The 115,343-nt window shown below is 71.1% G+C and carries 93 protein-coding genes, 1 tRNA gene, 3 pseudogenes and 1 riboswitch (2 of these 98 running past the window's edge); of the genes and pseudogenes, 53 read left to right on the top strand and 44 right to left on the bottom strand.

From position 1 onward, the window contains the following. Positions 1 to 881: the 5' portion of a cation diffusion facilitator family transporter gene (locus ABD371_RS08555; RefSeq protein WP_344474504.1), read on the bottom strand. It extends 61 nt beyond the left edge of the window; 881 of the gene's 942 nt are visible here — the first part of the coding sequence; its start codon is at positions 879 to 881; its stop codon lies beyond the left edge, outside the window. 271 nt (positions 882 to 1,152) lie between these two features. Then, positions 1,153 to 2,139 carry a UDP-glucose 4-epimerase GalE gene (galE, locus tag ABD371_RS08550; protein ID WP_344474501.1) on the bottom strand — a complete coding sequence of 329 codons (987 nt, stop codon included), beginning with the start codon at positions 2,137 to 2,139 and terminating at the stop codon, positions 1,153 to 1,155. Positions 2,140 to 2,451: 312 nt separating this feature from the next. Here galE and ABD371_RS08545 point away from each other — a divergent pair, with 312 nt between their 5' ends. The 17 genes and pseudogenes from ABD371_RS08545 (at position 2,452) to ABD371_RS08465 (ending at position 20,280) form a co-directional block, all read left to right on the top strand. After that, positions 2,452 to 4,284, top strand: coding sequence for a DUF5941 domain-containing protein (locus ABD371_RS08545; RefSeq protein WP_344474986.1), 1,833 nt, complete (start codon positions 2,452 to 2,454; stop codon positions 4,282 to 4,284). Next, positions 4,281 to 5,033, top strand: a complete 753-nt coding sequence (locus tag ABD371_RS08540) for a phosphocholine cytidylyltransferase family protein (RefSeq protein ID WP_344474498.1) — start codon at positions 4,281 to 4,283, stop codon at positions 5,031 to 5,033. Before ABD371_RS08545 ends, ABD371_RS08540 begins: the two co-directional genes overlap by 4 nt. Then, a complete protein-coding gene (locus ABD371_RS08535; RefSeq protein WP_344474496.1) occupies positions 5,021 to 6,082 on the top strand; it encodes an iron-containing alcohol dehydrogenase family protein in 1,062 nt (353 codons plus the stop codon). Before ABD371_RS08540 ends, ABD371_RS08535 begins: the two co-directional genes overlap by 13 nt. Further along, positions 6,060 to 6,842 carry a CDP-alcohol phosphatidyltransferase family protein gene (locus tag ABD371_RS08530; protein WP_344474494.1) on the top strand — a complete coding sequence of 261 codons (783 nt, stop codon included), beginning with the start codon at positions 6,060 to 6,062 and terminating at the stop codon, positions 6,840 to 6,842. Before ABD371_RS08535 ends, ABD371_RS08530 begins: the two co-directional genes overlap by 23 nt. Before the next feature lie 116 nt (positions 6,843 to 6,958). Further along, positions 6,959 to 7,093, top strand: a pseudogene (locus ABD371_RS08525) (glycosyltransferase family 2 protein); the annotation flags it as partial. 101 nt (positions 7,094 to 7,194) lie between these two features. Then, entirely contained in the window at positions 7,195 to 8,124 is a 930-nt protein-coding gene (locus ABD371_RS08520) for an ABC transporter permease (RefSeq protein WP_190123582.1), read from the top strand. Next, positions 8,117 to 8,902 carry an ABC transporter ATP-binding protein gene (locus ABD371_RS08515; RefSeq protein ID WP_190123583.1) on the top strand — a complete coding sequence of 262 codons (786 nt, stop codon included), beginning with the start codon at positions 8,117 to 8,119 and terminating at the stop codon, positions 8,900 to 8,902. The genes ABD371_RS08520 and ABD371_RS08515 overlap by 8 nt, the downstream gene beginning before the upstream one ends. 460 nt (positions 8,903 to 9,362) lie before the next feature. Continuing rightward, positions 9,363 to 10,352 carry a squalene synthase HpnC gene (hpnC, locus tag ABD371_RS08510; protein ID WP_344474490.1) on the top strand — a complete coding sequence of 330 codons (990 nt, stop codon included), beginning with the start codon at positions 9,363 to 9,365 and terminating at the stop codon, positions 10,350 to 10,352. A gap of 8 nt (positions 10,353 to 10,360) precedes the next feature. Then, positions 10,361 to 11,299, top strand: coding sequence for a presqualene diphosphate synthase HpnD (hpnD, locus tag ABD371_RS08505; protein WP_344474487.1), 939 nt, complete (start codon positions 10,361 to 10,363; stop codon positions 11,297 to 11,299). Next, a complete protein-coding gene (gene hpnE / locus ABD371_RS08500; RefSeq protein WP_344474484.1) occupies positions 11,296 to 12,714 on the top strand; it encodes a hydroxysqualene dehydroxylase HpnE in 1,419 nt (472 codons plus the stop codon). Before hpnD ends, hpnE begins: the two co-directional genes overlap by 4 nt. A gap of 38 nt (positions 12,715 to 12,752) precedes the next feature. Beyond that, on the top strand, positions 12,753 to 13,820 hold the full coding sequence (locus ABD371_RS08495; protein WP_344474984.1) for a polyprenyl synthetase family protein: 1,068 nt from the start codon (positions 12,753 to 12,755) through the stop codon (positions 13,818 to 13,820). Between the two features lie 185 nt (positions 13,821 to 14,005). Next, a complete protein-coding gene (gene shc, locus ABD371_RS08490; protein WP_344474481.1) occupies positions 14,006 to 16,114 on the top strand; it encodes a squalene--hopene cyclase in 2,109 nt (702 codons plus the stop codon). Continuing rightward, positions 16,114 to 16,854 carry a phosphorylase family protein gene (locus ABD371_RS08485; protein ID WP_344474478.1) on the top strand — a complete coding sequence of 247 codons (741 nt, stop codon included), beginning with the start codon at positions 16,114 to 16,116 and terminating at the stop codon, positions 16,852 to 16,854. Before shc ends, ABD371_RS08485 begins: the two co-directional genes overlap by 1 nt. A 5-nt stretch (positions 16,855 to 16,859) precedes the next feature. After that, positions 16,860 to 17,882, top strand: coding sequence for an adenosyl-hopene transferase HpnH (gene hpnH, locus ABD371_RS08480; RefSeq protein WP_344474475.1), 1,023 nt, complete (start codon positions 16,860 to 16,862; stop codon positions 17,880 to 17,882). An 86-nt stretch (positions 17,883 to 17,968) separates the two neighbouring features. After that, the gene (locus ABD371_RS08475) at positions 17,969 to 19,363 is read left to right on the top strand and encodes an aspartate aminotransferase family protein (RefSeq protein WP_344474472.1); all 1,395 of its coding nucleotides are present in this window, start codon (positions 17,969 to 17,971) and stop codon (positions 19,361 to 19,363) included. Between the two features lie 76 nt (positions 19,364 to 19,439). Beyond that, complete coding sequence (locus tag ABD371_RS08470; RefSeq protein ID WP_190123589.1) at positions 19,440 to 20,060, top strand: XRE family transcriptional regulator; 621 nt, start codon at positions 19,440 to 19,442, stop codon at positions 20,058 to 20,060. 55 nt (positions 20,061 to 20,115) lie between these two features. Continuing rightward, a complete protein-coding gene (locus ABD371_RS08465; RefSeq protein ID WP_344474467.1) occupies positions 20,116 to 20,280 on the top strand; it encodes a DUF6126 family protein in 165 nt (54 codons plus the stop codon). Between the two features lie 33 nt (positions 20,281 to 20,313). Here ABD371_RS08465 and ABD371_RS08460 read toward each other — a convergent pair whose 3' ends face one another. After that, on the bottom strand, positions 20,314 to 21,126 hold the full coding sequence (locus tag ABD371_RS08460) for a tyrosine-protein phosphatase (protein WP_344474464.1): 813 nt from the start codon (positions 21,124 to 21,126) through the stop codon (positions 20,314 to 20,316). A gap of 422 nt (positions 21,127 to 21,548) precedes the next feature. Then, positions 21,549 to 21,769: riboswitch (cyclic di-AMP (ydaO/yuaA leader) on the top strand. A gap of 4 nt (positions 21,770 to 21,773) precedes the next feature. Between ABD371_RS08460 and ABD371_RS08455 the strand changes: the two genes are divergently transcribed. Together ABD371_RS08455 and ABD371_RS08450 are read left to right on the top strand one after the other, a co-directional pair. Further along, entirely contained in the window at positions 21,774 to 22,820 is a 1,047-nt protein-coding gene (locus ABD371_RS08455) for a M23 family metallopeptidase (protein ID WP_344474461.1), read from the top strand. Positions 22,821 to 22,970: 150 nt separating this feature from the next. Next, positions 22,971 to 23,762, top strand: coding sequence for an SGNH/GDSL hydrolase family protein (locus tag ABD371_RS08450; protein ID WP_344474458.1), 792 nt, complete (start codon positions 22,971 to 22,973; stop codon positions 23,760 to 23,762). Positions 23,763 to 23,809: 47 nt separating this feature from the next. Here ABD371_RS08450 and ABD371_RS08445 read toward each other — a convergent pair whose 3' ends face one another. From ABD371_RS08445 to ABD371_RS08425, 5 genes are read right to left on the bottom strand one after another with little or no spacing between them, the layout of a single operon-like run. After that, positions 23,810 to 24,697, bottom strand: coding sequence for an STM4011 family radical SAM protein (locus tag ABD371_RS08445; protein ID WP_344474455.1), 888 nt, complete (start codon positions 24,695 to 24,697; stop codon positions 23,810 to 23,812). An 8-nt stretch (positions 24,698 to 24,705) separates the two neighbouring features. After that, complete coding sequence (locus ABD371_RS08440; RefSeq protein WP_344474982.1) at positions 24,706 to 26,064, bottom strand: STM4012 family radical SAM protein; 1,359 nt, start codon at positions 26,062 to 26,064, stop codon at positions 24,706 to 24,708. Then, the gene (locus ABD371_RS08435; protein ID WP_344474980.1) at positions 26,064 to 26,897 is read right to left on the bottom strand and encodes an STM4013/SEN3800 family hydrolase; all 834 of its coding nucleotides are present in this window, start codon (positions 26,895 to 26,897) and stop codon (positions 26,064 to 26,066) included. Before ABD371_RS08435 ends, ABD371_RS08440 begins: the two co-directional genes overlap by 1 nt. 46 nt (positions 26,898 to 26,943) lie before the next feature. Then, entirely contained in the window at positions 26,944 to 28,128 is a 1,185-nt protein-coding gene (locus ABD371_RS08430) for an STM4014 family protein (RefSeq protein WP_344474452.1), read from the bottom strand. Positions 28,129 to 28,132: 4 nt separating this feature from the next. Then, positions 28,133 to 29,089, bottom strand: coding sequence for an STM4015 family protein (locus tag ABD371_RS08425; RefSeq protein ID WP_344474449.1), 957 nt, complete (start codon positions 29,087 to 29,089; stop codon positions 28,133 to 28,135). Between the two features lie 182 nt (positions 29,090 to 29,271). Here ABD371_RS08425 and ABD371_RS08420 point away from each other — a divergent pair, with 182 nt between their 5' ends. Next, the gene (locus ABD371_RS08420; protein ID WP_190126939.1) at positions 29,272 to 29,598 is read left to right on the top strand and encodes a hypothetical protein; all 327 of its coding nucleotides are present in this window, start codon (positions 29,272 to 29,274) and stop codon (positions 29,596 to 29,598) included. A gap of 140 nt (positions 29,599 to 29,738) precedes the next feature. Then, the gene (locus tag ABD371_RS08415) at positions 29,739 to 30,803 is read left to right on the top strand and encodes a DUF6745 domain-containing protein (protein ID WP_344474444.1); all 1,065 of its coding nucleotides are present in this window, start codon (positions 29,739 to 29,741) and stop codon (positions 30,801 to 30,803) included. A 30-nt stretch (positions 30,804 to 30,833) separates the two neighbouring features. Here the strand turns inward: ABD371_RS08415 and ABD371_RS08410 are convergent, their stop codons facing one another. Continuing rightward, the gene (locus tag ABD371_RS08410) at positions 30,834 to 31,454 is read right to left on the bottom strand and encodes a TetR/AcrR family transcriptional regulator (RefSeq protein ID WP_229869501.1); all 621 of its coding nucleotides are present in this window, start codon (positions 31,452 to 31,454) and stop codon (positions 30,834 to 30,836) included. 258 nt (positions 31,455 to 31,712) lie between these two features. Here ABD371_RS08410 and ABD371_RS08405 point away from each other — a divergent pair, with 258 nt between their 5' ends. Then, the gene (locus ABD371_RS08405) at positions 31,713 to 32,957 is read left to right on the top strand and encodes an MBL fold metallo-hydrolase (protein ID WP_344474439.1); all 1,245 of its coding nucleotides are present in this window, start codon (positions 31,713 to 31,715) and stop codon (positions 32,955 to 32,957) included. Between the two features lie 29 nt (positions 32,958 to 32,986). Here the strand turns inward: ABD371_RS08405 and ABD371_RS08400 are convergent, their stop codons facing one another. Together ABD371_RS08400 and ABD371_RS08395 are read right to left on the bottom strand one after the other, a co-directional pair. Then, positions 32,987 to 33,592 carry a TetR/AcrR family transcriptional regulator gene (locus ABD371_RS08400; protein ID WP_344474436.1) on the bottom strand — a complete coding sequence of 202 codons (606 nt, stop codon included), beginning with the start codon at positions 33,590 to 33,592 and terminating at the stop codon, positions 32,987 to 32,989. Between the two features lie 127 nt (positions 33,593 to 33,719). Beyond that, on the bottom strand, positions 33,720 to 34,970 hold the full coding sequence (locus ABD371_RS08395; RefSeq protein ID WP_344474432.1) for an MFS transporter: 1,251 nt from the start codon (positions 34,968 to 34,970) through the stop codon (positions 33,720 to 33,722). 460 nt (positions 34,971 to 35,430) lie between these two features. Between ABD371_RS08395 and ABD371_RS08390 the strand changes: the two genes are divergently transcribed. Genes ABD371_RS08390 through ABD371_RS08370 form a run of 5 tightly spaced genes read left to right on the top strand, consistent with a single transcriptional unit; the run spans position 35,431 to position 39,372 of the window. Further along, positions 35,431 to 37,329 carry a sensor histidine kinase gene (locus ABD371_RS08390; RefSeq protein WP_344474429.1) on the top strand — a complete coding sequence of 633 codons (1,899 nt, stop codon included), beginning with the start codon at positions 35,431 to 35,433 and terminating at the stop codon, positions 37,327 to 37,329. Between the two features lie 7 nt (positions 37,330 to 37,336). Next, positions 37,337 to 37,771 (top strand): roadblock/LC7 domain-containing protein, encoded by a 435-nt coding sequence (locus tag ABD371_RS08385; protein ID WP_344474426.1) that lies wholly within the window; start codon positions 37,337 to 37,339, stop codon positions 37,769 to 37,771. A gap of 2 nt (positions 37,772 to 37,773) precedes the next feature. Continuing rightward, positions 37,774 to 38,145 carry a DUF742 domain-containing protein gene (locus ABD371_RS08380; protein WP_190126946.1) on the top strand — a complete coding sequence of 124 codons (372 nt, stop codon included), beginning with the start codon at positions 37,774 to 37,776 and terminating at the stop codon, positions 38,143 to 38,145. Continuing rightward, complete coding sequence (locus tag ABD371_RS08375; protein ID WP_344474421.1) at positions 38,123 to 38,803, top strand: GTP-binding protein; 681 nt, start codon at positions 38,123 to 38,125, stop codon at positions 38,801 to 38,803. The genes ABD371_RS08380 and ABD371_RS08375 overlap by 23 nt, the downstream gene beginning before the upstream one ends. Beyond that, a complete protein-coding gene (locus ABD371_RS08370; protein WP_344474418.1) occupies positions 38,800 to 39,372 on the top strand; it encodes a GAF domain-containing protein in 573 nt (190 codons plus the stop codon). The genes ABD371_RS08375 and ABD371_RS08370 overlap by 4 nt, the downstream gene beginning before the upstream one ends. Positions 39,373 to 39,452: 80 nt before the next feature. Here the strand turns inward: ABD371_RS08370 and ABD371_RS08365 are convergent, their stop codons facing one another. Then, positions 39,453 to 40,649 carry an acyl-CoA dehydrogenase family protein gene (locus tag ABD371_RS08365; RefSeq protein WP_344474415.1) on the bottom strand — a complete coding sequence of 399 codons (1,197 nt, stop codon included), beginning with the start codon at positions 40,647 to 40,649 and terminating at the stop codon, positions 39,453 to 39,455. A gap of 726 nt (positions 40,650 to 41,375) precedes the next feature. Here ABD371_RS08365 and ABD371_RS08360 point away from each other — a divergent pair. The 3 genes from ABD371_RS08360 to ABD371_RS08350 all read left to right on the top strand — a co-directional run bounded on the left by ABD371_RS08360 (position 41,376) and on the right by ABD371_RS08350 (position 43,064). Then, a tRNA-Pro gene (locus ABD371_RS08360) sits at positions 41,376 to 41,452 on the top strand. 611 nt (positions 41,453 to 42,063) lie between these two features. Beyond that, on the top strand, positions 42,064 to 42,519 hold the full coding sequence (locus ABD371_RS08355; protein WP_344474413.1) for a hypothetical protein: 456 nt from the start codon (positions 42,064 to 42,066) through the stop codon (positions 42,517 to 42,519). Continuing rightward, positions 42,516 to 43,064: an excalibur calcium-binding domain-containing protein gene (locus tag ABD371_RS08350; RefSeq protein WP_344474409.1), complete on the top strand. Its 549-nt coding sequence runs from the start codon at positions 42,516 to 42,518 to the stop codon at positions 43,062 to 43,064. Before ABD371_RS08355 ends, ABD371_RS08350 begins: the two co-directional genes overlap by 4 nt. Positions 43,065 to 43,193: 129 nt before the next feature. Here the strand turns inward: ABD371_RS08350 and ABD371_RS08345 are convergent, their stop codons facing one another. Both ABD371_RS08345 and ABD371_RS08340 read right to left on the bottom strand, forming a co-directional pair. Then, positions 43,194 to 43,814 (bottom strand): FMN reductase, encoded by a 621-nt coding sequence (locus ABD371_RS08345; RefSeq protein ID WP_344474406.1) that lies wholly within the window; start codon positions 43,812 to 43,814, stop codon positions 43,194 to 43,196. Between the two features lie 14 nt (positions 43,815 to 43,828). Beyond that, on the bottom strand, positions 43,829 to 44,941 hold the full coding sequence (locus ABD371_RS08340; protein ID WP_344474978.1) for a CE1758 family FMN-dependent luciferase-like monooxygenase: 1,113 nt from the start codon (positions 44,939 to 44,941) through the stop codon (positions 43,829 to 43,831). Positions 44,942 to 45,864: 923 nt separating this feature from the next. Between ABD371_RS08340 and ABD371_RS08335 the strand changes: the two genes are divergently transcribed. From ABD371_RS08335 to ABD371_RS08320, 4 genes and pseudogenes are all read left to right on the top strand, one after another. Beyond that, positions 45,865 to 53,235 carry a LamG-like jellyroll fold domain-containing protein gene (locus ABD371_RS08335; protein ID WP_344474404.1) on the top strand — a complete coding sequence of 2,457 codons (7,371 nt, stop codon included), beginning with the start codon at positions 45,865 to 45,867 and terminating at the stop codon, positions 53,233 to 53,235. Between the two features lie 68 nt (positions 53,236 to 53,303). Continuing rightward, positions 53,304 to 53,825, top strand: a complete 522-nt coding sequence (locus ABD371_RS08330) for a hypothetical protein (protein WP_381734132.1) — start codon at positions 53,304 to 53,306, stop codon at positions 53,823 to 53,825. A gap of 469 nt (positions 53,826 to 54,294) precedes the next feature. Then, a pseudogene (locus ABD371_RS08325) lies at positions 54,295 to 54,837 on the top strand (SGNH/GDSL hydrolase family protein); the annotation flags it as partial. Between the two features lie 376 nt (positions 54,838 to 55,213). Further along, positions 55,214 to 58,456, top strand: a complete 3,243-nt coding sequence (locus ABD371_RS08320) for a GDSL-type esterase/lipase family protein (protein ID WP_344474402.1) — start codon at positions 55,214 to 55,216, stop codon at positions 58,454 to 58,456. 126 nt (positions 58,457 to 58,582) lie between these two features. Here ABD371_RS08320 and ABD371_RS08315 read toward each other — a convergent pair whose 3' ends face one another. Genes ABD371_RS08315 through ABD371_RS08290 form a run of 6 tightly spaced genes read right to left on the bottom strand, consistent with a single transcriptional unit; the run spans position 58,583 to position 64,226 of the window. After that, on the bottom strand, positions 58,583 to 60,133 hold the full coding sequence (locus ABD371_RS08315) for an MFS transporter (RefSeq protein WP_344474400.1): 1,551 nt from the start codon (positions 60,131 to 60,133) through the stop codon (positions 58,583 to 58,585). Between the two features lie 11 nt (positions 60,134 to 60,144). Next, positions 60,145 to 61,506 (bottom strand): ATP-grasp domain-containing protein, encoded by a 1,362-nt coding sequence (locus ABD371_RS08310; protein ID WP_344474398.1) that lies wholly within the window; start codon positions 61,504 to 61,506, stop codon positions 60,145 to 60,147. A gap of 51 nt (positions 61,507 to 61,557) precedes the next feature. After that, the gene (locus ABD371_RS08305) at positions 61,558 to 61,944 is read right to left on the bottom strand and encodes an ectoine synthase (RefSeq protein ID WP_344474396.1); all 387 of its coding nucleotides are present in this window, start codon (positions 61,942 to 61,944) and stop codon (positions 61,558 to 61,560) included. Then, a complete protein-coding gene (locus ABD371_RS08300) occupies positions 61,925 to 62,743 on the bottom strand; it encodes a creatininase family protein (RefSeq protein WP_344474394.1) in 819 nt (272 codons plus the stop codon). The genes ABD371_RS08305 and ABD371_RS08300 overlap by 20 nt, the downstream gene beginning before the upstream one ends. Beyond that, positions 62,740 to 63,633 (bottom strand): beta/alpha barrel domain-containing protein, encoded by an 894-nt coding sequence (locus tag ABD371_RS08295; protein WP_344474392.1) that lies wholly within the window; start codon positions 63,631 to 63,633, stop codon positions 62,740 to 62,742. Before ABD371_RS08295 ends, ABD371_RS08300 begins: the two co-directional genes overlap by 4 nt. Positions 63,634 to 63,686: 53 nt before the next feature. After that, positions 63,687 to 64,226, bottom strand: coding sequence for a hypothetical protein (locus ABD371_RS08290; protein ID WP_344474390.1), 540 nt, complete (start codon positions 64,224 to 64,226; stop codon positions 63,687 to 63,689). 611 nt (positions 64,227 to 64,837) lie between these two features. Here ABD371_RS08290 and ABD371_RS08285 point away from each other — a divergent pair. Further along, complete coding sequence (locus ABD371_RS08285) at positions 64,838 to 65,788, top strand: polyphosphate kinase 2 family protein (protein WP_344474388.1); 951 nt, start codon at positions 64,838 to 64,840, stop codon at positions 65,786 to 65,788. A 74-nt stretch (positions 65,789 to 65,862) separates the two neighbouring features. Next, positions 65,863 to 68,583 (top strand): cation-translocating P-type ATPase, encoded by a 2,721-nt coding sequence (locus ABD371_RS08280; RefSeq protein ID WP_344474386.1) that lies wholly within the window; start codon positions 65,863 to 65,865, stop codon positions 68,581 to 68,583. Positions 68,584 to 68,665: 82 nt separating this feature from the next. Here the strand turns inward: ABD371_RS08280 and ABD371_RS08275 are convergent, their stop codons facing one another. Together ABD371_RS08275 and ABD371_RS35840 are read right to left on the bottom strand one after the other, a co-directional pair. After that, entirely contained in the window at positions 68,666 to 70,087 is a 1,422-nt protein-coding gene (locus ABD371_RS08275) for a sulfatase family protein (protein ID WP_344474384.1), read from the bottom strand. Between the two features lie 163 nt (positions 70,088 to 70,250). Next, positions 70,251 to 70,343, bottom strand: coding sequence for a putative leader peptide (locus ABD371_RS35840; RefSeq protein ID WP_332903363.1), 93 nt, complete (start codon positions 70,341 to 70,343; stop codon positions 70,251 to 70,253). A 199-nt stretch (positions 70,344 to 70,542) separates the two neighbouring features. On the opposite strand from ABD371_RS35840, the gene ABD371_RS08270 reads away from it, so the two are divergent. Then, entirely contained in the window at positions 70,543 to 71,085 is a 543-nt protein-coding gene (locus tag ABD371_RS08270; protein WP_344474382.1) for a GNAT family N-acetyltransferase, read from the top strand. Next, a pseudogene (locus ABD371_RS08265) lies at positions 71,051 to 73,975 on the top strand (AAA family ATPase); the annotation flags it as partial. The gene ABD371_RS08270 and the pseudogene ABD371_RS08265, both read left to right, overlap by 35 nt. Here ABD371_RS08265 and ABD371_RS08260 read toward each other — a convergent pair. From ABD371_RS08260 to ABD371_RS08205, 12 genes are all read right to left on the bottom strand, one after another. Then, positions 73,943 to 75,799, bottom strand: a complete 1,857-nt coding sequence (locus ABD371_RS08260; RefSeq protein ID WP_344474380.1) for a glycoside hydrolase family 13 protein — start codon at positions 75,797 to 75,799, stop codon at positions 73,943 to 73,945. The pseudogene ABD371_RS08265 and the gene ABD371_RS08260 sit on opposite strands and share 33 nt — an antisense overlap. Beyond that, complete coding sequence (locus ABD371_RS08255) at positions 75,796 to 76,560, bottom strand: HAD family hydrolase (protein ID WP_344474974.1); 765 nt, start codon at positions 76,558 to 76,560, stop codon at positions 75,796 to 75,798. Before ABD371_RS08255 ends, ABD371_RS08260 begins: the two co-directional genes overlap by 4 nt. Positions 76,561 to 76,565: 5 nt before the next feature. Continuing rightward, positions 76,566 to 77,207: a sugar O-acetyltransferase gene (locus tag ABD371_RS08250; RefSeq protein WP_344474378.1), complete on the bottom strand. Its 642-nt coding sequence runs from the start codon at positions 77,205 to 77,207 to the stop codon at positions 76,566 to 76,568. Between the two features lie 39 nt (positions 77,208 to 77,246). After that, positions 77,247 to 78,098 carry an endonuclease/exonuclease/phosphatase family protein gene (locus ABD371_RS08245; RefSeq protein ID WP_344474376.1) on the bottom strand — a complete coding sequence of 284 codons (852 nt, stop codon included), beginning with the start codon at positions 78,096 to 78,098 and terminating at the stop codon, positions 77,247 to 77,249. After that, positions 78,095 to 79,090 (bottom strand): methyltransferase, encoded by a 996-nt coding sequence (locus ABD371_RS08240; protein ID WP_344474374.1) that lies wholly within the window; start codon positions 79,088 to 79,090, stop codon positions 78,095 to 78,097. Before ABD371_RS08240 ends, ABD371_RS08245 begins: the two co-directional genes overlap by 4 nt. Beyond that, on the bottom strand, positions 79,087 to 80,262 hold the full coding sequence (locus tag ABD371_RS08235; protein WP_344474372.1) for an MFS transporter: 1,176 nt from the start codon (positions 80,260 to 80,262) through the stop codon (positions 79,087 to 79,089). The genes ABD371_RS08240 and ABD371_RS08235 overlap by 4 nt, the downstream gene beginning before the upstream one ends. After that, positions 80,259 to 80,879, bottom strand: a complete 621-nt coding sequence (locus ABD371_RS08230; protein ID WP_344474370.1) for a DUF1349 domain-containing protein — start codon at positions 80,877 to 80,879, stop codon at positions 80,259 to 80,261. Before ABD371_RS08230 ends, ABD371_RS08235 begins: the two co-directional genes overlap by 4 nt. Continuing rightward, the gene (locus tag ABD371_RS08225) at positions 80,876 to 81,703 is read right to left on the bottom strand and encodes an SDR family NAD(P)-dependent oxidoreductase (RefSeq protein WP_344474368.1); all 828 of its coding nucleotides are present in this window, start codon (positions 81,701 to 81,703) and stop codon (positions 80,876 to 80,878) included. The genes ABD371_RS08230 and ABD371_RS08225 overlap by 4 nt, the downstream gene beginning before the upstream one ends. Positions 81,704 to 81,708: 5 nt before the next feature. After that, on the bottom strand, positions 81,709 to 83,094 hold the full coding sequence (locus ABD371_RS08220) for a glycosyltransferase (RefSeq protein ID WP_344474366.1): 1,386 nt from the start codon (positions 83,092 to 83,094) through the stop codon (positions 81,709 to 81,711). Then, entirely contained in the window at positions 83,075 to 84,910 is a 1,836-nt protein-coding gene (locus ABD371_RS08215; RefSeq protein ID WP_344474364.1) for a 1-deoxy-D-xylulose-5-phosphate synthase N-terminal domain-containing protein, read from the bottom strand. Before ABD371_RS08215 ends, ABD371_RS08220 begins: the two co-directional genes overlap by 20 nt. Next, the gene (locus ABD371_RS08210; protein WP_344474361.1) at positions 84,907 to 86,229 is read right to left on the bottom strand and encodes an aminotransferase family protein; all 1,323 of its coding nucleotides are present in this window, start codon (positions 86,227 to 86,229) and stop codon (positions 84,907 to 84,909) included. The genes ABD371_RS08215 and ABD371_RS08210 overlap by 4 nt, the downstream gene beginning before the upstream one ends. A 246-nt stretch (positions 86,230 to 86,475) precedes the next feature. Then, positions 86,476 to 87,606 carry a phosphotransferase enzyme family protein gene (locus tag ABD371_RS08205; protein ID WP_344474359.1) on the bottom strand — a complete coding sequence of 377 codons (1,131 nt, stop codon included), beginning with the start codon at positions 87,604 to 87,606 and terminating at the stop codon, positions 86,476 to 86,478. A gap of 1,120 nt (positions 87,607 to 88,726) precedes the next feature. Here ABD371_RS08205 and ABD371_RS08200 point away from each other — a divergent pair. Next, on the top strand, positions 88,727 to 90,556 hold the full coding sequence (locus ABD371_RS08200) for a glycoside hydrolase family 3 protein (protein WP_344474357.1): 1,830 nt from the start codon (positions 88,727 to 88,729) through the stop codon (positions 90,554 to 90,556). 116 nt (positions 90,557 to 90,672) lie between these two features. On the opposite strand, the gene ABD371_RS08195 is transcribed toward ABD371_RS08200, so the two are convergent. From ABD371_RS08195 to ABD371_RS08180, 4 genes are all read right to left on the bottom strand, one after another. Next, positions 90,673 to 91,920 carry an aminoglycoside phosphotransferase family protein gene (locus ABD371_RS08195; protein ID WP_344474355.1) on the bottom strand — a complete coding sequence of 416 codons (1,248 nt, stop codon included), beginning with the start codon at positions 91,918 to 91,920 and terminating at the stop codon, positions 90,673 to 90,675. A gap of 40 nt (positions 91,921 to 91,960) precedes the next feature. Further along, the gene (locus ABD371_RS08190) at positions 91,961 to 93,151 is read right to left on the bottom strand and encodes a class II D-tagatose-bisphosphate aldolase non-catalytic subunit (RefSeq protein WP_344474353.1); all 1,191 of its coding nucleotides are present in this window, start codon (positions 93,149 to 93,151) and stop codon (positions 91,961 to 91,963) included. 194 nt (positions 93,152 to 93,345) lie between these two features. Further along, positions 93,346 to 94,374 (bottom strand): LLM class oxidoreductase, encoded by a 1,029-nt coding sequence (locus tag ABD371_RS08185; protein WP_344474351.1) that lies wholly within the window; start codon positions 94,372 to 94,374, stop codon positions 93,346 to 93,348. Then, entirely contained in the window at positions 94,371 to 95,618 is a 1,248-nt protein-coding gene (locus ABD371_RS08180; RefSeq protein ID WP_344474349.1) for an MFS transporter, read from the bottom strand. The genes ABD371_RS08185 and ABD371_RS08180 overlap by 4 nt, the downstream gene beginning before the upstream one ends. 188 nt (positions 95,619 to 95,806) lie before the next feature. Here ABD371_RS08180 and ABD371_RS08175 point away from each other — a divergent pair, with 188 nt between their 5' ends. After that, a complete protein-coding gene (locus ABD371_RS08175) occupies positions 95,807 to 96,286 on the top strand; it encodes a MarR family winged helix-turn-helix transcriptional regulator (RefSeq protein WP_344474347.1) in 480 nt (159 codons plus the stop codon). Between the two features lie 100 nt (positions 96,287 to 96,386). Here ABD371_RS08175 and ABD371_RS08170 read toward each other — a convergent pair whose 3' ends face one another. The 5 genes from ABD371_RS08170 to ABD371_RS08150 all read right to left on the bottom strand — a co-directional run bounded on the left by ABD371_RS08170 (position 96,387) and on the right by ABD371_RS08150 (position 100,980). After that, complete coding sequence (locus ABD371_RS08170) at positions 96,387 to 97,052, bottom strand: HAD-IA family hydrolase (protein ID WP_344474345.1); 666 nt, start codon at positions 97,050 to 97,052, stop codon at positions 96,387 to 96,389. 62 nt (positions 97,053 to 97,114) lie between these two features. After that, on the bottom strand, positions 97,115 to 97,873 hold the full coding sequence (locus tag ABD371_RS08165) for an AfsR/SARP family transcriptional regulator (protein WP_344474343.1): 759 nt from the start codon (positions 97,871 to 97,873) through the stop codon (positions 97,115 to 97,117). Positions 97,874 to 97,939: 66 nt separating this feature from the next. Then, entirely contained in the window at positions 97,940 to 98,596 is a 657-nt protein-coding gene (locus ABD371_RS08160; protein WP_344474341.1) for a ThuA domain-containing protein, read from the bottom strand. A gap of 45 nt (positions 98,597 to 98,641) precedes the next feature. Beyond that, complete coding sequence (locus ABD371_RS08155; protein ID WP_344474339.1) at positions 98,642 to 99,826, bottom strand: FG-GAP repeat domain-containing protein; 1,185 nt, start codon at positions 99,824 to 99,826, stop codon at positions 98,642 to 98,644. 593 nt (positions 99,827 to 100,419) lie between these two features. Continuing rightward, entirely contained in the window at positions 100,420 to 100,980 is a 561-nt protein-coding gene (locus ABD371_RS08150; RefSeq protein ID WP_344474337.1) for a carboxymuconolactone decarboxylase family protein, read from the bottom strand. Between the two features lie 253 nt (positions 100,981 to 101,233). Here ABD371_RS08150 and ABD371_RS08145 point away from each other — a divergent pair, with 253 nt between their 5' ends. The 7 genes from ABD371_RS08145 (at position 101,234) to ABD371_RS08115 (ending at position 107,709) form a co-directional block, all read left to right on the top strand. Then, complete coding sequence (locus tag ABD371_RS08145) at positions 101,234 to 101,653, top strand: hypothetical protein (RefSeq protein ID WP_344474335.1); 420 nt, start codon at positions 101,234 to 101,236, stop codon at positions 101,651 to 101,653. A gap of 6 nt (positions 101,654 to 101,659) precedes the next feature. Then, positions 101,660 to 103,219 carry a hypothetical protein gene (locus tag ABD371_RS08140; RefSeq protein ID WP_344474333.1) on the top strand — a complete coding sequence of 520 codons (1,560 nt, stop codon included), beginning with the start codon at positions 101,660 to 101,662 and terminating at the stop codon, positions 103,217 to 103,219. Between the two features lie 33 nt (positions 103,220 to 103,252). Further along, positions 103,253 to 103,879, top strand: coding sequence for a hypothetical protein (locus ABD371_RS08135; RefSeq protein WP_344474330.1), 627 nt, complete (start codon positions 103,253 to 103,255; stop codon positions 103,877 to 103,879). A 52-nt stretch (positions 103,880 to 103,931) separates the two neighbouring features. Further along, entirely contained in the window at positions 103,932 to 104,612 is a 681-nt protein-coding gene (locus ABD371_RS08130; RefSeq protein ID WP_344474328.1) for a hypothetical protein, read from the top strand. Between the two features lie 60 nt (positions 104,613 to 104,672). Continuing rightward, positions 104,673 to 105,503 (top strand): histidine kinase, encoded by an 831-nt coding sequence (locus ABD371_RS08125; RefSeq protein ID WP_344474326.1) that lies wholly within the window; start codon positions 104,673 to 104,675, stop codon positions 105,501 to 105,503. A 56-nt stretch (positions 105,504 to 105,559) separates the two neighbouring features. After that, positions 105,560 to 106,243 carry a response regulator transcription factor gene (locus tag ABD371_RS08120; protein ID WP_344474972.1) on the top strand — a complete coding sequence of 228 codons (684 nt, stop codon included), beginning with the start codon at positions 105,560 to 105,562 and terminating at the stop codon, positions 106,241 to 106,243. 65 nt (positions 106,244 to 106,308) lie between these two features. After that, positions 106,309 to 107,709, top strand: a complete 1,401-nt coding sequence (locus ABD371_RS08115) for a HAMP domain-containing sensor histidine kinase (RefSeq protein ID WP_344474324.1) — start codon at positions 106,309 to 106,311, stop codon at positions 107,707 to 107,709. Here ABD371_RS08115 and ABD371_RS08110 read toward each other — a convergent pair. Further along, entirely contained in the window at positions 107,672 to 108,178 is a 507-nt protein-coding gene (locus ABD371_RS08110) for an SgcJ/EcaC family oxidoreductase (RefSeq protein WP_344474322.1), read from the bottom strand. The genes ABD371_RS08115 and ABD371_RS08110 overlap by 38 nt on opposite strands. 180 nt (positions 108,179 to 108,358) lie before the next feature. Between ABD371_RS08110 and ABD371_RS08105 the strand changes: the two genes are divergently transcribed. The 6 genes from ABD371_RS08105 to ABD371_RS08080 form a co-directional block, all read left to right on the top strand. After that, the gene (locus ABD371_RS08105) at positions 108,359 to 109,219 is read left to right on the top strand and encodes an SMI1/KNR4 family protein (protein WP_344474320.1); all 861 of its coding nucleotides are present in this window, start codon (positions 108,359 to 108,361) and stop codon (positions 109,217 to 109,219) included. 111 nt (positions 109,220 to 109,330) lie between these two features. Further along, positions 109,331 to 110,761, top strand: coding sequence for a chondroitinase-B domain-containing protein (locus tag ABD371_RS08100; protein WP_344474318.1), 1,431 nt, complete (start codon positions 109,331 to 109,333; stop codon positions 110,759 to 110,761). A gap of 294 nt (positions 110,762 to 111,055) precedes the next feature. Beyond that, a complete protein-coding gene (locus ABD371_RS08095) occupies positions 111,056 to 111,181 on the top strand; it encodes a hypothetical protein (RefSeq protein ID WP_344474316.1) in 126 nt (41 codons plus the stop codon). 120 nt (positions 111,182 to 111,301) lie between these two features. Further along, a complete protein-coding gene (locus ABD371_RS08090; RefSeq protein ID WP_344474314.1) occupies positions 111,302 to 112,735 on the top strand; it encodes an MFS transporter in 1,434 nt (477 codons plus the stop codon). Beyond that, on the top strand, positions 112,719 to 113,939 hold the full coding sequence (locus ABD371_RS08085) for a tetratricopeptide repeat protein (protein WP_344474312.1): 1,221 nt from the start codon (positions 112,719 to 112,721) through the stop codon (positions 113,937 to 113,939). The genes ABD371_RS08090 and ABD371_RS08085 overlap by 17 nt, the downstream gene beginning before the upstream one ends. Then, positions 113,936 to 115,343, top strand: the 5' portion of a protein-coding gene (locus ABD371_RS08080; RefSeq protein WP_344474310.1) for a B12-binding domain-containing radical SAM protein. The gene runs 569 nt beyond the window's last position; 1,408 of the gene's 1,977 nt are visible here — the first part of the coding sequence; the start codon lies at positions 113,936 to 113,938; the stop codon falls past the right edge of the window. Before ABD371_RS08085 ends, ABD371_RS08080 begins: the two co-directional genes overlap by 4 nt.

The raw sequence follows: 115,343 nt of genomic DNA, 5'->3' as shown, positions 1-115,343 counted from the left end.
TGCTCCACGTCGAAATGCGATCCGAGGCAGCCCTGAAGATCGTGGAGCATCCTCTCGTGGCCCATGGAGTCGAGCACGCCCTGGCTCACCACCACGTGCGCGGAGAGCACCGGCATCCCGGAAGTGATCGTCCAGGCGTGCAGATCGTGGACGTCCTCCACGCCGGGCAGCGCCACTATGTGCGCCCGTACCTCGTCCATGTCGACGTCCTTGGGCGCGATCTCCAGCAGGACGCGCAGCGTCTCGCGCAGCAGCTTGACCGTGCGCGGCACGATCATCAGCGCGATCAGCAGCGAGGCGATCGGGTCGGCCGCCTGCCAGCCGGTGGTGAGGATCACCGTCGCCGAGACCAGGACGGCGACCGAGCCCAGCGCGTCGTTGAGGACCTCCAGATACGCGCCCCGCACATTGAGGCTCTCCTTCTGCCCGCGCATCAGCAGCGAGAGGGAGATCACATTGGCGATCAGGCCGATCAGGCCGAAGACGATCGTCAGCCCGCCCTCGGTCTCGGTGGGCGTGATGAACCGCTGGATCGCCTCGTACACCACATAGGTGCCGACGCCCAGCAGCAGCAGACAGTTGGCGAGCGCCGAGAGGATCTCGGCGCGGGCGAGGCCGAAGGTGCGGTTGGCGCTCGCCGGCCGGTTGGCGAAGTGGATGGCCAGCAGCGCCATGGCGAGGCCCACCGCGTCGGTGGCCATGTGCGCCGCGTCGGCGACCAGGGCGAGCGAACCGGTGACGAACCCGCCGACGATCTCCAGGACCATCACGCCCAGGGTGATCGCCAGGGCGATCCGCAGCCGCCCCCGGTAGGCCGCGGCGGCGGTGCCGGTCGGCGGCGGCCCTCCGTGTGTGTGTCCGTGGTCGTGCCCAGCCCCCATCGAAAACGCCTCCCAGTCGTCGGAGATCGGTCTGATTCCGACCTCAGTCAACTACGGGTGGGGGGTATGGGCAACACGGCACTGAACACCGTTGTCATATCGCCTGACCTGCGGAAACGATCCGCAGGTCAGCGCGGTGAGAGATCATTTCGGACCGGTCGGGCGCGCCGCGGGCGACGGCCGCGGCGCACCCGGTCCGGTCATCCCGCGCAGGCCTGGACGGCTCGTCCGGGGAACGCCGGGACGGCTCCCGGCCCGGCGGCCGGGGCGCTCATCGCGCGCGGGCCTCGGGGTGCCGCAGGCACCAGCCCTCCCACGCCGACTCGACCATCTCGCGCACCCCGCGCGAGGCCGTCCACCCCAGCTCCTCGCCGATCAGCTCGACCGAGGCCACCGCCTTCGCCGCGTCGCCCGGGCGGCGCGGCTCGACCACCGGCTCCACCGGCCGCCCGGTGACCTCGCCGACCAGGGAGGCCAGCTCCCGCACCGAGACCCCCTCGCCGCGTCCGATGTTGACCGTCAGATCCCCCGGCGTCCGCTGCGCGGCGAGCCTGCGGGCCACCGCCAGGTGCGCGTCGGCGAGATCCGCGACATGGATGTAGTCGCGGATGCCGGTGCCGTCCGGCGTCGGATAGTCGTCGCCGAAGATCCGGGGCGCGTCGCCCTGGGTGATCCGGTCGAAGAACATCGGGATGATGTTGAAAACCCCGATGTCCGACAGCTCGGGGGAGGCCGAGCCGGCCACATTGAAGTACCGCAGGCACGCCGTCGACAGGGAGTGCGCCCGCCCGGCGGCCCGTACCAGCCACTCCCCGGCCAGCTTGGTCTCGCCGTAGGGGTTGATCGGGGCACAGGGGGCCGACTCCGGGATCAGATCCAGCTCCTCGGGCACCCCGTACACGGCCGCCGACGAGGAGAAGAGGAAGGTGCCCACCCCGGCCTTGACGACCGCCTCCAGCAGCACGGTCAGCCCGTGCACATTCTCCCGGTAGTACCGCAGCGGCTCCTCGACCGACTGGCCGACCTGCTTCTTGGCCGCGAGATGGACGACCCCCGTGATCCCGTGCTCCCCCAGGGTGCGGTCCAGCAGCTCCCGGTCCAGGACCGCCCCCCGTACCAGCGGGACCCCCTCGGGCAGTCGCTCGACCACACCGGACGACAAGTCGTCCAGCACGACGACCCGCTCGCCGGCCTCCGTCATCGCCCGCGCCACATGCGCGCCGATGTATCCCGCTCCACCTGTTATCAGCCACGTCATACCGTCAGCCTATGGCCTGGCCCCCGGATCGCCCCGGGACCGCGCCGATCATGAGCGGCCCCGCGGATCGGGCCCGCTCCCCGGGGGGCCGGGTTTGTGGGCCGGGGCACTGATCAACGATGATGATCTCCGACTGGGCCCCACCGGGGTTCTGTCACGGCGACCGGTGCCCGATCGGGGCGTAAACGGCCAGTGAACTCCCCTCTGAGCGCATCCGATAGCCTCTGCCGAAGCCTTGCCGACGTGCTGCCGCCCGAGTGACGGGCCGGGCCGTCGCGCACCCACACCCTCGGTTCCAAGGAGTGAGTTCGTCTGTCGACCGCCATCCTCACCGGTCCGCCCGTGCCCGGTTCGTCGCTCGAGGGCGATCTGCGGTCGCTGGGCTTCGACGTACGCGTCTCCCCCGGAGCCGACCGGACCGCCGAGCTGCTCGCCGAGGTCCCGGGGGCCGACCGGGTCGCCGTCGTGGACGCCCGCTTCGTCGGCCACGTCCACGCGCTGCGCCTCGCGCTGACCGACCCCCGCTTCCCGGCGGCCGCCGTCCCCGGCGCGCTGACCGTCCAGCCCGCCGGCCGCGCCGCCCTCGTCAGGGCGCTCGCCGGCACCGGCGCCCCGGACACCGCGCGGGCGGCGGCCGAGGCCCCGGCCGTGATCACCTCCGACACCGTGCTGCCCGATGTGCTCGCCCAGGGGGTGGAGGCCGACGGCACCCCCGTGCACCGGCCCGAGCTGGGCTCCCTCGTCGCGACCGTCCCCGGCGACCCCCGGGCCCTGGACGAGGCCCGGCAGGCCGTCCTGGCCGTCGACGACGAGGCCGTACGGCTGCGCTCCTCGGTCAAGGCCCGCGACGGCTTCTTCACCACGTACTGCGTCAGCCCGTACTCACGGCACATCGCCCGCTGGTGCGCCCGCCGGGGTCTCACCCCCAACCAGGTGACCACCGCGTCGCTGATCACCGCGCTGATCGCGGCGGGCTTCGCCGCGACCGGCACCCGGGCGGGCTTCGCCGTCGCCGGTCTGCTGCTGCTCCTCTCCTTCGTGCTGGACTGCGCCGACGGCCAGCTCGCCCGCTACTCCCTCCAGTACTCCACGATGGGGGCCTGGCTCGACGCCACCTTCGACCGGGCCAAGGAGTACGCGTTCTACGCGGGCCTGGCGCTCGGCGCGGCCCGGGCGGGCGACGACGTGTGGGCGCTGGCACTCGGCGCGATGGTGCTCCAGACCTGCCGGCATGTCGTGGACTTCTCCTTCAACGAGGCCAACCACGACGCGGTCTCCAACACCAGCCCCACCGCCGCCCTCTCCGACAAGCTCGACAGCGTCGGCTGGACGGTCTGGGTGCGCCGGATGATCGTCCTCCCGATCGGCGAGCGCTGGGCCATGATCGCCGTGCTGACCGCCGTGACCACCCCCCGGATCGTCTTCTACGCGCTCCTCGTGGGCTGCGGCTTCGCCGCCTGCTACACCACCGCCGGCCGGCTGCTGCGCTCGCTGACCCGCAAGGCCACCAGGACCGAGCGCGCCACCCGGGCGCTGGCGGAGCTGGCCGACTCCGGGCCGCTCGCCGAGACCGTCGCCAGGGCCGCCCGCCCGCTCGCGCGCCGGCTGCCCGCGATCGCCCCGCCCGTCATCGCCCTGCTGGGCGGCGGCGCGCTGGCCGCCACCGCCGTGCTCAGCCCGTACGGCTCCCTCTGGCCGCTCCTCGCCGCCGTCGGCTACGTCCTCACCTCGGGCCTCGCCGTCGCCCGCCCGCTGGGCGGCGCGCTCGACTGGCTGGTCCCGCCCGCCTTCCGGGCCGCCGAGTACGGCACGATCCTGGCCCTGGCCGCCCGCGCCGACGTGGACGGGGCGCTGCCCGCCGCTTTCGGCCTGGTGTCGGCGGTCGCCTACCATCACTACGACACGGTCTACCGCATCCGCGGGGGCACCGGGGCGCCGCCGCGGTGGCTGGTGCGGGTGATCGGCGGGCACGAGGGCCGGATCCTGGCCGTCGCGCTGCTGGCCGCACTGGTCACCGCCACCGACTTCACCATCGCGCTGACGGCCCTGGCCGTCGTCGTCGCACTCGTGGTGCTGGTGGAGAGCATCCGCTTCTGGGTGTCCTCCGCCGCGCCCGCCGTACATGACGAAGGAGAACCCGCATGATCGGCCTTGTCCTGGCCGCCGGTGCCGGACGGCGTCTTCGCCCCTACACCGACACGCTTCCCAAGGCCCTCGTGCCCGTGGGCCCCGAGCGGGACGGGGTCTCCAAGACCGTCCTCGACATGACCCTCGCCAACTTCGCCGAGATCGGTCTCACCGAGGCCGCGATCGTCGTCGGCTACCGCAAGGAGGCCGTCCACGAGCGCAAGGCCGCGCTGGAGGCCGCGTACGGCCTGAAGCTGACCCTCGTCGAGAACGACAAGGCCGAGGAGTGGAACAACGCCTACTCCCTGTGGTGCGCCCGTGACGTGCTGAAGCGGGGCGTCATCCTCGCCAACGGCGACACCGTCCACCCGGTCTCCGTCGAGCGCACCCTGCTCGCCGCCCGGGGCGACGGCAAGAAGATCATCCTCGCCCTCGACACGGTGAAGAACCTCGCCGACGAGGAGATGAAGGTGATCACCGAGGACGGCCTCGGCGTCCGCCGGATCACCAAGCTCATGGACCCCGCCACCGCCACCGGCGAGTACATCGGCGTCACCCTGATCGAGCCCGAGGCCGCCGAGGAACTGGCGGACGCCCTCAGGGCGACCTTCGAGCGCGACCCCGACCTCTACTACGAGGACGGCTACCAGGAACTGATCGACCGAGGCGTCACCGTGGACGTCGCCCCCATCGGGGACGTGCCGTGGGTGGAGATCGACAACCACGACGACCTCGCGAAGGGCCGTGAGATCGCGTGCCTGTACTGACCCGGCTCATCCCTTCGCCGGTCGTCGTCGACATCCGGCGGGGAGCGCTGGACGATCTGGCCGGCCTCCTCGCCGACCAGCGGATCTCCGCGTCCGGAAAGCTCGCCGTCGCGCTGAGCGGCGGCTCCGGCCGCGCGCTGCGCGAGAAGCTGGAGCCGGCGCTGCCGGGCGCGGACTGGTTCGAGGTTGCCGACGGCACCATCGACTCGGCCGTCCGGCTCGCCGACGCCATCAAGGGACAGCGGTACGACGCCGTGGTCGCCCTCGGCGGCGGCAAGATCATCGACGTCAGCAAGTACGCGGCGGCCCGGGTCGGCCTGCCGCTGGTCTCGGTCGCCACCAATCTGGCGCACGACGGCATCTGCTCGCCGGTCGCCACCCTCGACAACGACAACGGCCGGGGCTCCTACGGCGTGCCCACGCCCATCGCCATGGTCATCGACCTCGATGTGATCCGCGACGCCCCGGCCCGGTTCATCCGCTCCGGCGTCGGCGACACGGTCTCCAATCTGTCGGCGATCGCGGACTGGGAGCTCTCCCACCGCGTGAACGGCGAGCCCGTCGACGGACTCGCCGCCGCCATGGCCCGCACGGCGGGGGAGTCCGTACTGCGCCACCCCGGCTCGGTCGCCGACGACGAGTTCCTCACCGTGCTCGCCGAGGGGCTCGTCCTCACCGGCATCGCCATGTCGATCAGCGGTGACACCCGCCCGTCGTCCGGCGCCTGCCACGAGATCAGCCACGCCTTCGACCTGCTGTATCCGCAGCGCGCCGCCAGCCACGGCGAACAGGTCGGACTCGGCGCGGCCTTCGCCATGCATCTGCGCGGGGCCCCTCAGCAGGCCGGGCTCTTCGCGGAGGTGCTGCGGCGGCACGAGCTGCCCGTGCTGCCCGCCGAAATCGGTTTCTCCGTCGACGAGTTCGTCGCGGCCGTGGAGTACGCCCCGCAGACCAGGCCGGGCCGCTTCACCATCCTTGAACACCTCGACCTCACCACCGACCAGATCAGGGACGCGTACGCCGACTATGCCAAGACCATCCGTAGCTGAGCTCCGCCCGGTCGTTCACCCGGAGGGAGTGAAGGACCGGAGAAGCGGCGAGCACTGGGCCGGACGCCTGTACATGCGGGAAATCTCGCTGCACGTCGACCCGTATCTGGTGAACACCAGGATCACGCCCAACCAGCTGACCCATCTCATGATCGTGGTGGGGGTCATCGGCGGCGCGGCCCTGCTGATCCCCGGGCTGACCGGCGCGATCCTCGCCGCCGTCCTCTTCCAGCTCTATCTGCTGCTCGACTGCGTCGACGGCGAGGTCGCCCGCTGGCGCGGACAGACCTCGATCACCGGCGTCTATCTCGACCGGATCGGCCACTACATCTGCGAGGCCGCCCTGCTGGTCGGCTTCGGAGTCCGGGGTGCCGACGCCTTCGGCGACGGCCGCCCCGAGTGGCTGTGGGCCTTCCTCGGCACGGTCGCCGCCCTCGGCGCGATCCTGATCAAGGCCGAGACCGACCTGGTCGACGTCGCCCGCCAGCGCAGCGGTCTGCCGGCCGTCAAGGACGAGGCCTCCGTGCCCCGCTCCTCCGGTCTGGCGCTCGCCCGCCGCGCCGCCGCCGCCCTCAAGTTCCACCGGCTCGTCGGCGGGATCGAGGCCAGCCTCTTCATCCTGGTGATGGCCGTCCTCGACACCGTCCAGGGCGACGGTCTCTTCTTCACCCGCCTCGGCATCGCGGTCCTCGCCGGCATCGCCGTCGTCCAGACCCTGCTGCACCTGGTGTCGATCCTGGCGTCGAGCAGGCTGAAGTGACGGCGGACCTCAGGCCGGGCGCGGTGATCATCACCATGGGGGACCGCCCCGATGATCTGCGCGCCCTGCCGGACCCGGTCGCCGGGCAGGACGGCGACCGGGTGGAGGTCGCCGTCCCCCGGGGGGCCGCCCTGAAGGCCCGGGCGGGCGGATTCACGGAAGGCCGGCGGACCCCCCGCGAGCCCCGCCGGCCCATGAAGTGGCGAACTGTGCGGAGGCTCACCCGACTGGGCCGGCCTCCGGTGATCTGACAAGCTTGGGCCTTGAGAGCTCCGGGCGCACTCCGGGATTCCGGCGACGACCCGGAGCCGCGCCCCCACTGCCGCGCATCTCGAAGACGAAAGTATCCCTTGTGAGTGACACATCCCCTGACGGTGCGATCACGATGACCGCCCGGCCATCGGCCGACGATGCTCTGTCCCCGGCGCAGCTCGCCGCCAAGTACGGTCTTTCGGTCAGCGGCGCCCGCCCGGGACTGGCCGAGTATGTGCGTCAGCTCTGGGGCCGGCGACATTTCATCCTGGCCTTCTCGCAGGCCAAGCTGACCGCCCAGTACAGCAAGGCCAAGCTGGGCCAGCTCTGGCAGGTGGTGACCCCGCTGCTGAACGCGCTGGTCTACTACCTGATCTTCGGACTGATCCTCGGCACCCGGGGCGGGATGTCCGACGAGGTCTTCGTGCCGTTCCTGGTGACGGGTGTCTTCGTCTTCACCTTCACCCAGAGCTCCGTGATGTCGGGCGTACGGGCCATCTCGGGCAATCTGGGGCTGGTGCGGGCCCTTCACTTCCCGCGCGCCTCGCTCCCCATCTCCTTCGCGCTCCAGCAGCTCCAGCAGCTGCTGTTCTCGATGATCGTGCTGGTCCTGATCGTGATCGGCTTCGGCAGCTACCCCACGCTGTCCTGGCTGCTGATCATTCCCGCGCTGGCGCTCCAGTTCGTCTTCAACACCGGCCTCGCGCTGATCGTGGCCAGGCTCGGCAGCAAGACGCCCGACCTCGCCCAGCTGATGCCGTTCATCATGCGGACCTGGATGTACGCGTCCGGCGTGATGTTCTCCATCCCGCTGATGCTGAAGGACAAGCCGTCCTGGATCGCCGATGTGCTCCAGTGGAACCCGGCCGCCGTCTACATGGACCTGATCCGCTTCGCGCTGATCGACGGCTACGGCTCCAGCAACCTGCCGGACCATGTCTGGGCGCTCGCGCTGGGCTGGGCGCTCGTGTTCGGCATCCTTGGTTTCGTGTACTTCTGGAAGGCTGAGGAACGGTATGGCCGTGGCTGAGAACAACACCGGACGAATCCCCACCGTCATCGCCGACGACGTCCACATCGTCTACCGCGTCCACGGCTCGGCCGGCGGCCGGGGCAGTGCCACCGCCGCGCTCAGCCGGATCCTGCGGCGCAAGAAGGGCGAGCAGCAGCGGGGTGTGCGCGAGGTGCACGCCGTGCGCGGCGTCTCCTTCACCGCCTACCGGGGCGAGGCGATCGGTCTGATCGGCACCAACGGCTCCGGCAAGTCGACGCTGCTGCGCGCCATAGCCGGACTGCTGCCCACCGAGCGCGGCCATGTCTACACCGACGGCCAGCCCTCGCTGCTGGGTGTCAACGCGGCGCTGATGGGCGATCTGACCGGCGAGCGCAATGTGATCCTCGGCGGACTGGCCATGGGCATGTCGCGCGAGCAGATCCGCGACCGCTACCAGTCCATCGTCGACTTCTCCGGGATCAACGAGAAGGGCGACTTCATCACGCTGCCGATGCGCACCTACTCCTCCGGCATGGGCGCGCGGCTGCGGTTCTCCATCGCTGCGGCCAAGGACCACGACGTCCTGATGATCGACGAGGCCCTCGCCACCGGTGACCGCAAGTTCCAGATCCGCTCCGAGCAGCGCATCCGTGAGTTGCGCAAGGAGGCGGGCACGGTCTTCCTGGTGAGCCACAGCAACAAGTCGATCAGGGACACCTGCGACCGTGTGCTCTGGCTGGAGAAGGGCGAGCTGCTGATGGACGGGCCCACCGACGAGGTCCTCAAGGCGTACGAAAAGGAAACCGGCAAGTAGTTACCAGAACGAGACCAAGGGGCCGGCGACGGAGCCGGTCCTGATGGAGGCCCCCGCTTTGACATCCGGGCGGGGGCCTTATCGCGTCCTGTCACATGACGGCCGCGCATCGGCCGTGACCACGGCGATACGGGCCCCGGAGCGGCATGGCGAAAATCAAGACCGGGGCCATGAGGGAAGGTTGACCGCGAGTGCGGCGCTCTTGCAGGGACCGCGACGCCCGGACACATGACCCGGGCGTCGCGCAACGTAAGCTGGACCGGTGCGGAATCACGGCAAGTGGGGCGATACGCCCCCGATGCCCGGGCCGACGGGCGGACCTCGCGCGGTCGGGAAGACCGGCGGCGTGTCCGAAATGGGATGGATTGGATCGGCAGTGTAGAACGGGAGATGTGACGGCAATGATCGGATATCTCCAGCCCCGCGAGACTTTCGCCGTCCCCGCCCCAGGCAGCCACCGATGACCGCGACCCGGCCGACGCACCCGGCGGACCCCGGCGCGCGCGGCACCCTCGACAAGGCCACCGCCGAGAACTTCCCCGTGGCCCCCTTCTTCCTGCCGCGCGCCTCGCGCGAGCACATCATGGCCCTCTACGGCTACGCACGGCTCGTCGACGACATCGGCGACGGAGACCTCGCGCCCGGCGGCGCGGACGCCCGCCACCTCGGCGTCGACCCCGCCGACGCGGACGACCGGCTGATCATGCTCGACGCCTTCGAGGCGGATCTGCGGAGGGTCTTCGCCGCCCCCGGCGACGGCTCCCCCCGCGACGGCTCCGACGGCCCCGGCTCCGACGGCCCCGGCACCGACGGCCCCGGCAGTGAGCCCCGGCACCCCCTGCTGCGCGCGCTGCGCCCCACCGTCCGCGCCCGCTCCCTCACCATCGAGCCGTTCCTCGGCCTGATCGAGGCGAACCGCCAGGACCAGCTGGTCACCCGCTACGAGACGTACGACGAACTCCTCGCCTACTGCGAGCTGTCCGCCAACCCCGTCGGAAACCTCGTCCTCCAGGTCGGCGGAGTGCTGAGCCCCGAGCGGCTGCGCCGCTCGGACGCCATCTGCACCGCGCTCCAGATCGTCGAGCACCTCCAGGACGTCTCCGAGGACCTCGCCGCCGGCCGGATCTATCTGCCCGCCGAGGACATGCGGCGCTTCCACGTCAGTGAGACCGATCTCTCGGCCGCCACCGGGAACGCATCCGTCCGCGCCCTCGTTGCCTACCAGGCGGACCGTGCCCGCCGTCTGCTGGACGAGGGCGCACCGCTGGTGGGCAGCGTCGACGGCAGACTGCGGCTGCTGCTCGCCGGATTCGTCGCGGGAGGGTACGCAGCCCTCGCCGCGATCAGGTCCGCCGGACACGACGTACTGCCCGGCCCGCCCAGAACCGCCAGGACGCGACTGCTGCGTGAAACGGGAGCCGTCCTGCGAAGAACGCGTAAAGAGAGGTGAGCCGGACCATGGAGCAAACCACCCAGATGCCGGCACCGGTACAGGCCGCGTACAGCTACTGCGAGGCCGTCACCGGACAGCAGGCGCGCAACTTCGCGTACGGCATCCGACTCCTGCCGCCGGACAAGCGGCAGGCCATGTCCGCGCTGTACGCGTTCTCGCGACGCGTGGACGACATCGGCGACGGCGACCTCGCCCCCGACGACAAGCGCTCCCGGCTGGAGGCCACCCGGGAGCTGCTGGAGCGCGTCCGCCGCGACGAGGTCGCCGAGGACGACACCGACCCGGTCGCGGTCGCCCTCGCGGACACCGCGCGGCGCTTCCCGCTGCCGCTCGGCGGGCTCGACGAACTCATCGACGGCGTCCTCATGGACGTCCGCGGCGAGACCTACGAGACCTGGGACGACCTCAAGACGTACTGCCGGTGCGTCGCGGGAGCCATCGGACGGCTCTCGCTCGGAGTCTTCGGCACCCAGGAGGGCGCGCGCGGGGCCGAGCGCGCCGCGGAGTACGCGGACACCCTCGGGCTCGCGCTCCAACTCACCAACATCCTGCGGGACGTCCGCGAGGACGCCGGCCACGGGCGCACCTACCTGCCCGCCGACGACCTCGCCAAGTTCGGCTGCTCCGAGGGCTTCCGCGCCGCGAGCCCGCCGCCGGGAGCGGACTTCGCCGGTCTCGTCCACTTCGAAGTGCGCCGGGCCCGCGCCCTCTTCGCCGAGGGGTACCGGCTGCTGCCGATGCTCGACCGGCGCAGCGGCGCGTGCGTCGCCGCGATGGCCGGCATCTACCGGCGGCTCCTGGACCGCATCGAGCGCGACCCCGAGGCCGTCCTGCGCGGCCGGGTCTCGCTCCCCGGCCGGGAGAAGGCGTACGTCGCCGTCCGGGGACTCTCCGGCCTGGACGCCCGGCACATCAGCAGGCAGACCCTGAGGGGGCGCGCGTGACAGGCCACCACACCGGCGGCGACGGGACGCGCCCCCGGCGCGCCGTGGTCGTCGGCGGCGGACTCGCCGGCGTCACCGCCGCGCTCCAGCTCGCGGACGCGGGCCTCGCCGTCACCCTGCTGGAGAGCCGTCCCCGCCTCGGCGGGCTCGCCTTCTCCTTCCGCCGGGGCGAGCTGACCGTCGACAACGGCCAGCACGTCTATCTGCGCTGCTGCACCGCGTACCGCTGGTTCCTCGACCGGATCGGCGGCACCGCGCTCGCCCCGGTGCAGGACCGGCTCGACGTGCCCGTGCTCGACGTCGGACGCCCCGGCCGCCCGAGGCTGGGACGGCTGCGCCGCACCGCGCTGCCCGTACCGCTGCACCTCGCGGCCAGCCTCGCCACCTATCCCCACCTCAGCCTCGCCGAACGGGCCTCCGTAGGCCGCGCCGCGCTCGCGCTCGGCCGGCTCGACCCCGACGACCCGGCGCTCGACGGCATCGACTTCGCCACCTGGCTCGGCCGCCACGGCCAGTCCCGGCGGACCATCGAGGCCCTGTGGGACCTCGTCGGCGTGGCGACGCTCAACGCCACGGCGCCCGACACCTCCATGGGCCTCGCCGCGAAGGTCTTCAAGACCGGGCTGCTCACCGAGCCCGGCGCGGCCGACATCGGCTGGGCCCGGGTACCGCTCGGCGAGCTGCACGACACCCTCGCCCGCAAGGCGCTCGAAGCCGCCGGGGTCAGGGTGGAGACCGCCGTCAAGGTGCGCGGCATCGAGCGCGACCCGGTGGCCGACGGCGCCGGCTGGAGCGTCGCGACCGGCGAGACCGGCGGCGAGCCCCTGACGGCCGACACCGTCGTCCTCGCCGTCGCCCAGCGCGAGGCCCACGCCCTGCTGCCGGACGGCGCGCTCGCCGACCCCGACCGGCTGCTCGACATCGGCACCGCGCCCATCCTCAACATCCATGTCCTCTACGACCGCAAGGTGCTGCGCCGCCCCTTCTTCACCGCGCTCGGCAGCCCCGTCCAGTGGGTCTTCGACCGCACCGAGGCCTCCGGGCTGACGGACGGCCAGTATCTGGCGCTGTCGCAGTCCGCCGCCCAGGACGAGATCGACGCACCCGTCGCCGAGCTGAGGGCCCGCTATCTGCCCGAACTGGAACGGCTGCTGCCGCCCGCGCGGCACGCCGGGGTGAACGACTTCTTCGTCACCCGGGAGCGCACCGCCACCTTCGCGCCCACCCCCGGCGTCGGCAGACTGCGCCCCGGCGCCGTCACCCGCGCGCCCGGGCTGTATCTGGCGGGCGCGTGGACCGCCACCGGCTGGCCCGCGACCATGGAAGGCGCCGTACGCAGCGGATTCACCGCGGCCGACGCGGCGCTCCGTGCTCTCGGCCGCCCCCATGCACATCCGCTCAAGGAGGCGGCGTGAGCCCGAGTACCGGAACAAGAGGAGAGACCGTGCCGACTGTGCCTTCGGCGAACCCGGCTGATGACACCGCAGCGGGCGTCGACATCGCCGCGCTGCTGGAGCGCGGACGCGACATGTCGACGCCGGAGCTGCGCGCCGCCGTCGACCGGCTCGCATCCCCCATGGACACCGTCGCCGCCTACCACTTCGGCTGGATCGACGCCCACGGTCTGCCGGCCGACGGCGACGGCGGAAAGGCCGTGCGCCCCGCGCTCGCGCTGCTCTCCGCCGAGGCCGCCGGAGCCCGTCCCGAGGTCGGCGTCCCCGGGGCCGTCGCCGTCGAGCTGGTGCACAACTTCTCGCTGCTCCACGACGATCTGATGGACGGCGACGAGCAGCGCCGCCACCGCGACACGGTGTGGAAGGTGCACGGCCCGGCACAGGCGATCCTCGTCGGCGACGCCCTCTTCGCGCTCGCCAACGAAGTCCTGCTGGAACTGGGCACGGTGGAGGCCGGCCGGGCCACCCGCCGGCTGACCGCCGCCACGCGCAAGCTCATCGACGGCCAGGCCCAGGACATCTCCTACGAGCACCGCGAGCGGGTCACCGTCGAGGAGTGCCTGGAGATGGAGGGCAACAAGACCGGCGCCCTGCTCGCCTGCGCCGTCTCCATCGGCGCGGTCCTCGGCGGCGCGGACGACCGCACCGCCGACACCCTGGAGGAGTACGGCTACCACCTCGGCCTCGCCTTCCAGGCCGTCGACGATCTGCTCGGCATCTGGGGCGACCCGGTCAGCACCGGCAAGCAGACCTGGAGCGATCTGCGCCAGCGCAAGAAGTCCCTGCCCGTCGTCGCCGCCCTCGCCGAGGGCGGGCCGGCCTCCCGCCGGCTCGGCGAACTGCTCGCCGCCGACGCCAAGAGCAATGACTTCGCCAGCTTCTCCGAGGAGGAGTTCGCCACCCGGGCCGCGCTGATCGAAGAGGCCGGCGGCCGCGAGTGGACCTCCCAGGAGGCCCGCCGCCAGCACGCCGTCGCCATCGCCGCGCTGGACGGCGTCGAGCTGCCCGAGCAGGTCAGGGCGCAGCTCGTGGCGCTCGCCGACTTCGTCGTGGTCCGCAAGCGGTGAATCCGCCCCCATCGGCCGGAGGGACGAATCTCATGAAAGAGGTGACACACACCCCCGCCGCGGCATCCATCATGTCTTCCATATGAATCGCAGTCGCCGGCCGGCGACCGGGCAACCGGAAGCCGGCCGACGGACACCCCCGGCACAGCAGCGCATCACGCATCACTGCACGGTAAGGGGAAGCCATGACAGCGACGACCGATGGAAGCGGCGGGTCGGCACGGGCCAGTGGGGCCACCGCCGAAGAGAAGATCTATCTGCATCAGCCCGCGGAGACGCGTCCCTCCGCGGACGCCGACGCTCCCGAGGACGGGTCCGTACAGCTCCGCACGGGCACGGGCACGGGTACGGGCACAGGGGCGACGGAGACCGGGGAGCCGCCCGCGAGCGATCCGCCCGGGATCGCGGCCCGCGCGGTCGCCAGGGCGGTCGACCATCTGCTGAGCAGACAGGACGCCGAGGGCTGGTGGAAGGGGACGCTCGAGACCAATGTGACGATGGACGCCGAAGATCTCCTGATGCGTCAGTTCCTCGGCATCCCGGACGCCCGTGTCACCGAGGCGGCGGCCCGTTTCATCCGGGGTGAGCAGCGGGAGGACGGCACCTGGGCCACCTTCTTCGGCGGCCCCGGCGAACTCTCCGTCACCATCGAGGCGTACGTCGCCCTCCGGCTCGCCGGGGACGCGCCCGACGATCCGCACATGGCCCGGGCGTCCGCCTGGATCCGCGAGCACGGCGGGATCGCCGCCTCCCGGGTCTTCACCCGGATCTGGCTCGCGCTCTTCGGCTGGTGGCGCTGGGACGACCTCCCCGAGATGCCGCCCGAGCTGATCTTCCTTCCCTCCTGGTTCCCGCTGAACATCTACGACTTCGGCTGCTGGGCGCGGCAGACCATCGTGCCGCTGACCATCGTCTCGGCGAAGCGGCCGGTCAGAGCCGCGCCGTTCGCCCTCGACGAGCTGCACACCGACCACCGCGATCCCAACCCGGCCAAGCCGCTCGCCCCGGCGACCAGCTGGAGCGGCTTCTTCCAGCGGACCGACCGGCTCCTCCACCGCTACCACCGGATCGCCCCGCGCGCCGTGCGCGGCGCGGCGGTCCGGGCGGCGACCAGGTGGATCGTCGAGCGCCAGGAGAAGGACGGCTGCTGGGGCGGGATCCAGCCGCCCGCCGTGTACTCCCTCATCGCCCTGCATCTGGTCGGCTACGACATCGGGCACCCGGTGATGCGGGCCGGACTGGAGTCGCTGGACCGGTTCGCCGTCTGGCGCGAGGACGGCGCGCGGATGGTCGAGGCGTGCCAGTCACCCGTCTGGGACACCTGTCTCGCCACCGTCGCACTCGCCGACGCGGGGGTGCCCGCCGACCATCCGGCGCTGGTCAAGGCGGCCGACTGGATGCTCGGCGAGGAGATCGTGCGCCCCGGCGACTGGTCGGTGCGCCGGCCGGGACTCGCCCCCGGCGGCTGGGCCTTCGAGTTCCACAACGAGACCTACCCCGACATCGACGACACCGCCGAGGTGATCCTCGCCCTGCGCCGGGTCCGCCACCCCGAGCCCGCGCGGGTCGACGCGGCCGTCGCCCGGGGCGGACGCTGGACGCTCGGCATGCAGTCCGGCGACGGCGCGTGGGGCGCGTTCGACGCCGACAACACCAGCCGCTTCCCGGGCCGGCTGCCGTTCAGCGACTTCGGCGAGGTGATCGACCCGCCGTCCGCCGACGTCACCGCCCATGTCGTCGAGATGCTCGCCCACGAGGGCCGGGCGGACCACCCCCGGGCCCGGCGCGGGATCCGCTGGCTCCTCGACCACCAGGAGCCCAGCGGGGCCTGGTTCGGCCGCTGGGGAGTCAACCATGTCTACGGCACGGGCTCGGTCGTCCCCGCGCTGATCGCCGCCGGGATCCCCGCCTCGCACCCCGCGGTCCGCCGCGCGGTCCGCTGGCTCGAATCCGTCCAGAACGACGACGGCGGCTGGGGCGAGGACCTGCGCTCCTACCGCGAGGAGACCTGGGTGGGCCAGGGCGAGTCCACCGCCTCCCAGACCGCCTGGGCGCTGATCGCGCTGCTCGCGGCGGGGGAGCGGGGGAGCGCCGCCGTCGAGCGGGGCGTCGGCTGGCTGGCCGGCGCGCAGCTCGCGGACGGCTCCTGGGACGAGCCGCACTTCACCGGGACCGGCTTCCCCTGGGACTTCTCCATCAACTACCACCTGTACCGGCAGGTCTTCCCGCTCACCGCGCTCGGCCGCTATGTGCACGGGGAACCCGTCCTCGCCGCACACCGTCAGGGGGGCTGATGCCCTGGGACCCGGCCATCGCGCCGGGGCCCGGCCCCGGCGCGCCGCTGCTGATCGTCTGCGCCCTGGGCATCGAGAGATTCGCCCTGCTGCGCGGCGAGGCCCGCCACGGGCGCGGCGGCCACCGGGCGGCCGGCCCTGCCGCCGGGCCGGTCACCGGCCCTGTCCCCGTCCCCGCCCCCGGCCCGCCGGCCGGCTCCGTCACCGTGCTCCGTACCGGCATGGGCCCGCGGAACGCCGAGCGCGCCGTCCGCGCCGCGCTGGACCAGGCCCCCCTGCGGCACGCGGCGGTGCTCGCGGCGGGCTTCTGCGGCGGCCTCGCCCCCGGGATGCGCCCGGGCGACCTCGTGGTCGCCGCCGAGACCCGGCACGGGTCCGCCGTCGTCCCCTGCACCGACCCCGGCCCCCTGGCCCGGGCCGTCGCCGGGGCCGCGCCCGGCCACCGGGTCCACACCGGACCGCTGACCGGCACGGACCATGTCGTACGAGGACCCGAGCGGGCCCGGCTGCGCGCCGCCGGGGCGATCGCGGCCGACATGGAGAGCGCCGCCGTCCTGCTGGCGGCGGTGCGCGCGGGCCCCCGCCCCGTTGCCGCCGTCCGGGTGATCGTGGACGCCCCGGAGCACGAGCTGGTCCGCATCGGCACCGTACGCGGTGGAATATCTGCTTTCCGCGTTCTCCGTTCCGTCCTTCCCGCGTTCCATGAATGGCACCGTTCTTTGCCGCTCCCCAGGAGGTGAGCTAGATGGCCATGCCGCTCCGCCAGACCATCCGGGTAGGGACCTACCTCTTTGAACAGAAACTCCGCAAGCGCGAGAAGTTTCCGCTCATCGTCGAACTCGAACCCCTCTTCGCCTGCAATCTGAAGTGCGAGGGCTGCGGGAAGATCCAGCACCCGGCCGGAGTCCTGAAACAGCGCATGCCGGTCGCCCAGGCGGTCGGGGCGGTGCTGGAGTCCGGAGCGCCGATGGTCTCCATCGCCGGCGGGGAACCGCTGATGCACCCCCACATCGACGAGATCGTGCGGCAGTTGGTGGAGCGGAAGAAGTACGTCTTCCTCTGCACCAACGCCATGCTGCTGCGCAAGAAGATCGAGAAATTCACCCCCTCCCGGTATTTCGCCTTCGCCGTCCACATCGACGGACTCCGCGAACGCCACGACGAATCGGTCGCCAAGGAAGGGGTGTTCGACGAGGCCGTGGAGGCGATCAAAGAGGCCAAGAAGCGCGGATTCCGGGTCACCACCAACTCCACCTTCTTCAACACCGACACCCCGCAGACCGTCATCGAGGTCCTGAACTACCTCAATGACGAGCTGGAGGTCGACGAGATGATGATCTCGCCGGCCTACGCCTACGAGAAAGCCCCCGACCAGGAGCACTTCCTCGGCGTGGAACAGACCAGACAGCTGTTCAAGAAATCCTTCGCCGACGGAAACCGGCGGCGCTGGCGGCTCAACCACTCACCGCTCTTCCTCGACTTCCTCGAAGGCAAGGCGGACTTCCCCTGCACCGCGTGGGCGATCCCCAACTACTCCCTCTTCGGCTGGCAGCGCCCCTGCTATCTGATGAGCGACGGCTATGTCCCCACGTACCGCCAGCTCATCGAGGAGACCGACTGGGAGAAGTACGGCCGGGGCAAGGACCCGCGCTGCGCCAACTGCATGGCGCACTGCGGCTACGAGCCCACCGCCGTCCTGGCCACCATGGGATCGCTCAAGGAATCGCTTCGGGCGGCCCGCGAGACGATGTCCGGAAGCCGGGGCTGAGCGGACGCCCGCCACGACGGAGGGCCGGACCGCGCGAGGCCGCGCGGTCCGGCCCCCGGCCAGGCCCAGCCCAGGAGAGATGAGGAATGACCGACCCGTCGCCGCCCTTCGACCTGGCCCGGCTGCTCGCCGAGCGCGGCTCGGAGCGCTATGAGCTGCACACCCGCCACCTCAACCACCAACTGCCCCGCATGCTCCGCACCATCGGCTTCGACAAGGTCTACGTCCGGGCCGAGGGCGCCTACTTCTGGGACGCCGACGGCGACGACTACCTCGACATGCTCTCCGGCTTCGGGGTGATGGGCCTGGGCCGCCACCACCCCGTCGTACGGAAGGCCCTGCACGACGTCCTCGACGCCTCCCTCGCCGACCTCACCCGCTTCGACTGCCAGCCGCTGCCCGGACTGCTGGCCGAGAGACTCCTCACCCACAGCCCCCACCTCGACCGGGTGTTCTTCACCAGCAGCGGCACGGAAGCGGTGGAGACCGCCCTGAAATTCGCCCGTTGCGCCACCGGCAGACCCAGGGTGCTCTACTGCGACCACGCCTTCCACGGGCTGACCACCGGCTCCCTCTCGGTCAACGGCGAATCGGGCTTCCGCGACGGATTCGCCCCGCTGCTCCCCGACACCGCCGTCCCCCTCGGCGACCTCGACGCGCTCCGGCGCGAGCTGGACCGGGGCGATGTGGCCGCTCTGATCGTGGAACCGATCCAGGGCAAGGGCGTCCACGAGGCCCCGCCCGGATATCTGCCCGCCGCGCGGGAGCTGCTCCACCGCCACGGGGCGCTGCTGATCGCGGACGAGGTGCAGACGGGCCTCGGACGCACCGGCGACTTCTACGCCCACCAGCACGAACCCGGGGCGGACCCCGATCTGATCTGCGTGGCCAAGGCCCTCTCCGGCGGCTATGTGCCGGTCGGCGCGACCCTCGGCAAGGACTGGATCTTCCAGAAGGTCTACTCCTCGATGGACCGGGTGCTGGTCCACTCGGCCAGCTTCGGCGCCAACGCCCAGGCCATGGCGGCGGGCCTGGCGGTGCTCTCGGTGATCGAGGACGAACAGCTCGTCGCCAACGCGCGCGCCACCGGCGAACTGCTGCGCACCCGGCTCGCGGCGCTCGTGGACCGCTACGAGTTCCTGCACGCGGTGCGCGGCCGGGGGCTGATGACCGGAATCGAGTTCGGCCGTCCCGTCTCGCTCAAGCTGCGCGGTCGCTGGACCATGCTCCAGGCGGCCCGCAAGGGACTCTTCGCGCAGATGGTGGTCGTCCCGCTGCTGCGCAGACACCGGATCCTCACCCAGGTCTCCGGCGACCGGCTGGAGGTGATCAAGCTGATCCCGCCGCTGACCATCGGGGAGCGGGAGGTGGACCGCTTCCTCGACGCCTTCACGGCGGTCATGGACGACGCGCACTCCGGCGGCGGTCTGCTGTGGGACTTCGGCCGGACCCTGGTGGGACAGGCGCTGGCCAACCGCTGACCAGGGGTTTCACCAGGGATTTTGCCTCTGGGGCAAGAAACTTGCCTCAGAGGCAGTTTCCTGGCGCAATGGATCCATGCAGAGTCCTCCCGGGGGCCATCCCCCGGACCTCCGGTCTCCCGCGGGAGATTTCTCGGCCGAGCTGGCCGATGTCGCGCCCCGGCTGCGTGATCTGCGCCGCCGCCGCGGCCTCACCCTGGAGGCCGCCGCCCAGCGGGCCGGCCTCTCGCCCGCGCATCTCTCCCGGCTGGAGACCGGCCGCCGACAGCCCTCGCTGCCGATGCTGCTCTCCCTCGCCAGGATCTACGGTACGACCATCGCCGAGCTGCTGGGCGAGCTGTCGCCGGAGCACGACCCGGTGATCCGGGGCGGCAGCCGTGAGCCGGCCTTCGCCGACGGCTGGACCTACCACCAGGTGGGATCGCCCGGCCGGGCCATGCAGACGCTGCGGCTGATCGTCCCGTACGGAGCCCAGGGAGATCTGGTGCGGGTCCACCCCGGAGAGGAGTGGATGTACGTGCTCGACGGGCGGCTGAAGCTCACCCTCGGGGAGTCCGTGCACGAGCTGGGCCCCGGTGACAGCGCGCACTACGACTCGCTCACCCCGCACCGGCTCGCTGCCGCCTCCCGCGAGGGGGCCGAGCTGCTCTTCGCCCACACCCTGCTCCAGAGCCCCGACCTCTATCCGCACGCCTGAGCATTCCGCCGTCCGCAGTTCCGTACGCCCGAAAGTCCCGAAAGTGAGGACCGTCATGTCCGAGAACACCGCCGCGCCCCTGCCCGAGAAGCCCAAGTCCAAGGGCAAGCAGGAGGGCAAGTTCCCGATGGGAATGATCGTCCGGCTCTTCGCCTATCTGATCGCGGGCCACATCCTGGCCGGGTTCCTCTATCTGCTGTTCGAGATGGGCGGCAAGTGACGGTCCGCCCGGGCCGCGCCGCCCGACCCGGCCTCAGTCCTCGGTGAGGAGCCGTTCGCGCAGCCGCTCACGGGTCTCGGGGCCGATCCCCAGCCCTTCGGTGAGATAGCGCTCGGTGGTGCCCCAGATCTCCTCGACGGTGTCGAACGCGGCCCGCAGATACTCCGGGCGCGCGTCGAGGAGGGGAGCCATCAGCTCCAGCACCTCCGGGGAGGTCCCGGTCGGGGAGCTGTCGCCGTGGCGCACCCGGTAGCGCTGCCGGGGATCGCCGGACTTGAGATAGTCCGCCTCGACCGCCTCCCACTCCACGCCCACCGCGAGCAGGGCGATCGCTATCGACAGACCGGCCCGGTCCTTGCCCGCCGCGCAGTGCATCAGCGCGGGGACGCTGTCCTCCGCGAGGGCGCGCAGAATCCGGCCCTGCTCGCCGGTCCGCTCCCGGACGATCAGCCGGTACGACTCCTTCATCCGCTCCTCGCCCTTGCCGTCGGCCATGACCGACCGCAGCCGGCCGAGATCGCCGCTGCGGACCATCCTCCAGAACTCCACGCCCTCGGCCGGATCGCTGAGCGGCAGATTCACCTGGCGCACGCCGGGGAGCTCGGCGTCGGCCCCGTCCATCCGGATGTCGGCCGGGGTCCGGAAGTCGAAGATCGTGTGCAGTCCCAGCGTGCTCAGGAAGGCGATGTCGCTCTCCGTCGCGTGGGCGAGGTGGCCGCTGCGGTAGAGCCGCCCGAACCGGGTGCGCCTGCCGTCCGAGGTCGGCAGCCCGCCCACATCGCGGAAATTGCGGACTCCGACCAGCTCGGGCCCGGTCGAGGGGACCTGCGGCAGCTGCTGTGTCACAAAGACTCCTGAAGGTCACTGCCGTCGGCGCGGCTCGCCGACGGCGGAGTGTTCTCGACGATCATCTTGCCTTCCCGGCGTTCTGGGAAGATTCGGGACCGCCCGGCACATACGAATAGAGGCATTAGTCGCTTCTGGCCGAATTGGATTATTGCTCATAACTTGACCCATCTATGGGGTAGATGGGGTGCGGGTGGTGAGCAGGGTCATAGCGGTGACCGTCCGTGGCGGTGTGCCGGAAGCCGTTTTCGACGCAGTGAACGGAGTTGGGGTTCCGGGCTCCACGCAGGGTCACCGGATCCCCCGGGCCCGCGCGCGGTGGATCATCCGGCTCAATCGGAACAGCTTGTTCCGCTCCTGGTGGCTCGTCTACGGTCACGGCCATCCGGACGGACCGCCTCATCCTGCCGCCGACCGGATTCCCATCCCCATCGCCGCGTGGCAGGAGCGGGGGACCCAAGTCAGTACGCCGGCCCGGATCTCCGGACGGCCAGGGCCTGTCTGACGGATCTTGCTGGGCTCGCGGGCCCTGGTCCAGCCTGATCCGTCAGACAGGCCCTGGGGGTGAAGTCGCGCGACGAGCGCGGCCGGGCATCTCCAGCCCGAACCCGACAGCTCACCTCGCAGGCGCCGGAGAGGAACGCCCCATGCCCGCCAAGGGTAAGCACCGCCGTCCCAGAACCAGCACCCTCACCCGCGGCTACGTCGCCGCCCCCGGCGACGGCGCGGCCATCGCGCTGCCGCTGACGGTCGCGACCGGCGCGCACGCGGCGGAGCGGTCGGCCCCGGCCGCCTCGCCCGCCGCCGCTGCCGTGCCCGCCGCTGCCGCGCCCGCCGTGGCCGCCGCGCGGCCCGCCGAAGCCCCCGCCCCCGCCGTCTACCGGGTGGTCGCGGGCGACCACCTCTCCAAGATCGCGGACAAGCACCGGGTCGGCGGCTGGCAGAAGCTGTACGAGAAGAACCGCGCGGCCGTCGGCGACGATCCCTCGCTGATCCACCCCGGCCTCGAACTCACCCTCGGCGGGCGGACCGAGGCGCGGACGCAGGGCACCGCGAGCCAGGGCCGCGCCGCGCGCCCGGCCGCGCCCGCCCCGGCTCCGGCACCCGCCGCCGGCGGCAAGGGCCCGGCCGCGCCCGCCGCGCCCGCCGCCCCGCAGGCGAAGACCGCTCCCGCGCCCGCTCCGGCTGCCGCTGCGGGGCCTTCGGCCCGGCCCGCCGCCCCGGCCCAGGCCCCCGCCCCGGCTCCTGCCCCGGCCGAGCCTGCCGCCGAAGCGCCGGCCGACTCCTCCGGCTACACCACCCCGCTCGCCTCCGCCGCGGTCACCACCGCGTACCGCGCCTCGGGTGCCATGTGGTCCAGCGGCTACCACACCGGCGTCGACTTCGCGGCCCCCACCGGCACCGCCGTACGGTCCGTCGGTCCTGGCACCGTCGTCTCCGCGGGCTGGGCCGGTGCGTACGGCAACGAGGTCGTCATCCGGCACGCCGACGGAACCCACTCGCAGTACGCCCATCTCTCCTCCCTCTCCGTCTCCGCCGGGCAGAGCGTGAGCGGCGGCACCGGGATCGGCCTCTCCGGCTCCACCGGCAACTCCAGCGGCCCTCACCTTCACTTCGAGATCCGCACCGCCGCCGGCTACGGCTCGGACATCGACCCGGTGGCGTATCTCCGCCAGCACGGCGTCTCCCTCTGAAACACCCGAATCCCCTCGTACCGCACCGCGTTGCGAGGGGATTCGGCCGTATTCCCGTCCGGTCGATATCACGCGGTGGTATAGATCACCTCCCGTCAACCCCTCCTTACGGTCGCGTAGGTCACATCTGTAAGGACAAGATGAGTTCTTGTGGCAGACGATTCGAGAACAGAGACCAAGGGCGAGATCGGGTCGTACGCGGCGATCGGTGACAGCTTCACCGAGGGCGTCGGAGACCCCGGACCGGACGGGAGCTACATCGGCTGGGCGGACCGCTTCGCGGTTCTGCTCGCCGATCGCGGGCCCGAGCACACATTCCGCTACGCCAATCTGGCGGTGCGGGGCCGTCTCCTCGATCAGATCGTCGCGGAGCAGGTGCCGAGGGCCAGGGAGCTCGCTCCCGACCTGGTGTCGTTCTGTGCCGGGGGCAATGACATCATCCGGCCGGGCAGCGACCCCGACGATGTGGCCGAGCGCTTCGAGCGCGCGGTCGCCGACCTCACCAACGCCGTCGGCACGGTGATGGTCACCACCGGATTCGACACCCGTGGGGTGCCGGTCCTGCGCCATCTGCGGGGCAAGGTCGCCACCTACACCGCGCATGTACGAGCCATCGCCGACCGGTACGGCTGCCCCGTGCTCGATCTGTGGTCGCTCCGGTCGGTGCAGGACCGGCGCGCCTGGGACGGCGACCGGCTCCATCTCTCCCCCGAGGGGCACACCCGCGTCGCCCTCCGCGCCGCCCAGGTGCTCGGGCTCGACATCCCGGCCGACCCCGACCAGCCGTGGCCCCCGCTGCCCCCGCGCGGCACCCTGGAAGTACGGCGCGACGACATTCACTGGGCCCGTGAGCACCTCGGGCCCTGGATCGGCCGCAGACTGCGCGGCGAGAGCTCGGGCGACCACATCGAGGCCAAGCGCCCCGATCTGCTCCCGCTCTGAGGCATGGCGCGACCTTCGGGCCTCTTGTCCGGACCGGGCAAGAGGCCCTACCCAGGGCGGCCGATCGTCACGGACACCGGCCCGGCGGCCGGCCGCCGGGCCGGGATCCGCTCCAGCACACCGCCCGCGAAGACGTCGTACAGCGGCAGCGACTCCAGATGGACATAGCCGATGTGACAGTCGCAGACCGCGCGCGGACAGGCCCGGGGCCCCAGCGCCGCGCGGTAGGAACCGTCGTAGAGATTCCCCAGCTCCTCCCGGACGAAGTGGCAGCGGCGCACCGTGCCCTCGCCGTCCACCGAGATCACCGAGGCACCTGTGCGACAGGGCAGCCCCGCCGACCGGTGCGGATCGCGGCTGTACGGGAAGAGACCGTCCAGCTCCGTCCACTCGGCGGCCTCCGCGTCCGTGTAGCGGTGCCCCTCCGCCGCGTTCACCCAGAGATAGACGCGCTCGGGCAGCTCGGCGCGGAGCCTGCGGGCATGCTCCAGATGCTCGGGCAGCCCCACCGTGCCGACGCTGAACCGGACCCCGAGCCGGTCCAGCTCATGGCACTTGCCGAGGAAACGGTCATAAGGCGTCTGCCCCGGGTGGTAGGTGCACCAGAGCGCGACGCTCTCCCGGTCGGCCTCGGCGAGCCAGTCGGTACGGCAGCTCAGATTGGTCTGGATCGCCACCCGCCGCACCTGCGGCAGCCGGGACAGCTCGACGAGCGCGCGCCGGTACCAGGACCGGGTCAGCCCCTCGCCCCACGGGGTGAACAGCACCGACAGCCGGTCCTCGGTCCCCGCCGCCACCCAGGCGGTGAACCGCTCCAGCGCCGCCCGGTCCGCCCGCAGCCGCTCCGTGCTGTCGCGCCGCTTGGCGAACGGGCAGTACGGACAGTCGTAGTCGCAGGAGGAGAGCGGTCCCCGGTAGAGAACGGTCAGATCCATGGCGTCACTCACCTCGGCTCGTACTCGGCCATCGCCGAGCGCACGGACGGCGAGAACAGCTCCGGCCCCAGCGCGTCCGAGTACGCCAGCCCCAGCTCGCTGAGTCTGAGCAGCCCCGGCTCCCGGTCCCCGTCGAGCCAGCCCAGCTCCGTGAACCGCGCCAGCTCGACCCCGAAGTCCTCCTCCGGGGCGGTCCCGAACCGCTCGCGGTAGCCGCCCGTCTCCATGCCCCGGGCCTGGAGCAGCGACTGGAGCAGATGACGTCTGCGGGCCTCGTCCTCGTCCACCCGGATGCCGGTCTCGGCCCTGCCGAAGTCCTCCGTGGCGGTGTAGGCGTCGATGATGCCGCGTATCTCGCCCATGTTCACCGCGTAGTCGAACGAGTAGTGGAGGCGTGAGGTGTACGAGCGGGCGCCGCAGCCCAGACCGATCATGCCGTCGGTCTGGCAGGCGTAGTCGTCCGCGCCCCGCACGGGCGCGTCCAGTCTGCGGAACATCCGCATCGACAGCTGCTCGTACCCCCGTGACAGCAGATGGTCCCGGCCCTGCCGGTAGAGCGCCAGCCGCCGCGCGTCCCAGGACGCGTCGCTCTCCGTCTCCGCGCCCGTACCCGTTCCCGCCCTTGTCCGGCCCATCCCGGTCAGCGGCCTGATGTACAGCGGGTAGAGATACAGCTCCTCGGGCCGCCAGGCGAGCGCGGCGTCCAGGGAGTGCCGCCAGCTGCGCGGGGTCTGCCCGTCGATGCCGTAGATCAGGTCGATGTTGAGCACGGGGACGCCCGACTCCCGGATCCGGGCCAGCGCCGACTCCACGTCGGCCCGCCGCTGCGGGCGCACCGCGGCCCTGGCCTCCGCGTCGACGAAGCTCTGCACACCGATGCTGATCCGGGTCGCGCCCCGCTCGGCGAGCACCGAGAGCCGGTCGGCGGTGGCGGTGGCCGGCGAGGTCTCCACGGAGAGCGGGACGGCGGACAGATCCGCGCCCATGCGCTTCTCCGCGATGTCGCAGAGCCGCACCAGCTCGTCGGCGGTCAGAAAGGTGGGGGTGCCGCCGCCGAAGGCCGCCGAGGCGAAACGCACCGGCCCGCCGTCGCCGAGGGCCTCCCGCACCGAGTCCGCCTGGCGGTCGACCGCGTCGAGATAGCGGGTGGTGAGCTGCTCGGGAGCGCCGATCCGGGTGAAGAGATTGCAGAAGCCGCAGCGCACCTCGCAGAACGGTATGTGCAGATAGAGCGAGAGGGCGTCCTTGCGCTCCCCGGCCCACTCCTCCCGCAGCGCCGGGCGGTCGGCGAGCGGCCGGTAGGCCGTCTTGTGCGGATAGGCGTAGACATAGCTCTGATACGGGCGCGGCAGCGCAGTCGTCGTGATCACGCGGCCCCCTCCGTCGCTCCGGCCGGCGCGCGGTGCTCCAGGAAGAAGTGGGCGTACGGCACCGTCCAGACGGCCTGGTGGCCTATGCGGTGACCGGTGTAGCCGTCGTCGCCGTAGGCCGTGCCGTGGTCGGAGCAGACGATCGCGAAACAGCGCCGCCTGCTGCTCGCGGCGGCGAACAGCCTCCCGATGTGCCGGTCGACGTACTCCAGCGCGGCGGCGTGCGTCTGTCGGGAATCGCCCGCGTCGCGGGTCGCCCCCGGGAGGTGGAACCAGTTGGGCTGGTGCAGCGCGGACACATTGACGAAGAGGAACAGCCGCCGGTCGGCCGGGAGCGAGGCGATCACCTGTTCCGCGCGCTCCACCTGAGCCTCGAACGAGACGGGCGAGGCGACCCCGAACTCCGGCTCCCAGTGGCTCTCCTGGAACATCCCGGGGAGCACGGAGCCGAGCGGACCCTGTTGGTTGAAGAAGCCGACCCCGCCGACGCAGACCGTGCGGTACCCCGCGCCCGCGAGCCCCGACACCAGGTCGGGGGTGTCGAAGACATGGGTCCCCCCGGCCGTCGACTCGCTCCCCGCGAAGCGCGCGGCGAACAGCCGGGGATGCGGCCCCCGGGAGGCCGGAGTCGGCAGGAAACCGGCGAAGATCGCCTGATGGGAGGCGTAGGTGAAACTCCCGGGCGCGTGCCGCTCCTCCCAGCGGCCGTCGGGCAGATGACGGGCCAGATGCGGGATGCGGCCGGCCGCCGCCAGCTCGGCGGCGACGTCGTACCGCAGGGTGTCCAGGGTGACGAGCAGCAGATCGTCCCGGCCGACGACCTCGTTCATGTCCGGGCCGCCGGGGCCCCGGCCGGGGCCCGGCGGACGACGGGTCTCAGACGCTTGCACGGTGATGGCTTCCTGTTCTTCCTGGTGCGAGGGGACTGGAGGGCGCCGGGCGGCCCGGGTGCCGCCGCAGGGCGGCGATCTGCGCGGCGTAGGTGTCCTGGCCCTCCGCGCCGCCGCCCGGCAGACCGGTCAGCCGGGGCAGCAGATCCCCGAAGGCGTTGACCTCGCCCACGGCGAAGCGCCGCCAGCCCGTGCCGGGCAGGAGATCGACGCCGACCCGGGGCGATCCGGGGAAGCGGGCCGCCGCCCGCTCGCAGAGCGCCAGCGTCTCCGGCCAGCTCCCGCCCGAGGCCTCGACGGCCGCCGCCGCCCGCGCCAGATCACCGCGCGCGCCGCCGAGATGGAGATTGGTCATGGGGGAGCGGCTGGTCCGCAGGACCGCGTGGGTGGCCCGGCCCGCGATCACCACGACCCGCAGATCGGCGGCCCGGCCGTCCTGCGAGGCCTTCGGGAGCCAGCGCTCGATGTGCAGACCGTCCGGGGCCAGGGCGTCCACGAGCGCCGCCACCTCGCGCTCCGTCGTGTAACGGCGCACCCGCAGCGAGTTGAACAGCCTTCCGTCGCCGTCGCGCTCCACCGAGGTGGTCGCCCGCACCCGGCCCCCGCTCGCCGTCTCGACCGCGAGCACCCCGGACGCCGACGAGCCGTGGGCGAGCTTGACGAACATCCGCCGCACCCCGCTCGACCCGGCCAGCGCCCGGACGTCCTCCCAGCCCCCGACCGGGGGCGCGCCGCTGCCGGAAGTGGGCGAACCGGGTACCGGGATCCCGGCTTCCAGCAGGGTGCCGTGGCAGAGCCGCTTGTCGAACAGCACCGCCAGCTCGTCGGGATCGTCCAGCGGCACCGCCCCGGCCGACCGCGCCGCCGCCACGACCTCCCGCACCGCCCCGGTGAACCGCCGGTACCAGCGCGCGGTCCCCTCGACCCTGGCCGGATCGGCCACTCCCCGCAACTCCCGGTCGACCGCCGGATCCTCGCCCGGCGAGTCGATCCGCACCAGCTCCCCCGGGCGGAACCGGGCCCGCCCGCGCAGCACGTCGATCCAGGGCACCACCCGCACAGGGGGCAGCCCGGCGGCCCGGGCCGCGTCCCGGAAGAGCGTGACGCGACGGCCCCCCGGAACGCCGACCACCGCGAGAAGGGGGCCCGAGGCGGTTTCCGAGCCGGTCACCGGCTCACTCCGCCACGGCGGTGTACCGGTGGTCCCAGCCGTCCGGGTCGGGGATCTCGTGCTCGTCGGCGAGGTCGAGCTCGACGCCCGCCGGCTCCAGCGTCTCGGCCAGCCGCTTCGCCATCGCCCCGCCGATGAAGTGGTGGTGCAGATCCAGCTTCTTCAGATGGGTGAGCGGCTGGCCGCCCAGCAGGGCCTGCGCCCCCTCGTCGCCCAGGGTGCCCATGGACAGATCGAGGCTCTCCAGCCGGGCGACGACGGGAGCACCGGCGAGCCCGGCGGCGATCAGGTCCTGCATGTCGCTGTTGCGCAGTGCCAGATGGATCAGCCGGGGCAGCCTGCCGCCGGTGAAGAACGGCTCCAGATCGCCGATCTCCGCCGTCGCCCCGTACTCCGAGGTGCCGAGCCAGAGGTCGAGCCGCTCCAGCGCCGGCAGCTCGCTCGCCGCGATCCCCCGCACGACCTCGCCGTCCAGCCCGCCCGTCTCGACGGTGAGCGAACGGAGCCGCTCGTGCCGCACCGGGGGGAAGACCAGGCCCTGACCGCCGCGCACCCCGAACTCCAGCAGCTCCGGATAGGAGTCGAGCAGCGGTGTCACCAGACCCTGGGTGATCCACGAGATCTCGCACTGCTCACCGGTGATGTCACCGACGAACAGCGCCCGCAGTGCCGGGAACCGCCCGGCGGCCCCGGCCAGCGCCTCGACGATGGGCGCGGGGCCGCTGTCGTACGGTTCCAGCCACATCCCGACGATCAGCGCCCGCACCTCGGAGACGTCGACCGAGGCGGCGAAGCGCTCGAAGGCGCTCGTCCACTTCTCGTCGGAATTCTCTCCGTACTCGTCGACGGCGATGCGCCAGGCCACGGTGGACGCGGGCGGCAGCTTCGCCTCGAAGCCGGCTTCGGGGAAGTCGAACACGGGCAGGCCGTGCAGCTCCTGCAGATGCTCCGAAATGGTCATGGCGTACGACTCCAGACACCGGGCGGCGTTGATCGGCTGGTTGGGAGAAGTTGTACCAAGCCGCACTGACAACGCCCGCCGGGGGGCCCGCCCCGAGCTGTTCGGAGCCGCGTTGTCAGACCCGGCCGTTAGCGTTTTCGGCAGTTCGGCGCACTGGGCGCCGGACGTTCGAGGGGAGAGCCATGTACCGGCAGGGAGATGTGCTGATCGTGCCCGTCGCGCAGGAGGCCGTGCCGCCGCATGTCCTCGCCGCCCGGGGCGAGTCGAGGGACGCGCGGGGACGGCTGGTGCTCGCGCTCGGCGAGGTCACCGGCCACGCCCATGCCGTGCCCGGCCCCGGCCGGCTGGTGCGCGAGCCGGGTCCGTTCGGCCCGATGGTGCTCCATCTGCCGGAGGGCGGCCGGGTGGTCCACGAGGAGCACGCCGTGATCGCACTGCCCCGGGGCTGGTACCGCGTGCTGCGCCAGCGCGAGTATCTCCCGGGCTCCGTCCGCGTCGTCGCCGACTGAGCGGTCCTTGCCGCCATCCGGCACCACTGAACAGCACCGGTATCACCGGCACCATCCGCGATTGAGCACGACACCGATCGAACAGCGCGCAGCGCACAGCGAGGCCGGCCGACGGCCGGGCGACAGGGACGGGGAGACACATGCAGGACATGGAGAAGTGGCGGACCGTGGCGGCGGCGACCGGACCGGCGGACCGCCCGGCGGCCGAGGACGGCATCCGCCTCGCCTACCGCACGGCGGGGCTCGCCGAGCCTGAGCGGATCATCTGGGCCGACTCGCCCCGCGCGGGCGTGGAGGCCGTCCGCGCCCTGAAGGACGCGGGCCGCCCGGTCCGGGAGGGAGTGCGCACCCTGCCCTGGGCCCAGGAGCGCCGCCGGGTCCACGACGAACTGGGGCCCGCGGGCTGGACGGAGCTGTGGAGCGTGACCGGCGCCCTGCTCTGGGACGGCACCCGCGCGCTGGCCGAGCGGATCCGCGAGGCGGTCGTGGCCGAGCTGACCGAGCCGTCCGCCGCGGACACACCGTCCGCCACCGTCCCGGGGGGCGGACGGCTGCCGCTGGTCGAGATGTCCGCCGTCGAGACCGAGATCCGGATGATCCTCCTGGACGCCGTTCTCGGACAGCACGACGCGGCCTGGCTCGCCGCCTTCGACGGCCGCGGCGAACGGCTCGAAGGACTCGCCCGCGTCGCTGCCCACGCCGGCTGGTGGTGGCCCTACGAGAACGCCGTGGTCGTCTGTGAACGCCCGGTCGAGCTGCACCGGGACGAGGCAGGCCGGCTGGACAGCGGCACCGGCCCGGCGCTCGCCTTCGCCGACGGCTTCGGGCTCCACGCCTGGCGCGGCATGCCGGTGCCCGCGGAGTTCCTGAAGGAGCTGCCCTCGCTCACCCCCGAGCGCATACGCGCCGAGGAGAACGCCGAACTGCGCCGGGTGATGCTGGAGTTCTACGGCTACGACCGCTATCTCGCCGAGTCCCGGGCCCGGCCCCTGCACCGCGACGAGACCGGTGTGCTCTGGCGAATAGAGCTGAGCGGCGACGAGGACGTGGTGATGGTCGAGGTGGTCAACTCCACCGCCGAACCGGACGGATCCTTCCGCACCTACTGGCTGCGGGTGCCGCCCGCCACCAGGACCGCCAGAGAGGGCGTCGCCTGGACCTTCGGGCTCACCGAGGAGGCGTACGAACCACTGCGCCAGACCTGAGCGGGGGCGGGGTCCCGGGACCGGCGGCGGTCAGCGGGTGGCGGCGGTGAGGGCCTCGCGCGGCAGCCCGAGTTCCCGGGCGAGCGCCTCGTCCGTCCACTCCAGCATCGCCGCCCGGGTGAGGGAGCCGGCGTACGAGGTCATCTGCACGGCGAGCCCGTCGAGGAAGGCGGTGAGCCGCCAGGCCGCCGAGGCGGGGTCCGCGCAGGGGAACTCGCCGTTCGCGGCGCCTTCCGCGATCACTTCGGTCAGCGCGGCCTTCCACTGCTGATCGAGACCGCGGGTCACCTCCCGCAGCGCGGGCTCACGCAGCGCCACCGACCAGCCCTCGATCCACAGCCGCCAGCCCTTGGCGGTGCCGGTCGGCGCGTACCAGCGGACGGCGGCGCGCAGCCGGCGCAGCGCGGAGGTGCGGCGGCCCAGCAGCTTGCGCAGATGGGCCAGGTCTCCGTCGGCGGCATGGGTGAAGGCCGCCGCCAGGAGCTTCTCCTTGGTCGAGAAGTGGTACAGGACCAGAGCGTTGCTCACCCCGAGCGCCGAGGCGACATCGGCTATTCGCACCGCGGCGACACCGCGCCGCTCGATCTGTTCGACGGCGGCGGCGAGGAGTTCCGCACGCCGCTCCGCCACGCTCATCCGGACTCTTGCCACGGCGACACCTTACACAGGCGATCTTCGCGGGAGGCGGTGGAATCGGAAGACGAGGAAAGGGGCTCAGCCGTTCTGTGCCCCTTTCGGCGGCCTTGCCGCGCGCCCCCGAACCCGCGGCGCAGGAACATCGGGGCCGCCGCGCACGTTGCTCCGACCGTGACGCCCCGGAGGCCCGGGACGCCGCCCGTGCGGCCGATCCGCACGCCGCACTGTCACAGCCCGCGCACATAATGAGAAGACCCGACACCAGGAGGTGCCGTGACCGGCGCCGGTTCGCCCCACCCGCTGAGATCCCGGCTGCGCTCCCTGCGGTCGGCCGCCTTCGGCGCCGATCCCGCCGGAGCGCGGATGGACCGGATCAGAAGCTCGCCCAATTTCGCGGACGGAGTCTTCCAGAATCCCGTCGCGGCCAGGACCAGACCGTCCGGCGTGCCCCTGACCGAGTTCGCCAAGATCTACTTCGAGAAGGAGGCCCGGGCCCGCAGGGCTCCCGAGGGCCCGATCCCCCTGCACCCCACCACGCTCACCGATCTGGCCGAGCCCCCGGCATCCGGGCTGCGCCTCACCTGGATGGGGCATTCCACCGTGCTCGCCGAGATCGGCGGCCGGCGGGTGCTGTTCGACCCGGTCTGGGGGGAGCGCTGCTCGCCGTTCTCCTTCGCCGGACCCAAGCGGTTCCATCCCGCGCCCGCGGCGCTCGCCGCCCTCGGTCCCGTGGATGTGGTCGTCATCTCCCACGACCACTACGACCACCTCGATCTGCCCACGATCAAGGCCCTGGTCTCCACCGGCACGGTCTTCGCGGTCCCGCTCGGCGTCGGCGCGCACCTGGAGCGATGGGGCGTGGCCCCCGCCCGGCTGCGCGAGCTGGACTGGAACGAGACGGCGGAGGTCGGCGGCCTCCGGTTCACCGCCACCCCGGCCCGGCACTTCTGCGGTCGCGGGCTGCGCAATCAGCAGCACACCCTCTGGGCGTCCTGGGTCGTCGCGGGCCCCGAGCACCGGATCTACCACAGCGGTGATACGGGATACTTCCCCGGCTTCCGGGAGATCGGCGCCGAGCACGGCCCCTTCGACGCCACCATGATCCAGATCGGTGCCTACAGCCAGTACTGGCCCAAGGGGCACACGGACACCACACCGGCCCCCGGGGCCTGGCCGGACATCCACATGACGCCCGCCGAAGGGCTTCAGGCCCATCTCGACCTCCAGGGGGACCGGCCTGCGGGTGTGCTGCTGCCGATCCACTGGGGCACCTTCAACCTGGCCCTGCACGCGTGGGCGGAGCCTGTCGAGTGGATGAACGACGTCGCCGAGGAGGCCGGCCAAGCGGTCGCGTTCCCCGGCCCCGGCCGCCCCTTCGAGCCGGCCGGGCAGCTGCCGACGGCTCCTTGGTGGCGCGAGGTGTCCCGACCGCTGGCGCGCCCGTGGCGTCGCCGCGCGGAGCCGGGGGTGACACAGGGGGAGGCCCTGGGAGAGGTCGAGCTGGCCGCCGACCACTGACGTCGGGCGGCCGTCTCCCCGCCCGCCGGTCAGAGCGGGCCGTCGCCCCCTTCGCCGGGTTCTCCGGGGCCGCCCGAGGGGAGCAGGATCTCCCGCAGCACGGTCTCGTACTCGTCGGCGGTCGGCGGGGTGTCGGTCAGCAGCGCCTGCATCAGCATGCCGTCGACCACGGCGACGAGGATCCGGATCCGTACCGGGCTGGAGGTGTAGCTGCGCGCGAAGTCCGCGAGGGCGTCCATCCAGCGTCCCGTGGGGCCGCGGAGGCCGGGGCGGCGGGCGGCCAGCAGGAAAAGCTCGTACTCGGCGAGCAGCCGGTCGGGCACGGACACCACCTGGGCCATCAGCCGGGCGAGGGCGCGCAGGCTGGTGTCGGTGCCGTCCACCTCCGCGGCGAGCCGCCGCATCCGGTCGGCGTCCTCGTCCATGCAGGAGGTCAGGGCCGCGGTGAGCAGGTCGTCGATGCTCTTGAAGTGGTAGGCGGCGGCCGTGGCGGGCTGCTCGGCCTCGCGGGCGACGGCGCGGTGGCTGACGCCCGCGACGCCCTCGCGTGCGACGACCCGGAGCGTCGCCTCGATCAGCTCCCGCTTGCGGCGCTCACCCTTGGCCAGGCGGCCGTCGGTGGTCGGCTCTCGCAATTGCTCTCTCCCGATGGTCTCTCCGCGACCTCGTGCCGGGACCGGCCGCCGCGACGCCGATTCCCCGGAGACGATACCCGCTCGCGGGTGCCGTTCCCGGGGGCGGCGGGATCTCGATGACGGCCCCTCAGAGCGCCTCCGTCCGCCCGGTGGACTCCGCCTCGGCGGCCTCGGGGGACTCCGTCCGGCCGCCGGTCCGGGCGAGGAGCGGGCGGTGGCCGACGAGCGCGAGGAGTACGAGGGCGAACCCGGCCGCGACGGCGACGAGGAAGCCCCCGCCGGGGCCGTACGCGTCGATCATGGTCCCGGAGACGGCCGCCCCCAGCGCGACGCCGACACTGAGGCCGGTGATCACCCAGGTCATCCCCTCGGTGAGCTTGGCCGCGGGCACCGTCTTCTCGACCAGCCCCATGATGCTGATCATGGTGGGGGAGAAGAAGAGACCGGCGAGGAAGACCGCCGCCGCCAGCGACCCGACATCGTCGGCCAGCAGGAACGGCAGGGTGGTCAGCGCCGTGCCCACGGCGCCCAGCAGAAGCAGCCGGGGGAGCGGGGTCCTCAGTTCGAGGGCGCCGAGGACGAGTCCCGAGGCGGCCGAGCCGATGGCGTAGGCGGAGATCACGACGCCGGCCCCGGCCGCCATGTTCTGCTCCTTGGCGAAGGCCACACCGGCCACGTCCACCGTGCCCACGATCACGCCGCCGGCGACCAGGGTGAGGGTCAGCAGCCGCAGGGCCCCGATCCGGATGGCCGAGCCGCCCCCGCCGCTCCCCCCGGCGCGCGGGAGCACGGGAGGCTCGGTCCGCTTCTGCGGTACGAACAGCAGGACTCCGACCGCCAGCAGCGCTGCCGCGGCCAGCGGACCCGCCTCGGGGAAGAGCGCGGTGCACAGGGTCACGGCCACCGCGGGGCCGACCACGAAGGTCAGCTCGTCCACCACCGACTCGAAGGAGAAGGCGCTGTGCAGCCGGGGATCGTCCCGGTACAGATGGGTCCAGCGGGCCCGGACCATCGCGGCCATGTTGGGCAGCGCGCCCGCCGGGACCGCGCAGGCGAAGAGGGCCCAGGCCGGGGCCCCGTAGCGGGCGGACAGCAGGAGAGCGCCCATCGACAGCACGCTCACGCCCATGGCGGGAACCAGTATCCGCCCCTGGCCGAACCGGTCCACGAGACGGGAGATCTGGGGGCCGAGGAGGGCCGTCGACAGCGTGAAGGCGGCGGCGACGGCACCGGCGAGACCGTACTCGCCGCGCATCTCGGACAGCATCGTGATGATGCCGATCCCGGCCATCGCCATGGGCAGCCGGGCGATGTAGCCGGCGAGGGAGAAGGCCACCGAGCCCGGGGCCCGGAACAGCGCGCCGTACGGATTAGCCACGTCGGCCACCGCCGTCGGCGGGGCGGGATCGGAACAGCTGAGCGGGCATGACGGGGCCTCCGTGTCGACCGGCGGGAAACGCGGACCAAAACTTGAACGATCGTATCAATTGAAACGACTGTTTAATTTTCTGGTCGTGAGTCCGCCCCCGTGGAGGCGATCCGTGCCGCGCCGGACCCCCGTTCGTCGCTGTCAGTCGCCGCCCGCCCGGCCGGAACGGCCCGCTCTTTTCGCACCGGAGTGCGGTGCCTCATACCAGAGCGGGGTGAATAGCGGGGAACTTTGTCAACTCCCCGTCGTCCACGCTCATCGGGCGACTACTGTGTGTGGCCAGTGATCAACGGTGGGCTTCCAACGCCCGTGCCGTACGCCGTTGTCCGAGCCGGACCCCACACCCAGCACAGCCGATCCCCCGAGTACGCATGCCGAACCCTGGGACCCCCACGTACCAAGGACGCAGATGTCTCCATTACGCGCACCCGTCACGCGGCCGGACCGCCGTGAGGGCGGGCGCCACGGCCGGTCAGACACCCGCCCCGCCCCCTCGGCGGACAGACCGCGTCCCCTCCCGCCCACCCCGGAGAACCGCATTCGCCCACGCCTGCTCCGCACGGCGGTGCTCCCCGCACTCGTCGCCGCGCTGAGCGGCGCGACCGCCGTCACCTTCACCGTACGGAGCACGGCACCGCCGCCGTCCGCGGCGCTGTGGGCCGTGCTCACCGCCACCGCCGCCCTCGCCGTCGCCGCCGTCGCGGCGGCAGCCCTGGGCGCCGACCGCATGGCCTCCTCACTGCTGCACCGCCTCTCCTCGCTGCGCCGCTCCACCGACCGCCGCCAGGCCGACCTGCGCACCGTGGTCGAACGGCTCCGGCGCGGCGACGGACCGCCCCCCTCCCGCCCCCTGCCGCAGCCACCCCCGAACGCGGACGAACTGGACCAGCTCGCGCTGGGGCTGAGCCGCTCGCACGAGACCGCCGTGGCCTCCGTGGTCCAGGCGTCCAAGCTCTCCAGCAGCGTCGGCAACGAACAGAAGCTGGAGGTCTTCGTCAATCTGGCCCGGCGGCTCCAGTCGCTGGTCCAGCGGGAGATCCAGCTCCTCGACGAGCTGGAGAACGAGGTGGAGGACCCCGAGCTGCTCAAGGGCCTCTTCCACGTCGACCATCTCGCCACCCGCATCCGCCGCCACGCGGAGAACCTCGCCGTGCTCGGCGGCGCGATCTCCCGCCGCCAGTGGTCCAACCCCGTCACCATGACCGAGGTCCTCCGCTCCGCGATCGCCGAGGTCGAGCAGTACCCCCGGGTCAAGCTGGTCCCCCCGATCGACGGCACCCTGCGCGGCCACGCCGTCGCCGATGTGATCCACCTCCTCGCCGAGCTGGTCGAGAACGCCTCCGCCTTCTCCGCCCCCCACACCCAGGTGCTGCTCCGCGCCCAGCATGTGACGGCCGGCATCGCCGTCGAGGTCGAGGACCGGGGCCTCGGCATGCCCATGGACGAACAGAACCGGATGAACGCACTCCTGGCCGACCCCGATCAGGTGAATGTCGCCCGGCTGCTCCAGGACGGGCGCATCGGCCTCTTCGTCGTCTCCGCCCTGGCCCGCAGACACGGGATCGCGGTCCGCCTCCAGTCGAACATCTACGGAGGCATCCAGGCCATCCTCGTCGTCCCGCAAGGACTGCTCGGAGCCGAGCCGGGAGGGCTCCAGCACATCGACACCACCTCCACCGGCGACACCGTGGGCCACGACCGGGCCCGGCCCGCCCTCACCGCCCGCACCGCGACGACACCCCCGGAGCGCCCCCACCCCCACCACCGGCCGGCCGCCGCGCCCGAGCCGCCCGCCGCCGCCCGCCCCGGACCCCGGCCGCAGCCCGCCGCCCAGCCGCCCGAGCGGCCCCCGTCCTCACCGGTGCACAGCACCCCCAGGACCCTCGCCCCGCTGCCCGTGCGGGCCGAGCACGTCGACCGCCCCAATCCGGCCGCCGCCCGCCCCGGGGCCCATCTGCGATCACGGCCCCCGGCCCGGCCCGCCACCGAACGGCCCAGCCTGCCGGTCGTGCCCATCGGAGTCGTCCAAGAGAGCCTGGGCCGCCCCCAACTCCCCAGGCGGCGCAGCCAGGAGCACATAGCTCCGCAGCTCAGAATGGGTCCGCCGATCCGCAAGGACGACGACCACGCCATCGCCGACCCCGGACTGATGGCCGCCTTCCAGCGAGGCATCGAACTCGCCGAGGCGACAGCGCCCCGGGGCGCGGGCACCGCACCCGCCCCGGAATCGGAGCCGGCCCCGGCGAACGCCCGGGCCCGGGCCCGGCATCCCGAACCACAGCGCCAAGACAACACCTCCAAGGAGTAGATGCACCATGGCGAGTGATGCGCCGAACGGCCAATCCTCGGACCTCGACTGGCTGCTCAGCGGTCTGGTCCAGCGCGTGCCGTACACCCGCAACGCGGTACTGCTCTCCTCCGACGGCCTGGTGAAATCCGTCCACGGACTGGACCCCGACAGCGCCGACCATCTGGCGGCCCTCGCCTCCGGCCTGTACTCCCTGGGCCGCAGCGCCGGAGCGCGCTTCGGGGACGGCGGCGAGGTGCGCCAGGTGGTCGTGGAACTCGACTCCACCCTGCTGTTCGTCTCCACCGCCGGCTCCGGCACCTGCCTGGCCGTCCTAGCGGGCCGGGAGGCGGACGCCGCCGTGCTCGGCTACGAGATGGCGATGCTCGTGAAGAGCGTACGGCCGTATCTGACCACCCCGGCCAGACAGTCGAGCGGGGCGCCGAGCATTGCGGGTCGCTGACCGTGCCCTTCCCGCCGGACGGGCCGCTGCTGGACGATGCGGCGGGCCGGCTCGTCCGGCCGTACACGGTGAGCGGCGGGCGCACCCGGCCCACGGCCGAACTGGACCTGCTCTCCCTGGTGATGGCCACCGGGGCCGCCCCCCGGGAGAATCTCGGCCCCGAGCACGCGCTGGCGCTCGGCCTGTGCGGCGGTCCGATCTCGGTCGCCGAGATCTCGGCCCATCTGGGGCTCCCCGCCGCCGTGACCAAGGTGCTGCTCTCCGACCTCGTGGAGTGCGGCGCCGTCACCGCCCGGGCCCCCCGCCGCCACCACCCCCCGACCGACCGTTCCTTGCTGGAGGCAGTGCTCGATGGCCTACGACGACGGCTCTGAAGTCGACGGCTCCCTGCCGTACGACGCCTTCCCCACCGCCCTGAAGATCCTTGTCGCGGGAGGCTTCGGGGTGGGCAAGACCACCTTCGTGGGCGCGGTCAGCGAGATCGAACCGCTCAGCACGGAGGAACTGTTGACCCAGGTCGGCATGGCGACGGACCCCCTCTACGGCGTCGAGTCGAAGTCCACCACCACCGTCGCGATGGACTTCGGCCGGATCACCCTCGACGAGCGCCATGTGCTCTACCTCTTCGGGACGCCCGGCCAGGAACGCTTCTGGTTCATGTGGGACGAGCTGTCCAGCGGGGCGTTCGGGGCGGTCGTCCTCGCCGACACCCGCCGGCTCCAGGACTCCTTCTCCGCCGTGGACTTCTTCGAGGGCCGGGGCATCGGATTCGTCGTGGCCGTCAACGAGTTCGACGGCGCGTACCGCTACGAACCCGACGAAGTCCGCGCGGCGCTCGACCTGGGGCCCCATGTCCCCGTCGTGATGTGCGACGCGCGGATCGCCAGCTCCGGCATCGGGACCCTGGTCACGCTCGTCCAGCACCTCCTTCTCACCACCATCGCCCCCGCCGCCCCCACCTCCGACCCGACCCCGACCCCGGCCTCGGCCCCGACTTCGACTCCGGCCCCGAGCTTTGGAGCTCCGACATGACGTATCACCCCACCGGCCATCTGCTTCTCACCCCCATCGACCGGGAAGCGCCGGTGCGGGTGCGGCGGCTGCGTCAGCTCGGCTTCGGCGACCGCCCGGACCCCGCCTTCGACCAGTTCGCGGACCACCTCGCGGCGGTGACCGGCGCCCCCTACTCCATGGTCAACTTCATCGACGAGAACCGGCAGTACTTCGCCGGGCTGCACACCCCCTCCGGCGAGCACAACGGCGCCGATCTGTCGGCCGCCGCCGCGGCCGGCAGCGAGGTCAGCCGGTTCATGGCCCGTGACCACGGCTACTGCCCCCATGTGGTGGTACGGCGGAAAGCCCTGGTGCTGGAGGACGTCTGCGACTACCCGAGATTCGCCGGAAACCCGGTCGTCGACGAGATCGGCATCCGCTCCTACCTCGGCGCGCCGCTGATCGACCGTACCGGGATCGCACTCGGCACGATCTGCGTCGTCGACACCGAGCCGAGGCCCTGGGGCCGGGCCGGACTGGAGACGATCAAAGCCCTGGCCGCGGAGCTGATCGAGCAGATCCACCGCCGTGAGGACGGCACGATCTGAGCGCCCGGCCCGCCGCGCGGCTCCCCGGGGGTTCCTCCGGCTCTCCCGGGGACGCCACCTCTCCAGGCCGGCCCATTCGCTCAGACCGCCGGTTCCAGCCGTACCGTCTCGGACAGCCGCTGGGACCACTGGCCCTTCACCGTGCCGAGCGCGACCTCCGCGAGACGCAGCAGCTGTACGTCCGAAGTCCCCGCCGGGGCGAACATGTGCAGGGCGTCACGCAGATAGCGCTCGATCGGCCGGTCGGTGAAGAGGCCGGCGGCCGCGTGTATCTCCATGGCGCTGCGCGCCGAGTCGATCGCCGATTCCACATTGATCAGCTTGGCGTTCATCAGCTCCGCGTCACACGGCAGCCCCTGGTCGAGGAGGTGTACGGCGTGGTACGCGGCGAGACGCGCGGTCATCAGGCTCGACTGGAGCTTGCCCAGCTTCAGCTTGATGGAGGGTAGGTCGTGCAGCGGCTTCCCATAGCGATGCCGCTGGGCGCAGAATCTTGTGGTCTCGTCGAGGATCGCCTGATGGATCCCGAGCGACACCGCCGTGAGATTCGCCCGCCCGTACAGCACGCTGGAGGAGTACGCGACGGCGAGACCGTCACCCTCCGCCCCCAGCCGATTGCGCACCGGCACCCGGCAGTCCCGGAAGAACAGCTCACCGAAGCTGAAACCGTGCAGCCCCATGGCCGGGAGCTGCTCCCCGGTGCTGAATCCCGGCCGGTCCGACTCGACCAGGAAAGCGGTCAGCCCTCCCGACCCGGGGCCCGTCCTGACGACCACCCCGTGCAGATCGCCGACGTGACTGTTGCCCACGTACACCTTCCGTCCATTGAGGATGTACTCGTCGCCGTCCCGTACGGCGGTCGCCGCCATGCCCAGCACATGGCCGCCCGACTCCGCCTCCGTGACGGCGATCGTCGGCAGGCAGTCGCCCGCGGAGATCAGCGGGAGCCAGCTCTTCTTCTGCTCCTCGTTCCCGAAGTGGACGATCTTCGCCGCGCCCAGCTGGGACGCCTGCACCATCGCGCCCATCGCCCCGCTGACCCGGGACAGCTCCTCGATGATGATCGTCTTGGCCAGATGTCCCGCGCCCATCCCCCCGTGGTCACGGCTGATCGTCGCGCCCAGCCAGCCCTGCCGGGCTATCAGCCGCGACAGCTCGCGGTGCGCCGTGCGCGATGCCTCCATCGCGGGGATCCTCGGGCGCACCTCCCTCTCGGCGAAATCTCTGACACGGCCACGCAGCCGATGGTGAAGCGGATTGGTGAAGTACCCGTCCATCACGAGCCTCCCTCTGCGAAACGCCTGCTCGGGCGATTGTTCGAGCAGGTGGTGCATCGACAGTGGTCCCCCGTACCAAGAGGCCGACCACCTCGGTTCTGCCGTACGGCATTCCCTCCGCACGGATGTGTGCCACATGCCAACGGCAATGGATTCCTGGTGCATGGGCATCGGGCGACAGCGAGCCGTCTCAGGCGTACACAGTTACGGCATCCGACACCATCTGAAGAACCGATACGGCATAGACCTGGCCGGAAGCGGGTGCATCCGGGCGGCACGCCCGGAGTACAGAACCAGCCGTACCAGCGCACTGGGGCATCCGTCAGCGTGCGCAACAGGACAGGTCGCGAGCAGCGCGCGAGAAGGCGTGCTTCTGGCCGCGCGCCCCCGTCCCCGAGGGCGGGGGCACCATGATTTTGCCCCAGTATGCGGGCGAGTGCCGGGGAGTGCCGGGGGTCCTCCCGTCATGTTCCAGGGCGTGCGGCACCTCTCTCGTGAGCCGTTTTCACGCCGGGTGCGCCAAAACACCCATAAAAAGCTCCCGCACCACCCTCCGGCCCCCCTCGATCCCCCGCCCCCTGGTGTCGGGAACGCATGCCTTGTCCCGGATCGTGCCCGAGTGCCTCCCGGCCGCCCCCTCCGGCCGGTGGTTCGTGACCACCGCTCCGAGTGCGGTATTGTTCTCATGCGCGTTCAGCCAGGGGAAACCCCAGGTCAGACGGGCAACGGGACGTGGCGCAGCTTGGTAGCGCACTTGACTGGGGGTCAAGGGGTCGCAGGTTCAAATCCTGTCGTCCCGACCAGCGTTTTCGCAGGTCGGAGGCGGTATCGGAGAAATCCGGTACCGCCTTTCCGTCGTTCCTGGGGACCGCACGGTCCAGCGGCGCCTTCCGGTGACGGGCTGGGGCGCGCGGACGGGGTTGAGGTGGGCCGTGAGGGCGGCCCGGCGCTGGTGATCTGGGACATGCCGGGGTGTGGGCAGCGGTGAGCAGGGATCCGTTCGGCGACGGGAGGGAAGATCTCCTCCGCGGTGGGTACGTGGCGGGCGCGTTTGCCTTTGGTGTTCTCGACCACGGGTGCGCCGGGTACGGATGCGGGGCAGCTGGCCATTCCGGAAGCCAATGTCCTTGGCACCAGTGAGATGGTGAAGCTCTCGTCAGTCGCCAGTCGGCCGGTGCTGTGACTGAGTGTCAGCGTGCAGGTGGTGGCCTCCCCCCCCGTTGATCTCGGAGCGGTCTCGATCCGCCCATTCGTCTGATGCGGGGACGCCGATCTGTTTACCTTGTTCATTCTTGAACGACACGCTTCCCGGAGTTTCGCTTTGGCCATGCCCACATATCCGCCGCCTGTCGGCCCTCCCGCGCCTTCCAAGGGGTTCAGCGGTAAACAGAAAGCCACTCTCGGCTGTGGCGGGTTGCTCTTCATCGTCCTGGTCATCGGGCTTATCGGGTCCGCCGCCTCCCCCACCCCGAAGACGGTCACCAAGTCGGTACCGGGGCCCACGGTCACGAAGACGGTGACGGTGACCGTCACCCCCAAGGCCGAGGAGCCCGCGGCACCGGTTCAGCCGAAGAAGCCGAAGCCGGCCGGCACCGAGGCCGCGACTCCGGCCTCGCGGGCGGACAAGGACACGAGCACGGACACGGAGAGGCTGCCGAACCTGGTGGGGCAGCAGCTCCAGGCGGCGCAGGACGCGGCCCAGGCTGCGGGCTTCTATCTGCTCGGCTCGCACGACGCGACCGGCGAGGGCCGTATGCAGGTGCTGGACCGGAACTGGAAGGTCTGCTCCCAGACCCCTGCTCCGGGAGCGGCCGATCCGTCCAAGATGGTCGACTTCGGAGCTGTCAAGATCGAGGAGACCTGCCCGTGAGCAATGCGTACCCTCCCAATCCCTACGGGCCGACACCGCCGCCCGCGGCGGGCGACGGCACCTCGCCCGACGGGAAGCGGAAGACTCTGCTCGGCTGCGGCGGCATGGTGGCCATCACCCTCGTCCTCGCAGCGATCGTCGGGGCGTGCGCGCCCGATGATGTGGTGAAGACCAAGGCCGTCCCCGGTCCCACGGTCACGGCCACTCGTACCGTCACCGCCCCGCCGACGACACCCCCGGCAACGTCCCCGGCGCGCGAGGGGAACGATCAGGGCAAGGCGACCCCGATTCCGACCCGGACCTCGACTCCGACTCCGACCCGGACCCGGACCTCGCCCCCGACTCCGACCCGGACTCCGAGCCGCACTCCGACTCCGACGAAGGACAGCTCCGACGGGTCCACCAGTACGGGCGGGGGTGGAGGAAACGTCTACTACAAGAACTGCACGGCGGTTCGCGCTGCCGGTGCCGACCCCATTCGCAGGGGCGATCCTGGGTTCGGCCCACACCTCGACAGGGACGGCGACGGTATCGCCTGCGAGTAGGGCGTAGACGGACAGCCGTACGAAGTGGCCGACCGGTACAGGGTTCTGTGCCGCAGGGGCTGAGCCGTGCTTCCTGTCGGCTGCGGCCGACCGTCCCACAGGGAACCTCTTGCGGAACCTGACAGGTGTTCATGGCGGGTCGCGCTGGAGCAGCCGCTCCATGGCGGCGATGTCCTCGGTGAGGGAGTCCTGCCGTTGCCGGGGGCCGCAGCCCTGGACGAGGCGGGCGTAGTCGGCTGCCGCACGGTTGATGCGCCCGGCCAGGGCTGTGCCGCTCTCGTGGGAGCCGAAGTCGTCGGTGGCGGCGTAGACGCCTCGAGGGGACACGATGGCGTGCAGATAGGAGAACATCGGCCGCAGGGCGTGTTCGAGTACGAGGGAGTGCCGTTCGGTTCCGCCGGTCGCGCCGATGAGTACGGGCATGTCGGAGAGAGTGTCCTCCGGCAGTATGTCGAAGAACGACTTGAACAGTCCGCTGAAGGAGGCGTTGAACGCGGGAGTGACGGCGATGACTCCGTCGGCTCCGGCGACGGTGTCGAATGCCTCCTCCAGGGGCGTGGTGGGGAAGCCGCTCAGCATCGCGTCGATGATCGCGCGCCCCAGCGGGCGCAGCTCGACGAACGAGGACTCGACGGTGTGCCCGGCGCGGGTGAGTTCCGTGCGCGCCGATGACTCCAGCCGGTCGGCGAGCATGCGCGTCGAAGAGGGCTCCCGCAGTCCGGCGGTGATGATCGCGATCGTGGTGGTCATCTCGTGCGCTCCTCTCAGCTCTCCGGATTCCGCGGTGCCGACGATCCGGTGCCCGCGTCGCGCGCCCGCAGCAGTGACTGATGGGTAGGTGCGTCGGGAGCGTCGGGCGACCTGCCGACGGCGAACTCCTTGCGGAGCACCGGCACGACCTCCCCGCCCAGGAGGTCCAGTTGTTCCAGCACCGTCTTGAGCGGCAGCCCGGCGTGATCGACGACGAAGAGCTGGCGCTGGTAGTCGCCCGCGTATTCGCGGAAACCGAGGGTCTTCTCGATCACCTGCTGGGGAGAGCCGACCGTCAGTGGTGTGAGCGAGGCGAACTCCTCCAGCGACGGTCCGTGACCGTACACGGGCGCGTTGTCGAAGTAGGGACGGAATTCCCGCACCGCGTCCTGGCTGTTGGGGCGTATGAAGGCCTGTCCGCCCAGGCCGACGATGGCCGCCTCCGGTGTTCCGTGCCCGTAGTGCGCGAAGCGCTTGCGGTAGAGCTCGACCATCGTGCGGGTGTGGGAGGCGGGCCAGAAGATGTGGTTCGCGAAGTATCCGTCCCCGTGGTAGGCCGCCAGCTCCGCTATCTCCGCGGTGCGGATGGAGCCGTGCCACACGAAGGGAGGGATGCCGTCCAAGGGCTGGGGAGCCAGGGTGAAACTCTGGAGTGGGCTGCGCAGCTCCCCCTCCCAGTCGACCACTTGCTCGCGCCACAGGCGGCGCAGCAGTCCGTAGTGCTCGACGGTCAGGGGGATCGCCTTGCGGATGTCCTGGCCGAACCAGGGATACACGGGTCCGGTGTTCCCTCTCCCCAGCATCACATCGGTCCGTCCGCCGGACAGGTGCTGGAGCACGCTGAAGTCCTCGGCGATCTTGACGGGGTCGTTGGTGGTGATCAGCGTGGTCGACGTGGAAAGGATGATCCGTTCCGTCAGCGCGGCGATGTAGCCGAGCAGTGTCGTGGGCGAGGAGGGAACGAACGGCGGGTTGTGGTGCTCACCGGTGGCGAAGACGTCGAGGCCGACCTCTTCCGCCTTCCTCGCGATGGCCACGGTGTCCCGGATGCGTTCCGTCTCGGTCGGCGTACGGTTCGTGGTCGGGTCGGGGGTCACATCACCCACGGTGAAGATGCCGAACTGCATCCCGCTCATAGCGTTGTCACTCTCCCTACGTGTGTGACGCACGCACCTCTGCCGCCCCCGTGTTCCCGCCAGGGGGCGCCTTTGCTCCCGCGAGGCCGTTCGGACCACCGCGCCCGGCCGGCCTCGGGGAACCGCCGCGAGACCTGTGCCGGCCTCACGGCACACTTAAGTGTTCCCCTCCCTGGCCGGAATCGCAGCATTACCGGTAAATCCGACTAAACGGTGCCTCCCTCGCCCGCGCGGGGGTCGCTCGTGTGCCGGACCGGGACGGCCATCGTGGAGGCCGTGCTGGTCGTCGGCACCGTCGAGGTCCGTTCCTCGCTGGCGGCCGGCGTCGCGCGTGCCCCGGCACAAGCTTCGGAAACGTGTCCGTGCTCAACCGCGGCTACGAGGAGCCGGCGGAGCGGCTGAACTCGGTGGGGCGCAGATCGAGATCTTCCGTGACATCTGAAGGGCGACGGAAACCGAACAATTGACTTATCGGGCGGTCGATCTTCGAACGATCATCACGCGGGGACACACTTTCCTCACCGGAATCGTTCCTGCATCGGAAATCCTTGTCCGGATGCGCACCCGGAGTTCCAGTCGGGCCCGCCGGGGCCCGCCCGCCGCTCCCGAGTGCGTTCGGGCCACCCGGGCGAGCCGCCCGCGTGCGTTCGCGCCGCCGCGCGCCATGTCCCCCGGGCGGTGGCAGGGGCCCCGCCGCGCGTTCCGGCCAACCCGCCGCGCGCGAGCAAGGCGCTCGCGGAGGTCACGGAGGGAAAGGTTCCCACTTCATGACCTCGCGTTAATCGGTCATTGGCGTTCCGTTCGATATCTGGACACCTTCGTCACGTGTTCGACTTTCCCTCGTGCTTCCGGTCCTCCTTCCGGAATCCAACCCGTGCACCGCGGACACCACCGGCATGACAGAACGGATTCCCATGACCTCCGATCAGAGTCTGCTGAAGACCTACAGCGACCGGGTCTACCGCCACACCACGATGGTCCGTCACCAGGGCACCGCCCTCGCCTTCGCCCTGGACGAACAGCGGCGCATCGTCTACACCGTGCTCGACCTCGCCACCCAGGACCCCTCCCGGGGCGAACTCGACTCCGCCTACTGGTCCGAGAACCCCACCGAGCTGCCCTTCCCCCGGGAGATCGTCAAGGTCGGCCACGGCGTGGTCGGCGCCACCGTGTTACCCGTGGTCAAGAAGGGAGGACGGACCGAGGCCGGCGACAGCGAGGAACTGGAACCGGAGGAGACCGACCGCTTCCTCTCCACCACCGCCCGGCTCACCGCCGCCGTGCCCTTCCAGGTGCTCTCCGACGGCACCCATGTGGTCGTCCTCCGGCAGGCCGTCGGCTCCACGCACACCGACGCCCTTTTCACCCTCAGCGGCGGCGGGGTCTCCGGCGACCCCTCCCGTACCGACTACGTACTGACCGCCGGGGCCAAGGCACCCCTGGTCGCGGAGACCCTGCTGTGCGACCGCTTCCTGCTGGTCGACGGGCGGCTGAAGCCGGTGACGGAGGTGCGGTACAAACGCAGCCGCCACCGGACGGAGCCCGACTCGGCCAAGGACAGCCTGGGCGCCGCCGACATGGACGGCAGGCCCTTCCACGAGCCCACCCAGGAGCTGGCGTTCATCCGGAACCTGACCGAGGGCCGGTTCACCGCTGTCCTCACCCCCACCGCCGTCCAGGGACAGCAGCGCTGGCAGCTCTTCGCGTACAACGGCTCCACCCGGCGCATCGACTCCTTCAATGTCGAGCAGGGCTCCGACGGCCTCTTCAACACCCAGGGCAGCCGCTACTGGACCAGCCCCGACGCCCGCTACCGGGCCTCCGTCTTCGAACGCTCCCCGGGGCTCTGCCCGTTCACCAGCAATCCCCTGGTCCCGGTCGCTCCCGAGGGCCAGCTCGCCGAGACCGCGCTCACCTTCAACGGGACCAACGCTTTCGGCGCACTCGGCACCGCGGAGAAGCTGAAGTTCCGGGGCCAGGCCTACACCGTCGAGGCATGGGTCAGGCCGCAGGCGGCGGGAGGTCCGGTGCTCGCCCGCTGGACCGGCTCCGGACAGGGCGGCTTCCAGCTCAGGATCACCGCCAACCGCGATCTGGTGCTCGACCACAGCGGCGGCTCGGTCACCGCCGCCCAGGCGATCACCGTCAACGCCTACTCCCATGTCGCCGCCGTCTTCGACGGCAGGGTCGCCAGTCTCTATGTGAACGGCGAGTTCAGGACCAGCGCGACCCTCGCCTACCCCACCGACGGCACGGCCGAACTCCGTGTCGGGGCCAACCAGGCAGGCGGGTTCCTCCAGGGGAGCCTCGACGAGATCCGGATCTGGAACAGGGTCCGCTCCCGGTCCGAACTCTCCGACGAGCGCGGCTACCGGCTGATCGGCAACGAGCCGGGTCTGATCGGCTACTACCGGTTCGACGAGGGCTCCGGCACCTTCTTCTACGACCAGACGGACAACGCCACCCAGGGCACCCTGACCGGCACGACCACCTGGGTCACCTCCGAGGCCCCGGTCGGCGACCACCCCGGCATCCGCCGCGACAGTTTCACCCTCGCCGGGCGGGATGTGGTCTCCGGCCTCGCCGCCTCCCTCTACTACCAGCAGGAGAACGTCACCTCCGGCTACGAGGAGGCCGCCAAGCCCGCCAAGCGCCAGGCCCGGGTGCTGCTCGCCTGCGCCACCCGGCCCGGCGGCAGCACGACGGCCGACGCCCAGGTCGCCACCGTCGACTTCGCTGTCGGGGTGGACGGCCGGCTCGCGGCCATCCCCGATGTCGTCACCCTCGCCGAGGTCGGACGCCCGGTCGAGGAGACCTCGGACCGGGTCAGCGCCCAGGAGCGGAAGATCCCGCAGCTGGAACAGGAGATCTCGGTCATCGAGACGGAGATCGCCAACCTCACCAGGGAGAAGGCGACCCTGGACACGGAGATCGCGGCGGCCCAGGCGGGTGCCGCCAACGACCCGACGAAGTGGTCCGTCCGCCTCCGTACCGGTTCCAGTTCCTTCACCACCTCCTATCTGTCGACGAACTACGGGAGGGCGGCCGCCGGGGAAGGACTGCGGGGAGAGCGCTCCCCCGCCAACTGGAATCTGATGGCGCTCCCCGGGGTCGCCGGACGCTACAACAACCCCGTCGCCGTCCTGGTCCGGATGGACTCGGGCGGTCTGGTGGCCGAGGCCCAGGGCACCAGTGCCGTCCTGGCCCAGTACTCCCTCACCGGGACCATCCCCGCCTCCGCGCAGTGGTACGTCCAGGGCAGCTGGGGATCGTACGTACAGCTCCAGAACGTCGCCACCGGCACCTGGCTCGCCTCCGGCAGCCTGAGCGCGGACGCCTACTGGCCCTACACCGTCGAAAAGGTCGGCATCGCCCCCGACCCCTTCACCCAGATCAAGATCGACCGGGTGGCCGTCCTCACCACCACACTGACCCAGCGCACCCGCGATCTGGAGGCCAAGCGGGCCGAGGCCGTCCTCGCCCGGGAAGAGCTGGCCCGGCTCACCAACGGCCTCCTCGGCGCGGCGGAGCTGGTCCTCCCGGTGCCGCACATCGCCCTCGACACCAGCGGGCTGAGCAGCGCGGGCGCACTGCTGGGCTTCGCCCGCACCGCCACCACCCCCCATCTGACGGAGAGCGCCTCCGGACGGGTGGTCCTCTACTTCCACGGCACCAACGGCCAGTTCTTCGCCGCCTATCTCGACACCTCCGTGGTGAGGGGCGCGCAGCAGCTCACCGGGAACGGACTCACGACCCTCTTCACCGCCCGTGACCCCGGGGTCGACCTGGGCACCGCCCAGATCAGGATCACCGACTCCCTGGTCAACAACGCGGCGGTGGCCGGGCTCTGCGACCTCACCATCACGCGGGGGAGCGACACCGAGACCTTCACCCGGCTGCCGCGCCGCGCCCGCGACCTGGCCGCCGTCGTCAACGGCACCTCGGAGGAGCCGGTCGCGGTCGGCACGGTCGCCAGCGTGAGCGGGGACCAGGTCCGCCTCGCCCAGCCCAGCACGCTCGCCGTCCCCGCCCCGTCCTATCTGCGGATCGGCGACACCACCTATCTCGTCACCGCCGCCGCCCCCGTCGGCTCGACCACGGTACGAGTGGTGCCCTCGCCGCCGGCCGGACTGACCGCGGGAACCACGGTCACGCAGACCCGCTACGACACCGCGCGGGCCACCGCCTCCCGCCCCGGTACCTCCCTGGCCAAGGGCTCCCAGTGGATCACGGTCAGCGCCGACAAGGCCGATCTCACCGTCCCCAACGGCACCGCGAGCAACCGGATCACCGGCTACGGCAGCCGCTGGCGCGGGGACTCCCCGGGCAGGTCCTTCCTCTTCGACGGTACGGCCAGCCGGCTCTCCCTCCCCGCCGAACGGCTCGACCAGGCCACCGCCGGCGGCGATCTGACCATCGAGGCGTGGATCAAGCCCGCCCTCGCCCGCTCCCCCCGCTCCCGCGTCGTCCAGCTGCGGCGCGGCGAGACCAAGGCCACCCTCGCCCTCACCGACGCCCCGCTCGCCGGAGGCATCACCCTCGGCAGCGGCGTCGCGGCCGATATCGCCGGAGCCGACCCGACCGGCGGCGACTTCACCGTCGAACTCTGGCTCAGGCGCACCGCCGGCCGGACGGTCGAGGACATCGCCGTCTCCTGCGGCAGCAACGGACTCGCCATCGGATTCACCGGCACCGGGGCCTTCACCTTCGGCTTCACCGGACAGGTGCTGACCACCACCGGCACCACCACGGACGGGGCCTGGCACCACTGGGCCGTCACCTTCGAACGCGCCACCAGGACCCAGATCATCCTGCGGGACGGTGTGGAGGTCGGCCGCCGCACCGCCACCGCCGTCCCCTCCGGCACCGGCCCCCTCATCGTCGGCCGCGCCGACACCGGGAACCGCGCTGCCTTCTCCGGACACCTCGCCGAGCTGCGCACCTGGAGCACGGCCCGCTCCGCCGCCGACATCAACGCCGACAGGGGACGCCGGGTCTGGCCCCGCGAACCCGGGCTCACCGGCGCCTGGATCTTCGACTCCACCCGCCCCACGACCAGTCAGCTCACCGACATCAGCGGCCAGGAACGCCATGGCCAGGTCTGGGGCACCCCGGCGGCGGCCGAGTCCGCGCTGCGCAGCTACCGGGTCCACGCGGCCGTCGGCGACAAGACACGGAGCAGCCGTGAGGTCTACACCTGCGGGGAGTGGTCCCATCTCGCGGTGGTCCACGAGCAGTCCTGGGCGCTGCGCTTCGACGGATCGTCCTGGGCCGAGACCCCGGACGCCGACCAGCTGGACGTGACGGGCGATCTCACCCTGGAGGTCTTCGGCACCGTGGACGCCCTCGGGGGACGCCAAGGGCTGGTCTCCAAGGGGCGGCTGGGGGACGGGGAGGGCGGCAGCGTCCCCTACCAGTTCGCCGTCCGGTCGGACGGGAAACTGGAGTTCGCCTTCGAGGAGCCCGGCGCCGTCGTCAAACGGTTCACCTCCACCACGGCGGTCACCACCGGTGTCTTCCACCGGTTCGCGGTGGTGCGCCGGGCCGGGCGCGCCACCGAGGAGATCAAGGGCACCCGCCAGATCACCTACACGGACTCCGCCGGTGCCGCCCAGACCAGGAACGTCGACGTGGTCGAACGAGTGGACGCCAAGGCATGGGACGACATCCGCTTCGTCGTCGACGGTACGGAGATCGGCACCGTCCGCTACACCGGCCCCGGCCCCCGGGGCAACGACGGGCCGCTGGAGATCGGCCGGGCCCTGGAGGGCACCGCCGTCCACGCCTTGAAGGGCACCATCGGCGAGGTGCGGATCTGGGGCAGGGCACGGGACACCAACCAGCTCGGCACCGCCCTCCAGCCCCGGGACGAAGGGCTCCTCGCCCGCTGGACCTTCGAGGAGAACGAGGGGAACACCACCGCCGACATCGCCGGCGGCCACGACCTGAAGCTCCGCCGCGCCCGCTGGGCCACCGATCCGGACCCGCTGGCCAGCCGGTTCCTGATCTACCGGAACGGGCAGGCCGTCCCCCTCGACACCCCCGCCGCCGGCTCGCTGGGCGACTGGGGCGACGAACAGCTCACGCTGGGGGCCGTGGTCCGTTCCGGGACGGCCGGCGAGTTCTTCGACGGCACCCTGGAGGAGGTCCGCGTCTGGCGCACCTCCCGAACCCGCGAGCAGCTGCTCGACAGCCTCTTCACCCGCCTCAAGGGCGACAAGCAGGACCTCATCGGCTACTGGCCCTTCGACAGCGACTCCACCACCGCCACCGCCGAGACCGTACGGGACCACTCGCTCCGGGGGAACCACCTCGGCCTCGGTACCGATGCCACCCGGCCCCGGGTGGTGCTCTCCACCGCGCCCGTCTCCAGCGACACATCCGCCGTCCGCTCGGCGCTCGCGGGTGTCCGCACCCCCTTCCACCAGTCGATCTCCGCTCCGCCCGGCTCGGTCGAGTACGCCGATCTCCAGTACACCGCCAGCGGTGAGGCTTCCGGGGTGCTCAAGCGGGCCTACACCCACCTCAGCGACGGTGCCTGGCATCTGACCACCGGCTACAAGGTCGGCGAGCTCGTCAGCGAGTGGGTGGGCCAGGTGCAGTTCGATCCCCAGCTGATCGGCTACATCGAGGGTGCGCCACCGGTTCCGTCGGAGAACCTCACCGGCGGTACCGACCCCACCGGTGCCTCCTCCGTGACCTTCCGGCAGGCGGACGAGGTGACCTCCACCCTCTCCTCGGGCCGTGAGCGGAGCGTCAGCGCCGCCTTCAGCATGGCGGCGGGACTGGAGGTGGACGCCCAGGTCCTGATGATCCTGGCGCCGCTCGGCTTCGGTACCGGGACGCCCATCGCGGATGTGTCGGTGAAAGCACGGATCGGGGGGAGCTTCGAGTTCTCCAACGCCTGGACCGACGAGACCTCCGTCTCCCAGGGCACCAGCACCACCCGCGACACCACCGCCGGCCTCACCGGGGCCTGGGAGAATCCCTCCTCCCTGCTGAACGGCGACATCGGCCGCCGCTTCGTCCCCACGAACAACGGCTACGCCCTCGTCCAGTCCGAGACCGCCGATGTGTACGCGCTCCGTCTCGCGCACTCGGGGGCCCTGGTGGCCTACCGGATCCTGCCGAATCCGGACATCCCCAAGGACTGGAACATCATCACCTTCCCCATCAACCCCCAGTACACCAAGCAGGGCACCCTGGACGGCGCGGTGGGCTTCAACGCGCAGGGCAAGGTGCTCGACCCCTCCTACGCCAACGCCTCCCAGCGCGGTGAGCACAGCTACTTCAAGCCCCGCGAGGCATACACGATCAAGCGCCGGATCCTGCGGGAGCGGCAGGAGCTGGAGAACTACTACAACAGCGTCTCCACCGAGACCCACGACCCCGACCCCACCGGGGAGCGCGCGGGCAAGGTGCTGGAGTCCTTCGTGGGCGCTCCGCCGGACACTCCCGGGAGGAAGGCGCCCACCGAGTCAACCGGTGCCTTCGCCAACCGGAACATCGCCAACACCTATGTCTGGACCGCCGACGGCGGCTTCTTCGCCGAGACGACCGGGACCACCGACGTGGTGACCGAGACCATTGGCGGCTCCTACAGCGTCTCCGGGTCCGTGACGGCCTCCTTGGAGGCGGGATTCGAGGTCGCCGGGGTCGGCGTCGGCCTCCAGTTCGACGCCTCCCTCGGCGGCGCGATGACCGTCACCCGCCAGCGCGCCAAGGAGTCCACCCGCACCCACACCCTGGAGGTGGTCTGCGACCCGACCCGGGACCTCCAGAAGTACGAGAACGGACAGCCCAGGTACGACTCCGCCAACAAGCCCGTCCTCGTCCCCGGCAAGGTGGACGCCTACCGTTTCATGACCTTCTACCTGGGCCAGGACACCGACCACTTCGACGACTTCTACCGCAAGGTCGTCGACCCCACCTGGCTCGCCAACAGCACCGTCCCGAACGCCACCGCCCTGCGACAGGCCCGCCACAGCTCTCGCAGGCCCCCGTGCTGGCGCGTGCTGCACCGGGTCACCTACGTCTCCCGGATTCTGCCGGCCGTTCCTCCGGCAGGAGCGCCCCCGCTGGACGGCGCCCTCCGCTCCGTCGACATCCCCAGCAACTACGAACTCATCCGCCGACTCGACCCCTACGTCTCCACCGCCACCACCTCGCAGTCCGCCCTCGCGGACGCCACCCGTACGGCGCTGACCACCCATCTGCCGCAGCTCCTGCCGTATGCCCAGGAGATCGCGCAGTTCCTCACCAACTACTACGGCGTCACCGACTGACGACCGGGAATCGGCGCCCCGTCCGCCCGGGTCTCCCGGGCGGACGGGGCGCTTCACCGTGCCGGGCCGTGGATACGGGCCTCAAGGAGGGAGGCGCGGTCGTAGTCGCCGAGGCCTGTGCCCAGGAGCAGGCCGCCGAACAAATGCCCGAGCGTCGACAGTGGCCTTCTGTCATTCTGCTTGCCATGTCCGCACGAAATCGAAGACTGCCCCGGCACCGTGCCTGGCCATTAACCACCACCGACATCAACGAGTGCCTCGGCCCCTGCATGAACCGAGTCACGGACCTGGCATTCCTCACCGGACATGACAGCGGGACCATTGTCCTGGGAGCAGCATGGACCGCTCCGAACCCCCGCAACTACGGCCGTGGCATCCATCCGGACAGGGTCGGCTTCAGCATTGAGGTCCACCCTGTCGATGCCACCGAACGTGCGGCCACCCGCGCTGTTCTACGAGCGCAGGCCCTCCCGCAACTCCACGAATGGATCACGCAGGCGATCGCTGCCGACGAGACCTGGCGATGGACTGACCACCGGCACTACTGGCGGCTGACCGACGGCCACCTCGTGCACGGCGAAGAAGCGTGAGACCGATTCCAGGCTGCACGCACCCGGCATTCCGATACGAGCCGGGTACCGGTGGGTTCATGCTGCGCCCGGACTCCGCGGCCTGGGCGACGAAGGCACGGGACCGCGCTGTTGACCAGCGGAGGCAGGAGCGGCCGGACCGTGGCGACGCCCACGCCGACCCGCCCCGGGGTCCTCCGCGCCGGCACCGATCCGGTCCAGGCCGTCGGGCAGCACCAGTGCCCCGGCCCACCGGGGCGCGCACCGACACCACCGGCGCGGACTGGTGCGGTGTTCAGGCGTTGGTGGGCGAGACGCCGCGGTGGGATGTTGAGCCGATGTGTCGGGCCTGCGGGTTCGTCCTGGCTGTGTGTGGCGGTGAGCTGCCGGAGGAAGTTCGTGGCCGACTGCTCTCCGAGAACGGGCGAGCCAGGTTGAGGGTAGCCCCGCCGACGAGGAACGCCGCCGTCATGCGGGTGCTGCGGGCGGAGCCACCGCCGTCCACCTGGACACCCTGCCCACCAAACGCTTCTACCAGGGCTTTCCGCCCCCGCCGGACGGCGTCTACGACCTCCTGATCAAGGGCCGGCTCACCGCCCGGGCCACCGTGGACGGCGGGAACCTGCGCACCATCACCGACATGCGGACCCAGACCGCGGAGTTCACCCCCTGGACCGGCGGGCACCGCCCACTTCACCGATCTGCCCGCCGGCGTCAAGGACATCGAGATCTGGCTCCCGCACACGGAGATCACCGAGCTCATCGCCCTGCGCACCGGCGCCCCCGTGCTGTGCCCCACCCACGAGAACACCCCCGGCCCTCTGACGCCGGACCTCTCCGGCGGCACGCTGACGTTCAGGACCCCAGCCTCCACTACCTCGACGGACTCGACCTCTACGGACAGAGCGACCACGACGAGTTCCCGCTGCCCGACGCGATCCACCCCGGCCCCGAAGGACACCGTCGCATCGGCGAGAACTTCGCCAGGCTCGCCTTCGCCGGCGACGGGCCCTTCGCCCCCGCCACCGGTTGACAACAGCCCGACCCTCCAAGTGCCGACCGGGCGCGAGTCGCACCAGCGCGATCCCGGGGCGGGCGGCTGTCGTGGCGGCGAAGGAGCTAGCTGTCGGATGCCGGAAACGGAGTGCGATCATCGTGCTGGCTCTCGGACGGCGGTCGGCATCGGAAGTTTCGAGGGGCGGCTTTTCCGGGATGCCGGGCTGTCCGTGTCCTCGTGCTGCCGTACGGGGACCTTGTACACAGGGTCAGTTGGCAAGGAAAGGAAGGCGGCGGCGTCCGCTCTGGACCCCGCCGGCTTCAGTCATCAATACGACGTAAAGGTAGCAACTGTGCGTTTTCTGCCGCGGCATGGGCTTTCGCCGCTAGCCGTACCTTCACCTGGAAGACGGGTGTTCGCTCCCTGGCGGGACGGGACGGCGCTGACCTGTGTGCTGGCGCTCCTCGCGGGCCTGGTGACGGTGATCGCCGCGGCATCGCCGGCCTCCGCCGCCCAGCCGGACCGCAAACGGTTCATGGCGACGTTCAACATGCTGCACTCCACCGCCGGCGGTGACATGTGGGCGGCGGTCGCGGAGATCTCCCGCGGCTTCGGTGTCGTCGCCCTTCAGGAGGTCCCGCGCAACGGCCAGCTCGTGCCGACTCCGCCCAACTTCCCGCACGGGAGCACCCTGCTGAGGCAGATAGGTACGGGGATCTGGGAGTACGAGTGGCGAATCGGGAGAGGTGCCGACGACGTTCGGTACATGTATCTGGCCACTAATCCCACGCAGCCTCTCGGAATCGTTACCACCCGGCGGGCGGACTACGTAGAACTGGTTGCGCATCCGACCATTCCGAACTCTCGTCCGGCGCTGTTCATCGCGCACAATGACATCCGGATGGCGTACGCCTCGATCCACGCCTTCTCCGGAAACGGCAACGACGGGGTGGGGTTGGTCAATGCGGTACGTGACGCGACGACAGCCTACGGGTCCATGAATCCCCCGCCTCCGGGGGGAGATCCGTGGAACTGGGCGGTTCTGGGAGACTACAACCGTGCCCCCGCCCTGATGCGCAATGATGCCAACCTGCCGCAGGGTGCGACTGTGGTCAGCCCCACGCAGAGTTCGCAGCAGGGGGGAAACACGCTTGACTACATGGTGACGTCGGTGGGGGCGAACTTCTTCAACGCGTCGACCGCGGCTCCCTGGAGTTCGATCCGCAACAGCGGAAGCGACCACCAGCCCGTGCTGTTCAGCCCCATGAGGGGTGAAGGGGCGAACCAGGGCTGGACCTACCGCTTCACCAATCCCACCGGACCCAAGAACTCGGCCATCTCCATCCCCGGCGGCACCACCGTGAACGGCGCCGCCGCAGTGCGAGAGGCGTGGAAGCGCGAACTGAGCCAGGTCTGGAGGGCCGAGGACTTCGTCTCCGACGGATCCAGCATCGCGTACAAGCTGATCAATGCGCAGACGGATAAATGTCTCACTCTTGACGCGACGCTCAACACCGTCCATCAGGCCGAATGCCGCGACAGGGACTCCCTGAACCAACTGTGGCAGTACCACCCGGTGGGCCGGAATCTCCAGAGCATGGAAACGTCCGCGGGCGTAGGATTTGTCGCCCGGTCGACGGATCCCGCCAACGGGAGTCTCACCACCGGCACCTATACATCCCCAGCCCCTGATGAGTATCAGTGGACCATGGAGCCCATCGACCTCCGGCACTGGAACACGGGCGGCTTCCCCGCCGGTGACAAGGACGCAAATCCCGTATACGTCAAGGACGGCAACGCGAACCAGAAGCTGAAGGCAGGCACCGACCATGTCTCGGGAGGGCATGCCGACCACAACGACAATGAGCATCACGGCGACGAGTTGTGGAATCACCAGCCGTCAGGCGTCGCGGGCGGACGCCAAATGGTCAACGTAAGCACCCAGGAATGTCTGACAAGCCCGGCCTCGGGTCAGGGGAAACCCACGATGGAGCCCTGCCAGTCCGGCAACCGGCACCAGGCGTGGGAGTACGTCAACGGGCATCTCATGGGGATCGCCGTGGGAGCCGTCGTCATCCTTTCCGGCGGGGAACTCGTGATGGCTGCGGCCGCGGCGGTCATCGGGGTGATGAGTTTTATCACCGGGCGCAAGCTGGGCGGGCACGTCAGCCTCGCGGTGATGCCGTTGGGTGACTCCATCACCTTGGGAGTGGGCAGCAGTACACGGAGCGGCTACCGGCCCGCGCTCAGCCAGATGCTCGCCAAGGACACCTCGGCGGTGACATTCGTGGGTTCGATGCGGGACCCGGACGGCACCCGGCACGAAGGCCATTCGGGGTGGCGCATCGACCAGATCAGCGCGAACATCGACCGCTGGATGGCTGACGCCAAGCCCAATGTGGTGCTGCTCCACATCGGCACCAACGACATGAACCGCAACCACGAGGTGGCCACCGCACCCCAGCGGCTCGGCCGGCTCGTCGACCAGATCCACGACGCGTCCCCGGCCACCGTGATCGTGCTCGCCTCGCTGGTCCCGGCCGCCGACCCGGTCGTGCAGGCCCGGGTCAACGCCTACAACCGAGCCATCCCCGGCATCGTCGCCGATCGCGCCGCGCGTGGCTACCGCATCGCCCAGGTCGGCATGGACGAACTGTCGGTGGCGGACCTCAACGACAACCTCCACCCGAACAACAGCGGCTACGCCAAGATGGCCCGCTCCTTCCAGGGCGGCATCGCCACGGCTTCGCAGAGGAACTGGATCGTCCCGGAGGTCACGGTCAAGCCCGCGCCCCCCGAGGCGGGCCAGGGTGAGGCGGCCGGTGACTACCGCGCCGATGTCAACGGCGACGGCCGCTCGGACTACCTCGTCGTCCAGGACAACGGAGCGGTGCAGGCGTGGGTGAACTCCACCGGCGCGGACGGCAGGGTGAAGTGGTCCGACCACGGCACCATCGCCTCCGGCTCCTCGGCGTGGACCGGTGCGCAGGTGCGGTTCGCCGATGTCGGGGGTGACGCCCGTGCCGACTACCTGATCCTCGCGCCCACCGGAGCGGTCCGCGCGTTCATCAACCAGGGCGGCAACGGCCGTGGAGGCTGGCTGGACAGGGGCACCGTCGCCACCGGCTCCTCGGCGTGGACCGGTGCGCAGGTGCGGTTCGCCGATGTCGGCGGCGACGCCCGCGCCGACTACCTCGTCCTGTCCTCCACCGGAGCCGTCCAGGCATTCATCAACACCACCCGGCCCGACGGAACGCTCACATGGGACGACCACGGCACCATCGCCTCCGGATCCGCTCAGTGGACGGCCGAGGACGTGCGGTTCGCCGACGTCGGCGGTGACGCTCGCGCCGACTACCTGATCGTCGAGGAGAACGGAGCAGTCCGCTCCTACCTCAACCAGGGCGGCGACGGCCGTGGGGGCTGGCTGTACGCGGGCACCATCGCCACCGGCTCGGCTTCCTGGAACGCGACCCAGGTCCGGTTCGCCGACGTCGGCGGTGACGCCCGCGCCGACTACCTCGTCCTCGCCGACAACGGGGAACTGACCGGGTTCCTCAACGTCACCAACGCCGCCGGCCGGACCACCTGGGCGGCCCAGGGCGTCATCGCATCCGGAACCGGCAACCCCGGACACCGCGTCAGAATCGGATGATCCCGTAAGGCCGCGAGGCCGCGGCACCGTGGGGTCACAGTCCTCCAGGACTGTGACCCCACGGTCTTGCCCGCCGGCCTCTGCCGGTGGCCGGTCGTCCGCTGTCCGTCGTGCGGCCCCGGCGGGTCAGAGAACCTTCTGCGGGGTGGGTTCCGTCTCCTCCGGCCGTACGGATGTGCTCCCGCGCAGCGTGAGGGCCGTCGCCACCGCGGTCACGGTGACGATCGCCGCGGCTGCGACGGTCGTCACCTGATACGCGCTGATGAAGGCGTCCTTGGCGGCGGAGGCGATGGCCCGGCCCGCTTCTCCCGGTGTCGCCCCGGCCACGTGGACGGCCTCGCCGATGGAGTCGGACGCCTTGTCGGGCACATCCGCGGACACCGTGGACGGCAGGGTGAAGGAGCGTCCGTAGAGAGCGGCCATGAGACTGCCCAGCAGGGCGATCCCGAGCCCCGCGCCGACCTCGTACGACACGGACTCGACCGAGGCCGCGGCCCCTGCCCGGTGTTCTGGCGCGCCGGTCATGATGGCGTCGGAGGCGACCGCCTGGACGGCCCCGTGGCCGGCGCCGATGAGGATCAGGCAGCCCGTGAGGGCCGGCGAGGTGCTGTCGGCGGCGGAGAGGGCGATGCCCGCGTAGCCCAGGCCGGCCAGGCCGAGGCCGCCCGACACGACGGTCGACAGCGCGAGCCGGGAGGAGAAGAAGCCGACCAGAGGGGCGGCGGCGAACGCGGCGACCGGCATGGGGAGGAGGAAGAGCCCGGCTTCCCCGGGGGACATCCCGATGACGAACTGCAGATGCTGGGCCAGTTGGAGTTCGAAGCCGACGAGCACGAAGACCGGAAGCACCGAGGCGATGACACCGGCGCGGAAGTGCCGCTCGCGGAAGAGCCTCATGTCCAGCATGGGGTGGGCCGACCGCAGTTGGCGGCGTACGAACAGCAGGGAGGCGAGGAGCCCGATCAGACCCGGCACCACGATCCCGGCGAGTGCCCCGTCTTCCTGGGCGGCGGACTTCACGGCGTAGACGACGCCGACGATTCCGGCCACGGCGAGTACGGGGGAGGCCGCCTCCCAGGGTTCCTTCTCCTTCGCCGGCCGGTTGCTCAGCAGCAGGCCGACGAGGAGGAGGGCCGCCACGACGACGGGAATGTTGATCAGAAACGCCGATCCCCACCAGAAGTGCTCCAGCAGCAGCCCGCCCGCCACCGGACCCACGGCCGCGCCGCTCGCGGCGATCGCGCTCCAGACGCCGATGGCGACGGCCCGCTCGCGGGTGTCGTGGAAGACCTGCCGGATGATCGCCAGCGTGGCCGGGATGATCATCGCCGCGCCGACGGCCAGGGCGGCGCGGCCGGCGATCAGCGCTTCGGGCGTGGTGGCCAGGGCGGACAGCCCGGAGGACACACCGAAGACACCGAGCCCGAGCAGCAGCAGCCGCTGATGCCCGACCCGGTCCCCCAGGGGGCCGGTGATCAGGACCAGCCCCACCATGACTAAGGGGTAGATGTCGGCGATCCAGAGAACCTCGCGGGCCGACGCCCCGAGGGTCTCCGTCAGCGAGGGGACCGCGACATTGAGAATCGTCGCGTCCGCCGCGACGGGAAGGAAGCACCCCGCCACCGTGGCCAGGATCAGCCAACGCCTGCTGTGCTCTGCCCTTGTGTCTGGGCTCATAAGATCTGACCTCAACCTTGCCGGATTCTTTCGTGGACCTGGTCGACCAGGTCGTGGAACTCTGTCATCGAGGATGCGTAAATCACCGTGCCCAGGCGGCCCGCGGCGAGACCGGACAGTTCGCAGGGCACGACACCGCTCTTCGCCTCCAGGGGGGTACGGACCAGCGGTCCCAGCAGGCGGACCACGCCCTGCGCCGGGAGGCCCGCGGGGAGACCGGAGAAATCGAAGTTACCAATGGTGCAGGTGTCCAGATAGCCGGGGCCGAAGAAGTGCACCCCGAAGTCGTGGACATGGGTGGAACCGGTGCGCCGGGCGTTGAGGTCCAGCATGAAGACCTCCCCGTCGGGCCGGGCGACCGCGTCGATCCCGAAATGCCCGCGGTAGCCGCGCTGCTGGAGCTCCCGGGCCACGGCCCGGCTGCCGGAGACGAAGTGCGGGTACCACGCCTGCTGGGCCAGGGAGGCGGAAGTCACGTTCCCCCGGAGGCGGGTGGGGCCGTCGAACAGCATCTCGCAGACATGGGTGAGTTCGGGCGCGCCGTCGTGAGGATCCGGAACGATGTACTCGACGGACGGGAAGACGACCCCCTCCCCGGTGATGTACTCCTCGACGACGATCGGGTCGTCCCCGTAGTAGGGGCTCTCCGCCACCGCGCGGGCGATCCTGTCCGCGCTGTCTCCCGGCTGGAAGACGAGCAGCCCCACACTGGCCTCGCCCTTGTCCGCCTTGACGATGCAGGGCCGTCCCGCCGACAGCAGCGCGGAGGCCGCGGTGACCACCTCGGCGATGCCCGCGCAGTGGGACCCCTGGGCGATGCGGCAGCGGCCCTCGGCCAGTCCCGCGCCGGCCGCGAGGTCGCGCAGCCCGCTCTTGGTGTCCAGGAGATCGCGCAGCCCCTGGTCCGCGCTGCTCTCCGGCACCTCGACGGTGACGCTGAACTCCCGCGCCATGACGTCGACGAAGGCCCACAGATCGGGCGTCGTCGTGTGCGGTACGAGTCTCAGCCGCCGGCCGTCGCCCGCATGCTCGCGTATGCGGTCCATCAGCCGGCGGTCGCCCAGGATGTCGGCGAAGAGAGAGCCGGACGATTCATCCGGACAGTCGTTCACCATGCCCCGAAGGCCGAGGAACCGGGACTGCCAGTCGAGTTCGGCGATCGGGGAGGAGGTGATGATGAACTTTTCCGTGGGACGCCAGAAGATCGCCTGGTCCTGCTGCGCGTAGCATTCCGAGACAAGGGTTTCGGCTTTGATTCCGGGTGCTCTTCCGGCGATCCCCCGCAGGGTGTCGACGGCGTTCGAGACGCAGAGGGTGGGAATGTACCCGCCCCGCTGAGTGACGGTCGAAGTCGGATCCGAAAATTCCTGCACAGTCACTCCCGGTCTAGGAATACGTATCAGCGGAGCGCGGAGTCGGCGGAATCAGTAGCTGGATGCCCCGGACTCCGCAAGATTGTGCCGTTCTGTGCCCTTCAGGGGTGGGTTGAAGACACTGATCAGGACGAGATCGGATTCTTGATCGCTCCGGAGATAATGACGGTCGTGCTGATCCAGGACATACATGTCGCCCGGACGGATACGGAACACGTTTCCGTTCGCGTCCTCCACCTCGCCCTCCCCGGATATGCAGTAGCATGCCTCCAGGTGATTCTGGTACTGGAGAAGGGATTCGGTGCCGGCTCTGACGACCGTGTGACAGACGCCGTATCCCATGCCATCGGATTCGATCAGGAGACGGTAACTCTTTCCATTTCCCCAATCGATGTCGCGCTCGGTTCCCCGGACTTCGTCAAGACTCCTGACGTACATTGCCACCCCCTGCGGCCGGTCGGTCATTGCTTCGAAGGAGTCCCTCGCCCTCGCGGACGAGGGAGATCGCCTGGGAGACGATGTGTTCGAAGAGCCGTTCCCCCAGGGCCGCGCTCGAGCCGGAGGTCGAGGACAGCACCCCCTGGTTGGTGCTCCGCGCCACGTCCACCGGGTGGAGATAGACACCCGCGCGCGGCGGGCGGTCGTGGTCGGGCCGGAGGTCGGACACCAGATCGGGCCGGAGGTGGAGCATGAGACTGGTCTCGGTGAGACCGGCGTGCTCGGCGTGCCAGCCGGGGAAGCCGGGCACCTGGTCCCGCAGCCAGGAGTCCTCCACCAGGCTCCACCAGCTGAAGGCGATGATTTCCTTGCCCTCGGCCGAGCCGTGACGGCAGAGACCGTCGAGCGCTTCGAAGATGAAGGGTTCGTTCTCGAAATGGCCGTTGACCACGATGAGCCGGCCGAAAGGCAGCCGGGTCATCGACTGGGCCGTCTCCCGCAGAAAGCGGATGACGGTCTCCCCGCCGGCGTACAGCGTGCCGGGGAAGGCCAACCCGCCACCGCTCTGGGGCAGGGAACGGGCCGCGATCGACTGCGCCGGCACGGTGAACCCGCCCAGCTCGTGCGCGATCCGCCCGGCGAAAGCCTCCGCGAGCACGGTGTCCACCGACAACGGCAGATGCGGACCGTGCTGTTCGGTCGCGCCGATCGGCCAGACGACGTCCCGGCCGCGCACCTCCTCGACGACGCTCGCGCTGGACAGCTCGGCCAGGTCGCGCCCCTGGGGCCGCGGTGTCATGACGCCACCGGGGAACGGTCGGTCCGCCGGTCCGCCGTGCCGGGCGGGGACGCCTCGGAGAGGGCGCGCGTCTCGTCGAGGATCCTCTCCAGCGTCTGGTACATGTCGGTGTGCAGCGCCGTGTACACCTGGGCGACGGTCGCGCCCATGCTCAGATAGTCCATGACGTCGCGGCCGGTGGTGATGCCGCCGCAGCCCAGGACGGGCAGGGAGAACCCCTGCCGCCGCAGCCGCCAGAGGGCCGCGAGCACCAGCGGCTTGATGCCGGGGCCGGAGTAGCCGAAGGCTCCGCCGAGTTCCGGTTCGCCGTCGGCCGGGGAGACGACGATGCCGGGGATGGTGTCGCTGAGGGTGATGGCGTCGGCCCCGGCCCCCGCCGCGGCTGCCGCGCGGTCCTCCAGGCCCTCGCCGGCGGCCAGTTTCACCGAGAAGGGCAGGGCCGTCCGGCTCCGCACCGCCGCGGCGTAGGCATGGACCCGCTCGGGGGTGTCCTTGAGCCCGTCCTCCTCGTTCAGACAGGAGATCCCGAGCTCCAGCGCCCGGCAGCCGGTGCGGGCGACCTGCCCGGCGAGCTCGCCCAGTTCCGCAGGGGTGTCGGCGTGCAGTGAGGCGATGACGGGCAGGCCGTCGGCCGCGAAGGTGCGTAAGACGTCCAGCCAGTACGAGACCGGCCGTTTGGAATACGTGGTGCTGTTGATCATGCCGGTGTCGAGCCGGATGATCCTTTCGTTCAGCGTGGCGGGCGGGCTGGGGTGAATCGTCTTGGTGACGACCGCTCCGGCGCCCACTTCCAACAGCTTGCGGATATTGCGTTCCTGGTCGGTGAGCAGGCCCGAGCCCACCAGCACCGGGTTCTTGAGCGTCAGGCCGAGAACGTCCACATGCGGCATGGGAGACCTCCCTCTGAGTTGCGGAGAAAGCGTGGGACGAGAGGGGAGAGGCCTCAGGAGGCGCGGAATCCGGCGGTCTGCCGGGTGCGCTCGGTGGCCGTCAGGATGCCGTCGATCAGGAGCCCCGGGTCCTTGCTGAAGTCGTCGATGTCGATGACCTGGACCGAGCCCACCCGGTGCAGCCCCTTGAGGAGATGGCTGGCCGACTCCACGAACGGCTGCTTGGTGAGCATGACGATCGGCCGCCCGAGCGCGGTGGCCCAGCCCAGCTCGACATGGGTTCCGTCGGTGCGGAGCAGTATGTCGTCCGAGAGAACGGGGAGAACCGGGACGAAGACATCGCACTTGGTCATCCAGCGGAAGTCGCGCACGGACACCTGGTCCGGAGTGAACGATGCCGTCTCGACGCCGAACTTCTCCGCCACATGGGCCGAGAAGACGGTTCCGCCCCTCTCCTCCACATGCCAGATGGCTGTGGATATGGCGTCGCGCAGATCTCCTTCGAAGCCGCCCGGAAGAATGGCGTGCTGAATCGGGCCGCCAACGAATACATCCAGGCCCGCAAGTGTTTCGGCCGTCTTGACTGAAGACATTTCTCCGCCCATTTCTGGTCTTGGGTCATATGCGGGAAGGAGGCGCTCCGCTCGGCTCGATCATTCGCGCGGAATATCTTTGTTCGCGATCTTCCCGGAAGTTCCGACCGTAGGGACGGCCCGTTTGAGGCGTCAAGCCGGTGACGCAAAGGTGTAGAGGGCACTCTGTGTTAGTGACAGCTAATTCATTTAAGGGGATTATCACCCTAAAGTGGGTGTGCCGAAATGGGATGAATGGTGAATGATGGTGCATATCCCAAGGTGATGCACGTGATGCGTGTAAGCAAAGCAAGATCCCTTCGGCTTCGTCGCGCTGTTCACGGAAGGTGATCTTCGTCGGCTTTGCCGCGGCGCTTCATCTGTCTCGGAAGGAACCCTTGGCGAGATGTTTCCTCCGCCGGCTGTGCCGGTCCGCGTGCCCGGCACACGGACCATGGGCGGCGAACTCCCGCACCCGCACCGGTCTCGGGGGGCGATCTTGTTCGGGCGAGCAGAGAATGAGCGCGAGGCCGCTTGAGCCGCCGCAGCGGTGCTTCCGGTCGGGCTGTCGGCCGCGGAGCCTCCGGGACGCGCCACGCCCACCCCGGACCAGGGAAGAAGGACTGATCGTGATGTCGGACAAGAGAGCCCGGCGCATCGCGGATTTCATCGGGCCACTACGGGTGGAACCGGGGACGAAGGTGCGCCTGCACCGGGACTTCGACCCTCGGTACAAAGCGGGTCTGAAGAAGCGGGAAGGGATCGAGCTGCTGCGGACCGGGGTGTCGCTGCTGGCCGAGTACCAGGAGCGGCTGGCCGCCCAGGACACCTACGGCGTTCTGCTCTGTCTCCAGGCGCTCGACGCCGGCGGCAAGGACGGAACGATCCGCCATGTGATGAGCGGGGTCAATCCCCAGGGCGTACGGGTCAGCAGCTTCAAGGTGCCCTCGGCCGAGGAACTCGACCACGACTACCTCTGGCGCTACGCCCGGCGGCTGCCCACGCGCGGTGAGATAGCCATCTTCAACCGCTCGCACTACGAGGAGGTCCTCGTCGTACGCGTCCATCCCGAGAACCTGGTCCGGCAGAAGCTGCCGGACGCCACGCGCGGGCCGGACATATGGCAGCGGCGTTACCGGGAGATCAATCACTGGGAGCGCTACCTCACGGACAACGGGTTCAAGGTGGTGAAGATCTTCCTGAACCTGTCCAAGGAGGAGCAGCGCATCCGCTTCCTGAAACGGATCGACCTGCCGGAGAAGAACTGGAAATTCTCCGCGGCCGACGTCCGGGAGCGGCGTCGATGGGACGACTACCAGCACGCGTTCTCCGAAATGCTGTCGGCCACGAGTACGAAGTGGGCACCGTGGTACGTCGTGCCGGCGGACCGGAAGTGGTTCGAGCGGATCTGCGCGGCGGCGATCCTCGCGCACACCCTGATGGACATCGATCCTCAGTACCCCGACATCGGGGAAGAGGCACGGAAGGAACTGCTCGTCACCAAACGGGACCTGGAGCGGGAGGCCCCCTCCGGGGCGTCGCCCGATCCGTACACCGACCGGCCGAAGAAGAAGCGGGGCTAGGGAGCCCTGGGGCCTGCCGGAGCGGGGTCGAGTCCGGCTGTGCTCATCGGCGGCCACGGATCGGAGGCGGAACGATGACGGTGCGTTCGGATTCCGGGGGAGAGCGGTCTCCCTCTTCGGCCGGGGGCTGGTACGCGCACGCTCCCGATGACGTCGTAGCGGCGTTCGGCGTCGATCCGGCGGCCGGTCTCTCCGCGGCACAGGCCGCGCGACTCCTGGCCTCGCACGGCCCGAACTCGCTGCCCGAGGAGAAACGGCCCCCGGGCTGGCGTCGGTTCCTCCAGCAGTACCGCAGTTATATGCAGATCGTCCTCGTGGCCGCGGCGGTCGTCTCACTGCTCGTCGGGGAGTGGACCACCGCGATCCTGCTGTCCGTCCTGACCTTGCTGAACGCGGTCATCGGCCTGCGCCAGGAGGGCAAGGCCGAGAGCGCGATGAACGCGCTCCAGTCGATGATGAAGGCGACGGCACGGGTACGCAGGGACGGCACGGAGGCCGAGATCCCCGCCGAACAGCTCGTCGTCGGCGACATCGTGCTCATCGCCGCGGGGGACCAGGTGGCGGCGGACGGACGCGTCATCGAGGCCAGCGCCCTCCAGATCGACGAGTCCGCGCTCACCGGCGAGAGCGTTCCCGCCTCGAAGAGCACCGGCGCGCTGCCGGGCCCGCTGCCGGCGCCCGGCGACCGGGCGAACATGGCGTTCATGAACACCCCGGTCACCCATGGCAGCGGGGTCCTGGTCGTGACCGCGACCGGTGCCGCGACCGAGGTCGGCAAGATCTCCGGAATGCTGTCGGCCACGGAGAAGGAGGTGCCGCCGCTCACCAGGGAGCTCGACACCCTGACGCTGTGGATCACGGGGGCGGCGGCCCTGACCATGATCGTGATGTTCGTCCTGGGGCGCGGCCGGGACCAGGCCTGGGACGTCCTGTTCGTCAGCGCGGTCTCGCTGGCCATCGCGGCCATCCCCGAGGCCCTGCCGACCGTCACCCAGGCGATCCTCTCCGTCGGCAGCCTCAACCTGGCGAAACGGAACGCCATCGTCAAGGAACTGCCGTCGGTCGAGACCCTGGCTTTCACCTCGGCGATCAACTCGGACAAGACCGGCACCCTGACCATGAATCAGATGACGGCCGTCGAAGTCGTGAGTCCCACCGACCGGTACACCGTCTCGGGCACCGGCTACGGCCTCGACGGGAAGATCCACCATGCCGCGGGTTCCTCCGCGGGCATCGAGGACGCGATCCTGCCGTACGTGGTGGCCAGCGACGCGAAGCTGGTGGACGGCCAGGTGGTGGGCGATCCCACCGAGGGCGCGCTGCTGGTGCTCGCGCACAAGGCCGGGCTGGACATCGAGGCCACGAGGGAGCGCCTGCCCCGGCTCGCCACGCTGCCGTTCGACCCGGACTACAAGCTGATGGCCACCTTCAACTCGGCGGTCGACGCCTCCGGCCGGCAGGTCGTCCGCTGCTTCGTCAAAGGCGCGGCCCCGGCGGTGACGGCGCGGGCCGCCACCGCGCTCGCGGCCGGCGGGACCGTCCCGTGGGACGACGGACTGAAGGCGCGCGCCAAGGCGCAGAACGAGCGGATGGGCGGCGAAGGACACCGGGTGATGGCCGCGGCCACCCGTGATCTGGACCCGGCCGGCTTTGACTCGGACGGCGACCTGCTCGCGTACGTCACCGAGCTGCGGGTGACCAGCCTCGTCGGCATGGTCGACCCACCCCGCGAGGACGCCAGGGCCGCCGTGGCCGGCGCCCAGGCGGGGCACATCAGGGTCCGCATGGTGACCGGCGACGACGTCACCACCGGCGCGGCGATCGCCCGGCAGCTCGGCATCCCCGGCGAGGCGGTCCTCGGCGCGGACTTCGCCGCCATGAGCGAGGCCGAGCGGCTCGCCCGTGTCGAGGGCATCGGTGTGGTGGGGCGCGTCGCGCCGGAGCACAAGGTGCTGCTCGCCGACACGCTCAAGAAGAAGGGCGATGTCGTGGCGATGACCGGGGACGGCGTCAACGACGCGCCCGCCATCAAAGCCGCCGACATCGGCATCGCCATGGGCAGCGGCACGGACGTGGCGAAGAACGCCGGACGCATGATCCTCTCCGACGACCGCTTCGCGACCATCGTCTACGCCGTGGAGCAGGGCCGGAGGATCTACGACAACCTCACCAAGTACATCCGGTTCGTCCTGCTCCTGCTGGTCACTTTCGTGCTCACCTTTCTCGGTGCCACCGTCCTCAACATCGCCGCCGGGGAGCCTTTCACCCCGCCGCAGGTGCTGTGGATCCACTTCGTCGTCAACGCCTCCTTCGGATTCGCGCTCGGCTTCGACCGGGAGAGCCCCGGGCTCATGCGGCGCAGGCCGCGTCCGCGAGGGGAATCGGTGCTCACCCGGCCCGTACGGGTCACGGTCGGCCTGGCCGGCCTGGCGGTCACCGTCATCCTGCTCGGACTGATCAAGCTCGGCCAGGCCCACTTCGGCAGCGTCGAGACCGGTCAGTCGATCGCGTTCACCGCCTTCGCCCTCTGTCTGATCGTGGCCGCGTTCGAGTGCCGGAGCGAAACGGATTCGGTGCTGACGACATCCACCTTCGACAGCAGGCAGATGAACTGGGTGGCACTGGCCCAGTTCGTGCTGGCGGTGCTGGTGACCCAGATGGACGTTTTCCGCCGCATCCTCGGGACGACCCGGATCGACGCGCGGCAGTTCGGCTGGGCGCTGCTGGCAGCCCTCGCACTCCTGCTCCTGTGGGAACTGGGCAAGTTCCTGGCCCGTCGCTCCAGAGACACCTGACGCTCCGGCGCTCCACAACCCGGTGGTCCCGGCCCGGACGCCGGGGAGACGGCCGGCGGAACGCCCCCCGGACGGCCCGGGTTCACGAGGGGTACGGCAGCAGCCCCTGGTCGATCCGTTCCCACGCGCTCCTCAGCTCCGCCAGGAGTTCGGGCCGTACGGAGGACTTGTCGGCCTGTTCACGGATGTCCTCCGACAGCCGGTGGAGGCGGTCCCTGCCGTCCTTGCCCCGGTAGTACTTCCACTCGCCCCGCCGCAGCGCCCGCTCTCCCCGGACACGCCAGAACAGGTCGCGCGAGGGCGCCTCGGCGCCGCGCAGCAGATAGCCGGCGAGGCTGACGCCGTCGAGGGGGTACGCCGGATGGGGCCGCGCCCCGCCCACCTCCAGGAGGGTCGCCGTCCAGTCGGGGGAGTACACCGGAACCCGGCTGACCTGTCCGCCGTCGATCCGTGCGGGCCAGCGCAGGATCGAGGGCACCCGGATGCCGCCGTCCAGGAGCGACCCCTTGTTGCCGCTGAGCGGCCAGTTGTACGAGAAGCGTTCGCCGCCGTTGTCGCTGGCGAAGATCACCAGCGTGTCCTTCTCCTGCCCGGACCGCTTCAGGGCCGCGAGCACTTCGCCGACCGAGCGGTCGAGGTCCTCGACCATCTGCCGGTACTTCGCGAGCGATCCCCCGTCCTGGTGCCGCAGCGCCCGCCGGTCGCCCGCCCGGATCCGGCGGACGATCTCCGCGCCGGCCTCCTCGTCGCCGTCGGCGATCCACGGCCAGTGCGGGGTGGTGAAGTTGAGGTTGAGGAGCCAGGGCGCGCGCCCGTGGTCGCGGCTGACGTACTCGACGGCCCGTTCGGTCAGGACGCGGGTGTAGTAGCGCAGGTCGCGGTACTCGGCGTCGCCTTCGTAGAGGTCGTACTCACCGCCGGAACTCAGCTTGGAGTAGTACTCCAGCGCCCCGCCGAAGTTGCCGAAGAACTCCTCCCAGCCGGACCGGGTGGGGCTGTGGTCGGGCAGGTAGCCGCAGTGCCACTTGCCGATCAGGGCGGTACGGTACCCGGCGTCGCGCAGCAGCGAGGCGAGGGTGGGATGGGCGGGGTCGAGCCCCACCGACCGGTCCGCGATCGGCTCGGCGAGCCCGCCCCTCGTACGGCCCGGGTAGCGGCCGGTGTAGAGGCTGAACCGGGTGGGCGAGCAGGTCGCGGAGCCGCTGTACGCGTCGGTGAACCGCACGCCCTGCCGGGCGAGCCGGTCCAGATGGGGTGTGCGGATCTCCGGCGCGCCGTAGGACGACAGATCGGCCCAGCCCAGGTCGTCGCCCAGGATGAACAGCACATTGGGGCGTCGGGCACTCCGGCCGGGCGTGCGGGCGGCGCGGAACGGACGCTCGGCGGAAGAAGTTCCGCCGCTGTCGGCGGCGGCCTCGGCGGCGGAGAGCCCGAGGGCCGCCACGGCCCCGGCGGCGGTACCGCCGAAGGCACGCCGGGACAGGGAGGAGTCGAAGGAGGTCACAGGGGTGCTCCAGGGCAGGAGTGCGGGTCCTCACGGACGCGTGGCACGCGCGCGGACGGTACGTCGGAAACCGGAACCGGGGTTGCCGGGGCGGGGGAGTGCGGTACGGGGCGCGCCCGGTCAACCGGAAGGCCGACGAGGCCTCAGGGCCGGGCGCGGTGGGTCAGACGCGACGACAGATGGCGCTCGCGACACGGACCAGGTCGACGTGGCGGCGCTCCACAAGACGGACCCGCAGGTCACCCAGTGGCTGCATGCCTCCAGACCCTTCCCGATGCCCCTCCTCCTGTCAACGCCCCTCCCACCCCTCGAACCTCCGCCGAGGCAGGGCTTCGCACATGTCCGGAGAACCTCTCCGCCTGCCGTCCCGGGAGCCCGGAAACATGTCCGGTGATCCCCCTGAGTGCCGCCGGATATCCTGCATCGTTCTGAAACGAGCCAGGAAGGTCCTCATCATGAGCAGTGCCACGTCGCCCTTTCCCGATCGGATCGAGCTCGTGGGGGAGGGTCTCGTCCTGCGCGACTGGGCGGAAGGGGACCTGGCCGCGATGCCGGAGCTGTTCGACCATCCCGACATCGCGTACTGGACACCGATCGTCTCGCCCTTCGACGAGGCGGCGGCTCGCGCGCGCCTGGACCGAAGCCGGCGGCTGAGGGCGGAAGGCACGGCCATCCTGCTCGCGATCACCGTGGACGGCGGCGCGCCGCTCGGCGAGGTGATGCTGCGGCGCGCCCCCGAGGGCACGGAACTCGGCTACGCGGTCGGCCCGGCGCACCGCGGTCAGGGGGTGGCCGGGCGAGCGGTGCGAGTGATGGCGGAGTACGCCTTCGGGGAACTGGCCCTCGACCAGGTGATCCTGGAGCTTGAGGCGGAGAACGCCGCCAGTGTCGCCGTGGCCACCAGGGCGGGATTCAGCCTGCTCGATGTTCCGCTGATCAAGGGCGAGGACAAGGGACGCCCCTATGCCCTGCAGACGTGGGGTCTGCGTCGCCCCTGATCCACAGCGCCCGAGAACGCGCCCGAGGCCAACAGCGGAATCCCGCCCGCCCTCGCCGTTCCACCGGCCCCGCCGGGGACGGGATCCTGCCACACAGCGTCAAGATCCGGACTGCGCGCGCTGTCCGGTGGAACGTCCATGCATAGGGCACCGTCCTCTCGCTTGGCAATCGGCCGCGACCCGGTACGGGTGCTACCCCCGGCGGCGGCCGGACCGCAACGGCGAAAGAGGTTTCGTGGAGCAGCTGTGGGAACGGGAACACGCCCTGGACGAATCCGCGCGGTGCGCCGCCCTGGCACGGGCGGGCGAGGGCCGGTGGCTGCTGCTGCACGGGGATACGGGCGCGGGGCGGACCGCTCTGCTGAAGGAGGTCGTCCGGCGGGAGTCGGCGGACGGGCGGATGCGCGCGCTGCGGGCCCATGCGGCCCCGGGGGAGGAGGAATTCGCCTACGCGCTGCTGCGCCGTCTGTTACCCGGGGCCGGACAGCTGCCCTTCGGCGGGCTCTCTCCCAGCGCGGAGCAGCGGCTGCTGCACCGACTCACCGAGCACCTCGCGGTCATGGCCGCACAGCGGCCGGTGCTGCTGGCGGTGGACGACATCCACCATGCCGACGCGGCTTCGCTGCGGTGGGTCGCCTATCTCTCGCACCGTCTGGTCCGCCTGCCCGTGCTGCTCGTGCTCACGGCGTGTACCGGCCCCGGTCGCTCCGGTGCCCTCTTCCCGCCCGGCGCGGGCCAGGAACTGCACATGGACACGGGCGGCCGTGTTCCGCTGCATCCGCTCGGACCCGAATCGGCCGGCCGGATCCTCACCAGCAAGGCGCTGCGCGGCGACCCGGCCCGCAGGGCCGCCGCCATGGGCGCCGGCAACCCCGGTCTGCTGAACGCCCTGGCCGCCGGGTCGGCCGCGGGGGAACCGGAAGACCTCGCCGCCGGCGCCGGCTACCGTACCGCGCTGGCCCACTGGCTCGGCAGCCCCGCCGCCCCGGCGCGCAGGCCGGTCGCGCTCACGCTCGCGCTGATGCCCGGCGCCGACCTGCCGCCCCTCGGCGACACGTCCCTGATCGCCTCCGCTGTCGTCCCACTGCCCGACCGGTCCACCGTCGACAGCCACCTGGCCGAACTCATGCCCCTGCTGGCCGCGCCCGAGGTGCGCGAGGCCGTCCTCGCCACCGCGACCGACCAGGAACTCCCGCATTACCGCCGCCGCCTCGCCCACGCCCTCTACGACCACGGCAGGCCCGCCTCCTGCATCGCCCGTCTCCTGCTGCACACACCCCAGACCGGTGAAGCCTGGATCACCCACACCCTGGAGGAGGCGGCCGAGCACGCCCTGCGCGCCGACGACCCCGAACACGCCGCCGGAATTCTTCGGCATGCCCTGACCGGACCCGTCGAGCCCACCCGCCACTGCGCCCTCACCCTGCGGCTCAGCGCGCTGGACATGCTCCACTCCTCCCGGACCGGCATCCGCCGCCTGCGCGCGAGCCTGCAACGGGCCGACTGCCACGACCCGTACGCCGTCTCCGAATCCCTCAGCGGCGCACTCGTCGCCCAGGGCCATGTCCACCACGCGCTCCAGATCCTCAAGGAGACCGGCCGCGCCGCCGACGACGACCAGCTCAACGCGACCCTGCGGATCGCCGTCGCCGGGCTCTCCAACCACGACGCCCGCGAGTGGCACCACACCGTCCACGACCTGCGCGAACTGCAGAGGACCGTGGAACCGTCGGTGGAACCCCTGGTCTGTGCCCTGCTCACCATCTACGAGGGCGGCACCGGCCGGATCGACGTCCGCACCGCCACCGAACGGATCACCACCCGGCTCCACCGCCCCGTCAACCGCCGGCTGCGCACCGGGTTCATCGCGGCCGCCGCCGCGATCCTCGAATGGGCCGACCGACTGGTCGAGGCCAGAAACCTGGTCGACCGCGAACTGCCGGCCGTCTCCCTGCCCCCGGATCTCACCAACCAGGCCCACCAGCAGCTCATCGCCACCCGCACCCAGGTGGACCGCAAGCTCGGCCGTTTCCGGCAGCTGATCGAACAGACCACTCCCCTGCTGGAAGCGGTCCAGGACGACGACGTCCAACTCCCCTACCTCCGTGCGCTGACCGCCTGCGCCTGGTACGAACTGGGCAGCCCCGAACGTGCCTGGCGGCTGCTCGACGCCTTGGGCCCCCTGCCCGACAACACCTCCTGGACCTGGGACGAAGTCCTCTACACCCAGGGCCGTCTGCACCTCGGGGCCGGCGACTGGCACCAGGCCCTCGCCGTTCTCACGACGCTGGGGGCCCGGATGGACCGCCGCGGCTTCGTCAACCCCGTCGGGCAGCCCTGGCGCACCGGCGCCGCCACGGCACTGGTCCGCCTCGGCCGCCACACCGAGGCCCGGACCCTCGCCGAGGAGAACCTCCATCACGCCCGCGCCTGGGGGACGGCGCGTGACATCGGCACCGCCCTGCGCACCCTCGCCCTCACCCTGCGGGGTCGTCCGGCCCTGAACACCCTGGCCGAAGCCGTGGGCATGCTCCGTACCGCGCCCGCCCCGGCGGAGCTGATCGTGACCCTCACCGACCTCGGCCGGACGCAGACCGACACCGGAAGCACCTGCCAGGGCCACGCCACCCTGCTGGAAGCGCTCCACCTCGCCCAGACCCTGCTGCCCCCGCAGCCGCCGGACGGGCTCGTCGAACCGCCGACCCCACGCCTCCTCGCCGGGGTCGAGCACGCCCTGCGCCGGCACGACGCCCACCGCCGCCCGGCGGCACCGGCGGCCCCCTCCACGGGCCTCACCCCCGCCGAGCGCCGTATCACCGAGCTGGCGGTCCAGGGCCTGACCAACGACGAGATCGGCTCACAGCTGCATCTCGCCCGTCGCACCGTGGAGACGCATCTGACGAAGGCGTACCGGAAACTCGGCATCACCCGCCGCACCCAGCTCGCCGCCAAGGTCGGCGAGGTCGCCGGACGGCGCTGACCCGCGAGGGCCCGGATCCCGCCGGTGGGGCGTCGCCGTACCGGCGGCAGGGGGCCGCTTCCCCGGGGCGGTCTCCGGGGCGCGCAGCCAGGCGGCGGTGTCGCGGGGCAGCCCGAGGCGGTGCAGGGGGCCGCTGGCTAGGAGGAGGGTGTGCCCCGGTGGCAGGGGGACGGGCCGGTCGCCGAAGTTGACCACGCAGAGCAGGTCACCCCGGTGGAAGGCGAGGACGTCCGCCTCGCCGGGCAGCCACCGCAGCGGGACGCCGGACGCGGCCGGGCCCGAGCGGCGCAGCCGCAGCGCGGCCCGGTACAGCTCCAGTGTCGAACCGGCGGTGCCGTCCTGGGCCGCCACGGTCAGTCCGGCCCACCGCCCGGGCTGCGGCAGCCAGGGCTCGGCCCCGTCCCGGGTGAAGCCGTACGGCGGGGCCGAACCGGACCAGGGCAGGGGGACCCGGCAGCCGTCGCGGCCCGGGTCGGTGCCGCCGGAGCGGAAGTGGACCGGGTCGCGGAGCCGTTCCGGCGGAATGTCCTCGACCTCCGGCAGGCCCAGCTCCTCGCCCTGGTAGAGGCAGACCGCCCCGGGCAGCGCCAGCATGAGCAGGGCGGCGGCCCGGGCGCGGCGGGTGCCCAGGGCGAGGTCGGTGGGGACGCCGCCGGTCCTGGCGGCGAGGTCGAAGGAGGTGTCGGTCCGGCCGTACCGGGTGACGGTACGGGTCACATCGTGATTGCACAGTACCCAGGTCGCGGGGGCGTCGACGGCCGTGTGGGCGTCGAGGGTGGCCTCGATCCGGCCGCGCAGCGGCCCGGCCGCCCACGGACTGCTCAGGAAGTCGAAGTTGAAGGCCCCGTGCAGGACGCCGGGACGCAGATAGCGGGCGAACCGGTGGGGCTCGTCGGGCAGCCAGATCTCGCCGGTCAGGACCCGGGGGTCGGGGTAGGAGTCGGCGACGGCGCGCCAGGAGCGGTAGATGCCGAGGAGTTCGTCGCGGTCGACGTAGGGATGCGGCCCGCGGCGTTCGGCAGGGGCGTCCGGGGCGTCCGTTTCGGGCAGGTCGGGATCCTTGGCCAGGGCGACGGCGGTGTCGATGCGCACCCCGGCGGCACCCCGGTCGAACCAGAAGCGGAGCACGGACTCGTACTCCGCTCCCACCCGGGGGTGACTCCAGTTGAGATCGGGCTGTTCGGGCGTGAACAGGTGGAGGTACCACTCGCCCTGAGTGCCGTCGGGCAGGGTGGTGCGGGTCCACGCGGGGCCGCCGAATTCGGAGTTCCAGTTGTTCGGCGGACGCTCGCCGCCGGGCCCCCGGCCGGGGCGGAAGTGGAACAGGGCGCGCTCGGGGCTCCCCGGGGGCGCGGCGAGCGCCGCGCGGAACCACGGGTGGGCCCGGGAGACGTGGTTGGGCACGAGGTCGACGAGGGTGCGCAGACCCAGCTCGCGGGCCGCGCCGATCAGCCGCTCGGCCTCGTCCAGGGTGCCGAAGTCGGGGTGGACGCCGCGGTGGTCCGCCACGTCGTAGCCGCCGTCGGCCATCGGGGAGGGATACCAGGGGGTGAACCACAGAGCGTCCACCCCCAGCCGGGCCAGATACGGCAGCCGGTCCAGGACACCGGCGAGATCGCCGGTGCCGTCGCCGTTCCCGTCGGCGAAACTGCGCGGGTAGATCTGGTAGACGACGGCGTCGCGCCACCAGTCGGACCCGGTCGCGGCGGAGTCCGGCACCGGCACGGCCGTCATGACCGTCGCCCCGGGTCCGGATCGGCGGAGTACGGCGTCCCCGCCAGGTCCACCGCCCACAGGCCGGGCAGCACCCGGTCGGCCGCGGAGTAGTCCAGGGAGCGGGTCAGCTTGGTGGGGACGGCGGTCACGGTGATCCCGGCGGCCTTCGCGGCGGCCACCCCGGTCAGCGAGTCCTCGAAGGCGACACAGCGCGAAGGCGGCACACCGAGCCGGGCGGCGGCCTCCAGATAGACGGCGGGGTCGGGCTTCCGGCGGGGTACCTCGTCGCCGCCCACCACCGTGTCGAAGAACTCCCCGATGGCGAAGTGGGCCAGCCAGCGCGAGACCCATTCCCGGTCGGCCGCCGACGCCACCGCCAGGGACAGACCGGCCGCGCGCAGCCGCGGCAGCAACTCCCGGACGCCCGGCAGCAGCCTGATGTGCTCGGGGGTCATGAACCGCTCCCACAGCAGGGACAGCCGCTCCCGGAGTTCGGCGTGCGTACCGGGGCGGTCGGCGGGAGAGCCCCCGGAGCCCGGCCGGCCCGGTGCCCCCAGGGGATCCAGCAGCAGATCGAACAGGCGCGGGTAGCCGTCGGGCCGGCCGCACACCTCCTCGGCCCACAGCCGCGCCGGGAGGGTGGCTCCGTGCTCCTCGAACAGGGCGGAGCAGGCGAGGAAGTCGGGGCGGACGGAGTCGATCAGGACGCCGTCGTGGTCGAAGACGACCGCCTCGGCCTCGGGGGCCGAGGGCGGGCGCGGGACGCCGGGGCCGGTCATGGCGGTCACAGCCCGCGGACGATTCGGGCGGGGTTGCCCACCGCGAGCACCTTCGGCGGCAGGTCCTTGGTGACGACGCTCCCCGCGCCCACCACGGTGTCCGCGCCGATCGTCACCCCCGGCAGGACGGTCACGCCGCCGCCGAGCCAGACCCGGTCCTCCAGGGTGATGGGCCGGGCCTGCTCCCACATGGTGCGGCGCAGCTCGGCGTTGAGGGGATGGTTGGCGGTGAAGAGCTGGCTGCGGGGGCCGACGAAGACGTCCGCGCCGAGGGTGATGGGGGCGCAGTCCAGCATCATGACATCGAAGTTGACCTTCGTCCCGGGGCCGAGCTCGATGAAGAAGCCGAACTCGCACAGGAAGCGGGGCATCACCCAGCCGCCCGGCCCGAGCCCGCCCAGCAGCTCGCCCAGGACCGACTCACGGGTACGGAAGTCGCTCAGCGCGGTGCCGTTGAACCGGTCCAGCAGGTCCATGCAGCGCTTGCGGTACGGGCGCAGGGCGGGGTCGGTGGCCGAGTACAGCGCACCGCTGGAGAGCCGGGCCTTGATCCGGGCCAGCTCGGCCGGGTCGGCCGGGCCGGGGCCGGGGGTCTCGGCGGCGGGTTCCGCGGGTGCGGACGGGGTGCCGGGTGTCGTCGGGTTCATCGGTGGGGGAACTGCCTTTCTGCGTACGGTCCCGGCCGCTCAGCCGCGGCGGAGCCGGAGGGTGATCGGCCGGTGGTCGGAGGCGGCGGGCCGGGCCCCGTCCGGGTGCAGCCGGGGGTCGTCCAGCGGCTGGTAGGAGGCGAGGTCCGGGGCGAGGGCGGGAGCCAGCAGGAACAGGTCGATACGCCGTGCCGCCTCCCCGGCCGGATGGAAGCCGACGGTCGGCGACCGGTCGCCGGCCGTGGCGCCCGCGTCGAGGAGGAGCGGTTCCCGTACGGGGCCGAGCAGCCGCTCCAGCGGGGCCCGGTCGGCGTGCTCCTCGCCGGGCGCCGTGTGGTCGGCGCGCCGGTGGCGGGGGACGGCGGACCAGTCCGGCTCCGGGTCGCCCGGCGGCACCGTGTTGGCGTCCATGGCCAGCACCGTGGGGTGCGGCGCGCCGGGGTCGGCGTACTGGCGCAGATGGTCGGACTCGATCCGCCGGTTGGTGGCGCTGAACGGGTCGAGGTGGGCCACGACGAACCGCAGGGGCGTCGAGCGGCCCGGCAGCCGCAGGGTGACGCTGCCGTGGCCGTGCCACTGGGCGAGTCCCGGCTCCGGCTGCTCCACCTCGATCAGCTCGATGTCCCGCTGCCAGAACACGGCCAGATTGCAGCCGGTCCTGGCGGGGAAGAGCACACCGTCCATGCCGAGGGCGGACTTCGCGTCCTCGAAGAAGGCGCCGTCCTCGAACTGCCAGCACCACCCCTCGGTGGTCATCAGCACCCGGGGCCGGTGGTCCAGGACCAGATCCCGCTGGAGGTGCCAGCGCTCGTCGCTGCCGTGGTGGCGGTCGATGCCCGCTTCCCAGAGGTTCCAGAACATGATCAGGTCGCACTGCTCCGGCGGGGTCATTTGATCCCCACGACCATGGACTCGGGACCGTCCAGGTGCTCCACACAGACCTGGCCGAAGCCCGCCTCGCGCAGCCAGGCCAGGCACTCCGCGCCGGTGTAGTCGAAGCCGCCGGGGACCTCGGAGTGCATGATGAGACTGAGGATCAGCCCGACGGCGTTGCTGCTCCGCTCGTCGTCGATGAGCGTCTCGTAGATCAGCACCGCGCCGCCGTCCGGCAGCGCCTCGTGGGCGGCGCGCAGCAGCCGCAGCTTCTCGTCCCGCCCCCAGTTGTGCAGTACGTGCCCGAGGACCAGCACATCGGCGGAGGGGAGGGGGTCGCGGAAGAAGTCGCCCTCCTGGAAGGCGATCCGGTCGGCGACCCCGAGGCGTCCGGTGTACTCCAGGAAGCCCGCCCGGGCCGGCGGCAGGTCGAACCCGATGGCGGTCAGATGGGGGTGGTGGGCCAGGACATGGCCGGGCAGCGCGCCCTCGGCGCAGCCGATGTCGGCCAGCGAACGGTACTTCTCCCAGGGGAACTTCACGGCGATGGCGCGGGCCGGGCCCATGCTGAGCGCGGTCATGTCCTTCTGGAACGCGCGCACCGACTCCGCCGCGGCGTACATGGTCCGGTAGAAGTCCCGGCCGTCCTCCGCCTCGTTGACGGCCCGGCCGGTGCGCAGCACCCCGGTGAGGTCGTCGGCCATGCCGGGGCACTGGGTCATGAAGCTGCCGCCGAGATAGGTGGCCGGCCGGTTCGCGTCCAGATACTCCGCCGCCTCCGGCGAGTTGGCGTACCGGCCGTCGGCGCGCACCAGCAGCCCGAGGGCGACCAGGGCGTCGAAGAAGTCGGCGGCGGGACCGGGGTGCAGGCCCAGGCGGTCGCGGAGGTCGGGGCCGGTCAGCGGTGTTCCGGCCAGTTCGGTGAAGACCCCGACCTCGACGGCGCTGAGCATGGTCCTGGTCTTCCAGTGGGCCCACATCAGGTCGGTGACGGGCTGCGGCGAGATCATACGGGGGTCTCCATTTCATGGCGGGGAACCGGCCGCGGAGCCGCGGTACCGGATCCGCGGGCCAGCCGGGCGGCGACCGCGACGGCCAGTCCGCACAGCAGCGTCAGAGAGGCGAGGGCGAGAGGGATGACGGCCGGGTGGCCCGGGGCCGCCAGGCCGATGAGATACGGAAGAGCGGCGCTGCCGACGAGATTGGCGATCAGCAGCACGGAGTTGACCCGCTGTGGAGCGGGCAGCAGGCTGTTCGCCCAGGCGAGCGCGGTGGGGAAGACGGCTCCCAGGGCCAGCCCGGCCAGTCCGTAGGCCACCGGAGCCGCGGTGTCGGCCAGGGTCGCGGCCAGCGCTCCGGTCGCGGCGAGCAGACACAGGCCGATCAGCCGGGGCTGGGCGAGCCGGCGCGCCGCCCACGGGACGATCAGCCGGCCGAGGGTGAGCCCGGCCCAGAACAGTGCGGTGGCCCGCGCCGCGTCGGCCGGGGAGTGGCCGACACCGGTCAGATGGGTCGACTCCAGTGCGCCAATCCCGGCCTCGACGCCCGCGTACACCAGCGCCAGCAGGGCGAAGACGGTGAGCAGCGGTGCCGACGGGCGCGGCGCGGGGCCGGTGCCGGGCCGGTTGGGGGCGTCCCCCACGGCCGTGGCCCGTACCAGCGGCAGCGACAGGACGCCGGTGACCAGCAGCAGCCCGGACACCTCGCCCCAGTGGCCCACCAGCAGCGGGCCCACCGTGGCCCCCGCGCCGAAGCAGGCGTGCAGCAGATTGAGCAACAGCGTCGCCCGCGGCATCGAGGGCCGGGCGAAGCAGGTGTTGAGGCGCAGGATCAACCCGCCGAACCCGGCCCCGGCGACCAGGGCGAAGACGCACAGCACCCACCAGGCCGGTGCCAGGGCCATCCCCGCGGCACCGCCCGCGAACGCCAGCAGCAGCGCGATCGACAGCGGCCGGCCCGGCAGCCGCCCGGAGCCGATTCCACAGCCCGCGATGGCGATCAGCGCGCCCAGGTTGTAGAGGACGACCAGCTCCGTGCCGCCGCCCTCCGCCAGCCCGTACTCCGACCGCAGCAGCGGCAGAGCCGCCCCCGGCGCACTGGTGACCGCGCCGAGCAGTACGGAGAGAGCCAGCGCAGGACCGACCGGCGGCCGGGACCCGATGACCGGTGCGCGCCCGGTCACCGGCGGTCGTCCAGGGGGACGGGGCTGAGGCGCAGCGGCTCGAACCGGCCCGTGGCGGACGGGGAGAACGGCGCCTGCGCGAAGACGCCGAGCCGCAGCTCCGGGGCGGCGAAGCCGAGGAAGGTCCGGGCGAACCGCCAGTCCTCCCGGGGCGACTGGCGGAAGAGGACCGCGAGCCGACGGCCCTGGCGGGTCAGCAGCAGATCGGCGGCGGGGCCGTCCAGGGCGGGTCCCATCGCCTCGTCGGACAGCGGGCGGGACAGTACGGTGACCACGGCCCAGCCACCGGCCTTGGTGCGCTCCACGCACACCTTCAGCCAGCCGTCCTCGCCGTGCAGGGACAGTCCCGCCGCGTCGCCCAGCGCCGAGCCCCGGACGGAGATCCGGGTCCAGGCGGTGAAATCGCCCGTGACGGTCCGCTGGAGCAGCGGCAGCGAATCCGCCTCGTACGAGCCGGGCAGTGCGTACAGATCCGCGCCGCCCGGTGCCTCGATGCGCAGCGACTCCCCGGTGCTGTGCCAGGACAGGGGCTCCCCCTGCCACTGCCAGCCGTCCCCGGCCCCGCCGCCGGACCCGTCCCCGCCGCCGGGCCAGGGCACCTCGTCGCCGATGGTCACGGGGCCGTCATCCCGCCGTCGACGCTGATCGCCTGACCGGTCATCCTGGTGGCCGCGGCCAGGAAGACCACCAGCTCCGCGATGTCCTCGGGGGTCTGGAACTCCCGCTGGGGGATCATCGAACGCATCCGGTCCCAGCACTCGTCCTCGCTCTCCCCGGGGCGGGTGAACTCCGCGAGCAGATACCGCCACATGTTGGAGCGGACGATGCCGGGGCAGACGGCGTTGACCCGGATCCCGTCCCGGGCGACCTCCTGGGCGAGCGCGGCGGTGAAGCCGACGACGCCGAACTTGGCGGCGCAGTAGTGCGCGACCTTGGCGAAACCGGAACGGCCGGAGACCGAGGAGAAGTTGACGATGGCACCGCCGCCGGAGGCGCGCAGCAGGGGGAGGGCGCTCCGGGCGGACAGGAAGACACCGTCGAGGTTGCCCGAGACCACGTGCCGGAACTCGGTCAGCTCCATGGTCTCCACCGGGCTGACATGGGTGACCCCGAAGGCGTTGACCACCGCGTCGAGGCGTCCGGACCGCTCGGCGAGATCCGCGTACAACTGCCGGACCTGCTCCTCGTCGCTCGCGTCGGCCTGTACCGCCCGTACCTCCAGCCCCTCCCCGGTCAGCCGGGCCGCGAGCTGCCCGGCCTCGGAGAAGCCGGTGACCCGCGTGGACCGGTAGTGGTTGAACGCGGAGGGCAGGGTGTCGGTGTCGGCGACCACGACCCGCGCCCCGCGCCGGGCGAACCCTTCCACCACGGCGGCTCCGATGCCCCGGCCACCGCCCACGACCAGCGCCACCTTGCCGGCGAAACCCGTTGCGAAGTCCATGTCTCTCATTCCTCTTTCTCTCCGGCGCCCGCGCCCACCGGCGAAGGCGCGAGACGATAGGTCAGCGGCGGCAGCACCAGGGCGTCCAGCAGCCGGGGGAAGGCCCGGTAGTCGGCGAGATTGCGGTCCGGCCGGTCGACCAGCTCCCGCAGCGCGGCCCACTCCCCGGAGTCCGGGGAGTTCCCGGCGGCACGGGCGTCCAGCGCGCGGTGCACCGCCCGGTCGCGCCGTCCGAAGAAGTCGGTGAACAGCCGCTCGGCCCGCTCCAGGGCGAGCCTCGGATCGACGCCGGTGCGGGCGGGCACCCGTACCGCCCGCGGCAGCGTGGTGTCGTGGCCGGGGACGGGATCGACCGGTTCACCGGACAGGGCGCGCAGAAACGTCTCGTCCCGGAAGGGCGAAGCGCTCCGCACGGCGGCCGGGGCGTAGTCGCGGTCGAGCAGCTTGCGCGCCAGCACGCCCTCGTCGATCCGGCCCAGCGGTCCGACCCGGCTCATCGTGAACTCGCTCGCGGTGTCCAGGACGGTGGGGACCAGATTGCGGGCGGGGAGCAGCTCCACAGCGGGTCCGACGTCCGCCGCCAGCACCGGCACACCGTGTGCCAGCGCCTCCAGCACCACCCGCCCGAGGGTCTCCCGGGAGGCCGTACTGGGGAAGAGCAGCACATCGATCCGGGCGAAGAAGTCGGCGAGCCGGTCCTGGCCGATCGTGCCGGGCAACTCGACGGCACCGGGCCGGACGCCCAGCCCGCCCAGGGCCGCGCGGACCGCGTCCGTCTCCCAGCGGGGATGGTTGGGCTTGCCCGCGCACACCAGACTCGCCCGGCCGCCGCTCTCCCGGTGACAGCGGGCGAACACGGTCAGCACCTGGTCGAAGTTCTTCGCCAGCGACAGCGCACCGAGATAGCCGACGCGCAGCGTCTCCCCGGGCCCCGGAGCGGGCACGGGATCCCTGCGGGGCAGCCGGTCCAGCATGGGGTAGGCCACCGCCGAGTTCTCCTCGGTGACGGAGGCGAAGTGGCGGACGAACAGACGGCGGGTGTACTCGGTGGGGAAGAGCGCCAGGTCGCCGGGGAGCACCAGCGGCGCGCACAGCTCCTCCTGGGCCCAGTACCCCGACCACAGGGCGGTGTGCACCTCACGCACGATCCGGAAACGGCCGCCGGTCCGCTGCCGCCAGTGGTGATAGAGGAAGGCGTACGGCCCCGACCCCGCGTAGACCACGTCGCCGGGCCCGGCCGACGCGACGCTCTCCGCGCCGAGGGTCAGATCGTGCCAGGCCACGGGGTGACGCCGGGTCAGCAGCCCGGCCGTCTCCCGGTGCATCAGGATGGCCCCGTCGAGAATGCCGTCGTCGTCCGGAGCGCGGTAGTCATGCGTATGCAGTCGCACGCGCGTCCTCCCCGTCGCTTCCGTCGCTTCCGTCGCTTCCGTCGCTCCCGTCCGCGGTGCCGTCGGCGCCGTCCCGGAGACCGCGCAGCAGCTCGCCGAGCTGCTCCGGGCTCATGCCGTGCAGCCGCAGCTGCTGGTCGTGCACGCGGTTGGCGATGTCCTGGCGTACGGCGTGCACCCGGGCCGGGAGCAGATACGCGGTGCGCAGCCGCTCGCCGAAGCCGCCCTGGGCGCCGTTGTACTCGACCGTCAGAAGCCGTCGGCAGGCGCGGAGCCGGGCCAGCGTGGCACCGTCCAGGACTGGATCCAGGGCCGCGCAGTGCAGATGCGGGATGTTCAGGCCGAGGTCGCGGTTGGCCTCGGCGACGAGCACCCCGGCGTAGCCGAAGGTGACCACGGCCGCCTCCGGCCGCTCGTCGCCGGGCGGGGTGAGCCAGGTCGCGCCGTCCACATCGGCGGCACAGTCCACCGGGGGCGGATCGAACCTGGCATCGACGGCGCTGATCACATGGGTGGTGTCCGGATGCCGCCCCAGCCGGTCCAGACAGGCGGCGAACTCGGCCGCGGTGACCGGCTCGTACACCCGGGTGTTCAGCAGCTGCCCCAGCAGATTGGTGGCGTTGTGCGCGCCGCCCCACGCGCCCCAGCTGCGCCCGGCCAGCACCAGCAGATTGCGGACGCTGGTGGTCGCCTCGGTGAGCATGCTGAGCGAGTCCATGTAGTACATCGCGTCGGTGGCGACGACCTTGACGGTCTCCTCGGGCAGGGACAGCGTCATCCCCAGGCTGAGGGTCTCCGCCAGCCCGGTGTTGCTGTACGGGACCGCGCCGCGCAGACCGAAGCGGGCCGCCATGTCGGCGGTGAACACCACCAGATCACGGCCGGTGCGCTCCTGGTAGGCGGCGAGCGCCGGGCCGGAGGTCCCGGCGAAGGGCACCTTCGCCGGGAGGGCGGGGGCGGCCGGCGCGGCGGGGGCGGGGGGCTTGAAACTGTGGTCGCCCTTGCGGGTACGGCACACCAGGGCGGCGGAGGACGGCGCGGCCAGCAGCTCGCCGAGGGCATCGCGGACGGTGCCGGTGTCCAGGCCGTCGACCTCCTCGACCCGGTCGAAGTAGCTCGCCAGATAGCCGCGGCTGAGCGGCTTGAGGAGCGGCTCGATGCCCATGTCGTTGGCGTCCACGACCAGGATCAGATTGGTGAGGTCCACCTCGTGGGCGAAGCGCAGACACTCGAAGACCACGCCCTCCTGGAGTTCGCCGTCGCCGGCCAGACAGACCACCTTGCGGTCCACCCCCCGGCGGGTCAGGTCCCAGGCGAGGCTGACGGCCTGGGCCACGCCCACCCCCAGGCTGTAGCGCATGGTGTTGGCGAAACCCAGATCCTGGTGGACGACGCCGGTCAGCCCGCCCTGGTGGAGGGTGGCCAGCGGCGCGAACGGAAAGGCGCCCCGGACATAGTGCTCGGCGTAGAAGGCGGGGGCGATGTGCCCGCGTCCGACGATGAGATCGGCGGGGCCCGGCCCGTCCTCGGGCACCAGACCGAGATCGAAGCAGGCCCGCACGATCGGGAGCGAGGACAGATTGCTCTGGTAGTTGCCGGCCCCGGCGATCTCGTGCATCCGCAGCAGCACGCGCGCGCTGTCGTCGTAGAGCCGCTCGGGCACTGCGGCGGCCAGCTTGCGCAGGCTCTCCGGCAGCGAGCCGCTCCAGACACCCGCCTCGAACTCGTCGAGCTCCCGGCGGACCACGGCGCGCTCCCGCTCGGTGAGGCGGGGCGGCGCGGTCGGGCGCTGGAGGATGGTCCGCAGCGTGTTCACCGGCCCGCCCCGCAGACCTCGTCCAGGGCCTCGCCGAGAATCCGCAGCGTCTCGTCCGCCTCGGCCTCGGTGGTCACGAACGCGGGAGCCAGCACCAGCCAGTCGTCCTGGCCGCGGAGGATCAGCCCCCGCTCCAGACAGGCGCGGGCGACCCGCTCGCCGACCGGGCCCTGCCCGCCGTCGGGGCCGGTGAGCTTCGCGCCGTACAGCAGACCGATGGAGCGCAGGGTGCCGCGCCCTTCGACCAGCTTCCGCAGCCGGGGCTCGATGAACCCCGCCAGCTCCCGTATCCGGGTGAGGTAGTCGCCGTCGTTGAACAAGGTCACCGCGGCCAGGCCCGCCGCCGAGGCCATGGGGTTGGCGGCGTAGGTGTGGGAGGGGGCGAAGGAGCGCGGTCCGCCCTCGTCGCCGAGGACGGCGGCGATCCGCTCACTCATCAGAACGGCGGCCAGCGGCGCGTAGCCGCCGGATATGCCCTTGCCGACGCACATCAGGTCGGGGGTGACCCCGAAGGTCTGCGCGGCGAAGGGGTTCCCGGTGCGGCCGAAGCCGGTGACGATCTCGTCGAAGGCGAGCAGGATGTCGTGCCGGTCGCAGATCTCGCGGAGGCGGGTGAAGTAGTCGGCCGAGGGGATGGCCATGCCCCGCAGATGGATGACCGGCTCGATGACCAGGGCGGCCACCGAGTCGGGCCCCTCGGCCTCGATGGTCCGCTCGATCATCTCCGCGGCCAGCGCGGCCGACCGCTCGGGCTCGACGCCCCAGAATTCCTCCAGACAGTCCGGCGGCCACACATGGACGACGCCGGGCAGACCGGGACCGAAGCGGCTGACATCGGGGCGGCCGGTCAGGCTGAGCGACCCGAAGGTGGCACCGTGGTAGCCGTGGTAGTGGCTGAGGACCTTGACCTTGTCGGGCCTGCCGTGCGAGCGGTGGTAGAGGCGGGCCAGCCGGATCGCGGCCTCGATGCTCTCCGAGCCGCCGTTGACCAGCTTGGCGGCCGTGATGCCCTCGGGCGCCAGGTCGACCAGGGCCTGGGCGAGGCCGAGCGCGGCGCGGTTGGCACCGTGCAGCGGGGGACTGAACGGCAGGGTGTGCAACTGCTCCTGGACGGCTCGGGCGATGGGCTCGCAGTCGTATCCGAAGCAGGTCACGAACACCCCCGACAGGGCGTCCAGATAGCCGCGCCCGTCCGCGTCGGTCAGCCGGACCCCCTTGGCGGAGGTGAAGAGGCGGGAGTCGGCGGAGTGAGGGACCTCGAAGCAGTAGGCGGACAGATCGGTGGGCCACGGCGAAGCCGCGGACTTCTGTGCGGGCATGCGGGGACTCTCTCTGTGCGGGGACGGGTCGGGGAGGGTCGGGGAAGGGCGGCGCGAGGCGACGTGAGGGCGACTCGCGCCGTACGCGCGGTGAGGCGGAGGGGAGGGGGACCCGGACGCGCGGTCCCGGGAGTACGCGGTCGATCACGCGCCGGGCCGGCTCACGCGCCGGGCCGGCTCACGGGCCGGATCGGCTTGCGCGGCGGGCCGGCTCACGCGCCGGATCGGCTTACGCGCCGGATCGGCTTACGCGGCAGGAGCCGTGAGCAGCTCGTGGATCTCCCGCCGGCGCGCCGGCGACAGCAGGTCGAAGTAGCCCAGCCAGACGGGGCTGAGGATGTTCCGCTCCAGGATGTCCTTGGCGATGTCGACGATCACCGGCAGCGCGTGGGCCATGAGCAGCGGCATCAACAGAGCCTCCTCGCCCGGCCGCAGCAGCCCGCGGGCCCGTGCGGCGGCCGTGAAGGCGGCGAGCGAACGACGCCGCCCGGCCGGGTCCGCGACCCGGCCGGCCGCCTCCGCCAGCCAGGCCAGGTCCAGCAGCCGGTCACCGAGGTGCGCGTTGTCGAAGTCGAGGACCCCCTGGACGCACGGCCGGCCCCCGGGGCCGTCGGCGGTGAGCAGGAAGTGGTGGTGGTGCAGGTCGCCGTGGACCACCCCGGGCCGGGGAACGGGGTCCCCCACGGCGGGCACACCGGCCGCGCGCGGCAGCCGTCCGGTCGACACGACCTCGCGCAGCGCCCCGGCCGCGGCCCGGTGCCAGTCGCTCCCGCCCCGCTCGGCCAGTGGCAGCAGCCGCTGTTCGGCGTCCTCGAGCGCCGTGGGCCAGTGCTCCTCGTCGACCAGCCGGGGCAGCGGGACACGGGCCAGTTCCGCCGCCACTCCCGGCGGCAGCTCGTCCAGGGCGGTACGCAGTTCCAGCCCGGTGCGCACGACCTGCTGGGCCTGCGCGAAGGTGAACGAGGGGGTGGCGGCCCCGTCCAGCCGGGGACTCAGCTCGCAGACCAGCCCCTGGCACCACACACCGGTGGCACCGTCCGGCGTGGGCACGGCCGCCGGGACCGGCACGCCCCGGTCCCAGCAGTGCGCCGCGATCCGTTCCTTGAGGGGGTAGAAGCGGCGCTCCCGCACGGCGTCCGGGTTCAGCTGCACCTTCAGCACATGGGCGCGGCCGGGCAGGTCCACCTGCCACAGCCCCGCGGTGTGGCTGAGCGGCGCGGCCCCGCCGGAGGAGAAGGGCCGTACCGGCACCCCGGCCCAGGGCTCGCCCCAGCCCGCCGCCAGCACTGCGCGCACCCACTCCGCGCCGCCGGGCGGCGCACCGGGCGCGGGGATCTCGTCCCGGCGCTGCTCCTGCCATTCGTGACTGCTGCGCATGTCGTCCTTGCTCGCGTGGGCCGGTGGGCGGCGATCGTCCCCGCCGGAGGGATCGGCGACGGGGAGTCGTTCTGACGGGTGACCGCGCCGGCCGGGGGTGTCCTTCCGGTGCGATCGGTGGTGCCGTGACCGAGCATGTCGGGTCGGCCGCAGGCCGGACATCGTGGAAGACCGCATGGCTGGATTCGCGTGCGGGCGCGAATTGATCTCGTGGATTGCCGTATGCGGCCGGATCCCCGCCGGCGCGGGGGCGGAGTCCGTCCGTGCCCTCGGACGGCCTGGGCGGGTTCACCGGGAAGCGCCTCGAAGAACCCCTCGAAGAGCGCCCCGAATTCCGGCGCGAGGCGCGCATGGCCGAAATTCTGCCCAGCGGGGAGAGCGTCCCGGCGACCGCCGGCCGGGCCGTCATCGCCCGGTCGTCCATCAGCCGCCTCGCGGCCGGGGACGGGGGTGTCGCAGTCGCCGCCGGGCCCCGGCGGCCATTCCTGTGGACTGAATTGCTCGGCCCGGCATTCCATGTCCCGAACATTCGTGCCGTGTGCGGTATTGCGGTGCGCAATCGAATGGCAATTCCCCGGCGAGTCCGGACCGAATCGACTCGGATGAAGCCATGTCGAAATCTGTGACGACGAAAAATTCTGGGACCCCTGGGCGCGGTGCACGCCGGAGGGTTTGCGACTTCCGGGTGAGACGGGACGCCTCGGCGGCGTCGAGGGCCCCGGCGGAGTCGTGCAGGTGCCCTGGGGTCCGCCCGAGCCGTGAGCCGGCGCGCGCCGCCACCGTGGGTGGTCGGCCGAAATCGGAAGGTGTAAACGGAATATATGAATCCCGAAAAATTGCTCAGCGTTGACCGGCGATAACGGAAACCCGCACCTTCCCGTGCGGTGGTGCGACCGGCCGCCCCGTCGGCCCGCCGCAGCCGTCCCGGACGGGCGTCGAATTGGTTTACGCACACGGGGCACCGAGGAGCATAGGTGGGCATACCTCTGGGTGTGCCGGTCGATTTACCTCCGGGTTTTAAATATCACTTGCCCGACCGGGCAGTGGTCAGTAATTTTCCGGCTAGCCATTTCTTCCGAAGTTTCTCCACTTCGATATCGGGCAAGGCCGGAAGGTAACCATGCACAACCGGAGTCTCTCCAGACGTACCCTCATCGCCGCTTCCACCGCGACCGTCGCCACGGCCGCCGTCGCCCAGGGCAGCACCCCCTCCCTGGCCGCCGAGAGCCCCGGGTCCCGGGACGAACGGCTCAAGAAACTCATCTCCGGGATGAGCCTGGAGGAGAAAGTCGGCCAGGTCTTCGTACCGTTCGTCTGCGGTCCGTCGGCCACCGAGCCCGGTGAGGAGGCCGCCGAGGCCAACCGCTACCTGCTGGGTGTCAGCACCGGGGCCGAGGCGGTCGCCAAGTACCACCTCGGCGGGGTCATCTACTTCGTCTGGTCGGGCAACCTCAGAAACCCCCGGCAGATCGCCGGTCTCTCCAACGGGCTCCAGCGGGCCGCGCTCGAAGCCCCCGCCCGACTGCCGCTGCTGATCTCCGTCGACCAGGAGTACGGCGCGAACGTCCGGATCGGCGCACCGGCGACCCAGCTGCCCGCCGCGATGGCCCTCGGCGCGGGCGGCTCGGTGCGCGACGCCCGCTCCGCCGCCCGTATCGCCGCGACCGAACTGGCCGCGATGGGCATCCGCCAGAACTACGCCCCGGTCGCCGACGTCAATGTCAACCCGGCCAACCCGATCATCAACGTACGCGCCTTCGGAGCCGATCCCCGCGCCGCGTCCCGGATGGTCACCGCCCAGGTCGAGGGGTACCAGCGGGCGGGTGTGTCCGCCGTCGCCAAGCACTTCCCCGGCCATGGCGACACCACGGTGGACAGCCACTTCGGCCTCCCGGTGATCACCCACACCCGCGAGGAATGGCAGCGGATCGACGCCCCGCCCTTCCGGGCCGCCATCGCGGCGGGCATCGACTCGATCATGACCGCGCATCTCCAGATGCCCGCGCTCGACCCGAGCGACGACCCGGCCACGCTCTCCCACCCCATCATCACCGGAGTGCTGCGCCGCGAACTCGGCTACGACGGCGTCGTCGTGACCGACGCGCTCAATATGAAGGGCGTCCTGCTCAAGTACGGCGAGGAGCGCGTCCCGGTACTCGCCCTGAAGGCGGGAGTGGACCAGCTCCTCTACCCGAACAATCTGCCCCTCGCCTGGAACGCGGTCCTCAAGGCGGTCAAGGACGGTGAACTCGCCGAATCCCGCCTGGACGAGTCGATCCTGCGCATTCTGCGCCTCAAGGACAAGCTCGGACTGTTCCGCAACCCGTACACCGACACGGAGCAGGTGGACTGCCGGGTCGGCACCCGGGGGCACCTCGCCACCGCCGACCGCATCGCCGAGCGCACCACGACCCTGCTGGTCAACAAGGGCGGACTGCTGCCCCTGAACAGACGCAGGCAGAAGAATCTGCTGGTCGTCGGCGCGAACGAGAAATTCCCCCACGACGAGAGCCTCAGCTCCCTGCCCACCCTGGCCGACGCCCTCACCGAGCTGCGCTTCACGACCACGGCCCTGCCCACGGGGCTCACCCCGGACACGTCCCGGATCGACGCGGCGGTGGCCGCCTCGCGCGACAAGGACGCGATCGTCGTCCTCACCCACGACATCGCGGCCGACGACGGACAGCGGACCCTGGTCCGGCGGCTGATCGAGACCGGGGTGCCGGTCGTCCACGTCGCCGCGCGCAATCCCTACGACATCGCCCACCTCGACGGAGTGGAGGCATCCCTCGCCGCCTACTGCTGGACCACCGTGGAACTGCGCGCCGCCGCACGGGTGATCGCGGGCCGCGCCGAACCCCGGGGCGAGCTGCCCGTACCCGTGCAGCGGGCGGACGACCCCGCCCGGGTGCTCTTCCCCCTGGGCCACGGACTCTCGTACGACGACTGACCCGGCACCCGGCACCGCCCCGCCCCGGATCTCCGGGGCGGGGCGGTGCGGTACCGGTCCGGGGCTCCGGCGGGCCGGGGGGAGTGGTGGGGTCGTCCCCGGCCCGCCGGGCGCACTCAGCCGAGGTGCGACAGCGCGGCGTCGTGGTCGACCCGCCCCTCGGCCTCCAGCTGACGGATCGCGTCCTCCAGGAAGAGCACTCCGTACAGATAGTGGCCGGTGGCCAGGTCCACCGGGTCGAGCTGGTCCTCGCTGTCCTCACCGGTGCGCTTCTTGATGTCGGAGAGACGGCATGCCGCCTCTCCGAGCAGATGGAAGGCGTGCCCGATCAGATAGCGGCTCTCCCAGCCGCGGTCGTTCTCGGTGAGCCGCCGGAACTCGGGCAGCCCGCGCAGCAGGCCCAGCAGGCCGTCCGCCGCGGAGCGGTACGCCGGGTAGTTGCCGCCGTCGATGGCGACCTGCCAATCGCGGTCCTGCCGCTCCAGCCGGAAGCCCTTGCGCAGCCCGGCGTCCCACACCGTGAAGCTGAAGAGGATCTTCGACAGGTCGTACGCGGGGTCCCAGAGGCCGAGGGTGCCGCGTGGGTCGATGATGCGGTAACCGCCCGTGTCCGCGCCCGCCAGGGCCGCCTCGTCGGTGACGAGGATGTTGCGGGTGTTCAGATCGCCGTGGATCGGGTAGTACAGGCGCTTCGGGTCGATGCCCGACGTCAGCCGGGGGTCGTCGAGGAGCCGCTGCGCCTGCTGGAGCGGATTGCGGCAGGTCACCCCGTTGACCACGATCTCCGGGGCGTCCACCAGCGAGCTGGGCAGATACTTCTGGAGCAGCCAGAAGCGCCGGATCAGCCGGTCGCCGTGCACCTCGGAAATGTGTCCGGGCCCGGTCTCCGCGCTGTCGCGCAGATGGCCTTCTCCGATGAGGTCGGAAAGGATGGTGCGCAGCTGTGGGGCGTAGCGCTTCTCGATGTCCTCCCCGGCCCTCAGGGGTGCCGCGATGTCCTGATTCGGGTAGAAGGGCATGGTGTAGGCGGCCCAGTTCTCCCCGTGGAAGGCATGGGACAGCTCGGTGTAGACCCCGCGCAGCGCGGGGATCTCGTCGCGGATCTTCTCGATCTGCTGGATCTTGACCCGGAAGGACTCCAGGTCGTGGCCGTCCACGGCGCCGGGGATGTCGACCAGCAATTTGATGACCTGCGGATCGCCGTCCGGCAGGTCGAGCTTGGCCAGCCGGGCGGGTGAGCCGCCTTCGGTCAGCTCGTCGGCGAGGGTGCCGCCGAGCCGGCCGGCCAGCTCGGCGAGGAGAGCGTCCTCCTCCTCGCCCACATCGGGGGCGGTCGACGGTCCGGTCTCGTGCTGAAGAGTCATGGGAGATGCACCTCGTCGTCGGGTGTGAGGGGGGCGGACGTCAGCCGGCGATACCGGCGGGGTGCCCGGTGGGGCGCCCGGCGGTGGCCCGAGTCTCGGGGAGCGCGGCGGCGTAGTGGTCGATGGAGCTGTCCACGGCGTCCCGCAGCCGGGCGTCGATGTCGATGCCCCGCTTGTCGGCCGTGTGCCGGACCGCTTCCTTGAGGGCCAGGAAGCCCTCGGTGGCGAAGGTGTAGTGACCGGCGATGACGGCCCGGTCGGTGTCGCTCGCGGTGGTCCGGGGGTGCATCCACTTGCCCCAGGACTTGCTGTTGTAGGCGGCTTCGAGGAACCGCTCACGCTGTACGGGAAGGTTCAGCTCGTCCAGCAGGGCGAGGAAAGCGCGGGTCTCGACGACGCCGAACTCGGGGGCCACGTTGAGCGCGTCCACCCCGGCGGCGTTCAGGTACGTGAGCTGTTCGCGCGTCAGATAGTCGCAGTTGTGCGCCTTGAGGGCGATGCCGTGCCGGCTGGTGATCCCGACCAGTGTCCGCACCGTCGTGGCCACGGCGAACGGCGCGATGGTGAGCGCGCCCACATTGCGGGTCTCCATGACCTTGGTGGCGGTCTGCGCGACGATGAACGTCGGCAGGGGCAGTCCGGCGCCCTTGAGCCGGTCGAGGGCGGTGGAGACCTGCTCGTCGAACTCCGCGGGGTCGTTGGTGTCGCCGCCCTGGTCCTCGAAGCCGATCTCGAAGAGGGTGCCGCGGCCCAGGGAACGGGCGGTCTCCACGGCCTGGCCGTAGAGTTCGACGGCCCGGTCGATCGCGTCGTCGAGGGGGGCCACTCCGTCGAGGTCGACGGAGGTGTCGATGTGCAGCAGGTCGAAGCCCTGCCGGATGTCCTCCTCGTACGACTGGGCCGCGGACTTCATGGCCTCGCCGAGCGAGTAGCGCTGGAGCTTCTCCTGGGGGTTCTGGTAAGGGCCGCCGTGGTCGCGGCAGAGCAGGATCAGTCCGTCCGGGTCCTGCGAGCGGACGTACTCGGCGAACGACTCGGTCGTCCAGCCCTCCACATAGCCGCCGCCCTGGGCGGCCGTCTCCACCTGGCGGCGGCTGGGGATGAGCATCAGACGGCGCTGTCTGCGGTAGGCCACCTGTATCGCCGCGTCCACCGCGTTCTTCGACATCGGTCCGACACCGAGACGGGACGGCACGGACAGGCCGCTGACGGGCTGGGGAGAGTTCGTCACGGGGAGTTCCTCCGGGTGGGGGGTGCTGGGTTCGTTGCGGTGCCTTGTGCTGACAACCTTGTCGAACCCGGCTTTCCTCGTAACTTCGTCTGCCTTTCTTGTGGATGACGGACCGTCGCGGGGACGGCCGGTCCCCGGGGCGGTTTCCCGGGGGGCACGGCCTCCCCGCCCCGGTGGCCGGTCCGCTCCCGGCCTCAAGAGGTCCCTGCGGTCCTCCCGGGGGCGGTGCCGGCCGCGGGGAAGCCGGGGAGTACGTACTCGGCGATCTCCGCGAGGGCGTCGTCGACCGGCCTCCGGCTCAACCGGAAGTTGAGCGCGACATGCGAGACCTGTGCCTTCTCCAGATCCGCCAGATAGTCGATCAGAGTGTTCCGGCCCAGCCGCGCGCCGAAGCGGATCGGCCGGGCAGGGGTGTCCGGGTCGTCCGTGAGGTCGACGAGCATGGTGGTCAGCAGCGGTCTCCACCGGTCCGGCCCGCAGGTGTCGTGCCAGCTCTGGGCGACGGGCCGCATCTCGGGTCCGGGGCGGTGGTAGGTGAAGTGCCCGTCCGTGTGGGCCGCGAGCCACTCGGGGCTCTGTCTGCCGCGCCCGGCCATGATCAGCGGGACGGCCCGCTGCACGGTGGCGGGCAGGACGCGTACGGAGCCTTCGACGTCCTTGCTCCTGGCCGACTCCCAGGCGTCGCGCAGGACTTCCACGGCCTCCCGTACGGCCTCTCCCCGGCGGGCGTGCTCCAGGCCGAAGAGCGGGTACTCGAACGGCCGGTCCCCGGAGGCGATGCCGAGCAGCAGCCGTCCCCCGCTGAGCCGGTCGACGGTGGCGGCCATCTTCGCGACATGCAGCGGGTGGCGGAGGGGGAGGGCGATCGCGGCGGTGCCGAGCAGGATGTCGCGGGTGACGCCGGAGAGATAGCCGAGATAGGGGAACGGGTCGAAGACCTGGCCCGCGTCCCCGAAGCCCGGTTCCCACAGCGGTACGTCGCGCAGCCACAGCGCCGCGAACCCGAGGCGGTCGGCCAGTACGGCGAGTTCGCCGTGTCGTCGCATGTCGGGTACGCCGGACGGCCGGCCGTCGGACTCGGCCCGGTGGCCGCCCTGCGGCGACCAGTCGTTGTCGAGGGGCAGTTCCACCCCGACGGTGAGCCCGCCGGGAGCGGGGGCCAGCCGGTCCAGCGCGGACGGGACGGCGGGGAGTGCGGGGACGGTGGGGACGGCAGGGCTCATCGGGCTTCCACGGGGGAGGTTCCGATGTCGTCGGCGGTGCCGCCCGCGGTGGTCCGTGTCTCCTCGTCCGGGCCGGCGGGGAGATCGCGGTCGGCCGGCTTGCCGTGGGCGTCGAGCCAGCCCGAGTAGACGGCGATGCCCAGACCCACCAGGGAGATCACCGCGGCGACCGGCCCGAGGACCGGCAGGGAGTATCCGGCGGCGATGACCCGGCCGCCGATGAACGAACCGGCGGCGTTGGCGACATTGAAGGCGGAGATGTTGAAGGAGCTGGCCACGGCGGGCGCGTCGCCCGCCTTGGCGAGGATGCGCATCTGGAGGGGCGGCACGGTGCCGAACGCGGTGGCCCCGAGGAGCAGTACCGAGATGGCGGCGGCCGTCTTGTTCTCGCTGGTGAGGCTGAAGGCCAGCAGCACCAGGCTGAGGGCCAGCAGCACCACGTACACCGTGGGCATCAGATGCCGGTCGGCGGCCTTGCCCGCCAGGAGGTTGCCGCCGAAGAGACCGACGCCGAAGAGGACCAGCAGCCAGCTCACGGTGGACTCCGCGTACCCGGTGACATCGGTGAGCAGAGGGGTGATGTAGGTGAAGAGGGTGAACACGCCGCCGTAGCCGAAGACGGTGATGAGCAGCGCGAGCAGTACCTGCTTGCGCCGGAGCACGGCGAGTTCCGCGCGGAAGCTGGGCGGGTTCTGCTGCTCGATGACCGGTACGAGGACGGCGATCCCGATGGTGGCGATCAGCGAGATGCCCGAAACGACCCAGAAGGTCGAGCGCCAGCCGTAGTCCTGCCCGAGGAAGGTGCCCAGAGGCACACCGAGCACATTGGCCATGGTCGCGCCGGTGAAGACCATGGCGATGGCGCTCGCCCGCTTCTCCTTGGGGACCAGGTCGGCGGCGACGACCGAGGCGATGCCGAAGAACGCGCCATGGGCGCAGGCGGTGATGAACCGGGCGCCCATGAGGATGCCGTAGTTGGGCGAGAGCGCGCACAGCAGGTTTCCGACGAGGAAGATGCCGCTGAGGATCAGCAGGGTCCGCTTCCGCGGAAGCCGGCCGAGCAGCGCCGTGAGGGTGGGGGCTCCGACGACGACCCCCAGGGCGTACCCGGTGACGAGCAGGCCCGCGGAGGTGATGCTGACGCCTAAGTCGTCGGCGACATTGGGCAGTAGGCCCATGATCACGAATTCTGTGGTGCCGATGGCGAAGGCGCTCAGTGAGAGCGCCAGGAGAGCGATGGGCATGGAGGTGTCCTCTGTCCGTGTGCGGGAGGCCCGTAACGCGCCATGAGGCATGGCTTGTCGAGAATCAGCGGCGTCAACATATATGCTCATGCATAGAATGTCAACACATCTATTGTTTATGCATATCATGTAAGGGCGTGCTAGGGTTCTGTGAACCCGTCTGTTCGCACGAGGAAAAGGAGACATACGTGCCACTCATCAATCAGGTGAGCCCTCACATCGAGCTGCCGACCGTCCTCGAACAGCGCTGGCAGACGGTGCGTCTCCTCACGGCGCGCCTGGAGGAAGCGCTCTCGAAGGCGCTCCAGGCCGAACACCAGCTGTCGGTCTCCGAGTTCTCCGCGCTGGCCGCGCTCGCCCACTCCGACGACGGCGGCCATCTCCGCCAGCAGTTCCTGGCCGACGCCATCCCCCTCAACCAGAGTTCGGTGAGCCGCCTGGTGGGCCGACTGGAGAAACTGGGACTGACCGAGCGGTATCTCTGTCCTCATGACCGCCGCGGCGTCTACACCCAGATCAGCGAAGAGGGACAGGCCCGGGTCGTGGCGGCCCGGATCACCTATGTCCGAGTGCTGGAGGAGACCCTGGGGGAAGCGGCCGAGAACGAGGCGTTCGCACCCCTCGCCGCCTGGCTCACCCGGGAGGCCGCCCCCCAGCGGTCCGCCTGAACCCGGCGCCTTCGGAGCGCCGGGGCCCGGCCGGAGGCCCGACCCCGGCAGCGAACACCGCCCCTGAGCGGAAGGCGGCCTCGGGACCGGCCCGGTCAGCTCAACGGGGCAGTCGCCGCTCCACCACCCCGATGAGTCCCAGCAGTTCGGCCGGGCTGCCGACCGTCACATCGACCAGCCGGGCCGACGCGCCCAGACCCGCGCCCGCGATCCCCACCACTCTGGCGCCCGCCGCCCGCGCCGCCCGCACACCCGCGTCCGCGTCCTCCACCACCAGGCACTCCCCGGGAGGCACTCCCAACCGCCGGGCGGCCTGCAGATATCCCTCCGGGTCGGGCTTCCCCCGGACGACATCGTCCGCCGTGACCAGAACCTCCGGCAGCCGGAAACCCGTCGCACGCAGCCGGGTGGTGGCCGTGGCCCGGCTCCCCGACGTCACGATGGCCCAGGGAAAACCCTCCAGCTCCTCGGTCAGCTCAACAGCCCCCCGGCAGGCGGAGATGCCGCCCAGATCCGCCGCCTGCACCCGCTCCAGCTCCGCGCCCTCGCGCTCCGCGTCAAGATGCGGAGCCAGCAGAGCCACGGTCTCGACGGCCCGCCGACCGGGCAGCAGCGGGTGGACCCGGTCCCACGGAACACCGTGCTGCGCCGCCCACGCGCGCCACACCCGGTCGATCACCGGCGCCGAGTCCACCAGGACACCGTCCAGGTCGAACAGCACGGCACCGGCACTCAGTACGGCATTGAATTCATTGCCTGTGGACATGGTCTCTCCTTCGCAGAGATCAAGAGATCAATGGTCGTCTTCAGCGGCGGCCGGCATCGGCCTCACGCCGCCAGCACTTCCTCGAAGAGCGCCCGGAGCTGCACCCCCGGCTCCACCCCGAGCTCCTTCACGAACACATTCCGGGCCGTACTGAAGGTGGCGACCGCCTCCGCGCTGCGCCCGGCCTCCAGCAGCGCCTTCATCAGGAGGTACCAGGTGTTCTCCCGCAGGGGGTGCACCGCGACGAGACGGCGCAGGTCCGCCACGGCACACCCCGGCTCGCCGCCGGCGATCCGCAACTCGTGCAGCCGCTCGGTCAGGTCGAGCTGCCGCTCGCGCAGCTGGAGCCGTGTCCTGTCGTACGCCGCCGCGGCCGGCACATCTTCGAGCAGCTCGCCCTGCCACAGCGCGAGCGCCTGCTCGATGCACCGGCGCTCCGCCGTGTCGTCCCCGCTCTGCCGTGCCACCCGGGCCCCCGCGCACCAGTCCTGATACGAGGTCAAATCCGTGTCGAGCCGGTCGCAGACCACCCGGTAGGAACCCTCCTCGGTACGGATGACAACGTTGAGCCGCCGGTCCGCCCGAGCCAGGGCGTGCCGTAGCCGGGCCATATGGATATGCAGCGCACCGCGCTCGTTGTGGGGTCTGCGGTCGTCGTCCCACAGATATCCGACCAGTTGCTCCAGGGAGACGGACCGGGGCGCCTCCGCCAGCAGCAGGGCCAGCAGCACCCGCTGTTTCTGCGCCGGAACATACAGCCGCTGTCCGTTCACGGAGACGCTGAACTCTCCGAGCAACTTGGCCTCAACAAATAAACTCATGACCTTCCCCCTGTCGGACGGACCGTCGCCGGGATTCAGTGCGTGTGCTTCTCGCGTCGGCCAGGGTCAGCGGCTTGCCCAGCCCAGTCCCTGGCGTATCAGCCGAGTGACGTCGGGATGGCTCAGATCCTTGAGGTAGTGACCGACCGAGCAGTAGAAGACCCGGCCGGCACCCCAGCGGCGCACCCAGGCGACCGGCATCCGCCGGCCGGCGAGCCAGGGCAGGTGCTCGCCGCTGAACTCGGTCTCGGCCAGGACGTGATTGGCGGGATCGACGTGCATGTAGTACTGCTCCGACGCCACCTCGAAGTCCGCCACCCCGGCGGTGACCTCGTGCGAACGGTCGGTGATCGAGACGGTGTAGGGGACCTCGACCCCCTCGCCCCCGGGGTGGGAGACACAGGAGCCGCCCACCAGGTGGTTGTAGCGCAGGCTCGCGCGAAACGAGGCCGCCATGCCGTGCCAGCCGGCGACCCCGGCCCCGTTCTCGACGGCGTGCAGCAGGCTGTCCTCCTGGCGGGCGGTCAGGGACTCGGTGGTGTGCGCCTGGGTCCAGCCGATGACGATCAGGTCGTAGGCCGACAGATCGGCTTCGAGGCGGTAGGGGTCGTTGATGGCGTCGACGGTCAGTCCGAGGTCCTTCATCTCTGCCGATGCCCACTCTGCGACCTCGTACGGCTGGTGGCCCGGCCAGCCGCCGTACAGATACAGGACACGTGTCACGGTGACTCCTTGAGGGGGGTTGGGGATGTGGGGCGGAAGGGGGGTTCAGACGCCGAGGTTGCGGTACAGGGCCACCACGGGGTCCTCCGCCAGGAAGTAGCCCGGGGTGTAGTAGCCGATGGTGGCGAAGTCCAGCCGGCCGTCCCCGGAGAAGTCGGCGACGGCGATCCGGGCGGCCGAGTCGTACGACACCCGCCGCTTCACCCAGAGCCCGGCACCGGCGTCGACCGCCTTGTAGAGGAAGACGCCCTGCCACGGCAGGGGGCCGCGCAGCGCCACGAGGAACTCGTCCTCGCCGTCGCCGTCGAGATCGGCGGCGACGACATGGTGCCCCGGGCCCTCGCCGACCTCGTTCGGATCGCCGTACACATCGAGCACGGTGCGCTGCCACAGCCCGCCGTCGGCGGACTCGGTGTACACGGCCACGGTATTGCCGTGGAACGGCTCCACCGCCGCGGCGTACCGCACCTGTTGGCCGGGCAGCGACCCCACCGCGACACTGTTGCTTCCGCGGAAGCCGGTTCTGCCGTGCTGGCTGTCCTCGCCGGCTCCCAGACGGCGCGCCTCGAAAGAGCGGCGGGCCGTGTTCCAGCCGTACTCGCTGAGGCCCTCGCCACTCGCCACGTACAGCCGTTCAAGTCCCGAATCGGCGGGGGCGGCGGGGGTGTAGTCGTGCAGGAAGGTGAAGGACGACCGGTCGACCGCCGAGGTCTCCCAGCCGGCCGCGCCCAGGACGTCGTCCGGACGGTCCAGCACACTCACCGCGGCGGGCTGAGCCATGCCCTCGCGCCCGCCGGCCCCGCCGACCACGGGCAGGACCAGCAGCTGAAGCCGGTCGGTCCGGGTGAACCGCCCGAGCCGCAGCCGGTGCGCCGAGGTGAGCCCGCCGATACGGCGGCGTTCCCAGGGGCCGTCCTGCCCTCCGGGGCCCGGGTTGCGCAGCCAGGAGATGGTTCCGTCGTGCGGTTTGTGGGCGTACATGCTCTCGCCGTAGTCATGACAGACGACGAGATCCATGCTGCCGTCTCCGGTGATGTCCGCGGCGGCGTAGGCGACCGGCTGACTCAGCTCGGCGATGGTGCGAGGCGTCCAGCCGCCGCCGCTCCGCCCGGGGTTCGCGTACCAGCGGACGACTCCCTCCGCCAGCCCCGATGTCAGGATGCCGGGCCGGCCTGCACCGTCGAGGTCGACGGCCTCGATCCAATACCCGTCGGTAAGCCCATCAGCCACCACTTCGCGCTCAAAATGCGGTATCTGCACAGGTCCTCCACAGTTTGCATACCCGCCTGAACTTAAGTTGCACGCACATAAAATGCTTGCGCGTAGATTACGGGTAACGCATCACCATCCGAAGTGACCTGCGTCACACAGAAATGATGATGGTGTGGCTGATTCCGCACCCTGACGGAGAGTCATCACCCGGAGTTCCCGCAGGCCGTGCGCGAGGGTGATCGGGGACGGGAATTCCGCATCGTCCCTGGGAGCGGTCCCGCCGAGGGTGCGGTGCGTGCCTCACCTGTCACATTCGCCACCGTCGACCGTATGCGCCGCGTTCCGGACGCGTGCGGGCCGGTTAGCGTCCTTGAATGCACGCGCCACCGCCGGTCCGGCGGCCGATGGCGGATATTCGCACGATCTTCACTGTCTTCGGCACCGGCTTCGGGAGAGCTATTACGCGGCGATTACCGACGGCTGGTTCCCGGATGGGTGCACCCGTGGGCAACCGCACGGGTGTGCCTGCCCAGCGACGAGGGCCGGCCCCCCGACGGGGGACCGGCCCTTGCTGAAACGTTTCTGACGGAGTCGATCAGTACGTGAACCTCTCAGCCGGTGCCGTCCGCCGCCGCCTTCGAGCCCACATAGCCCTGGCTGGTGATCCGGCGCGCGGCTTCGGTGTAGTAGCCGGGTTCCGCCGGCAGCGCGGTGCCCAGTGCGTCCACATAGCGGTTGTACATGCAGAACGCGGCGGCGATCAGAACCGTGTCGTGGATCTCGGTGTCACCGGCCCCCTCCGCCCGGGCGGCCGCCACCGCGGCGTCGGACACCGGGTGGGGCTGCTCCCGTACCTCGGCCGCGATCCGCAGCAGCGCCCGCAGCCGCTCGGACACGGGCGCTGTGTCCGGCTGGTGGAGCACCGCCTTCACCAGGTCCTGGCCGCCTTCGAGCTGCGCGGCGGCGAAAGCGCTGTGCGAGGCGGAGCAGAAGCGTGTGCCGTTGAGTTCGGAGACGTACGCGGCGATCAGCTCGCGCTCCCCGCGGCTGAGCGGTGACGGGCCGCGCAACAGTGTTTCGACCAGCTGGGACAGCGGGGCGCCGGTGTCCTTGCGGTGGGCGAGCAGACCCGAGATGCCCGGCAGATCATTGCTCAGTTCGATGTGCGGCACTGTGCGCTTCCCTTCGTGGGGCGAGCGGTTCGACGTTTCATCCTCATCAGCTCCCGTTCCCGGGAGCAACTCCCAGATTGCGGCGGTTCGGTGAGGACGCGGTGACCGTCTCCCACGGGCGGTCGCACGAGGGCATGACGCGCCATGGCTTGATTCATATAATCGTTCGGGTGGGGTCGCGGCGATGTGCGGCACACGCACCGCTCGCTCCGGCGGGCGGTGGGGCGGGAAGAGACGATACGGGGATCACAGCATGGTGTTTGGGCAAGGAGCCGGGCCGGGCGCGGCCGGGGAGCAGTCCGTACTGCTGAACGGGCTGCCGCCGGACGGGCCGGCCGCCCCGGGCGGCGGCCAGGGCGACCTGGCGTCGACGCCGGCCGCCAAGCGCGCCGCCGCCAACACCATCGAGTCGGAGCTGGAGCCCCGCACCAAGAAGGCCGGCGACCGGCCCGACGACGCCAACGGCAAGGTCATGAGCGGCCTCGACAACTGGGCCACCGCCGCCGGGATGAAGACGGTCCAGGAGACCTGGGACCAGCAGGTCAAGTCCCTGATGGGGCGGCTCGCCGGGGAGAAGGGGGCGCTGCGCGCGACCGTCGGCACCCTCCAGGCCACCGACGGGGAGCGCAAGGCCCGTATCGGCGCCGTCCAGTCGAACTTCGACAAGTACTAGACCGCCGTGACCGGCGGCGGCCTCGCGGGCCGCCGCCGTCGTCGTCGTGTCGAGGTGCTCGAACGCTCCCAGGGGGAACACACCATGCTGACGTATCACGATGTCATGACGGCCGACTTCGGCGGTCTCTCCGCCGCCGCCGACAAGTGGCAGGAGACGGCCGACGAGTTCGGCAAGGTGGAGAAGCGCTACCGCGACAGCGTGGAGAAAATCACCATGGACCGCACCTGGCTCGGCGACAGCGCCAACGCCGCCCGCGCCAACTTCGCCGCCACCCGCTACGAGTACGAGGCCGCCCAGACCCAGGCCAAGGCGACCGCGACCCTGCTGCGCAACGCCCACACCCACTTCACCGAGTTGAAGAAGCAGCTGGAGTCCTCCCGCGCCGACGCCGTCAAGGCCGGGATGAAGGTCTCCGAGCAGGGCGAAGTCAGCTACGACTACGACCGGCTCACCGCCCAGGAACGCGGCACGGCGATGAACCACCCCGGCCACGCCCAGGAGATCCAGACCGCCGTCCAGAGCTGGCGCGACCATCTGCGCGACCGCGTCAAATTCGTCGACGACGCCGACAACGACCTCAAGAAGGACCTGGAGGCGGTCGTCAAGGACGCGGGCGGCAACAAGAACGACGCCACCGTGGGCGGCTTCAACGGCGACGCGGGGAAGGTGGCCGCCGCCGACGACCAGGCGAAGAAGGTGCGGACCGAGCTGGCCTCCGTCATGGAGATGGGGGAGAACGAGAGCCTCGACGACTATCTGAAGAGGCTCCAGCGCGAGGGGATCACCCGGCTCACCGGCAATGAGCAGCTCGCCAAGGCCATCAGCTCCTATCTCTCGGGGACGGGTACGGCGGTCATGGTCGGCCAGGCCATATGGGCCACCGGGTACTGGGGCACGAAGTTGGCCAGGTACCTCCCGGAGCGGAACCCTATGAATGCGCCCAGCACCATGGTTGCCAGACATGTCGGCACCAGGCTGGCTGCGGCCCAGCCGGGAAGCCTGCTCAGCAAGGTCCCGCCGAACATGGTGCGCTTCATGTACGGCTCCGACATGGCTGCCGAGTTCGGTGCCCATATGCGGAACGGCAACTACTTTATTCCCAAGGCGTACCAGGCGAATCTGGCCACAGTCGCCAAGAATGGCGGTCTGGGACAGGCGGTCAAAGCGGCCGGCTGGGCGCGTGGTGTGGGCGTTGTCGGCAGTGCCGCCGGGACGGTCTACGGTGTGGCGAACCTGGCCACGTACAACACCGACATGATCAAGGCCCAGCCCGCGAAGTTCGCCACTGATCTGACCGGTACCGCCTTCAACGCCTCCATGACGGCTCTGGCGGTGGCGCCCAACCCGATCACCGCAGGCCTGGCTGTCGGCACTGGCGCGGCCTATCTCATCGCTGCGGGAATTCAGCACCGTGAGGTCATCGGTGACGCCATTGGCAACGCGGCGGAGTGGACCGGGAAGACGGCTGAGAAGATCGGGGACGGGGTGTCCAAGGGCCTCGACAAGGTCGGGGACGGCATCGCGAGCGGAGCCAAGAAGATCTTCAACAATCCCTTCGACTGACCACCACGGCGCATCAGAGCGAAGGAGAGACGCATGCATACCGAGACCACCTTCCGGATGGATTCCCACCGGACGCACAATGGCAGTCAGCGGCCTGATTTCCTGGGCTGGCGGGGTACGTCCCCGGAGTTCGGTGAGATCACGGTTGCCTACCCCTTCATGACCGGTGAGTACGAGATCCGCGCCACGGTTCGAGGCGACAAGGTCCCTACAGTCCTTTTCGACGTCAAGGGCTTCCATGTGCCCGGTCTGCTCATGCCGACGCTGAACAGGGGCACCCTGAGGGTGGGTGAGCGCGAGGTCGTCATGAGCCGCAACCGGCTCGGTGTTACTCGACAGGGGCGTGCGCTTCATCTCACCCATGGGGAGGATCAGTACAAGCTCTGGGCGATCAGCCGCAAGCACTACGCCCTTGCCCGGAAGCCGTCCGGTGCGAGGCCCGGGGTGACCGTCAAAGTCAAGCAGTCCGGTATCGGCGGCCGTCGACACCTGTCCGGCGGTCTGTATCTGACGGTCACTGTTGAGGGGCGCGCTGAGCCCACGGACATCGCGCTCGCGGCCATGTTCTCCGGTGTCGACCGTTCCAATCTCACCCGTGGAGGTGCTTTCCGATCGATCTTCTCCCGGGGTGCCAACCACATCGTGCACCTCGGCTCCTGACCGCCCGCCGAAGCGCCCCGACAACTGCCGCACAGTGAAACGAGCGAATTGCATGCCGTCCCCACCCGAGCAGGGAGCAAAGGCGCAGACTGCCACCACACCCTTCCGGTTGAACTCCTTCCGGGATCCCCACCCCTCGTACAGGGTCGGCTTCGAGGGCTGGCGGGGCACGTCTCCGGAGCTGGGGGAGATCTCGGTCACCTACCCCTTCAGGGACGGCGAGGAGGAGATCCGCTCCATTGTCCGGGGCGAGAGGATTCCGACGGTCCTCTACGACGTCAAGGGCCTCCATGTGGCGGCCGGTCTGCTGATGCCGACGTTGAATCGTGGCACTTTGAGGGTGGGCGAGGACGAGGTGGCGATGAGCCGTAATCGGCTCGGTGTCACTGAGCAGAGCCGTGCGCTTCATCTCACGCACGGGGAGGACAAGTACCGGCTGTGGGCGATCAGCCGTCTGCATTACGCCCTGGCCCGGGAGGCGTCCGAGGGAAGGCCTGGGGTCACTGTTCAGGTGGAGCAGTCGGGCAAGCACGGTATGAGGGCGATGAAAAGCGGTCGGCTGCATCTTGCCTTCACGATTGAGGGCATTGCCGAGCCCACGGACATCGCGCTCGCCGCCATGTTCTCCGGTGTCGACCGATCCAACCTCACCACAGGGGGCTCCGCCCGGGCGCTCTTCACCCGGGGCCGAGATCAAGCGATGGAAATCGCCTGGGGGACCTGGCAGCCCTGACCGTCCGTCGAAGCCCTCACACGCACAAACACCCGCCACACAGCGAAACGAGCGAATTGCATGCCTTCCTTCGACCTCTCCCGGTACCGGTTCCGCCTCAGTGACGACGACTTGGCGGCCGTCGCGCTGCTGGCGACCGGGGAGCCGGTGCCCGACCGTTTGGCCCCGGCTGTCGCAGGGCTGCGGGAGGCGGGGCTGATATGGCCGGACGGGAGGCTGGCCGAGGCGCTGCTGCCGCTGGTCAACGCGTTGCTCGGGCCTTCGGTCATTGTCGGGATCGAGACGGCGGGGCGGCAGGGGAAGCTGGCGCACGGGCTGTTGGTCGGATCGGAGGACGTCTTCTCGCACGAGGCATGGCCCGGGGAGGGGGAGTCGGAGTACGTCAGGGTCGACCGGAACATGATCGTCTGGGAGCTGGCCCGGATGGTGAACCTCCAGCGCTCCGGGGTGCCGCTGACCGGGCCCGGGACCGTTGAGTCGACTCTCGGTGTGCTGGACGCGGGGCTGGCGGCCATGGATCACGCGGCCTCGGCCGCCGATGAGCCCGTCGCCGTGCGGGCCGCGTTGGCGGCTGCGGTGGGGCCGTACGCGCAGGTGCCGGAGGGTCTGGCGGAGCTGATCGTTCAGCTGCGGTGCAGCTGGCGGATGACGGCGGCCTGGCCGGGCCACGACGGCACCGGGCCCGGGGTCACGGCTCGGGGCTTCGCGATCTGGGACTGTGGTCCGCTCGGCCATTGGTACCGTGAACTCCCCGCCGAACCGGTCATGGAGGACGCGACCGGACCCACGACTCCGCTCCGGCTCACCCGGGTACTCCCCAAGGAGATCTGGCGGATGATCGCCGATCTCCTTCCTGAAGAATCGGAAACAGCCGCTGCCTCGGCCGCCTGACCGTCTTCTCGTACAGGGATTCGGTCGTCGCCCATTAGGGTGCACCCGTGCAAGCATTGCGGGTATTGCTGGTGGAAGACGACGAGCCCGTCGCCGAGTCGCTGCGACGCGGCCTGCTGCGTTACGGCTTCACCGTGGAGTGGGCCAGTACGGGGACGGCCGCGCTGGCCGTCACCGAGGCCTATGACCTGGTGCTGCTGGACCTCGGACTGCCGGACACCGACGGGCTGGACGTCTGCCGGGAGCTGCGCAGGCGCGGTGATGTGCCGATCATCGTCATCAGCGCCCGCAGTGACGAGACCGACCGTGTCGTCGGGCTGGAGATCGGGGCGGACGACTATGTCTCCAAGCCCTTCGGCGTCCGCGAGGTGATCGCCCGGATCCGCGCGGTGATGCGACGGGTCCAGCCCGCGCAGAAGGCGGCAGCCGGGCCGGACCGTTACGGCTCCAGGCTGCTGGTGGACCGCAAGGCCGCACGGGTCCGGCTGGACGGGGCGGAGGTCGCGCTCACGCCGAAGGAGTACGACCTGCTGGCCTTTCTCACCGAGGAGCCCGGCGCGCTGATGTCGCGCGAGCAGATCATGGAAGCGGTCTGGGACGCCAACTGGTTCGGCCCGACCAAGACGCTGGACGTGCATGTGGCCGCCCTGCGCCGCAAGCTCGCCGGGGCGGTGGTGATCGAGACGGTGCGCGGCGTGGGCTTCCGGCTCGTCCTCACCGAGAGCACGGACGCCGGGTGAGCGCCGTGGCGGCCCCGCGCACAACGGCCCCGCGCACAACGCCCCCCCGGCGGCGGGACGACGGCATGATCCGGCGGCTGATCGTCAGTTACGTCCTGCTGGTCGGCGTCGCCCTGGCGGCCTTCACCGTCCCGGTGGCCTTCACCCTGACCACGCAACTGCGCGGCGACACCGAGGAATCGGTACGCCGCGAGGCCACCACCATGGCCCTGCTGTTCGGAGGCGGTGACGCGCCCGCCCGCCAGGCGCTGGCCAGGGTCGCGGAGGCGTACGCGGACGAGACCCCCGGAAGGGTTGAGGTGGTCTCCGCCGACGGGGTGGCCGTACCGCCGCTGCCGATGCCCGCCCACCCCGCCGACGCCGCGTTCACCAAGGCGCTGCGCGACGGCCGCACCACGAGCGACTGGGGCGACCGCCCGGTCTGGGGCCCCGAACTCGTCGTCACCGTGCCCGCGTACGCACAGGCCGACGAACGCCGGATCGTCGGCGCGGTGCGCATCCGGTACGCGACGGAGGAACTCAGCGACCGGCTCTGGCGGATCTGGGGATTCCGGGCCTTCCTCGCCGTCGGCGTGCTGGCCGTCGCGGCAGGGCTGGGCGCGATCGTGGCCCGGCTGCTCACCAAGCCGCTGCGTCAGCTCAACGACATGGCCAGCCGCTTCAGCGACGGGGATCTCACCGCGCGCTCGCCGATCACCGGGCCGCAGGAGACCCGGACCCTGGCCCGCACCCTCAACCAGGGGGCCGAGCGCCTGGACACCCTGGTCGCCGCCCAGCGGATCTTCGTCGCGGACGCCTCGCACCAGCTGCGCACCCCGCTGACCGCGCTGCGCCTCTCGCTGGACAATATCGCCGACGGTGTGGACGACGAGTTCGTACGGGAGGACGTGGAGCAGGCCACCGCCGAGGTGGTCCGGATGAGCCGGCTGGTCAGCGGATTGCTGGTGCTCGCGCGCGCGGAGGCGAAGGTGTCCGCGCCGGAGCCGCTGGCGCTGTGGGAACTGGTCGCGGAGCGGCTGAGCGTCTGGCGTCCGGCGGCCGACGAGCGAGGGGTACGGATCATGCTCATCGGCAGCGTCGACGAACGCCCGCATGTGCTGGCCGGTCCCGGAAACCTCGACCAGGTGCTCGACAATGTGCTCTCCAACGCGCTGGAGGTCTCTCCCGACGGAGCCACCATCGCCGTCCGGCTGACGGTGCCGGACGGTGAGACGGCGGTGCTGGAGATCCTGGACCAGGGGCCGGGGATGTCCGCCGCCGAGCAGTCCCGCGCCTTCGACCGGTTCTGGCGCGGCCAGGGGCTGACCGGCAGATCCGGGACGGGCCTGGGGCTCGCCGTCGTCCGGCAGCTGGTGACGGACGACGGCGGGACGGTGGCCCTGGGCGACACACCCGGGGGCGGGCTCTGCGTACGGATCGGTCTGCGGCTCAGCCCGCGGCCGGGAGCACCGAGGAATGGTGGTTGATGATCAGCCACTTTCCGCCGCGCTTCTCGTACTGGTAGGTGTAACGGGCCACGACGGGGGCGGTCTTGCTGGTCTTGGGGTCGGTCAGGTGGAAGCGGTACAGACCTGTGTCGACCGCCGAGTTCCCGTCCAGCACATGGATGACCGAGCGGATCTTCTCGCCCTGGGGCTTCTTCTGGAGGAAGTGCTCGAAGTAGTCGACGATCTGGGTGCGGTCGGTACGGATGTCCGGCGAGACCGTGGGGAGCAGTACGGCGTCGGTCGCGTAGCGGTCGGCGACCTTCTCCGGGCTTCCGGTGAGCAGGGCCGCGTTCCACTGGCCGAAGAGCGCCGCTATCTCCCGCTCGACGGCCTTGGTGTCGCGCTTGTCGTCCGTGTCGCCGGCCTGGGCGACGCCCACCGCGACGGTGACGGCGACCGCGGCGGCCGTCGTCGCGATCAGAGCGCGGGTACGGAAGGTGCGCTTCATGGGGAAACTCCTGCTCAGTGGGGGTGGGCGAGTCCGGTTGCATCACCTTCCCGGCAGTCGGGTTAGCGCCCGTACAGAGGACGGCAAGGTCACGGACAAATCCTTTCCAAGACCGGGGGACCCCGGAGGGGGAGACTCGGGAACGGGGCGTTGTCAGTGCCGGGTGATTCACTTCTCGGCATGGAAGCCGAACAGTTACTGAGGGCGGTGAGCCCCCTCGTATGGCCCGACTCCGTCGAGCTGGTCTGCCCGGAGCCGGGGCACCGGGCGGGGCACACGTGTCTGACCGTCCCCGAGGGAACGAACGTGGCGGACGTTCCGGAGGTGCTGGACAACTGGTACGGGAGTCCGCTCACCGAGGAGGGCGGGCTGCCGGCGGAGCTGCCCTGCGGCGAGGAGGCACGCTGGACGCATGTCTGGCCGTTCGCCGGACGGTGGATAGCGTTCGGCAGGCGGCGTGGCGAGGACGCTCGGCCGCTGCTGGCCGTGGCGCGGCGGCCCGCGCCGAGCCCGGACGGGCTGCCGCCGGACGCGTCCTGGCTGGACCGGCTGGTCGCCGTCACGGGCTGGTCGCCCTCAGGGGCGCCCGGCGAGGTCGACTGGGCGGCGGTCGAGGCCCGGTTGGGCACCCGTCTGCCGAACGACTACAAGCGTCTCCACGAGACGTTCGGGGAGGGGCTGTTCGACGGATACTTCAATGTCTACTCTCCCCGCGACGTCATCCGGCACGCGGATTTCGCGGTGCGAGCCGGTCAGGAATCGTGGGAGCCCTATCCGCCCTTCCCCGCACCGGGAGGAGTGCTGCACTGGGCCGGCACTGAGGACCACCATGCGTTCGCCTGGGTCACCGAGGGCCCCGATCCCGACCGTTGGGGCCTGTACGCCACCTATGAAGGGATCGAGGAGGGAATCCGGTTCGAGTGCACCGTCACGGAGTTCCTGTTCCATCAGCTCACCGATCCGCACCATCCCTTCGGAGTGCCCGCCGCGTTCGGGGCCCACTGGTTCCATGACCACAACGGGCTGAAAGAGGACGGCTGACTGGCGAACGCGCCGCCTGTCGAGCCATGGTTCCCCCGCTTACCTCCTCACGTAGAGTCGCTGCGTCAGCAAGGCTTGGACCAGCACTTATTCCTTCGTTCTGGAGGCATCATGCACCGACGCTCACTCCTCAAAGGCACCTTCTCCGGCGCGATGCTCGCCGCGGTCCCGCTCTCCGCGCTGCTGCCGGCCGGCGCGTCCGCCGCCACGACGAGGGTCACTTCGCTGAGCGACCTTCAGACCGAGATCAACCGAGCGGCCCCCGGGGACCGGATCGTCCTGGCCAACGGGACATACACCGTGCCCTCCGGGGGCGCGATCAACATCTCGGGCAAGCACGGCACCAGCGGCGCGCCGATCACCATCGTCGCGGAGTCGCGCGGCGGCGCGGTGCTGAACGGCGAGCGCAGCTTTGTCTTCAACAACTCCAGCGACATCGCTGTCAGCGGATTCGCCCTCCGCCAGAGCACCACGCTGGAGATCCCGGCGAACAGCCCCCGCATCCGGCTGACCCGCAATGACTTCCGGTTCGCCGACATCACCGGGCTCGACTGGGTGGTCGTACGCGGCGACGACGCCAAGGTCGATCGCAATTATTTCCACGACAAATCCACCGAGGGCATCTTCGTGGTGCTCGACGGCCCCGGCTCGACCGCGCTGGCCCAGCGTCTGCACATCTTCCGAAACCGTTTCGCCAACCACAGCTTCGCCGGTGCCAACGGCGGCGAGCCGATCCGGCTCGGCGTCAGCGGCCGGGCGCTCTCCAGCGCCCACGCGATCGTGGAGTACAACCTCTTCGAGAACTGCAACGGAGACCCCGAGACCATTTCGGTGAAGTCCTCGGACAACACCATTCGTTACAACACGATCCGCGACAGCCTCGGCGGAATCGTGCTGCGCCACGGCAACAAGACCACGGTGGACGGCAATTACCTGATCGGCGGCACCGACGGTGTGCGCGTCTACGGCAATGACCATCTGATCGTCAACAACTATCTGAGCGGTCTCTCGGGACGGGCCCTGGTGGTCGGCAGCGGCACCACCCGTGACCACCACTCCGGCGAGACGATCGAGCAGCGGCGGGGGAACGACGCCTGCGACCGTGCCGTGATCGCGCACAACACCCTGATCGGCAACGCCCGTACGCTCTCCGGCGAGACCAGGGCCCATGAGCCCCGGGACGTGGTCATCGCCGACAACCTGCTGGTCGGCGGTGTGGGCAGCCTGGTCGAGATGGGCGCGACCACGGGCTTCGGCTGGCAGGGCAACATCCTGTGGGGCGCGGCGTCCAACGGCAACATCCCCGCCGGAAGCTACACCCGGGTCGACCCCCTCCTCCAGCAGGGTGCCGACGGGGTGTTCCGGCTGTCGGCGGGCAGCCCGGCGATCGGCGCGGCGACGCTGGCGAGCCCCGCCGTCGCCGACGACATCGACGGCCACGCGCGCGGCACCGCCCGTGACATCGGGGCGGACGAGTACACGACGGCGGCCCCCGTCCGCCGTCCGCTCACGACGACGGACGTGGGCCCGAACGCGTCGTGAGCCGTTGATCACGGCAGTGGCCTGACTTCGGCCCGGTGGCAAAGGCCGTGCGAATTGGGCGGGGGTTTCAGGAGCCGCGAAACTGTGGCTGCCGGGGCCCCCGCTCCGTGGGTTGAGCAATGAGCCCGGTGGGGTGACGGATCAATCCCCCGTGCGCATTAAGTCATTCATATGGCAAAACCATTTCTGGCCAATCTCGGCCGTCAGCATTTCGCTCAGGGTGATCGCGGTAGCATGGAATGTCGCACGCGGCAAGAATTCTTGTCGCGTCAACTTCCTTTTTCAGGAGGGTTCATGGGCGAGCCGACCGGTCAGGAAAACATTCTTGAGGAGATCGAGGACCTCGACAGCCTTGAGGTTCTCGAGGCCGAGGATCTCGACGAGAGCGTGGCTTTCCACGCTTTCCGCTTCGCCGCGTGATCGGATGAAACACTGAAGGGCGCATGCCGTCGGCCGCGTACTACGCCTCCACTTGAGAGATTCCGACCCTGAAGAGGCGGGTCGGCGGCGTGCTTCATCGAGAAAGGTTTTCTCTTCCCGGTGGGAATCTACCTCCGTCTGTTGAGAAGCGGCCGGTTCGCCGGGCTCTGTTTCGGTCAGGCCGTCTCCCTTCTCGGTGACGCGTTCTTTCCCATCATCGTGGTGGTCGCGGCGGCCCAGTCGGGGACGGCCGCGGAGACCGTCGGAGCGGCGTTCGCCGCCCGTTTCATCGCCCTCGGCGGTGTCGTGCTGTTCAGCGGCGCGCTGCTCGACCGCGTCAACCCGGTCACCGCCGCCGTCACGGCGGACGCCACCCGATTCCTCGCCCTGATCGCCCTCGCCCTGATGTGGGACGGCGAACTGGACGCGATCCTTCTGACCGTCGCCGTCCTCATCGGACTGTGCGAGGCGGTGAGCGAGCCCGCCCTGCTGCTGATCGCGCCACGCACACTGCGCGCGGGCCCGCGCCCGGAGAGCGCCCCGGCCCGGCCGTCCGGCCCGACGGGCGCGGACGACGAAGCCGCGACCACCGCCATGTACGGACTCCTGGAGGGCATGCGGAACATCTCCGGCATCGTCGGACCGACGCTGGCCGCCACCCTGGTCGCCGTACTCGACTCCTCGGCCGGTGCGGTCGCCGCCGCGGCCGCGTTCGGACTGTCCGCCGTCGCCACCCGCTGGGCCGGAGCGCGCTTCGCCCGACGCCCGCCGGCCGCGAAGGCGCACCCCTCGGCGGACCCGGGCGACGGCACCCGGCCGGACCCCGCAGACCAGGGGGAAGAACCCCGGGAGTCCCTGGCGCGATCCGCCCTGGCGGGACTCGCCGTGCTCTGGCGGGTGCCCTGGCTGCGGCAGATGCAGATCCTCGCCGTGGTCCATGTCCTGCTGGCCGTCGGCCCCTGGATGGTCGCGCTGCCCGTCTTCCTCATCGAGGAGGGCCGCAGCGCGCGTGTCTACGGCTTCGTCCTCGGGGCCTTCGCCATCGGCACCGTCGTCGGAGCCCTGGTCGGCGGCCGGATCACCGGCCGGCGGCGCGGGCTGTACGCCCTGGCCCTGCTCGGCCTGTTCGGCGTCACCGCCCTCTCGCCCGTCCTCACCGGATCCGTCCTCCTGCTGGCAGCCGCCTTCGTCGCCGGAGGCATCGGCCAGCAGGCCTTCGACGTCGTCAAGATGGCCGGACTGCGCAGGGAAGTGCCCGAGCGCCTGCACGGCCGGGCGTTCTCGGCGGACTTCTTCTTCTCCTTCGCCTCGCTGCCCCTCGGCCAGCTGCTCGGAGCGGCGATGCTGCGCTTCCTCGCCCCCGGCACCATCATGCTCTGGGCCGGTCTGCTCGTGCTCGTCACCACCGCCGCTGCCACCCTCGGCGCGGACGCCCGGCGCTTCTCCTCCCGGAAGACGCGGCCCGAGCCCGAGTCCGCACCCGCCGCCGTACCGGCGACGCCCCGCACGCCCCGCGCGGAAACGGAAGGGGCCCGGGATGCGGACGCGCGTTGATCTCTTCGAGGAGCACGGAGAGGTCGCGGCGCTGTGGCCCGACAGCCCGTACCGCGACCGGACCGTCGTCTGCTTCGACCGGCACCTCGACCTCAAACCGCTCGCCCCCGGGGGCGAGGAAGCACTCCGCGCGGCCGTCGCGAACTCGGCCTCCCCCGCCGGGCTGGTGCGCGGGCTGCCGGTCCGCGGCGTGCCCGGCGCGTTCGGCCTCGACGACTTCTGGTCGGCCGCCGCCGTCGCCGCCGACCTCAAGCACCTGGTGTGGGTGCCCTCCTGGGGCGCGGGGGAGGGGTGGGAGGCACGGGCCGTCAACGGCGTCTCCCTCATAGCCACCGGAGGAGAGCCCGCCGAACCGGTCGTCAGCGACTGCTGTCTCACCGTGACGCTCTGCGGCGTACGGCTGGCCGTGGTGCCGCCGGAACTCCTCTCCCGCCATCTGGCGCGGCATGTGACCGGCGAGGTGGTCACCGACATCGACCTCGACTGGCTGGTCGACGAGCACGGCACGACCGAGCACTCGGCCGACCGCCTGGCCGAGCTGGTCACGGTCTGCGGGGGCGAGGTGTCGGCCATGAGCTGGTCGACCAGATCAGGATTCCTGCCCGCCGAATTCCGCTCCGTCGGCCCCGACGTGGCACGGCGGCTCGGCCTCGAAGCCCGCGAGTCCTCGTACCTGCCGCCGCTCCCCTGGCCGGAGGATCTGATGCTCCGGGTCCACCGGGGCGCCGGCGTGGGCGATCCGAGCGGGGCGACCGGCGCTCCCGGCGTGGTGCTGGCGCTGCTCGGCCTCTCCGTCGCCGACGGGGACCCGGACGGGGCCCGGACGCTCTTCGAGCGGGCCGCCGCCCTCGGACACCGCTCCAGCTGGCTCGCGTACCGCATCGGCGCGACGCGCTACGCGCGGGGCGAGCACCGCGCCGCGCGGACCGCGCTGCGGGAAGCGGCGGCCATCGACCCCCGCGACACCCTCGGCATGCACGCGCGCGTCCTGTGCGCCCGCGCCACCCTGCGCCTCGACGGCCCGGGCCCCGCCCTCGCCGAGCTGCGCGCCGTCGCGGACGAGCTGCCGCTGCGCTCGAACGTGTGGCGGACGGTGGCGCTGCTCGCCGCCTCGGTGGACGACCGGGAGGCCGGGGAGACCGCCCGCCACCGGCTGTCGGTCGTCGACACCCTGACGAGGGGGAGGAGCGCGGGCCGGCCATGAGTGACGTACTGCTGGCGATGCCGCCGGTGAGCGAGGCGGTGCAGTTCCCGTATCTGGCCCTGCCCCAGCTCACGGCGGCCTGGCGGGCCCAGGGCCACGAGGTGCGCACGGTCGACCTCAACCTTGAGTACCGCGCCCGGGTGATGCTGCGCGACGCTCCCGGCACCGGCGGCCCGAGCGGCGCGCCGCCCACCGCCGGGGCCGTGTTCAGAACCGTCAGCGAGCGCTACCGGGCGCTGCACGGCTCCCGTCTGCTGCGGACGTCGGGGGACCGGACGTCGGGGTTCGCCCAGGAGGCCGCCATTCAGGCGACGGGCCGCTATGTCACCCAGCAGGCCGACCGGGACGGCTGGATCCTCCACGGTCCCCTCCTCCTGTCCGAGCTGGACACCCTGGTCGCCCGCAGCCGGGAGCGCTGGTCGGCCCAGTGGTGCGCCGGGCGCCTCGACGAGCTGCTCACCGGGGATCCCGCGCGGATACTGGGCTTCTCCGTCCCGTTCTTCAGCCAGGTCGTCCCGGTGCTCACCCTCTGCGCGCTGGTGAAGGAGCGCCGGCCCGAGCAGCGCATCATGCTCGGCGGCCCGACCGTCCAGATGTGGGCCGCCGCGCTGCGGAGGAGGACGGCGGCGGCCCGGCAGGTGGACCACTGGTGCCTGGGCCACGGCGAGGAGTATCTGACCCGTCTCCTCGGCGACGCAGGTCCCGGCGGCGGCCGTGGCTCCCGTACGCGGATACGCACCGGTCGTACGGGAGCCACGGCCGCGATCCGCCGCACGGCGGACACGGACGCCGCCGGGCTCGCGGACGGATTCGCCCTCAATGAGCAACCCGCCCCGGATTTCGGCCCGTTCGACTTCCGGGACTACAGCAATCAGGCGCATCAGTTCCCCTACCGGCTCACCGTCGGCTGCTTCTGGGGCAAATGCACCTTCTGCTCGTACGGGAACCGCTACCGCGACGCCCGCGCCTTCCAGCAGATCGATCCGGAGACCGCCGCCCGCCAGCTGGTCGGCCTCTCCGCAGGGCTGGGGATCACCGATGTGGCGGTCGCCGACGAGAACACGGGCCTGCGGCATCTGCTGCGGGTGATGGAGGCGGTCCGCGCGCGCGGAGCCTCGCTCACCTTCCGGGTCCGGGCCCGGCTGGAGCCGGAGCTGGCCGATCCCGCGTTCTGTCTGCGGCTGCGCGAGGCGGGATGCGTACAGGTGTCGACCGGTTTCGAGACCGGCCGGCAGGAGATCCTGGACTCCCTGCACAAGGGCCAGGACGCCGCCCACGCCGAACGCGCCGTACAGAATCTCGTCCGGGCCGGCATCGTCGCCAATCTCTCCTTCATGGACGGTTACGGCCATCCGCTGGCCGCCCGGGGCTTCCGCGACACCGTCGACATGATCCAGCGGCACC

It is taken from the genome of Streptomyces amakusaensis (genome assembly GCF_039532665.1).
GTDB lineage: Bacteria > Actinomycetota > Actinomycetes > Streptomycetales > Streptomycetaceae > Streptomyces > Streptomyces amakusaensis.
This window is presented reverse-complemented; position numbering and strand designations above follow the sequence as displayed.

Excerpts from the sequence above, each read along its gene's own strand:
- galE (WP_344474501.1), bottom strand. The coding sequence starts at position 2,139 with ATGACGTGGCTGATAACAGGTGGAGCGGGATACATCGGCGCGCATGTG.
- ABD371_RS08540 (WP_344474498.1), top strand. The coding sequence starts at position 4,281 with ATGATCGGCCTTGTCCTGGCCGCCGGTGCCGGACGGCGTCTTCGCCCC.
- ABD371_RS08530 (WP_344474494.1), top strand. The coding sequence starts at position 6,060 with ATGCCAAGACCATCCGTAGCTGAGCTCCGCCCGGTCGTTCACCCGGAG.
- hpnC (WP_344474490.1), top strand. The coding sequence starts at position 9,363 with ATGACCGCGACCCGGCCGACGCACCCGGCGGACCCCGGCGCGCGCGGC.
- hpnD (WP_344474487.1), top strand. The coding sequence starts at position 10,361 with ATGGAGCAAACCACCCAGATGCCGGCACCGGTACAGGCCGCGTACAGC.
- shc (WP_344474481.1), top strand. The coding sequence starts at position 14,006 with ATGACAGCGACGACCGATGGAAGCGGCGGGTCGGCACGGGCCAGTGGG.
- ABD371_RS08485 (WP_344474478.1), top strand. The coding sequence starts at position 16,114 with ATGCCCTGGGACCCGGCCATCGCGCCGGGGCCCGGCCCCGGCGCGCCG.
- hpnH (WP_344474475.1), top strand. The coding sequence starts at position 16,860 with ATGGCCATGCCGCTCCGCCAGACCATCCGGGTAGGGACCTACCTCTTT.
- ABD371_RS08475 (WP_344474472.1), top strand. The coding sequence starts at position 17,969 with ATGACCGACCCGTCGCCGCCCTTCGACCTGGCCCGGCTGCTCGCCGAG.
- ABD371_RS08470 (WP_190123589.1), top strand. The coding sequence starts at position 19,440 with ATGCAGAGTCCTCCCGGGGGCCATCCCCCGGACCTCCGGTCTCCCGCG.
- ABD371_RS08465 (WP_344474467.1), top strand. The coding sequence starts at position 20,116 with ATGTCCGAGAACACCGCCGCGCCCCTGCCCGAGAAGCCCAAGTCCAAG.
- ABD371_RS08455 (WP_344474461.1), top strand. The coding sequence starts at position 21,774 with ATGCCCGCCAAGGGTAAGCACCGCCGTCCCAGAACCAGCACCCTCACC.
- ABD371_RS08445 (WP_344474455.1), bottom strand. The coding sequence starts at position 24,697 with ATGGATCTGACCGTTCTCTACCGGGGACCGCTCTCCTCCTGCGACTAC.
- ABD371_RS08435 (WP_344474980.1), bottom strand. The coding sequence starts at position 26,897 with ATGAACGAGGTCGTCGGCCGGGACGATCTGCTGCTCGTCACCCTGGAC.
- ABD371_RS08425 (WP_344474449.1), bottom strand. The coding sequence starts at position 29,089 with ATGACCATTTCGGAGCATCTGCAGGAGCTGCACGGCCTGCCCGTGTTC.
- ABD371_RS08420 (WP_190126939.1), top strand. The coding sequence starts at position 29,272 with ATGTACCGGCAGGGAGATGTGCTGATCGTGCCCGTCGCGCAGGAGGCC.
- ABD371_RS08415 (WP_344474444.1), top strand. The coding sequence starts at position 29,739 with ATGCAGGACATGGAGAAGTGGCGGACCGTGGCGGCGGCGACCGGACCG.
- ABD371_RS08390 (WP_344474429.1), top strand. The coding sequence starts at position 35,431 with ATGTCTCCATTACGCGCACCCGTCACGCGGCCGGACCGCCGTGAGGGC.
- ABD371_RS08385 (WP_344474426.1), top strand. The coding sequence starts at position 37,337 with ATGGCGAGTGATGCGCCGAACGGCCAATCCTCGGACCTCGACTGGCTG.
- ABD371_RS08375 (WP_344474421.1), top strand. The coding sequence starts at position 38,123 with ATGGCCTACGACGACGGCTCTGAAGTCGACGGCTCCCTGCCGTACGAC.
- ABD371_RS08370 (WP_344474418.1), top strand. The coding sequence starts at position 38,800 with ATGACGTATCACCCCACCGGCCATCTGCTTCTCACCCCCATCGACCGG.
- ABD371_RS08365 (WP_344474415.1), bottom strand. The coding sequence starts at position 40,649 with ATGGACGGGTACTTCACCAATCCGCTTCACCATCGGCTGCGTGGCCGT.
- ABD371_RS08345 (WP_344474406.1), bottom strand. The coding sequence starts at position 43,814 with ATGACCACCACGATCGCGATCATCACCGCCGGACTGCGGGAGCCCTCT.
- ABD371_RS08340 (WP_344474978.1), bottom strand. The coding sequence starts at position 44,941 with ATGCAGTTCGGCATCTTCACCGTGGGTGATGTGACCCCCGACCCGACC.
- ABD371_RS08335 (WP_344474404.1), top strand. The coding sequence starts at position 45,865 with ATGACCTCCGATCAGAGTCTGCTGAAGACCTACAGCGACCGGGTCTAC.
- ABD371_RS08315 (WP_344474400.1), bottom strand. The coding sequence starts at position 60,133 with ATGAGCCCAGACACAAGGGCAGAGCACAGCAGGCGTTGGCTGATCCTG.
- ABD371_RS08305 (WP_344474396.1), bottom strand. The coding sequence starts at position 61,944 with ATGTACGTCAGGAGTCTTGACGAAGTCCGGGGAACCGAGCGCGACATC.
- ABD371_RS08300 (WP_344474394.1), bottom strand. The coding sequence starts at position 62,743 with ATGACACCGCGGCCCCAGGGGCGCGACCTGGCCGAGCTGTCCAGCGCG.
- ABD371_RS08295 (WP_344474392.1), bottom strand. The coding sequence starts at position 63,633 with ATGCCGCATGTGGACGTTCTCGGCCTGACGCTCAAGAACCCGGTGCTG.
- ABD371_RS08290 (WP_344474390.1), bottom strand. The coding sequence starts at position 64,226 with ATGTCTTCAGTCAAGACGGCCGAAACACTTGCGGGCCTGGATGTATTC.
- ABD371_RS08285 (WP_344474388.1), top strand. The coding sequence starts at position 64,838 with ATGTCGGACAAGAGAGCCCGGCGCATCGCGGATTTCATCGGGCCACTA.
- ABD371_RS08280 (WP_344474386.1), top strand. The coding sequence starts at position 65,863 with ATGACGGTGCGTTCGGATTCCGGGGGAGAGCGGTCTCCCTCTTCGGCC.
- ABD371_RS35840 (WP_332903363.1), bottom strand. The coding sequence starts at position 70,343 with ATGCAGCCACTGGGTGACCTGCGGGTCCGTCTTGTGGAGCGCCGCCAC.
- ABD371_RS08270 (WP_344474382.1), top strand. The coding sequence starts at position 70,543 with ATGAGCAGTGCCACGTCGCCCTTTCCCGATCGGATCGAGCTCGTGGGG.
- ABD371_RS08260 (WP_344474380.1), bottom strand. The coding sequence starts at position 75,799 with ATGACGGCCGTGCCGGTGCCGGACTCCGCCGCGACCGGGTCCGACTGG.
- ABD371_RS08255 (WP_344474974.1), bottom strand. The coding sequence starts at position 76,560 with ATGACCGGCCCCGGCGTCCCGCGCCCGCCCTCGGCCCCCGAGGCCGAG.
- ABD371_RS08250 (WP_344474378.1), bottom strand. The coding sequence starts at position 77,207 with ATGAACCCGACGACACCCGGCACCCCGTCCGCACCCGCGGAACCCGCC.
- ABD371_RS08245 (WP_344474376.1), bottom strand. The coding sequence starts at position 78,098 with ATGACCCCGCCGGAGCAGTGCGACCTGATCATGTTCTGGAACCTCTGG.
- ABD371_RS08240 (WP_344474374.1), bottom strand. The coding sequence starts at position 79,090 with ATGATCTCGCCGCAGCCCGTCACCGACCTGATGTGGGCCCACTGGAAG.
- ABD371_RS08225 (WP_344474368.1), bottom strand. The coding sequence starts at position 81,703 with ATGGACTTCGCAACGGGTTTCGCCGGCAAGGTGGCGCTGGTCGTGGGC.
- ABD371_RS08210 (WP_344474361.1), bottom strand. The coding sequence starts at position 86,229 with ATGCCCGCACAGAAGTCCGCGGCTTCGCCGTGGCCCACCGATCTGTCC.
- ABD371_RS08205 (WP_344474359.1), bottom strand. The coding sequence starts at position 87,606 with ATGCGCAGCAGTCACGAATGGCAGGAGCAGCGCCGGGACGAGATCCCC.
- ABD371_RS08200 (WP_344474357.1), top strand. The coding sequence starts at position 88,727 with ATGCACAACCGGAGTCTCTCCAGACGTACCCTCATCGCCGCTTCCACC.
- ABD371_RS08195 (WP_344474355.1), bottom strand. The coding sequence starts at position 91,920 with ATGACTCTTCAGCACGAGACCGGACCGTCGACCGCCCCCGATGTGGGC.
- ABD371_RS08185 (WP_344474351.1), bottom strand. The coding sequence starts at position 94,374 with ATGAGCCCTGCCGTCCCCACCGTCCCCGCACTCCCCGCCGTCCCGTCC.
- ABD371_RS08180 (WP_344474349.1), bottom strand. The coding sequence starts at position 95,618 with ATGCCCATCGCTCTCCTGGCGCTCTCACTGAGCGCCTTCGCCATCGGC.
- ABD371_RS08170 (WP_344474345.1), bottom strand. The coding sequence starts at position 97,052 with ATGTCCACAGGCAATGAATTCAATGCCGTACTGAGTGCCGGTGCCGTG.
- ABD371_RS08165 (WP_344474343.1), bottom strand. The coding sequence starts at position 97,873 with ATGAGTTTATTTGTTGAGGCCAAGTTGCTCGGAGAGTTCAGCGTCTCC.
- ABD371_RS08145 (WP_344474335.1), top strand. The coding sequence starts at position 101,234 with ATGGTGTTTGGGCAAGGAGCCGGGCCGGGCGCGGCCGGGGAGCAGTCC.
- ABD371_RS08135 (WP_344474330.1), top strand. The coding sequence starts at position 103,253 with ATGCATACCGAGACCACCTTCCGGATGGATTCCCACCGGACGCACAAT.
- ABD371_RS08130 (WP_344474328.1), top strand. The coding sequence starts at position 103,932 with ATGCCGTCCCCACCCGAGCAGGGAGCAAAGGCGCAGACTGCCACCACA.
- ABD371_RS08125 (WP_344474326.1), top strand. The coding sequence starts at position 104,673 with ATGCCTTCCTTCGACCTCTCCCGGTACCGGTTCCGCCTCAGTGACGAC.
- ABD371_RS08115 (WP_344474324.1), top strand. The coding sequence starts at position 106,309 with ATGATCCGGCGGCTGATCGTCAGTTACGTCCTGCTGGTCGGCGTCGCC.
- ABD371_RS08110 (WP_344474322.1), bottom strand. The coding sequence starts at position 108,178 with ATGAAGCGCACCTTCCGTACCCGCGCTCTGATCGCGACGACGGCCGCC.
- ABD371_RS08105 (WP_344474320.1), top strand. The coding sequence starts at position 108,359 with ATGGAAGCCGAACAGTTACTGAGGGCGGTGAGCCCCCTCGTATGGCCC.
- ABD371_RS08100 (WP_344474318.1), top strand. The coding sequence starts at position 109,331 with ATGCACCGACGCTCACTCCTCAAAGGCACCTTCTCCGGCGCGATGCTC.
- ABD371_RS08095 (WP_344474316.1), top strand. The coding sequence starts at position 111,056 with ATGGGCGAGCCGACCGGTCAGGAAAACATTCTTGAGGAGATCGAGGAC.
- ABD371_RS08085 (WP_344474312.1), top strand. The coding sequence starts at position 112,719 with ATGCGGACGCGCGTTGATCTCTTCGAGGAGCACGGAGAGGTCGCGGCG.